Here is a 114,318-nt window from a genome sequence, read left to right as displayed (position 1 = left end):
CAGTGTTCGGCGGCGGTGGCCAGGGCGTCAGCGGAGACGGTGAGGATCAGCGGGTAGATGGCGCTGGACGGGCGGCGCATCCACGGTGGCAGTGACTCGGCGGAGAACTCCACTGTCAGCTCCAGCCGGCGGCGGCGCAGCACCCGGCTGCGCAGGGCCAGGTTTGGTTCGGTGAACCGGACCGTCGCCGGTGGCGCGCTGAGCGCGAGGGCGGCGGTGGCCTGCCCGTGCAGCCAGCCGCCGAGCGCGCGGGCCTCCTCGACCATGAGGCTCGGGTAGTGGTGTGACCAGGTCTGGCCGTCGGCGGTGCGGGCGTCCACCTCGATGAGCAGCCAGTCGTGCCAGCCGGGCGTGGCCCCGTCCAGGTCGTCGGGCGGGTCGATGCCGGGCTGGTAGCCCACGGGGCGTACCCGCACCCGAGCGCCATCGTCAGACCGGATCTCCACTCGATCATTCTGGCCGAGCGAAGCGGACTTCCGGCCCCGAATCGGTCACTTCGTGATGGTCCGCCGTACGCCCTGGTGCCCGGCGCAGGCGGTGGACCGGCCACCGGCCAGGCTCACCGAACCGTCGCGGCACTGCACGAGGTAACCGCGTCCGGACCAGAACTGCGGTACGCAGTCGAACCAGTCGCACACCTCGACGGCCGGCTTGCGGATCCGCGTGCCGCCACAGAAGTCGTACCCCAGTGGGTTCTCCGGTGCCCCGCAGCGCGGGCCCTGGGTCGCGCTGGGCGACGGGCGTGGTGACTTCGTCGGCTTCGGCGGCGGGGATTTCAGGGCGAGCGCCGGGCCGATCCGCGCGGGTGCGGCGCTGACGGTGGGCGCCGGGGTGGCTGCGGCGGCGACCTCCGCGCCTCCTCTCGGGTCGGACGGGTTCGACTCGATGAGTGCCGCCGGCACCAGCATCGCGATGGCCGCCGCCACCGCGATGCTCCTGCGGCCGCCGGGCACGAACGACGACAGTCGCGCCTGCCCGGGGGTGGCCGCGGCCGGCCGGAACGGCTTGAGCTGGGCGTGCTCGGCGATCAGCTCGTCGAGTTGGGCGATCACCGCGGCGCGCTGTTCGATCGCGTCGGCGAAGGCCAGGGTGAGCTTGAACCGGAAGTCCGGCGCGGCGTCGGTGGGCAGCAACAACCCGGAGATACGCCGCCGGTCCAGCACCTGGATCAGGGTGACCGGGGCCGCCGGGTCGTGGGACAGACCGGTTATCCGGCCGTACGCCCAGTCGCGCCGGCCCCGCCCGCCGAGCAGCACGAGCCGACGGCTGGTGATCACGGCCATGCCGGCGTCGGTGACGCGTACGCCGTCCGGGCGGCGCGGGCGCAGCGGCCCGGTTCCCGGGGCGACGGTGAGGTCCGGCGCGGGCAGCACAGCGGTGTGCCGTACCTCGACCAGTTGCGCCGCGGGTAGCACCCAGAGCACCACCTCGTCGGCGGCCAACTCCAATGCCAGCCCGGCACCGGCGGCGGCCGAGCCCTGGAAGTCGGCGGCCAGGGCGCGTAGCCGCCGTAACTCGTCGTCGCGTCGCCGCCACGCCGTCTCAGCGCCGCGGTACGTGCTGACCCGCCGCACGTTCTGCCGGTGCGCCCACTGGTACCGCCACGTGGAACCCGTCGAATCAGTCTTTGCCACGCCGACTCCTTCGCCGCGCAGGCCACCAATCTGGGGTGTCACACGGTTTAACAGGCGCGGCGCGGCACCTGGAAACGCCGAAACGGGCGAACTACCCGATCGGCGGAGCAACCAGCACGATAGGGGGATACTGATGCCGACGTTCATGTTCTCCGAGGGGGTGACGGTCGTGCCGGCAGTCACGCTGCTCGGGGTCGTGATCGGGGTCGACATCGGCACCACCAGCACGAAGGCCGTCGCGTACGACACCGACGGGCGGCAGCTCGGCAGTCACCTGGTCGGCTACCCGCTGAACAACCCGCAACCCGGCTATGCCGAGCAGGACCCACAACTCATCCTCGACGCGGTGCTCAAGTCGATCAGCATGGTCGTGGCGGAGCTGGTCCAGCCGGTGGCCGGATTGTCGTTCGGCTCCGCGATGCACAGCCTGATCGGGTTGGACCGGGACGGCAATCCGCTCACCCCGTCGGTGACCTGGGCCGACTCGCGGTCCACCCGGCAGGCCGAGCGGTTGCGGGCGGTGCCGTCGGGGTTGGCCCTGCACCGGCGCACCGGCACGCCGATGCATCCGATGTCGCCGCTGCCCAAGCTGCTCTGGTTCGCCGAGCAGGAGCCGAAACTCTTCGAGCGGGTGGCGCACTGGGTGGGCATCAAGGAGTGGGTGCTGCTGCGGCTCTGCGGCGTGCTGGTCACCGACCACTCGATCGCCTCGGCCACCGGCCTGCTCGACATCCACGAGCTGAAGTGGGATCACGAGGCGCTGACCATCGCCGGCATCACCCAGGAACAGCTCCCGCAGCTCGTCGCCACCACCGCCGTGCTGCCGAGCCTCACCCCGCAGGCCGCGGCCGAGACCGGCCTGCCGCAGCGCACCCCGGTGGTGGTCGGCGCTGGCGACGGGCCACTGGCGAACCTGGGTCTGGGAGCCGTGCACCCGGGCATGGTGGCCTGTTCGATCGGCACCAGCGGCGCGATGCGGGTGATGGTCGAGCGGCCCGGCGTGGACCCGCTCGGCGGGGTGTTCTGCTACGCGCTGACCGAGCATCGCTGGGCGGTCGGTGGCGCGATCAACAACGGCGGCATCGTGCTCAAGTGGGCCGGCGCGGCGCTCGCCCCGGACCTGGGCGAGCACTCCGAGGAGGACCTGGTCGCCCTGGCGGCCCGCGCGCCGGTCGGCTCAGGTGGGCTCATCATGCTGCCGTACCTGCACAGCGAACGGGCACCACACTGGAGCGCCCTGCCGCGCGGAGCGTACGTGGGGCTGACCCACGCCCACCGCCGCGAGCACCTGGTGCGGGCCGCGTTGGAGGGCGTCTGCCAACAGCTCGCGCTGGTGCTCAGCTCGGTACGCGCGGCCGGCAACGAGGTCCGGGAGGTGCGGGCCGGTGGCGGCTTCGCCCGCAGCGGCCTGTGGCGGCAGATGCTGGCCGACGCCCTCGGCCTGCCGGTGAGCTTCCCGGCCGCGCACGAGGGGTCGAGCTTCGGGGCGGCGCTGCTCGGCATGGAGGCGCTCGGGCTGATCCCCAGCATCGACCTCGCCGCCGACCTGGTGCGGATCGAGGAGACGGTCCGCCCCGACCCGGCCGCCGCGGCCACCTACGCGGCGCTGCTGCCGCTCTTCGCCGAGCTGTACGAGGCCCTCACGCCGACCTTCACCTCGATCCGCCGGATGGCACCCGGCCTGCCCACCGGCCCCGAACCGTCGGCGTGACCAGGGTCAGGGCGCCTCGACCCCGGCGATCAGGTAGCGCCGCACGTCGGCGTCGAGGATGGCGACCTCCTGCGCGTCGTCCGGCCCGGAGCCCCGGAACGCGGCCAACTGCTCTGGTGACTCCCAGCGTTCGTAGACATGGATCCGGCCGGGCTCCAACGGGTCGGCCGCCAGCAGGAAGTCGAGGCAGCCGGCGGTGGCGCGCGCCCGCGCGATGACCTGTTCGCAGTCGGACAGGTACGCCTCGCGGGTGGCCGGTTCGACAGTCAGGCTGCCGGCGATGATCAGCACGGGTCCTCCGGGGTGAGTGGCTGAGTGGCTGACCTTTGCTCTGCACCCGCCCGTGCGCCAGGCACGGTCCGTAACCGGCGCATCGGCGGGTGCAGAGCAAAGCGGTGATTACCTGTGGGTCACAGTTATACCTGCGGGCCACCGCGGAGGGGGACATTGCCGCCCGGACGGGTGACGCCGGTCCCGCCGGTCCCACCCGCCCCCGGCGCTTCATATCGTGCAAACGTGAGAAAAAGCGACAAGAGGCGCTCATCTTCCCTGCTGGGGAACTCTGCCCGCGTACCCCTGAAGGTGCTGACGGCGGCGGTCGCGCTCGCGGTGCTCGCGACGACCGGGCCGGCCACCGCGGACGGCCCGGGCCGCGCGCCCGTCGCGGAGAGCCACGAACCCGGGGTGGACCCGACGCCGGAGCGCCCGCCGACCAGTGAGGTGTCCTGGCTGTCGTTTCCCGGCGGGGTGTTCGCTGTGGACTCGCTCGGGCACACGGTGCGCTACCGCGCCTGCGACGGCGACACCGGTCGGGTCGCCGACCCGGGCATGCGGGTCGCCGCCGGGGTGGCCAGCGGCGCGGTCGTCGTCGGCGGTACCGCCTACCGCTACCGGGTGCCGCTCATCGGGCGCAGCGAGGGCACGCTGGAGGTGATCCAGCGGCACCGCCCGCCGACGACGCTGACCGGAGTGGTGGTGACCAGCCCGCAGCCACCCACCGACCCGGTCGCCGGGGCCCGGCTGTTCCCGCTCAGCGGGCAGCTCGCCCGGGTGGTCGCCGACGCGAGCCTCAACCCGGCCGGGGTCACGGTGCGCGACCTGTCCGGCCGCTACGGCGACCAGCAGATCGCCGTCAACGGCTCGCTGCGCCCCAAGGCGGCGAGCGTCATCAAACTGTGGATCCTCGTCGAGCTTCTTCGCCGGGTCGACTGTGGACAGGTCTTCCTCGACGACGGTGTGCTGGTCACCCCGGAGGACGTGGTCGGCGGCACCGGCCAACTGCAGTTCGAGACGTTCCCGCTGGTGGTCACAGTGCACCGGCTCGCCCAGTACCTGATCAAGTACAGCGACAACGTGGCCGCGAACGTGCTGATCACCTACCTGGGTGGGTTCGCCCCGGTCAACGCGCTGATCGACTCGATGAACCAGCGGTCCACCATCCTGGCCCGGCGGATGCTCGACAGCGCGGCGGCGCAACGCGGCGAGGAGAACTACACCAGCCCGGACGATGTGGTGTCACTGCTCGGCGCGGTCTGGGACGGCGAGATCCTCACCCCCGCCTCCCGCGACCTGATGATCGGCTTCATGCGGGAGCAGACCCTGAACACGAAGATCCCGGCGGCGTTGCCGCCCGGCGTGCCGGTGGCCCACAAGACCGGTGACCTGCCGGACGCCTCACACGACGTCGGCTACTACCTGATCCCCGGCACCGAGACCGCCGTCGCGTTCCTCACCGCCGGCCCCATGGCCACCGGCGACGAGACGGTCCGGCGGATGGCCCGCACCGTCTACGACTTCCTGGTCACCCCCACCGAGGGGGCGGTCGAGGAGTGAGCCGCCCTCAGGCGCCGGGGATGTTCGCCGGCGGGTCCTCGCCCACCAGGTCGGCCGCCGGCGGGTCCGCCGACACCGGCAGCCCGAAGTCCGAGTACGTCAGGTCGAGCTGGGCGGTCTGCGACTGCTCACTGGCCAACTCGATGCGGTAGCGGACCAGCCGACCCTGCTCGTCAACGGCGGCGGTGAACGGGACCGCCCCCGCCCGGTCACCCAGCACGTTGCCCACGCCGCTGCCCAGCACCGCGCCGCTCTGGCGCAGGTCCAGCGTGCCCGCGTACTCCCGCTCGGCGGTCAGCCGGGCCCCCGTCGGCGCGCCCAGCGTGCTGGCCAGTCGGGTGTTGTCCAGGCCCTGCTTGGCCGCCGGGGCACCCGGTTTGCCGACGTGCCACCAGGTCTTGCCGTCCCAGACCGGTACGCGGCGGTCCGGGGCGGTGACCCGCACGTACACGTCCGGCCCGGTGGTCAACCGCTCGATCTTCACCACGCCGGTGGGCACCTTCAGCGAGGTGGTCTCCAGACCACGCTTCGCCTTCGGGTCCCAGAGCAGCACAGTCGCGTCCCCGTCCGTGCCGCCGGTGCCGACCGTCAGCTTGTACGGCTGCTCGTCGGCCTTCGCGGCGGCGGCCTTCAGCACACCGACCGGGTCGGCGCTCGCCGACGCCGCCGGACGACCCGGGCCCGGGTCGTCGTTGCCGGCGGCGACCAGCGCCCACGCCCCGGCACCGACCGCCACCACGAGCACGGCGACAACGGCGATCAGCTTCGGTTTCGGCACTGTCATCTCCCCCGGGCGGTGCGGTCCGGCCAGACTAGCCGGACCGCCCGTCGTCACGCCCGGCTGATCGCGTTGGCGTGGATCGCCTCGTGCAGATAGGCGGCCAGCCCTGCGGCGATGTTCTCGTAGTACGCGGTGAACCGCTCGTCGGCCAGGTACATGTCGGCCAACCCGGTGTGGATCTCGTACGAGCACTCGTAGAACCAGCGGCTGATGAGCTGCCGGTGCTCCTCGGCCAGGCCCATCGCCTCCGGGCTGTCCGCCGGGGCGCCAGAGGTCAGCACCGCGACCATCCGCCGACCCCAGTCCTCGTTCTCCGCCTTGTTCCGCAGCCAGTCGTCCTTGGTGTATCGGGACACCCGCCGGTTCGACTCCCGGTACGCGTCGGTGTCACCCCAGCGCTGCTCCGCCTCGGCCCGGTGCTCCTCCGGGTCGACGTCACCGAAGACCTCGAACCGCTCCTCCGGCGTGAGTTGGATGTTCATCCTGCTCGCCTCCATCGCGAACTCGATCGCCGTGACCATCTCCTGCAACCGTGTGAGCCGTACCGTCAGCAGTTCGTGCTGCCGGCGCAGGTGCGCGGCCGGATCGGCCGCCGGGTCGTCGATGATCGCGGTGATCTCCTCAAGCGGGAAACCAAGCTCCCGGTAGTACAGGACGAGTTGCAGCCGTTGCAGGTCCGCGTCGTCGTAGCGGCGGTAACCCGCCGAGGTGCGCCCGCTGGGCGAGAGCAACCCGATCTCGTCGTAGTGGTGCAACGTCCGCACCGTCACGCCGGCCACCTTCGCGACCTGACCCACCGTGTACGCCATGGTCCCCCTTCCTTCCGGGAACCAGGCTCCTGCCTGCCGCTACGTGAGAGTCAACTCTGATTCTGGCCCACCATGGCGGGGCCGTCCGGCCGCCCGTACAGATAGCCCTGGCCTCGCGGGCAGCCGATCGCGGTGACCGCCTCGTGCTGACGCTCGGTCTCCACCCCCTCGGCGACCACCGCCAGGTCGAACGCGCCGGCCAGGCGGGTGACCATCTCCACTGTCGCGTACGCCCGGTCGTCGGTGCCCAGTCGGGCCACGAACGACCTGTCGATCTTCAGCTCGGTGGCCGGAATGCGGTGCAGGTAGCTCAGCGACGAATAGCCGGTGCCGAAGTCGTCGATGGCGATCCGGATGCCCAACTCCCGCAGTTGGTGCAGCCGCTCCAGCACCGCCTCGGTGCCCTCGATCAACGCCGACTCGGTCAACTCCAGTGTCAACGCCCGTGGTGCCAACCCGGCGGCGCTGGTCGCCGCGGTGACCGTGGCGATCAGATCCGGCCGGCGCAGGTGCGCGGCGGCGATGTTCACCGCGACCGTCGCCTCCGGCATCCGGCCCCGCCAGGTGGCGGCGGCCCGGCACGCCTCGTGGATCACCCAACGGTCGATCGGCAGGATCAGCCCGGTCTCCTCGGCCAGCGGCAGGAACCTCGACGGCGACAACATCCCCAGCCGGGGGTGCCGCCAGCGCACCAGCGCCTCGGCGCTGCGCACCGCACCGGTGGTCAGGTCGACGATGGGTTGGAACTCCAGGTGCAACTGGTCCTCGTCGACAGCGCGGCGCAGGTCGGCGATCAACTCGGCGCGGGAGACGGCCGACTCGCGCAACGCCGCCGTGCACGTGCGGTACGCGGACTTCCCGGCCGCCTTGGCCGCGTACATGGCGATGTCGGCGTCGCGCAGCAGGTCACTGTGGGAGGCGTGCTGCGGGCCGTACTCGGCGATACCGATGCTCGCCGACGGGTGCACCCCGACGTCCTCCTCGTCGTCGGACGGCCGCAACGCGTCCAGCAGCCGCTCGGCGAGCCGTTCGGGTGACACCGGCCGGTCGCCGTCGACAAGCACGGCGAACTCGTCACCGCCGAGCCGGGCGATGGTGCCGTCACCGTTCACGGCAGTGTGCATCCGGGCCGCCAGCCCGGTCAGCAGGGTGTCACCGGTGGCGTGCCCGAACCTGTCGTTGACCTGCTTGAACCCGTCCAGGTCGAGCAGCAGCACCGCCACCGGTCGCCCGTCGCGCAGGGCCAGGCGCAGCCGCCTGTTGAACAACAGCCGGTTGGGCAGCCCGGTGAGCTGGTCGCCGTACGCGAGGCGGCGCAGCCGGGCCACCAACCGCAGGTTCTCGTTGGCCGCCAGCCCCTGCCGGACGGCGAGAGCGGCCAGCAACACCATCATCGTCACGAACACCAGCTGCGGGGTCTGCCCGGTGGGCCGACGGGCCAGCACCACCGCGACGATCGCCCCACCCACCGGCAGGTACGGCAGCGCCACCCGCCACCAGGGCGGCAGCGGCGACTCGGCGGTGTCGTCGGTGCCGTCGCAGTCCGGTGGCGGCGCGTTCCGGGTGGCCAGGCCGATCAGCAGGTAGCTCAACGGCCAGCACAGGTCGATCGGGTGACCGGCGGTGTAGTCGGCGCGGGCGACCAGCGACACGTAGACGACGTCGGCGACGACCCGCAGGGTGAGGCTCGCCGCGAGGATCGTCATCGGCCGCCACATCGGCCGGGCCGGCCCGGACACCGCGACCAAAATGGTGAGCTGCATCAGGTCGAACATCGGGTAGAGCAGCCCCAGCGTGCGCGCCGGGTCGGCCAGCTCGGCGGCGGCGACCCCCCGGAAGACCAGCACCCAACCGATCGGCACCAGGGCCAGGGCGACGATCACCCCGTCCAGCAACGTACGGGCCCGCCCCACCGCGGTCCTCGGTGCGGACGGCGAGCTGAGCAGCGCGGCAGTGCCGGTGAGGATTCCGGCGGTGAAGACCACCCCGACCACCGGCGTGTGCGGCAGGTCGCCGCCGACGAGCCGCTGCGCCGTCCAGATCGCCCGACCGATCGCGGCCAGCCCCATGGTGAGAGCGAGCAGCGTCCAGAACCGGCGCAGCGGCGCCGGATGCCGACGGGCCACCCCGACGCACGCGACCGTCGCCCAACCGGCCACGAGCATCCCACCGAGGTCACTGACCAGCGCGGCACCGGGCAACGCGGCAAGCAGCCAGCACGCCTCCAGCAGGATGACAGCAGCCGCGACGAAAGCACCGGCGGGGTTCAGCGTCCCCGCAGCCTGCTTTCCGTCCTGTCGGGACACGGTCGCTCCGGCTCTTTCGTCGTGCGTGCACCCTCGGCGGCGCCGGTCCACGGCAAACCCCGAAAGCCTAACCAGCGCCCAGAAAGGCCGCCAGAGCCGAACGTTCACCCCGCTGCGGCTCCGGCCTCCGGTCAGCGGCCAGCAGATCGGTTCCAGGGTGAACGGGGCAAGGCGGTGCCGGCCAACGGACGGCGTGCGCGGCGGCGTCTACGCCGGCCGGGGGTACAGGGCGGGCGGGCAACGGTGTGCACAGCCACGTCGACCGAGGACGTCTGTCGACCGATCAGCCAGCAGAGGAAGCGTTCCATCGTCGGATCAGCCGACCGGGAGGCGCTCGGCGTCGGCCCTGGCAACCTCGTACTCCGCCCCGCAGAACGTGCACTGCTGCGCGTACCGGGTGCGGATCGGGATGAGGGGAATGAAGAAAAGGGTGAATTTCGTCGAGCGGCGGGTGATCACCTGTGCGGCCTGGTTGCCGCAGTGGCGGCAGACCTGCTGCACGACACCGGACCGGTCGACCTTGGTACGCAGACCAAAGATGAAGAACATCGCCAGCCAGTACCCACCCAACCGCGAAAAGTCACCAGATCCCGGCAGCGGATCAGGGAAAGCCGGGCGACGGACGCACAAGATCGTGCTCGATCCTGGATGTAGTGGCCTCCGGGGCGAACGAGGCCACTACATCCCTGATCGAGCACGATCAAGGCGGGCGATCAACGCACGACGATCACGGTGACGCAACCACCGTGCGGCTGTCAGCCTGCCGGCGCGGGCTCCAGGCCGGGGATCTCCTCGGAGAGCCAGATCGGCTGCCAGTTGGTCATCTCGTGGAAGCGGCGCAGCTCGAACAGCCCGGCAACCGACCCGCTCCAGGCCCCGTACGGTGGGTTGGCCTCGTCGAAGCCGCTCTGCACGAAGGTCAACGTGGTCCGGCCACCGGACTCGGCCAGCTCCCAGCTCGTCACGCCGGTCGGCCCCCAGTCGACGGACATCCGGCGACCGGGCTCCAGGTCGACGACCTTGGCCGCGTAACCGGTCTCGAAGCCGCCCATGGCGTACCGACCGCCGACCCAGGGCTCGATGCCGATCGGGTAGCCGAACCAGGCACTGGCCTGCTCGGAGTCGGTCAGCGACTCCCACACCTTGTCGGCGGGGGCGGCGATGACCAGCTCGCCCCGCAGGTCGGCGGAGGTGAAGTCGGTGCGGGGCAGCAGTGGCTTGCCCTCCAGGTGGGCGGCCAGGTTGGCGATGGACAGCGCCCAGTACGTCTGGAGGACGCCCCGGATGGTGGAGCCGCTCATCGCCTCGGCGAAGTCGAAGTGACTCTGGATCAGCGTGAGCACCGTGCTGTCGGTGCCCTCGGCGGTCAACTGGAACTCGGTGGTGGTCTCCACGCCGTCGAGCAGCCAGCTGAAGCGCAGCGTGTCGTCGTCGGCGTGCAGCAGCCGCTGGTGCGGGGCGTCGCCTTCGGGCGTGTATCGGCCCCAGAACTCGTACCGCCGGGGCAGCTCGACCTCGGCGTGCTCGGCCAGCCAGAGACGCAGCTCGGCCGGGTCGGTCAGGGCCTGGCGGACGCGCCCGACGGGCGCGGAGAGACGGGCCTTGACCTTCATCGGCTCACTCATTGTCGTTCCCTTTCGGATAGCAGGCGACGGCCAGCTTGAAGGCATCTCCTTCGCTGCCGCCGTAGCGGGTGAACAGGTCTTGAAGCGCGGTTTGCAGGTCGTGCAGGAACTGCTGACGCTGCTCGGCCGGCACCCGGATCTCGCCGGAGACCCCGATCGAGGGCAGCTCTGGTGCCGCCCGGTCCAGGCCGGCGATGTCGGCCTGGACCTCCTCCATCAGGTCGAGCAGGTAGCCCAGGCTCAGTTCGTCGCGGGCCCGGCGCAGGCCGATCCGGCCGACGAGTCGCGGGGAGAGCCAGTAGGAGCGGGCGGCGGCCTGGTAGATGCCTTCGGTGATGCCGCGGACCTTGCGTTCGTTGACCAGCTCGACGAGGCCGGCCGCGACGAGCTGCTTGACGTGGTAGTAGACGCGCTGTGGCGTCTGGTCGAGTCGGGCCGCGACCTCGGTGCAGGTGCGCGGCTCGGCCAGTTGCCGCAGCACCTCGACGCGATGCGGCTTGAGCAGGACTTCGGCCTGCTCGATCTGCTCCAGGTACAGGACGTCTCTCATGACAAAATCAGTTTGTACGTACAAAACTTCTTTGTCAATTGCTTCGCGAGAAGCCGCGCCGACTTTTCTCGACGCGGCTTCAGGCGACGGTCAGCAGGTGATCAGGGCAACCAGTCCGGCCGGAGCGGGTAGCCGCTCACACCGTTCGGGCCGTTGTGGGTGGCCAACACCTGGTGCAGCTGAATGCCGTTGCGCTCGAACGCCATCCGCGACCCGGCCATGTAGAGCCCCCACACCCGGGCGGTGCCCGCGCCCACCTCCGAGACGCAGAAGTCCCAGTGCTCGACCAGGTTGCGACACCAGGCGGCCAGCGTCAGCGCGTAGTGCTGGCGCAGGTTCTCCTCGTGATGCACCTCGAACCCGGCGTCGTGCACCTCACTGACCAGTCGACCCGGACCGGCCAGCTCACCGTCCGGGAAGACGTACCGGTCGATGAACGCTCCCGAGCGGTGCGGTGCGCGATTGTCAGCGCGGGTGATGCAGTGGTTGAGCAGTCGCCCACCCTGCCGCAGCCGGCCGCGCAGCGCCCCGAAGTACGCCGGGTAGTTACGCACCCCGATGTGCTCGGTCAACCCGATCGAGGAGATGGCGTCGAACTGCTCGGCCGGCGCGTCCCGGTAGTCGAGGTATCGCACCTCCGCCAGCTCGGTCAACCCCTCCCGCTCGATCGCGGCCTGCGCCCACTGCGCCTGCGCCTTCGACAGGGTCACCCCGAGCGCCTTGACGCCGTACTCGCGGGCCGCGTGACGCACCATGCCACCCCAGCCGCACCCGACATCCAGCAGCCGCATCCCCTTCTTCAGCGCCAGCTTGCCCGCGACCAGGTCGTACTTCGCCGCCTGGGCCTGCTCCAGCGTGTCATCAGGGGACCGGTAAACCGCGCAGGTGTACGTCATCGACGGGCCGAGCACCTTCTCGTAGAAGGCGTTCGAGACGTCGTAGTGGTGCGAGATGGCAGTGCTGTCCCGCACCCGCGAGTGCCGCATCCCGTTCATCACCCGCTTCCAGCGGGGCTGCGCCTCCTGCGGCGGTGCCGGCGGCGGCATCAGCCGCTCCCAGCCCAGCCCACGGACCAGCGCCAACCCCTCGGCCAGCGACGGTGGGCGTAACCGCAGCTCGTCCTTGAGCACCCGCAACGCCTCGTACGGGTCACCCGGGTGCACGCCCTGCAACGCCAGGTCACCACTGACGTACGCCCGGGCCATGCCCAGGTCGCCAGGTGCCGTGAGCAGGTACGACAGCCCTCGCTCGGATTTGATCGCCAGGGTGATACCGGCGTCGGACGGGCCGACGGCGCTGCCGTCGTACCCGGTGATCCGCACCGGCAACGGCCCCATGGTGACCGCGCGGATGACATCCGCGACGGTCGGACCCGTGTGCCGGCCCCCCGCCGGCGGGGTGGAGGGGACGCTCGCCGCCCCCTGATCTCTGTCGGTAAGGCTCATGCTCGTGCTACCGCCTTTTCGTACAGTCCCGTCAGCCGGTGGTCCGGGTCGTAGCGGTCTTTCACCGCGCGCCACGTGTCGCCGCCGTAGAGGCGATCGAAGGCGTCCCGGTCGTAGTACGCGTCGGAGTAGAGCGACTTGTGCCCGCCCGACTCCGACACCCTGCGTTCGATCGTGCGGTTGACGTCGCCGTCGGCGGCGCCCGGCGCGATCGGCACGCTCCCCCAGAACCCGATGTTGACGTAGTCCTGCCCTGGCCGCAGCGGATACAGCGGCCAGGACCGCGCCGAACCGGGCCCCGCCGGCTCACGCAGTCGCAACGGACACAGCCACACCGGGTTCATCCCCACCGCGCCGGCGAACCAGCGCAGGAAGTCGGCCGTACGGTCCAGCGGGATCTCCACGTCCTGCACGACCCGCTCCCGGGCCGGTTGCCCGCGCAGCCGGTCGATCCGGGCCGCCACCTGGTGGCGGTGCTCCAACCGGACCAGTCGGTGGTAGAAGTCGCTGCGCCGGTAACGCGCCGGCCAGAGCCTGCGCACGACCGGGTGCTGCGCGCCGAACGCCGACGAGCACCAGAACCAGTCGGTGTCCCAGCGCCACAGATAGTCGTACGCGGTGAGTACGTCGCGGGTGCGCTGGCGCAGCGACCGGTAGTAGATCGACTGACCGGTGTAGTCGCTGGGCGGGTCGGCCCCGTCGGTGAACGTGGCGAAGACCAGGTACGCCTCGCCGGGGCTGAACATCACCCCGTCCATCGCGTCCACCGGTTCGCCGGCCCAGGACCGGGTGGCGGTCACCTCCGCGATCGCGTCGGTCAGCGCCTCCAGTTGGGTGAACCGGACGTTGCGCAACGCCACGTACCGGCCGACCGGTTGCAGCTCGATGCGCAGCCGGGTGGCGTACCCGAGGCTGCCCAGCGAGTTGGGGAACGCGGTGAACAGGTCGGCGTGCTCGCCGTCGGGTCGGGCGGTGATGATCTCGCCGGAGCCGGTGAGAACGTCCAGCTCCTGGACGGACTCGTGCGGCAGGCCGTTGCGGAACGAGGTCGACTCGATCCCGAGGCCGGTCACCGCGCCGCCCAGCGTGATGGTGCGCAATTGCGGCACCACGAGCGGCATCAGGCCGTGCGGCAGCGTCGCGTCGACCAGGTCCTCGTAGGTGCACATGCCCTGCACGTCGGCGGTGCGGCCGGCGGGGTCGACCGACAGCACGCCGTTCAGGCCACTCACGTCGAGCCCCGGAGTCCGGGGAGCGGACCGGGGGCGGAACAGGTTGGAGGTGCGTTTGGCCAGCCGGACAGGCTCGCCAGTGGGCACCGCGGCGTACGACCGCCGCAGCGTGTCCACCGCTTGATCATGGTCAATTGGGTGATCCACACGCTCAGCGCGCATGTGATCACCTTACGCTCGCCTTTTGGAAACCGTGGGATGTCGGCCGTGGCAGTTTCCCGTCCGCTGGCAGGCCCGACGGCTACCGTGGCGGGCATGCCATCGCCAGCGATCACCGCCCTGGACGCCGCCCAACTGCCGTATCGGCTGGTCAGCCACGGTGCCGTCGGCAGCCTCGCGGAGGCAGCCGCCGCCCGGGGCGTGGCCGTCCCCGACGTGGTCAAGACGATTGTGGTCCGGCGCGGCGAAGACGATCACCTGTTCGTGCTCACCCCCGGCGACCGGGTCATCTCCTGGCCCAAGCTGCGCGCCCTGCTCGGGGTGCACCGACTCTCCATGCCGGACGCGGCGGGCGCGCTGGCCGCCACCGGCTACGAACGCGGCACCATCACCCCGTTCGGCGCGAGCACTGCCTGGCCGGTGGTCGCCGACGAGCGGCTGCGCGGCCGGGAGATCACCCTTGGCGCCGGCGAGCGGGGTCTCGCCATCGCAATCGACGCCGACGCCGCGATCGCCGCCCTCGACGCCACGGTGGCCGACGTCACCGACGAGCAGCCCACCCGCTGAGCCTCACCGCCCCCGCACCGCCGGGCTGGCTCCGGCGCGACGTCGTGGGTGAGGATGGCGCGTATGTCAGCGCCCGAGGAACGCCCCGACCCCGCCGGCACCGTCTACGGCGGTCACCGGGCGCCTCGCTCCGGCCCGCTGGCCGATCCGTTGCTGCGGGTCGCGGTGGCGGTCGGGGCCGTCGGCGTACTCCTGGGGGTCGTCTTCGCCACCGGGCTGCTCGACGGTGACGACGAGCCGTCGGTGCCGGCGTCAATCGGTACGCCGTCCAGCGCGGCGCAGCCCAGTGAGCCGACCGGCGAGCCGAGCCCGACCGCACCGGCCGAGCCGTCACCGACCCCGTCGGCCAGCACGCCGGCCGCCCCACCCAGCGGCCCCCGGGTGCTGCGCGCCGCCTCGGGCCTCTGCCTGGGGCTCGACGGTGACGGCAAGGAGGCCAAGGCCGAGTTGGTCGTGTGCACCGGCACCCCGGAGCAGCAGTGGGTGGTCAGCCCGGCCGGCACGGGCGTGCTGTCGTTGACCAACGCCGCGTACGGGCAGTGCCTCGACGTCGAGGGTGGCAGTCAGGACGACGGCGCGCGGTTGCTGCAGTACCCCTGCCACGGTGGGGCCAACCAGCAGTGGCGGTTCGGCGGGACCGGCACCAGCGCGGTCCTGCTCATCGCCGCGCACAGCAACAGGTGCGCCCAGGCCGACGACGACGCCGTCGAGGCGGGCGACGACATCCGGCAGCGACAGTGCGACGGCCGGCCGGCCCAGCAGTGGACAGTGAGCTGACCGGCCGACGCGTCGCACGTCCCGTGCGGCCGTCAGGTTCAGCGCGGTTCAACCCCGCAACCTCCACGCCCTGGGCGCGGTCGCGGCGACCAGCACGGCCTCGGGCACCGGTCGGCCCGGTCGGCGGCGCAGCAGCAACGACAGCCCGGCGGCGCCGATCGACAGCGCACCCGCCACGTACCAGGCCATCGCGTAGTCGCCCAGCCGGTCCCGGACCAGCCCCGCGCCGGTGGCGGCGACCGCCGCGCCCAGTTGGTGCGCGGCGAACACCCAGCCGAACACCACAGCTCCGGCGCCACCGAAGTACTCCCGGCACAGCGCCACCGTCGGCGGCACCGTGGCCACCCAGTCCAGGCCGTAGAACACGATGAACACCAGCATGCTCGGCTCGGCGGTGCCGGAGAAGAGGCTCGGCAGCACCAGCAGGGACAACCCGCGCAGCGCGTAGTACAAGCCGAGCAGCAACCGGCTGTCCACCCGGTCGGTGAGCCAGCCGGAGGCGATGGTGCCGACAATGTCGAAGAGCCCCACCAGGGCGAGCAACCCGGCCGCCGTGGTCTGGGACATGCCGTGGTCGTGGGCGGCCGGCACGAAGTGGGTACCGACCAGGCCGTTGGTAGTCGCCCCGCAGATCGCGAAGCCGCCGGCGAGCAGCCAGAACGGTCGGGTCCGGGCCGCGGTGGCCAGCGCGCCGATCGCCCGGGTCGCCGCGCCGCCGGTCGGCGGCGGCGCCGCGACGACAGCGGTCGCCCCGTAGGCGGGCAGGCCGAGATCCGCCGGGTGTTCGCGCAGCAGCCATACCACCAGGGGTACGACCGCCAGCGCCGCCGCGGCCACCACGAGTGCGGCGGTACGCCAGCCGTGATCGCGTACCAGGATGGCGATCAGTGGCAGGAACACCAGTTGCCCGGCCGCCCCGCCAGCGGTCAGCACTCCGGTGACCAGGCCCCGCCGGTGCACGAACCAACGGCCGGTGACGGTGGCCACGAACGCCAGCGCCATCGAGCCGGTGCCCAGCCCCACCAGCACACCCCAGCAGAGCAGGAGCTGCCAACTGGCGGTCATGAAGACCGTCAGACCGCTGCCCGCGGCGACCAGCAGCAACGCCACCGAGACCACCCGGCGGATGCCGAACCGGTCCATCAGGGCGGCCGCGAACGGCGCGGTGAGCCCGTAGAGCAGCAGGTTGACCGAGACGGCCGCGGAGATCGTGGCCAGCGGCCAGCCGAACTCCTCGTGCAGCGGGTGCAGCAGCACCGACGGGGTGGCGCGGAAGCCGGCCGCGCCGACCAGCGCCACGAAGGCGACGGCGGCGACCAGCCACGCGGGATGCAGACGTCGGTTCTTGGTCACCGGACAAGTCTGAGCTGGTCCACACACCTCGGCGAGTGGCCGGAAAGCCATCATGCGCAATAATCGGGCCATGACCGATCGCCCGCACCGGATCGCCGTACTCGCCCTGCACCAGGTGGTCGGCCTGGACCTCGGCACCCCGGCCCAGGTCTTCGGCACGGCCCGGGCCGCCGACGGGACACCCTTCTACGACGTCCGGGTGTGCACTCCCGGCGGGCAGCCGGTCCGTAGCACCGCGGGCTTCCAGGTGCTACCCGACCACGGGCTGGAGTTGCTCGACACCGCCGACACGGTGATCGTCCCCGGCATCCACGACGGCACCGCGCTGACCTCGGGCACCGTCGAGCCGGAGGTGGCCGAGGCGCTGCGCGCGGCGTACGAGCGGGGTGCCCGGATCATGTCGATCTGCACCGGAGCGTTCGTGCTCGCCGCCGCCGGGCTCCTCGACGGGCGGCGGGCGACCACCCACTGGGCGTACGCCGAGCAGTTCCGCCGCCTGCACGACCGGGTGGACCTCGACCCGGGCGTGCTCTTCATCGGCGACGACCGGGTGCTCACCTCGGCCGGAGTCGCCGCCGGCATCGACCTCTGCCTGCACGTCATCCGCCTCGACCACGGCAGCGAGGTGGCCAACCGGGCGGCCCGCCGCTGCGTGATGCCGCCCTGGCGCGACGGCGGTCAGGCGCAGTACATCGAGCAGCCGGTGCCGAAGGCGACCGACACCAGCACGGCGGGAGCCCGGGAGTGGGCGCGGCAGCGGTTGCACGAGCCGATCGCGCTGCGCGACCTGGCCGAGCAGGCGCGGATGAGCGTGCGCACCTTCACCCGACGCTTCCGTTCGGAGACCGGCCTAAGCCCGGCGCAGTGGCTTCTGCACCAGCGCACCGACCACGCGAGACTGCTGTTGGAGACGACCGACCTCACCGTCGACCAGATCGCCCACCGCTGCGGTTTCGGCACCACCGCCGCCCTACGCCAGCAACTGCACCAACGCATCGGCGTGGCCCCGTCCACCTACCGCCGAACCTTCCACCCCCGCCCCGAACTAATCAAAACCTGACCGCAACCCCGCCCACCCCCGGGCTGCACCCCCGCGCTGCACCCCCGCGCGCCCTCGGCGCCCCGCGCCCCGCGCCCCGCGATCTTGCACTTTCGGTCGCCCGTATGCATGGTTTGCCCATAATTGCGGGGGCAGAAAGTGCAAGATCGCGGAGAGCATGGGCGCGGGGCAGGGCTCGTTCGATCTCTCGTCCCGGTCCGGGCAGCACTACTTGCGGGCGTGATGTCTGTGAGTCATCAAGATGACTCACAGTCATCACGCTCAACGGACCACGGCACCCGTGCCGGGTCGCACTGATCAGCCGCCGCCGGTCAGGACCGGAGCAGGTGCAGTTGGGACTGGTGCTTCGGCAGGTGCACCCGGGTGTGCAGGTCCAGGGTGCGGGACCAGGGCAGTGGCTCGTCGACGATGAGGTCGAAGCCCTCGCGTAGGTGCGTCTCGACCGGGGTCTCCGCTGCCAGGCCGAGCTGGTCGACCAGCCCGCACAGCCGGTCACTGGTGCCGTGCAGCAGCGCGGTCAGGCCACGCAGGCCACCCTGCTCGGCGGCGAGCGCGTCGAGCTGCGGGCGGTGCACGTCCTCCTCCAACTCGTAGTAGGCGAACGGCGACCCGGCCAGCAACGCCTCGGTGGCGTGGATCATCAGCTCGTCGTTGGCGACCAGATGCGCGACGATCTGCTCGGCACTGAGCTGCCCCTCCGGAGCCGGACCGAACCCGCCAGCGTCGACCTCCGCGAACAGGGCACCGTAAGCCCGCCGCAATCCCCCGCTCTCCATCCCCCCAGTCAACCCGCCGCGGCGGGAGTTAGCGGCGGGATTGGCGGGAGCGGAGGTAGTCGCTGACCACGTACTCGCCCAGGTCGCCGGTGTCCGGCGTGAACATGCGACCCCGGCTGCGGCGGGCCACCGCGTCGACGAAGCGTCGCAGACCCGGGTCGTCACCGAGCATGAACAGGTTGAGCGTGGCACCGTAACGGCTCAGCCGGTCCACCTCGCGGACCGTCGCCTCGATCGTCTCCGGCAGCGGCGGCCAGTGGAACAGCGCCTCCCCGTCGTCCGGATCCAGGTGCGCGGTCGGCTCGCCGTCGGTGACCACCAGCACGATCGGCTCGGCGTCCGGGTGCCGGCGCAGGTGCCGGCCCGCCAACCGCAGCGCGTGCTGGAGGTTGGTGCCCTGCTCCATGTCCGGCTCCACGGCCGCCAACTCCTGCTGGGTGAGCGTCATCGCCTCCCGGCCGAAGCCCACGATCTGCAGGGCGTCCTGTGGGAAGCGCGTCTCCATCAGGTGCGCCAACGCCAGCGCCGTCTGCTTCATCGGCCCCCAACGACCCTGCGAGATCATCGAGTACGACAGGTCGACGCAGAGCACCACAGCGGCCGAGGCGCGCCTCTCGGTCTCCACCACCTCGAAGTCGTCCACCGCGAGCTGCACCGGGACCGTCGGCCCGGCCCGACTGACCGCCCGGGTCAACGTGCGGACCACGTCCAACGGCTGCTCGTCGCCGTACTGCCAGGGCCTGGACGCGCCGCTGACCTCGCCCGCCGCACCGGCCGAACGCAGGTCGTGCTGGCCACGCGGCCCGGCGGTCAGCTCCGCGAAAACCTGCCGCAGCGCGGTCCCGCCGAGCCGGCGCAGCGCCTTCGGGCTCAGTGTGAGCCCCTCCGCGTCCCGGCTGACCCAACCCTGGCGGCGCAACTCCCGCTCCAGGTCACGCAGACGGCGAACGTCATCGGCCGCATCCCGGCCCAGCGTGCGCGCCACCGCGTCGACGTCCACGTCGTCGAGGGTCGCCCCCGGGTGTTCCTGGTCGAGCTGGTCCAGCAGGTCGTCCAGGTCGCCGATCTCACCCAGCGCGCCGGCCGCGTCGGCGTAGTCCAGCGGCTGGTCGCCACGGACCCGCTCGCCGCGCCCCCAGCGCAGATCGGGTCGCAGCGCGCGCAGGTTCGCGTCGAGCGCGGACAACTCCCCCGCAAGGCGGTCGCCGAGCGACTGCTGCATGAGGCCAGCCAGCTCGGCGCGCTGCCGCTCGGAGAGCGAGTTCATCAGCCGCTCACCGGCCGCCGCCCGGCGGGCCAGCACGTCGATCAACTCGTCGACGTTCTCCGGCTTCTCCGGGAAGAAGTCACCATGTCGGCGCATGAACTCGGCGAACGCGTCGGTGGTGTCCTCCGCGCGACCGTGCCGGGCCAGCAGGTCGTTCAGATCGCCCATCATCTCGGCGAGCCGCTGCTGGGCGGCCGGGTCGGCGGAGGCGCGCACCGCGTCGCGCATCCCGGCGAAGCGCTGGCCGAGCACGTCGTCACGGAGTTGGTCGAGGATCTGTTGGTACGCGCGGCGGGCATCGTCGCTCGCCCACTGGTAGCCGGACAGCTCCTCCACCGCCCGCGCCGTCGAGCGCGGCAGATTGTCCAGCACCGCCTCGGCGAACCGCGCGTCGTCGTCGTCGCGACCCCGCAGCTCGTCCCGCTCGGCGGCGAGGGCCTGGTCGAGCAGGGCCTGGGCCCGGGTCACCGCCCCGTCCAGGTCGCCCCTGCGCAGCGCCTCCCGGCGCAGCCGCCGAGCCCGGGCGGCCAGGTCGTCCAGGCCACCCCGTCCCTGCGGGCCACGGCGCAGCAGGTCACGCAGCGCCTCCCGCAGGCTGCCGCCGGCCAGCACCTCGGCACCGACCGCGTCCACCGCCTCGCGCACGTCGTACGGGGGTGCGAGCGGGTCGGGCCCGCCGTTCCACTGCCCGTAACGGAACCGGTTGCCGGCCACGGTCAGCCCCGGCCGCCGTAGACGGTGCGCCCCGAGTCGGTGACGTCCTTGCCGAGCCGGCGGGTCAGGTGCAGCCCCTCCAGCACGAACTCGACGGCGGCAGCGGCCTCCTCCGAGGTGGGCGCGTCGCCCAGGTCGAGCCGGTCCAGGACCTTCGCCAACCCGGGTACGGTGCCGACCTGGCGCAGCAGCTCGGCGGCGCTGACCAACTCGCCGGTCTCGATCGCGGCGCCGTCCTCGACCAGGGCGGTGAACCCGGACAGGTCCAGCCCGGCCAGGCGGGCCCGGAACGTCTCGGCGGTCGCCGTACGCAGCAGGTGCGCGAGGATCTCGGTCTCCCGGCCCTCCTCGCCGCTCTCGAACTCGACCTTGCCGCGCAGCGTGCTCGTCACCGACACCGCGTCACCGACGCGGGCGACGGCGGCCTCGGGGCGACCGTCCGGGGTATCGGAGGCGGCGAGCAGACCGGCGCGACGCAGCGCGGCACCGGCGACCGTCTCGGCGGCGGCGATGGCGAAGCGGGCGGAGACACCGGAGCGAGGGTCCACCGACGGCGACTCCCGGACGGCGCGGGCGAAGCGGGCCAGCACCTCCAGCACGTGTTCCGGCACCTCGGCGAACAGGTCGGCCTCCTGGCGGATCAGCGCCAGCTCCAGCTCCAGCTCGACCGGGTAGTGGGTGCGGATCTCCGCGCCGAAACGGTCCTTGAGGGGAGTGATGATCCGGCCCCGGTTGGTGTAGTCCTCCGGGTTGGCGCTCGCCACCAGGAGCAGGTCCAGCGGCAGGCGCAGCTGGTAGCCGCGTACCTGGATGTCGCGCTCCTCCAGCACGTTGAGCAGGGCAACCTGGATCCGCTCGGCCAGGTCGGGCAGCTCGTTGACGGCGAAGATGCCCCGGTTGGTGCGCGGCACCAACCCGAAGTGGATGGTCTCCGGGTCGCCGAGGGTACGACCCTGGGCGATGCGGATCGGGTCGACGTCGCCGATCAGGTCCCCGACGCTGGTGTCCGGGGTGGCCAACTTCTCGCCGTACCGCATCGAGCGGTGCAGCCAGCCGATCGGCAGGTCGTCACCGGCCTCGGCGACCTGGGCGACCGACGCCGGGGTGAGCGGGTGCATCGGGTGCTCGTTGAGCACCGAGCCGGGCAGAACGGGGGTCCACTCGTCGAGCAACGCGCCCAGTGAGCGGATCAGCCGGGTCTTGCCCTGGCCGCGCTCGCCGAGCAGCACCATGTCGTGCCCGGCGAGCAGGGCCCGCTCGACCTCGGGCAGCACTGTGTCGTCGTAGCCGACGATGCCGGGGAAACGGGTCTCGCCGGAGCGCATCCGGGCGAGGAGGTTGTCGCGGAGTTCCTGCTTGACGGTGCGGTACTGGTGACCGGCCGCCCGTAGCGCGCCGAGCGTGCCGGGCAGGTCGGCCGGTGGAACCGGGATTACCGGGGTAGGCGCAGTCACCCGACCCACGCTAGCTCACATTCGCGGGGGCGCCCCGGGCATCAGGGGGCACCCCCGCTCCCACCCTCAGCCCCGGTCGCAACGCCGGCAGGCACCGCGACGGCGCAGGTGGTACGCGTACGTGGCGACGCCGAGGGCCACGCCCCACAGCGGCCAGAGCAGCATCGGCGCCCCGGTCATGCTGAGCCCGCCGGTCAGCCGCCAGAACTCGGGATTGCTGAGCAGCCCCAGCGAGGCCGCGGTCACGGAGATGGCGACCAGGGTGGCCGGCACCACGGCCAGCTTCACCGGCACCCGACGGCCGGCCAGGCCGAGCATCCAGCGCGGGAACCGCTCACCCCAGCGCTGCACCAGTCCGAGGGTGAGGATCGCGCCGACGCTGGCGAAAGCGCCCAGCCCGAGCCCGGCCCAGACCAGCCCGGTGTCCTGCATCTCGGTCAGGAACTCGCGGGAGATGCCGAGCGGGATGCCGGCCGCCCAGGCGAACCGGGTCACCGCGTACGTCAGGGGGATCGCCGCGGCGATGCCGGCGGCCCACCGGCCCCAGCGGGTTGCGGCGGCCGGGGTGGTCCACCGCTTGCCGGTGTCGGCGCGGCCGCAGCCGACGCAGGCCCCGGCGGTACGGCGCTGCCAGGCGAGTACCGCCCCGGCCAGCAGCAGCCCGCCGGCCAGCGCCGCGAACCGGGCGAACAGCGCCCAGTTGAAGACATCGGAGTAGTCGATGGGTGGCCAGCCGAACGGCACCCCGACGATGAGTATCGGCAGGTAGCCGAGGACGATCAGCACTCGGACGTCCGGCACGACCAGGACAAGGACGAACGCGACCGCCCAGCCGTAGCCGGCGAGCAGCGCCCGCAGCGGGCCGGGTGATCGCGCCGCCGGGCGGCTCATGGCCAGGGCGGCCACCGCGGCGGTGAGCAGCACGCCGGCGAAGAGCGGGGTGGCCACCTCCACCGGCACCAGGCGCAGCAGGCTGACGTCGCCGCCGTGGGGGTCGTTCGGGCCGAACGGGTAGCCGGCGCCGGTGAGCGTGCCGAGCAGGGCGAGCACGCCCCACAGGCCGAGCCAACCGGCGGCCAGTGGGGCCAGCCGGTCCGGCCAGCGGGAGTCGGTACGGGGTCGGGAGGCAGTGATCGTTGTCATGCTCTCAGCCTCGACTGACAGCCGCCGGATTCCCTCCCGGCCGGCGGTGAACCCGCTCCCCCGATGGAGGGACCGATCAGCCGGACGGGGTGACGAAGCCGGACTCGTAGGCGGCGATGACCGCCTGCGTGCGGTCGCGGACGCCCAGCTTGGCCAACACGTTGCCGACGTGCGTCTTGACCGTCTCCACCCCGACCACCAGGTGCGCGGCGATCTCCGGGTTGGACCGGCCGGTGGTCATCAACCGCAGCACCTCGGCCTCCCGTTCGGTGAGCCGGGCGGCGCTCAACCGGTCGCCGCCCGCCGGCCCGTACGCCCCGACCAGTTGGCGGATCGCGGCCGGGAAGAGCAGCGACTCGCCGGCCGCGACCACCCGGACCGCCTCGACCACCTCGGCGGGCCGGGCCCGTTTGAGCAGGAACCCCGAGGCGCCGGCGCGCAGCGCCTCGTAGACGTACTCGTCGTTGGCGAAGGTGGTGACCACCAACACCCGGGGCGGGTCGGCGGAGGTGGCCAGCAGGTGCCGGGTGGCCTGGATGCCGTCGATGCCGGGCATCCGCACGTCCATCAGCACCACGTCGGGCCGGTGCCGGGCGACCAGCGGCGGCACCTCGGCCCCGTCGGCGGCTTCGGCGAGCACGCGCAGGTCGGGTTGGGCGTCGATGATGGCCCGCAGCCCCACCCGGATCAGCTCGTCGTCGTCGACGATCAGCACTCCGGTGGTCATGTCGTCTCCTCGTAGGGCAGGCGGGCCCGAATCAGCCATCGGTCGCCGTCCGGGCCCACGGTCAGCCGGCCGCCGAGCAGCAGCACCCGCTCCCGCATGCCGTCCAGGCCTCGACCGCCTCGCCCCCGCCGGCCTCGGTCGGGGTGGCGCACCGCGTTGACCAGCTCCAGCTCCAGCGCGTCGCTGTGCAGGTCCAGGCGTACCGTCACCGGCCCGTAGCCGTGCCGGGCGGCGTTGGTCAGTCCTTCCTGGACGATCCGGTAGCCCTCCCGGGAGACCACAGCGGGCACCCGGGTCGGGTCCCCGGCGCGTTGCGCGTGCACGGCCAGGCCGGCCGCGCGGGCGTCGGTGACCAGCCGGTCCAGGTCGGCGAGGGTACGCTGCGGCGCCACCACGGGTCGGTCGCGTCCGTTCTCCCGGAGCAGCCCGAGCACGTGGTCGAGGTCGTCCATCGCGGTCCGCCCGACGTCCTCGATGGCGGTGAGCGCCCGCCGGACGAACTCGGGGTCGGTGTCGAGGACCTCTCGGGCGGCCCCGGCCTGGAGGGTGGCCACGGTGAGCGCGTGGCCGACGGAGTCGTGCAGCTCCCGGGCCAGCCGGTTGCGTTCGGCGAGCCGGGCGGCCCGTGCTTCGAGGGCGGCGATCCGCTCCGCCTGGGCCGGGCCGAGCAGCACCGGCGCCATGGATCCGGCGAGCGCGCCGAGACCCGCGACGGCGTAGCCGAGCACGACCAGCAGGAGCACCCCGGTCACTGTCAGCCAGCCGCTGTCCTGTCCGTCCAGTGGCCCGAACTGTTCCTGGCTGATCACCTCGGTGCCGATGCCGAACTGTTGGGCGATGAAGGCCAGTGCCATCGGCAGGGCGCTGAACAACCCGATCATCACCAGCGCGCCGACGATGAGGTGGGTGGCGATCCAGAGCGCGCTGCGCAGCCGGGTCTCCCGGTCGCCGTGGTGCCCGGGCGCGGGGTCGGGCAGGTCGACGCCGAGCAGGGCCCGGACGGCGGCGATCTCCAACGCCCGGCTGCCGTCCAGCAGCAACGGGACGACGGCGATCAGTGCGGCGATGCCCAGCAGGACGTAGACCATTGGACGGGGGATCGCCGAGTCGGCGAGCAGTTGGGCGAAGGTCACCGCGAGCAGGCCGTACGGCAGTGCCAGCACGCCGCCGAGCAGCAGGAACACGCCGCGTCGCCAGGTGGTGCCGGCGACCAGGGGGGCCAGCGCCGCTCGGAGGGTCACGTCGTCATTCTGCTGCCCGGACCGGTCCCGCCGACTCCCCCGCGTCGGGGAGATGTCAGCGGTGGTCGGCGACGTACTGCTGCGGGTCCTTGTCGCGGAACGGCAGGTTGCGGCCGTTCTTGTGCTCGCCGTAGAAGGTCAGCCAGCGTTGGCCCAGCTCGGCCCGGAGTTCGGTGCTGGCGTGCCGGCGGAAGTCGGGCAGCGCCTCGTCCTCTTCCTCGGCCAGGTGTTCGCTGTTCTCCCGGCGGGCGGTGCCGACCGCCTCCCACCACTGGTCCGAGCCGACCGGGTGCAGTTTCGCCTCGGCGATGGCGTCGCGGATCTTGTTGTGGTCGCCGATCGCGTCGGCGGTCTCGTCCTCGCCGTCGTCGCCGTGCTTGACCAGGTGCGGGTAGAGGATCGCCTCTTCCGCCTCGGCGTGGATGTCCAGGTGCAGGGCGAGAGCGTCCCAGATGGCGAGCATCTCCTGCTCGTCGCGGGCGTCGTCGAGGCGGGCGAAGCCACGCCGGAAGGCGGCGTGGTCGTCCAGGATCAGTGCGGTGATGTCGTCCACTGTGCTCACTTTCCGGTTGGGTTGCCGAACCGGGCACGCAGCATCGCCGGCATCGCGGCGAGCCCGGTGATCGGGCGGAAGCGTTTCGCCGCCTCGGCCAGCGCCGTGTACTCGTCGTCGGCGAGGTCGATGTCGGCGGCGGCGGCGTTGCGTTCCATCTGCTCGACCCCGGACGCCCCGGGGATGGCGAGCACGTTCGGGTGGCGCAGCAGGTAGGCCAGCGCGATCTGGCTGGGGGTTGCGTCGTGCGCGTCGGCGACCTGGCGCAGCGTGTCGATCAGGGTCGCACCGCGCTCAAGGTTCTCCGGCAGGAAGTACGGGTTGGCACGCCGGACCGCACCGGTCGGCGGGTTCCTGGCGTCGTAGCGGCCGGAGAGGAAGCCCTGCGCCAACGGGCTGTACGCGATGACCACCCGGCCGGCCTGCCGCGCGTACGGCAGCAGGTCCTGCTCGGGCGCGCGGTCCAGCATGCTGTAGCGGACCTGGTTGCTGAGCACCCGCCGGCCGAGCGCGGCTTCGGCGATCTGCCAGCGGCGCAGCCCGTAGTTGCTCACGCCGACGTCGCCGATCAGCCCGACGTCCTGAAGGGTCCGCATGCCGCGCATCGTGGTGTGGTCGGCGACCAGCGGGTTGTGCTGGTGCACCTGGTACAGGTCGATGCTGGTGACGCCGAGCCGGGCCGCCGAGGCGACCGCCCGCTGCTGCACCACGGCGGCCACCGGCAGCACCGGCAGGATCTTGCTGGCGATCACGACCTTCGGCCGGTCGTCGCCGAGGGCCGCGCCGAGGATGCGTTCGCTGCGCCCGAAGCCGTAGATCTCAGCGGTGTCGAAGACCGTCACACCGAGCTCGACGGCCCGCCGGACGATCTGCGCCGCCTGCCGCTCGAAGTCCGGGCCGTACCCCCACTCCCGGGAGCCGAACTGCCAGGTGCCCAACCCGATCTTGGACAGCGGTTTGGGGGTGTCGAGCGCAATGAAACGCATGGCGTCGAAACTACCCCGATGTCCCGGTTTCCACGCCCGATCCACGCCAGGGCGGGCCGGAGCTAGGCTCATGATCGTGACTTACCTCGCCGCGGATGACCGCTACGACACCATGACCTACCGGCGCAGCGGACGCAGCGGCCTGCGACTGCCTGCCGTCTCCCTCGGGCTGTGGCACAACTTCGGTCCGGACCGCCCGTTCGAACGGCAGCGCGACATCGTCCGCCGCGCCTTCGACCTGGGTGTCACCCACTTCGACCTGGCCAACAACTACGGCCCGCCGCCCGGTTCGGCGGAGGAGAACTTCGGCCGGATGCTCGCCACCGACCTGAAGCCGTACCGGGACGAGTTGGTCATCTCCAGCAAGGCCGGGTACCTGATGTGGCCCGGCCCGTACGGCGAGTGGGGCTCGCGCAAGAACCTGATCTCGTCGTTGGACCAGTCGCTGGGCCGGATGGGGCTGGACTACGTCGACATCTTCTACTCGCACCGGTTCGACCCGGACACCCCGCTGGAGGAGACGATGGGGGCGCTCGACGCCATCGTCCGCTCCGGCAAGGCGCTCTACGTCGGCATCTCGAACTACAACTCGGAGCAGACCACGCGGGCCGCCGCGATCCTGCGCGAGTTGGGTACGCCGCTGCTGATCAACCAGCCGTCGTACTCGATGCTCAACCGCTGGACCGAGTCCGACGGCCTGCTCGACACGTTGGAGCAGGTCGGTGCGGGCTGCATCGCGTACAGCCCGTTGGCGCAGGGTCTGCTGACCGACCGCTACCTGGGCGGCATTCCGGCCGACTCGCGGGTTCGCACCAGCGTCTTCCTCAACGAGAGCGACCTCAGCGACGAGAAGATGGCCACCATCCGTGGGCTCGGTGCGGTCGCCGAGGGGCGCGGCCAGTCCCTCGCTCAGCTCGCGTTGGCCTGGGCGCTGCGTGACCCGCGGATGACCAGCCTCATCATCGGCGCGAGCAGCGTCGAGCAGTTGGAGACGAACATCGCGGCGCTGAACAACCTCGACTTCACGGCCGACGAGTTGGCCGAGATCGAGCGCCACCTGGGCTGAGCACCGTCGGGTCCCGGGCGGGTCGGTTCACCAGATCCGGCGCCGCCCGGCCCGGTGGTTACGCACCTCGCACTGCCGGCCCACCGGTGCTGCGGCGCTGCGGCGTCGCCGTCCGGCACCGATCAGCAGCAGCGCCAGGACCAGCACGGTGCCAGCACCGGCCAGCACCGGCCACCGGCCGCCGAGGTTGGTCACCGACGCCACCGGCACGCCCGGGTCGGCCGCCGCCACCACCGCCGTCTCGGTGGCGGCCGGCCCACTCGCGGCGGTACGCGGCGCGCTCTTCGTCGCGGCGGCCTCCGCCGGGGTGGGGGTGGCCGTGGCACCGGTGGCCTTGGCACCGCGGAACACCACGTCGGAGCAGGAGTAGTAGGTGTCCGGCGTGTTGGAGTTCTGCCAGATCGTGTAGATCAGGTGTCGGCCACTGCGGCCCGCGGGCAGCCGGCCCGCCAACTGGTACGCCCCGGCCCGCACCGGCGGGTCGGTCAGTGTCAGGAACGGGCGCGACTCCAGATCCGCCCAGGTCAGCTTCTTGCTCGGGTCGTAGTCGGGCGTGGTGACGTAGAGCCGGAAGGTGCCCCGGTGCTCGATGGTGGTCCGGTACCGGAAGGTGAACTTCGCGCCGGTGGTCAGCGTGGTGCTGGGCCAGTCGGTGCGGGGCAGGTCCAGTCCCCGGTACGCGGACAGCCCTCCACTGCACAGCTCGCCGTCCGGGATCCGTTCCCGATCTCGCCCGTTGATCGTGGAAACCCGCACGTTGTCCCATTCGCGGACCGCCGCGCCGGCCTTCACCGCGGCCCGGCAGGCGCTGGTGGCCGCGTACCGGCCCTCGGGGCCACAGGCAGCCGCGCGACTGATCGGGTCGGTCGGGGCGCCGTGGGCGGCTGCGGGTGTGGCGGCGAGCGGCACTGTCGCGGCAGCGACCAGCACCGTGGCGACGAGCCGACGTACGGGCATGAGGATGACCTCCGCCCACTGGTACGGCCGGCAGACGGCAAAGGTTCGACGCTGACCGGCCGGGAATCCGGCGGGTGGGTGCGGCGTTTCGATACTCGGAACCGCTAGCACCGAGGAGGCAGACATGAAGGTACGTAGCTCGTTGCGTGCGCTCAAGCAGAAGCCGGGTTCGGTGGTGGTCCGCCGTCGCGGCCGGGTGGTCGTGGTGAACCGCGCCAACCCGCAGTGGAAGAGCCGCCAGGGCTGACTGAGCCCTTAGCGGACATTTAGTCGCCAACGCCCTGACCGGGTCATCCGGTCGGGGCGTTCTGCGTGCTGGGGCGGCCTGGCGGATCGACTAGGGTGATTCGGAAGATCACCCCGACGAGGAGGAACCGGTGTTCATCTTGGAGCTGTCCTTCGGCGACGAACCCGACCGGCTCGCCGCCCGACCGGCGCACCGGGAGCGTCTCCAGGCCCTGCACCAGGAGGGCCAGTTGGTCATGGCCGGGCCGTTCGCCGACGACTCCGGAGCACTGCTGATCTTCGACGTCCCGGACGCCGAAGCGTTCGCCGCTGTCGTCGCCGAAGATCCCTACTACCGGACCCCCGGCGTGACGATCGCCAGCCAGCGGGAGTGGTCACCGATCGTGCGGTAGCCACGCTGCGGCAGAACCGCCAGCAACAGCAGAACGCCCTGGTCGGATTATCCCGACCAGGGCGTTTCTCAAGGGTGGAGCCGAGGGGACTCGAACCCCTGACCCCCACACTGCCAGTGTGGTGCGCTACCAGCTGCGCCACGGCCCCTTGCTGTTCTCCCGGTCGCCCGGGCACTGGGAAACTATACACAGACCGGCCCGCATGGTCATCTCGCGGGGTCCCCCGCCGGGCCGGGTCAGTTGAGCGCCACGTCCGGCGGAAAGTGCGCGACGGCGGCCATCATCCCGCCCTGTCGGCGCAGCACCATCGGCCACAGGTCGTCGGGCCGGTCGACGAAGGCGTCCCCGGGCAGCCCGTCCAGCACGAACCAGGACCCGTCGGCGATCTCCTGCTCCAACTGGCCGCTGCCCCATCCGGAGTAGCCGGCGAAGACCCGGATGCCGCCGATGCTCTCCCGCAGCCGCTCCGGGTCGACCGAGAGGTCGATAGTGCCGACCGCTCCGGAAACCTGGTGGAAGCCCTTCACCCGGCGCATCGGGTGCCGCATCCGAGCGAGGCAGATGGCCGAGTCGGGCTGCACCGGGCCACCCTCGAAGAGCACCGCCGGGTGGCGGGCCAGGTCGCTCCAGTCACCGAGCACCTCGGCCACCGGCACCTCGGTGGCCCGGTTCAGCACCACGCCGAGCGCGCCGCCAGGCTCGTGGGCGACAAGCATCACCACCGTACGGTCGAAGTTCGGATCCTTGAGCGCCGGAGTCGCGACCAGCAGCCGCCCGGTCATCGACTCCATCGCTCGTCCGCCGATCGCCTGGCCCTCTCCCTGCATGCCACACACCCGTCAACCGTGAGCCCGCGCCGGGCGCCGGTCATCGACCGGATCCGCCCGCCGCATCGGGTTCAGCCGCGCTGTCAACGCCATGCCTGGCACCATAGCCTGCGTGCTGGGTGCTGGCTAAGGTCTGACCGGCGGGTGATCGGACAGTTAAGACGAAGGGCCGACGCACCCGGCGGCGGAGCTCCCGGTGATCGACCGATCGGGGCCACCGACGGCCGAGAAACGCCCGAAAGGTCCGTCACATCCCGATAGATTCGGCTGATCGGGAGGGCGAGCGCGGTTGCCCCTGCCCGCGAAACGGAGGCGGGTGCGATGGCAACTGTCCGGGACGCGACGTACGACGTGCTCCGCACCCTCGGTATGACCACTGTCTTCGGCAACCCTGGTTCCACCGAGGAGCCGTTCCTCCAGGACTTCCCCGCCGACTTCCACTACGTCCACGCGCTGCATGAGGCGACGGCCGTCGCGATGGCCGACGGCTACGCCCAGGCCACCGGGATGCCCGCCCACGTCAACCTGCACACCGCACCGGGCACCGGCAACGGCATGGGCAACCTGGTCACCGCCTGGCACAACAAGACCCCGCTCATCGTCACCGCCGGCCAGCAGACCCGGGAGATGCTGCTCCTGGAACCCCGGCTGGCCAGCCGCCGGCCCACCGAACTTCCGCAGCCCTACGTGAAGTGGGCCTACGAGCCGGCTCGGGCGCAGGACATCCCCGCCGCGATGCTGCGGGCGTACGCGACGGCGGTGCAGCCACCGGCCGGGCCGGTCTTCCTCTCCCTGCCGATGGACGACTGGGCCCAGCCGGCCGACCCGCCGCCCGCGCCGCGAACGGTGGCCACCCGGTTCGCGCCGGACCCCCAGCGGTTGGAGGAGTTCGTCCGCGTGCTGGCCGGCAGCCGCAACCCGGTGCTCGTGTACGGGCCGGGGGTGGACCGCTCCGCGAGCTGGTCGACAGCGGTCGCGCTGGCGGAGCGGCTCGCCGCGCCGGTCTGGTCGGCACCCGCCACCGAACGGTCGGTGTTCCCCGAGGACCACCCGCACTTTCGCGGCGTGCTGCCGTACGCGATCGGTCCGCTCGCCGAGGCGCTGCGCGGGCACGACACGGTGCTGGTCGTCGGCGCTCAGGTGTTCCGCTACTACCCGTACGTGCCGGGCGGGCACCTGCCCGACGGCGCCCGCCTGCTGCACATCACTGACGACCCCGACGAGGCCGCGCGGGCCCCGGTCGGTGACAGCCTGCTCAGCGATCCGGGACTGGCCCTGGCCGCGCTGGTCGAAGGGGTGCCGCCGAGCGACCGGCCGGCACCCAGGCGACGGGAGGCGCTCGCGCCACCGGAGATCAGCACCCCGCTGAGCGCCGACGCCCTGTTCGCCGCACTGGCCGCGCACTGGCCGCCCGACGGCGTGCTCATCCAGGAGTCACCCTCCAATCTGTCCGCGCTGCGTCGTCAGCTGCGGATCACCCGCCCGGCGTCGTACTTCACGATGGCCAGCGGCGGCCTCGGCTACGGCCTGCCGGCGGCCATCGGCATCGCACTGGCCGAACGGGACACCGGGCGCGGTCGCCCGGTGGTGGCGGTGATCGGCGACGGCTCCTTCCACTATTCGGTGCAGGCGCTCTGGACGGCCGCGCGCCTGGCACTGCCGGTGGTGGTCGTCGTCCCGGTCAACCAGCAGTACGCGATCCTCAAGGCGTTCGCCGAGCTGAAGCACACTCCCGGGGTGCCCGGCCTGGACCTGCCGGGGTTGGACGTCGTCGCGATCGCGGCCGGCTACGGCTGTGCCACGCAGGTGGTGGAGACCCCTGACCAGCTCGGCGCGGCGCTCTCCGCCGGGCTGCGCGCCGACCGGCCCACCGTGGTGCCGGTACCGATCAGCACCGAAGTGCCCAGCATCCTCTGAACCGCGTCAGCGCGGTCCGATCGACAGCGGGGCGCCGGTGAGGACGTCCAGCACCGGTCGGCTGCCCAGCGGTGTCGCCAGGGTCACGGTGACCGGCTCCACCTTCAGCAGGTCGATGCATTCGCCGGTGGCCCGGGTGACGCCGCCACCGACCACCACGACGTCCGGCCGTTCCCACACCAACGGCGTGATCCCGGTGTCGCACGCGCCGACGCCGAGGCGCACTGTCAACCGGGCGCCGTCGACGGCGGCCAGGTCCTGGGCCGCCACCAACCCGTCCGGCAACGGCCGGGCCGGCGTGGTCGGCTCGGGCACGGGGGTGACCGCCGTCGGCGCGACGGCGAGCCGGACCACCGGCGTGGTCAGCTCCTTGATGGTGAACAGCCAGGCCGGGACCTGCGCCACGCCACGGCTCGTGCGCACCGGCACGGCGCCCAACGTGACAGCGGTGACGGTGAGCGGGAGGCAGGCGGTCTGCGTGCTGCTCGTGACCCACCCGTCGGGCCCCGGTTCGACTGTGGGGCCGCCGGGGGTGGGCCGTCCGGGCCGTTTCGGCCGCCCCGGGCAGGGCAGCGGGTCACCCTGGTCGAGCTGCCGGTACGCCTCGGCAGCACTGACCAACGGCAGCGTCAACCGGCCGTCCGGGAACTGGATCTCGCCGCCGACCCGGGTGGGCGGTATTCCGACCTGCTCGCGGTACCACCCGGCCCGGAAGGCCGCCTCGGTCTCGGGGGTGAAGCCCGGGTCACCGGTGAGCACTGTCGGCCCCTCCAACGGCACGTAACCCGTGCGCCACTCGACGCCGGGCCGCCACGCCTCGGCGACCTGAGCGGCCCGCTGGGCGAAGGCCTCCGCCCCGTCCGTGCGGCTGGGCGGGCCGCCGGCCGGACCGGCGTCGGTCGCGGCACAGCCCGTCAGGAGCAGCAACGGGAGTACGAGCAGCAGGGCGAGCCGATTCATGCACGGTTCGACGCCTCCGCCGACCGGCCGGTTCCCGACCTGAACTCAGGTCTCGCCACCCAGATCCGTCTGGTACGCCTCCCAGAGCAGGTCGGCGCCGCGCCGCCGATGTCGGGCCAACCGCCGCAGCAGGTGCCCGGCCCGGTGTCGCAGCTCATCGGGGCGCGTCTCGGGCCGCTCGGCGATCTGCTGAACCGCCAGGATCGCGGCGACGATCGCCACGTGCTCCCGGGTCAGCAGCCGCACCCCGTGGTCCAGTCGTGGCGACTGGCTGAGCAACTCCTGGTAGAGGCCGGTGGAACCTTCGGTGACCCGGACGTGCTCGGCGAAGCCGTGGCGCACCGGACGCAGGCGAAGGAGCACCTCCTCGCGCCAGCACGGCTCGGTGCTCGCTACGGCGACGGCCCGGCCGAGGGCGTGCACGTCACCGGCGAGGCCGGCCGGGCGCGGCACGCCGGGCAGACCGATGGAATGTGGATCGGCGGGGAGCCCCGCCGGATGCGCGACGCGCGCTTGGGCGACGACTGACGGCTGCTGGACCGGACCGGTGACCATTGGCACCTCCCGCACGGCGGCTCTGCTACCCCATACCGCGATGGTGAGGCTGCCCGGCCCGCCCTGTCCAGGGCCCTGAGCCGTCTCATCTGCCCCGTTGAACCCACTGACCCCACCAGCCACGCTGGTGCAGCGCCAGCGCCGCACGCGCCTCCTGGGACGTACGAGCGCCTCAGTCGGCCGACGGGCGCTCTGCCAGCCGGCGCAGGTGGTCGGCCACGGCGCGCGCGTCGCCGGCCGGCTCGTCGCCCGCTCGACCCGTCGTGATCGCCTCGGCGAGCGCCCGCAGCTCCGACGGCGGCAGGACGGGCAGCCCCATGCCGCGCAGTGGGATGGTGACTCCCCGGGCGCTCCCCGGGTCGGTCGCGAGGATGGCCCGCGCCTGCGGTTCGCCGGCCGGGTCGTCGACGTCCGCCTCGCGGTACGACACCGCACCGGACTCGATCCGGGCGGTGGCGAGGTCGACGGTGCGGGTGCGCAGCGCACCGCGTACCCGAGCCCGGCTGCCGTCCAGCCAGGCGGCCGTACGGAGCACCCGCAGCACCAGGTAGAGGCCGAGCAGCACAAAGGGCAGACCACACAGGCCGACGAACGGGCTGGGACCGGACTGGTTCGGGTCGACGGAGTCGCGCAGCCCGGGCGGCAACAGCCCCGGTGGCAGGTCGCGAGCCTCCTCATAGGAGGCGAACGCGTCACCCCGGCCGGTCAGTCGGCGCAGCAGCCCATCGGCGACGAGGGGCAGCGCCACGAACGCCGCGCCGACGGCCGCGAGCAGGACGCCGAACACGACCGCCACGACGCGCTGGCCGGGCGACGCGCCGACCGACAGGCGCAGCTCCTGGTTGGTCACAGGAGGCAGCGTAAGACCCCGCGAACAACGAAGCGCCCCGGCTGGTGGGCCGGGGCGCTTCGTTCGAGGTGGTGGAGGTGCCGGGAATCGAACCCGGGTCCTTCGCCGGTTTGTCAGGGCTTCTCCGAGCGCAGCTCGCTGTGCCTCTACTCGGCCCCACCGCTCACGCGAGCAAGTTGGTGTGACGGGCCCAGTCGCTGATTAATCTCGCCGCACGGACCCCGCGACCGGGTCCGATTGGCCAGCCTCCTAGCTGATGCCGGCTACTGGGACGAAGGCGTTCCCAGGCCGACAGACTTACCTACTCGCCTCAGGCGGCGAGAGCGAAGTCAGCGCGATTTTGCTTGGCGCTTATAAGTTTCCGACGACCGATTCTCGAGACGACGTCGGCTTCCTCGGCTCGCTTCCCCTGTCGCTGCGTACGAAGTCGAAACCAGTCACCCCCTCGACAGGCCGCCGATGTGGCGGCACTGACAAGACTAACGCCTGCCGCAACAGCTTTCATCCCGAGCCCCGGGCCGGCGCGCCGACCCGGACAAACAGGATGAACTAGTCGTCCATTCCCTTGCCGCGTCGACCGGACACCCGGGCGATCTCCCGGTCCGCGTCGCGCTTGGCGAGATCCTGGCGCTTGTCGTACGACTTCTTGCCCTTGGCCAGGGCGATCTCGACCTTGGCCCAGCCGTCCGAGAAGTAGACCTGCAACGGGACGATGGTGAAACCGCCCTCGCGGGTCCTGCCGAGGAGCTTGTCGATCTCGCCCCGGTTGAGCAGCAGCTTGCGGGTACGCCGGGGCTCATGGTTGGTCCAGGTGCCCTGGGTGTACTCCGGGATGTGCATCGCGTGCAGGAACAACTCGCCGTCACGTTCCTGCGCGAACGCGTCGACAAGTGACGCTCGCCCGGCCCGCAGCGACTTGACCTCGGTGCCGGTCAGCGCCATGCCCGCCTCGTACGTGTCGAAGATGGCGTAGTCGTGACGCGCCTTCTTGTTGGAGGCGACCACCTTGCGCCCCTTTTCCCGTGGCATCGGTGCCACCCCCTCTCCTGGCGTCCGCGGCCGGGCTCACCCCGGCCGGACAACCGATCATGCTACCCGAATCACAAGGACCCTCCCGCGCCGTTTATTTCCGGCTGCGGGAGGGTCCTCGGGAGACCACGGGACGACCCGTACGGTGCCTAGACCCGCAGGTAGAAGCGCAGGGTGATCCAGGCGGTGCCCGCGCTGACCAGACCACCGACGCCGGCCATCAGCGGGAAGATGAACAGAATGTCGCCCCAGGTGATCGGCGAGAGCAGACCCTGCAACGCGCTCAGCGACCCGTCGAAGAGCAGATACTTCGCCGCGACCAGGGCCACCAGACCGAGCAGTGAACCGATCAGGCCGGCCACCACGGCCTCCAGCACGAACGGCGCCTGGATGAACCAGTTGGACGCGCCGACCAGCTTCATGACCGCCACCTCACGCCGCTTGCTGTACGCGGCCACCTGAATGGTGTTCGCGACGAGCAGCAGTGCGGCGACCGCCATCACGATGGCGGCGGCCAGGGCGATGTTCTGGATCGCGGTGAGGATGTTGAAGATCTTGTCGAGCAGTCGACTCTGGTCGACGATCTCCTCGACACCCTCCGTGTCCTTGTACTGGTCATAGACGTTCTTGTACTGCTCCGGATTGTTCAGTGTGAGTCGGAAGGACTCGGGCAGCTGGTCCGGCTTGACCGCGTTGACCAGATCCGGCGCGTCCTGGTACATCGACTTGAAGCGCTCGTACGCCTGGGCCTTGTCGACGTAGATGACCTCCTTGACCAGGGGGTCGCCGTCGAGCTTGGTCTGCAGGTCGGTGCGCTGCTGCTCGCTGACCTCCTGCTCCATGAAGATCGAGACCTGGATGTTCTTGTAGTAGAGGTCCTTCATGTCGTCGACCTGGCGGTACATCAGACCGCTGGCGCCGAGCATGGTCAGCGAGACCGCCATCGTGATGATCATCGCGATGGACATGGTCACGTTGCGCCACAGTCCGACCAGTACCTCGGACAGGACGTATTTCACGCGCATCGGGGTTTCCTCCGGGTCTCCGGCATGAGGTGTTCGTCGTCAGGCTGCGCAGGGGTGGAGCGCCGGCTCACCCGTAGACGCCGCGGGCCTGGTCACGCACGATGCGACCGCTCTCAATCTCAACGACGCGGCGGCGCATCTGGTTCACGATGTTGGAGTCGTGGGTGACCATCACGACGGTCGTGCCGGTGCGATTGATCCGGTCCAGCAGACGCATGATCTCGATCGAGGTGTCCGGGTCCAGGTTTCCGGTGGGCTCGTCCGCCAGCAGGATCAGCGGACGGTTCACGAACGCCCGGGCGACGGCGACCCGCTGCTGCTCACCACCGGAGAGCTCGTGCGGGTAGCGATGCTCCTTGCCACCGAGCCCGACCAGCTCCAGCACCTCCGGCACGACCCGGCGGGCAACCGCCTTCGTCTTGCCGATCACCTCGAGGGCGAACGCCACGTTCTCGTAGGCGGTGCGGTTGGGCAGCAACCGGAAGTCCTGGAAGACGCAGCCGATCGAGCGCCGGAAGTGGGGTCGCTTCCAGGAGCGCATCGACGTGACGTCCTTGCCGTTGACGACGACGCGCCCCTTGTTGGGGGCCACCTCGTGCAGCAGCATTTTGATGATCGTGGACTTGCCGGAGCCGGATGGACCGATGAAGAAGACGAACTCGCCCTTCTCGATCGAGACGGACACGTTGTCGAGCGAAGGCCGGGACGCCTTCGGGTACGTCTTCGTCACTTGCTCAAGCTGAATCACGGGTGGTGAGTCTACGCGGTGTAACAACTGAGCCAAGCCCCACGCCCCACAGATCCGGCGCGCGTCGTCGAATCAGGCCTCTACCTGGAGATCGATGACGCGCTCCGCCCGCGAGCCGTCACGCAGTGTCGTTGGCGAGTTGACGCTGCTTGCGCCAACGGATGCCGGCCTCGATGAAATCGTCGAGGTCGCCGTCGAAGACCCCGCTCGGATTGCCGGTCTCCTGCTCGGTTCGGAGATCCTTCACCATCTGATACGGGTGCAGGACGTAGGAGCGCATCTGGTCGCCCCACGAGCTCGTGCCGCCGCTCTTGAGGCCGGCCATCTTCTCTTCCTCCTCCTGGCGCTTGCGCTCCAGGAGCCGGGCCTGAAGCACCCGCAGCGCGGAGGCCTTGTTCTGCAACTGGGACTTCTCGTTCTGGCAGGTCACCACGATGCCCGTCGGAATGTGCGTCAGGCGCACCGCCGAGTCGGTGGTGTTGACGCTCTGCCCACCCGGCCCGGAGGAGCGGTAGACATCGACCCGAACCTCGTTCTCCGGGATGTCAATGTGGTCGGTCTGTTCGGTGACCGGCAGAACCTCGACACCCGCGAAGCTGGTCTGCCGACGGCCCTGGTTGTCGAACGGGCTGATCCGGACCAGCCGGTGCGTGCCCGACTCGACGCTGAGCGTGCCGTACGCGTACGGCACCTTGACCGCGAAGGTGGCCGACTTCAGGCCCGCCTCCTCGGCGTACGACGTCTCGTAGACCTCGGTGGGGTAGCCGTGCCGCTCCGCCCAGCGCAGGTACATCCGCAGCAGCATCTCGGCGAAGTCCGCGGCGTCCACGCCACCCGCGCCGGCCCGGATGGCGACCAGCGCCTCCCGGGAGTCGTACTCGCCGGAGAGCAGGGTGCGGACCTCCATCTCCTGGATGGCCTTGGTCAGCCCGGTGATCTCCGACTCGACCTCGGTCAGCACACCCGGGTCGGCCTCGGCCTCGGCCAGCTCCAGCAGCACCTGGGCGTCGTCGAGCCCGGAGCGCAGGCTGCCCAGCTTGCTGATCTCGCCGTTGACGTACGACAGCTGCGAGGTCACCTGCTGGGCCTTGGCCTGGTCGTCCCACAGATCGGGGGCGGAGGCCTCCTGCTCCAGGCGGGCCTTGTCCTCGTGGAGCCGGTCGAGGTTGAGGACGGCCTCGATGTTTCGCAGGGTCGCGTCGAGTTCCTTGAGCTGTTCGGCGTAATCGGCAGCGGTCACGACAGACAAGCGTACTGCGTCGGGAGCGGAGCAGCTCGTTCCCTATGCGCGAACCCGCCGACCATCACCCGACGGGGGCGGACTTCAACCACGACAGGGCCGCCCGGTGGTAGGCGACGGCGAACTCCAGCGCGCTGGCGTCGTACGTCTCGCCGTCCCGTTTGGCGTTCTTCACCTGCTCCCGCACCTGGGCGAGGGCCTCGGTGTGGTATTCGTTGGCCGAGGCGTAAAGGCCCTTCAGCTGGCTGGCGGAGTGCAGGTTGCCGAACGCCATCCGGAGCGCTATCGGGTTGCGGATGGTGTCCCGCCCCGGGTTCTCCGCGAGCCAGCGGGAAAACGTCCGTTTTCCGCTGGCGGTGAGTGCGTAGGGCTGGCTCATCCGCGGGCCCGGCTTGCCGAGCCGCACGTAACCCCGCTCAGCCAGCACCGGCAACTCGCGGTACACCTGACTGCGGGTCATCGACCAGTACGGCGCCAGACGGCGCTCAGCGGCGGCCATCAACTGACCGCCTGTCATCGGGCCCTCGTGGAGGAGGCCGAGAAGGGCCGCCGCCGTAGGGTTGACTCCGGAATCCGCCATGGCCACTACGCTGCCACTTTGCGCACCCGGCGTCCAGGATTTGCCGGTTTGCCACCCGACAGGACTTCCTAAGTGCACTGTCGGCGGCAGACTGTCCGTTGAGGACTATCGATGGATTGCCACATTCCGGGCATCCCGCCGGCGGCGCCCACGCGCCGCCGGCGGGTCGTCGCCGGTCAGCCCATGTGGGGGTACGTGTGGTCGGTCGGCGGCACGAAGGTCTCCTTGATCGTCCGCGGGGAGACCCAGCGGACCAGGTTCAGCCAGGAGCCGGCCTTGTCGTTGGTGCCGCTGGCGCGGGCGCCACCGAAGGGCTGCTGCCCGACCACCGCGCCGGTCGGCTTGTCGTTGATGTAGAAGTTGCCGGCCGCGTACCGCATCCGCTCGCCGACCGACTCGACGACCCGGCGGTCGGTGGCGAACACCGAGCCGGTCAGCGCGTACGGGGCGATCGACTCCGCCTGCGCGACGACCTCGTCGAAGCGGGCGTCGTCGAACACGTGCACGCCCAGGATCGGCCCGAAGTACTCGGTGGTGAAGGTCTCGTGAGCGGCGTCGCCGCACTCGAAGAGCGTCGGTCGCACGAAGTAGCCGACCGAGTCGTCGGCGGTGCCGCCGGCCAGCACCCGGCAGCTGTCGTCACCGGCGATCAGCTCCAGCGCGGCGGTGTGCCGGGCGAAGGCCTTGTCGTCGATGACCGCACCGCCGAAGTTGCCGAAGTCGGTCACGTCGCCGTAGGTCAGCGAGTCGGCGGTGGCGGCCAGCCGGTCCCGCAGCCCACCCTCCCAGATCGAGCGCGGCACGTACGCCCGCGAGGCCGCCGAGCACTTCTGGCCCTGGTACTCGTACGCGCCACGGATCAGCGCGGTGTGCAGAGCGTCCACGTCGGCGCTGGTGTGCGCGACGACGAAGTCCTTGCCGCCGGTCTCGCCGACCAGGCGCGGGTAGCCCCGGTAACGGGAGATGTTGTCGCCCACGGTCCGCCACAACTGCTGGAAGACCTTCGTCGAACCGGTGAAGTGGATGCCGGCCAGATCCGGGTCGGCGAGCACGACATCGGAGACCTCCTCGCCCCGACCGGTGACCATGTTGATCACGCCGGGCGGCAGGCCGGCGGCCTCGAACAGCCGCATCGTGAAGTGCGCGGCGAACTGCTGGGTCGGGCCCGGCTTCCAGACCACGGTGTTGCCCAGCAGGGCCGGCGCCGACGGCAGGTTGCCGGCGATGGCGGTGAAGTTGAACGGGGTGACCGCGTAGACGAAGCCCTCCAGCGGCCGGTGGTCGAAGCGGTTCCAGACGCCGGGCGAGGACGCCGGCTGCTCCTCGAGCAGGCGACGCGCGAAGTGCACGTTGAACCGCAGGAAGTCGATGAACTCGCACGCCGCGTCGATCTCCGCCTGGATCGCGGTCTTCGACTGACCGAGCATGGTGGCGGCGTTGAGCGTGTCCCGCCAGGGGCCGGCGAGCAGTTCGGCGGCTCGCAGGAAGATCGCGGCGCGCTCCTCGAAGGGCAGCGCCCGCCACATCGGCGCGGCGTCCTTGGCCGCCCTGGTCGCGGCGCGGGCGTCGTCGTGGGTGGCGTGCCCGGTCACCCCCAGCACGTGGGCGTGCTTGTGCGGCTGCACCACGTTGATCGGATCACCGCCGGCCATCCGCTGCTCACCGCCGATGGTCATCGGCAGGTCGATGCGCTCGGCGGCGAGCTCGGTCAGCCGCCGCTGGAGCCGGTCCCGGTCGGGGCTGCCCGGCTCGTAGTTGCGAACCGGCTCGTTGCGCGGCTCGGGAACGGAGAACACGGCATCCATCAAGGCTCCTGGCGATCTCGACAGCAGTGGCGAAACCGGACCCGCGGGCACCGACCGGATGGCCGGACACCGGACGCCGCACGGGAGGCCGAGCAGCGGCGGGACCTCCCGTGATTCTCCCACGACGGGCCGCGCGACCCACTTCCGCCACCGCCCCGCGCCAAGGACCGCCCCACCCCTCCTCCCCTTACCGACCGGCCTCGATCCGTCCCGCCGTCCCGGGGCGACAGGCAGGCCAGCAGGCCCGCGTACCCTGAATGGTCGGTGACCTGCCGCCTCGAAGGGGAGACGATGACCAAGCAGCCCGGCCGCGTCCCGGCCGCTGAGTCGGACGAGCCGGCGGTCGACGCGGCCAGCGCCGGCAGTCGGCCGCTTCCCGCCCCCGGCGCCGCAGTGCTCGCGCTGCTGGCGCTCGGTTGGTTGGCCGCCATGCTCTGGTCCACCCGGGAGGCCATCACCTCGGCGGCGGCCGGGGTCACGGCGATCAGCCTCTCCGCGTTCGCCCTGCCCGGCGTGATCTCGGCCGCGCTGGTGGCCGGGGCGGCCGTCGCGCTGGCCGCCGGCAACCTGCTGGCCCGCCGGTACGGCGACTGGGCCACCCTGCGCTTCGCCGGGGCGATCGGCGGCGGAATGCTGGTCGGGCTCGCCGCCGCGGTGGCCATCAACCTCACCTACTTCGACACGTCCACCACCAACGTGATCGCCGGCACCACGGCGGCCGCGGCGATCATCGGGGGCGCGCTGGCCGGCGCGCGGACCGCCCCGGCGATCGGTGCTGTGGTCACCGCCGCCCTGGGCACGCTGATCTTCGTGGTCGCGTTCAGCCGCGCCCGGGACCCGCTGTTCGACCTCTTCGGCTCCGGCGACAGCCAGGAGTCGTTGATCAACGCAGCCAAGTGGGTTTCCCGTACCGAATCGCTCGTCGCCGGGCTGCTCGCCGGGCTACTGGCCTTCGGCTACCTGACCTGGGCGCGGCGTCGAGCCGTCCGCCGCGATCCCGAGGCACCGACGCTGCGCTGGCCGGCGTACCTGCTCGCCGGCGCCGGCCCGGGGCTCCTCCTGCTGCTCGCCGAAGTGATCATCAGGGTTGGTGGCCGGTCGCTGCTCGACCTCGCCAGCGCGCTCAGTGAGGCGGACGCGGTAGCCCAGACCTCGCTGGGCACCTCGCGGGTCGACAACGGCATCTGGGTGCTCTTCGTGGGGGCGCTGACCGCGCTCATCGCGTTCGGCCGCACGCTCAGCCCCGCCCACAGTGACGACGACGAACCCGCCAGCGACCCGAACCCCGTCGCGGACCAGGCCGACCCGGCGGACGACAAGCCGGGCTACGCCAAGGCGTTCGACGCCGACCCGGCCGAGACGTTCGACGCACCTGAAACCTCCGAAGCCGACCCGGCAAAGGCCGACCCAACGCGCTGAGCCCGCCCCGCGCAGCCGCCCCCCTTTCCCGGTCGATCATGGAGTTGTGGTGGGCGGTTCACCCGCCTGTGCGGCTTATGTTCACCACCACAACTCCATGATCGGAGCCGGGGGCAGCTCGGGCGGTCTGGGCCGGTGTTCCCGGTCAGTCGGTGGCGTTGAGAACCTGGTCCAGCTCCGTCACGTCGTACCACTCCAGCTCGTGGTCCTCGGCGCCGTCGACGGTGAACTGGGCGTCCGGGTCACCAGCCGCCGCCTCGGCCACCACGTCGGCAGCCGCGCCGACCTCCTCGGCCGCGTCCGCGCTATCCACGTGGATGGCCGCGACGGCACCCACCGGCACGGCGTCGGTCAACGTCACAACGCTGGAGCCGAGCTCACCGTCGCCGCGCCCGACCGCCGCCGACGGCAGGTCGACCGAGACGACGACGCGACGCCGGGGAGCGGTCGGATCGGCCCGGAGCAGGTGCAGGGCGTCCTGGGCTGCGCGGGTGAAGGCGACGTACTCCAACTCCTCCTCGTCACCCTCGGCGTACCACTCACGAAGCGCCGGAGTCACGGCGTGCGCCTGGTCGGCGGCCAGCCCCTCCTCGCGAAGCCGGGCCAGCATCGGTACGGTCGCCGGCACGTACACCCGGACAAGCTCGTCGGTCACCGGTCGTCTCCCCGCGTCGTCCTCCACCGGCGGCCGCCGGCACGGGCGCAGATCATGCCGCACGCCGTGACCGTCATACACCCCGCCTCCGGCCGGTGGAAGTTTCCCGCCGGTGTGTCCGCGCGGGTTGGTCGGCCACTGAACCGGTGCGGCGCTGGGCGGCGAGGTCTGTCGGTGGCAAACTGAGCCAAACGACATCAACCCCGGGAGTTTCTGTGGAACCCAGGTTCCTGCTGCTCTCCGACGTGGCCGCCGAGCTCAACGTGTCGGACTCGCAGGTCTACCACATGGTGCGCAGCGGTGAACTGCCGGCGATCAAGATCGGCGGGCGCGGCCAGTGGCGCGTAGAGCGCACCCGGCTGGAGGAGTACATAGCGCGCAAATACGATGAAACGGCAGACTGGGTGCAGAGCAACCCGCTGGTCGACCGCGACCCCGAGTAGCAGAGCCCCAGCCCGCCCGCCCATCCGACGCGCCGAGCCCCGCCCGAGCGGATGATCCACTCGGTTTCACGGAAGTCGGGGCATTGAGGCCGCTGGGACACCGCGCTATCAAGAAACCCGAGTGGATCATGCCCTCCGTCCAGTCGAGGCCACCGCGAAGCCATTGACCGAGGCCGTTCTGTCACTCAGAATCGAGCTTGTCGGAGGCAAACGTAGGCAAACGCAAGATCGAAGGGGCCCTGATGAACGGAGCACGACCCGGTCCTTCGCGACCACCAGTGCGGCTACGCCCCGTTCCGCCCTTCGACCCGCCCTACGTGGACGAGAGCGACGGGTCGTACTGGCCGGGGCCGACCGACGGTCAACTCGCCCTCGACCTGTTCGCCTCCACCCGGCCCAGCCCGGTCCGGCCGGCGGAGCGGCGAGCAGCCCTGCGCCCGGTGCCCAGCCGGTCCACCACCCACCCGGTCGCGTCGTTGCCGCCGTCGACCGCACCGGAAACCACCCGGGCCGCGCACCGCTTCGTCGGCACCTGCCTGGAGGTGGTCAACGGCTACCGTTCGCCGACCCAGGTGCGAGCGCTACTCGACCCGACCCGAGCGGGCGACCTGCTGACCGAGCTCGCCCGCGCATCCGGCCGGGCCGGGACATCCCGCCGCCGTAGCGGCCGGCCACTGGTCCGGCTGCTACGCCTGCGGGTCTGTGAGCCCCGGGAGACCGCAGTGGAGGCGGCAGCCGTCCTCACCGGCACGGGCGGCCGAAGTTGGGCGATGGCCCTGCGCCTCGAACATCGCCGGGGCCGCTGGCTCTGTGTCGCCCTGCACGTGCTCTGACCCGCCTGCCCCGGTCGGTCGCGAGGCTCACAAGAACACCGACGGGTCCCGGCCTGGTCGGCCGGGACCCGTCGGTCAGACGCTGTCGGTGCAGCTGCTGTTGGTCAGTTGCCGCCGTTGGGCGCGCCGTGGCAGCGCTTGTACTTGCGGCCCGAGCCACACGGGCACGGTGCGTTGCGGGACGGGCCGTTGCTCGCCTCCGCCTGGTTCGGTGCCGGCCGACGGGCAGCAGCCGACGGAACAGCCGGGCCACGCAGCCCGGATGCCGGCCGCTGCGGCGCGGACGGCGCGCTCCGCCCCGGTGCCGCCGGAGCACCCGGAGCCGGTCGGCCCACACCGAGCGCCGGAGCCTGCTGTTCTGCCTGCTCCAAGGCGACCGCGCCCGGGCTGGCCTCACCGTCGATGGTGGGGGCGGAGTATTGCAGGCCCTGCCGCCGCGGTGCCTGGTTGAGGCCCTTGGCCCGGATCTCCACCGGCTTGTCGAGCAGGGTGACCTCGTCGGCCCCCTCCTCGGGCTCCGGTTCGGTCACCTGGACGTCGACGTTGTAGAGGAAACCGACTGTCTCCTCCTTGATGCCCTCCATCATGGTGGCGAACATGTCGAAGCCCTCGCGCTGGTATTCCACCACCGGGTCGCGCTGGGCGTACGCCCGGAGGTTGATGCCCTCCTGGAGGTAGTCCATCTCGTAGAGGTGCTCGCGCCACTTGCGGTCGATGACCTGGAGCAGCACCATCCGCTCGAGCTGGCGCACCCCCTCGGTGCCGAGCTGCTCCTCACGCCGGTCGTACGCGGCGTTGGCGTCGTCCTTGAGGCGGGCGACCAGGAAGTCGGCGTCCATGCCGGCCCGGGAGCCACCGGCCTCCTCTTCCAACTCCTCGATCGTCACGCCGACCGGGTAGAGCTGCTTGAGGCTGGACCAGAGCTGATCGAGGTCCCAGTCTTCGCCGTAGCCGTCGGAGGTGGCGCCCCGCACGTACGCCTCGACGGTGTCGTCGATCATGTTGCGGACCTGGTCGGAGAGGTCTTCACCGTTGAGCACCCGGAGCCGCTCGGCGTAGACGACCTGGCGCTGCTTGTTGAGCACCTCGTCGTACTTGAGCACGTTCTTGCGGATCTCGGCGTTCTGACCCTCGATCTGGGCCTGGGCGCTCTTGATCTGCCGGGTGACCATCTTCGACTCGATGGGCACGTCCTCCGGGATGTTGAAGCGCTCCATCACCGCCTCGACCGCTCCGGCCCGGAAGCGCCGCATCAGCTCGTCCTGAAGGGACAGGTAGAAACGGGACTCGCCCGGGTCGCCCTGCCGGCCGGCACGACCACGCAGCTGGTTGTCGATCCGCCGGGACTCGTGCCGCTCGGTGCCCAGCACGTAGAGGCCGCCGGCGGCCGAGACCTCTTCCGCCTCGGCGTCGCAGGCCTGCTTCCAGGTCGGAAGGACCTCCTCCATCGCCTTGGCGTACTCTTCCTCGTTCTCCAGCGGGTCGAGGCCACGCTGGCGCAGCTCGTTCGCGGCGAGGAACTCGGCGTTGCCGCCGAGCAGGATGTCGGTGCCGCGGCCGGCCATGTTGGTCGCCACGGTGACCGCGCCCTTACGCCCGGCCTGGGCGACGATCTCGGCCTCCCGGGCGTGGAACTTGGCGTTCAGCACGTTGTGCGGGATGCCACGGCGCCGCAGCAGCTGGGAGAGGATCTCGGAGTTTTCCACCGAGACGGTGCCCACCAGCACCGGCTGGCCCATCTGGTGCCGCTCGGCGATGTCCTCGATGACGGCGTTGAACTTGGCCTTCTCGGTCTTGTAGATGACGTCCGGCCGGTCCTCGCGAACCATCGGGCGGTGGGTCGGAATGGTCACGACGCCGACCTTGTAGACCTTGTTGAACTCGCTCGCCTCGGTCTGCGCCGTACCGGTCATCCCGGACAGCTTCTCGTAGAGGCGGAAGTAGTTCTGGAGGGTGATGGTGGCCAGGGTCTGGTTCTCCTGCTTGATCTCCACCCCCTCCTTGGCCTCGATCGCCTGGTGCATGCCCTCGTTGTAGCGACGGCCGTGCAGGATGCGACCGGTGAACTCGTCGACGATCAGGACCTCACCGTCGCTGACGATGTAGTCCTTGTCGCGCTTGTAGAGCTCCTTGGCCTTGATGGCGTTGTTGAGGTAGCCGACCAGCGGGGTGTTCACCGACTCGTACAGGTTGTCGATGCCGAGCCGGTCCTCGACCTTGGCGACACCCCGCTCGGTCACCGCGATGGTGCGCTTGGAGTGGTCGACCTCGTAGTCGCCCTCGCCGTCGGTGCCGGCCTGGAGCCGGGCCACCACGCCGGCGAACTCGCCGTACCAGCGGGCGGAGTGCTCGGCCGGGCCGGAGATGATCAGCGGGGTGCGGGCCTCGTCGATCAGGATGGAGTCGACCTCGTCGACCACCGCGAAGTTGTGCCCGCGCTGCACCAGCTCTTCCTTCGACCAGGCCATGTTGTCGCGCAGGTAGTCGAAGCCGAACTCGTTGTTGGTGCCGTAGGTGATGTCGCACTCGTAGGCGGCCTTGTGCTCACTTGCCGGCCGGTTGGGCAGCACCACGCCGACGGTCAGCCCGAGGAACTCGTGCACCCGGCCCATCCACGCCGCGTCACGCTGGGCGAGGTAGTCGTTGACCGTGATCACGTGGACGCCCTTGCCGGAGAGCGCGTTGAGGTAGACGGCCATGACCGAGGTCAGCGTCTTGCCCTCACCGGTCTTCATTTCGGCGATGTTGCCGAAGTGAAGCGCCGCGCCGCCCATCACCTGGACGTCGTACGGGCGCTGGCCGAGCACCCTGGCGGACGCCTCACGGGCAACCGCGAACGCCTCCGGCAGCAGGTCGTCGAGGGTCTCACCCTCGTCGAGCCGCTCCCGGAACTGTTCGGTCATGCCGGCCAGTTCCTCGTCGGTGAGGTTGACGTAGTCGTCCTCGATCGAGCTGACGGCATTGGCGATCGCCTTGAGGCGGCGCACCATGCGGCCCTCGCCCGCGTTAAGGACCTTTTCCAGAATCGACACGGATCAACGCTCCCCTAGACAGTCTCGAACCATCGTAGGCGCTTCATCGGCGCGATGGTCACTGGTGGCGGTGCTCGACCCCGCCGAACCCGACATAACTCGCGTCCTGCACACGCCCCAAACGTTATCCGGTTACGCCGTCGGCGAACGCTGCGGCAGGATGCACGGGTGGAGCTCGTGGAGATCATCGAGGACGGCGTGCTGCTGCGACCCTGGCGAGAGACGGATGCCGAGGCCGTGCACCGAGCCTGCCAGGACCCGGACATTCAGCGTTGGACCACCGTACCGCGCCCGTACCGGCCGGAACACGCCCACGGATTTGTCACCGAGATGAGCCGGAAGGCCTGGGCCGAGGGCACCGGGGCACCGTTCGCGGTCTGCGACCCGGACACCGGGGAGCTGCTGGGTTCCAGCGGGCTCACCTCGATCGGCGAGGACGGCACCGGTGAGATCGGCTACTGGACGGCACCCTGGGCGCGTGGTCGAGGCGTGATGGTCCGGGCCACCCGGGCGGTGGCCCGCTGGTCCTTCGGCACCCTCGGGCTTCGCCGGCTCATCTGGCAGGCCGAGGTGGGCAACCACGCCTCCCGGCTGGTGGCCCTCCGGGCCGGTTTCCGGATCGACGGCAGGTTGCGGCTGGCCGACCCGGCGCTGCTGCCCGGAAGCGCGGACGGCTGGATCGGCTCGCTGCTGCCCGGCGAGGTGCCGGCCGCCGGGTCGGCCGGTCCGGCCGGGCCGGGCACCCTCGCCGCCCGTCGGGCCGCCGTCTTCGGCCGCCCGCAGCCCGTTCTGTTCGCCGAGACCGGGGCCGGCGAGCTGCGGCTACGGCCCATGGAGGAGAAGGACCTGGACGCGGTGGTGCAGACCTGCCGGGACCCGGAGACCATCCGCTGGACGACGGTGCCGGACCCGTACGACCGGGCCGACGCGGAGGGCTACCAGGCGTACGGCCGCGACTCCTGGGCTCGGGGGGACGCCGCCTGCTTCATGATCGCCGACGCCGACGACCGGTACGTGGGGACGCTCGACCTGCGGCTCTCCCCCACCGACCCGCTGGTGGCCGACACCGGATTCATGACCGCGCCGGCGGCCCGGGGCCGGGGCTACCTGCCCGCCGCGCTGGTCGCGCTCAGCGCCTGGGGCTTCAGCACGTTGGGCCTGGCGCGGATCGAGTGGAGGGCGAACGTGGGCAACACCGCCTCCCGGCGAGCGGCGGAGAAGGCGGGCTTCCTGGTCGAGGGGACGGCCCGGGGTGGCGTGCAGCACCGGGGCGAGCGGGTGGACGTGTGGGTCGGTGCGCTCCTCGCGAAGGATCTGGGATGAGTCTGCGGCCGGTCGTCGAGGCGCACGGGGTGCGGCTGCGCCCCTTCCGCCCGGAGGACAGCGCCGACGTCGTCGACGGCTGCGCGGACCCGCTGACCCAACGGTTCGTGTCGAACCTCCCGACGCCGTACACCGAGGCCGACGCCCGCTGGTGGATCGACGTCGGCGCCCCGGCGGCCTGGACCGGCGGCGGCACGGCGTACGCCGTCGCGGACCCCGCGACCGATCGGCTGCTCGGCGCGGTGGGGCTGAACAACCCGGTGCCCGCCCGCGGTCAGCTGGAGATCGGCTACTGGATGCGGCCGGCGGCCCGCGGTCGCGGGCTGGCCACCGCGGCGACCCGCGTGCTGAGCGAGCACGCGTTCGCCGCCGGGGCAGCCCGGCTGGAACTGCTCACCGAACCGGAGAACGGTCCGAGCCAACGGGTCGCGCTGGCCGCCGGCTTCCGCTACGAGGGTCTGCGCCGGTCGGCCGGTGCGTCCCGCGACGCGGGCCGGCACGATCTGCTGGCCTGGGTACGCGTCACCGGTGATCCGCCCGGCCCGACCGCCCGGCTGCTGCCCGACCTGCCCGGCGGGGTGCTCACCGACCAGGTGGTGGCGCTGCGCCCCCTCGCGCCGGACGACGCGGCGCTGATGTACCGGTTGCACAGCCGACCCGAGGTGGTGGCGAACCAGGCGCCGCCGGTGCCGCCGACCCGCGAGGCGGTCGAGCGGCGTTGTCGTCTCGCGCAGAGCGGCTGGCTGACCGGCGAGATCGCCAGGCTGATGATCACTGACGTGACCAGCGGCGAGCCCGTGGGTAGTTGCGGCTTGTCGTACACCGACGTGGCCGCCGGCGAGGCATCGGTCGGCTACGCGTTGCTGCCGGAGTGGCGCGGCCGGGGGTACGCGACGCGGGCGGTCCGGTTGCTCGCGGGCTGGGCGTTCGGCTCGGTCGGTATCGCCCGGCTGTCGGCCGGAACGGTGCCGGACAACGCCGCGTCGCACCGGGTGCTGGAGCGGGTCGGTTTTCGGCGCGAGGCAGTTCAGCGCGGGCGACTGCCCGGACTGGCCGGCGCCCGCCTGGACGACCTGACCTTCGCGTTGCTGCCCGCCGACCTCCGCTGACCGGTGTCGCGGGGTTGTGGTGGGGGCACCCCACCGCAACCCCACGAGCTGCCGGTCAGGTGGCGAGAGAGATGATGCCGTAGTCGTACGCGTGGCGCCGGTAGACGACGCTGGGGCGGCCGGACTCCTTGTCCTGGAAAAGGTAGAAGTCGTGGCCGACCAGTTCCATCTCGAACAACGCGTCGTCGATGGTCATCGGCTCCGCCGGGTGCACCTTCTCCCGGGCGATGTGCCACGGCTGGTCGTCGTGCTCCTCTTCGACCCGTTCGGCAACGGCGGTGCCGGCGCGGGCGCCATCGCTCGCCGCGCTCAGCGCGTTGGGCACCAGGTCCGCGACCGGCAGGCCAGCGGTGGCCTCGGCGACGGAGATCGGCGCGTGCCGACCCCGGTGTACGCGGCGGCGGTCGGCCGCGCGGCGCAGCCGGGTGTCGAGCTTCGCGATGGCCGCGTCGAGCGCGCTGTAGAAGTCGTTCGTGCAGGCTTCGGCCCGCATGACCGGGCCCCGGGAAACGCAGGTGATCTCCACCCGCTGGCAGTGGTCGGCCTGGCGCGGATTGCGCTCGTGAAACAGCTCGACATCAACGCGAATAAGTTTGTGGTCGTAGCGTTCGATCTTCGCGAGTTTCTCGGCTACGTGTACCCGGTAATGGTCCGGCACTTCGACGTTTCGGCCCTTGACCACGATGTCCACGTGACCTCCCTTTTTCGGACGGTCTTCGATCCGGTTGCCCGGCCGCGCGCCGTGGGGAGACCCGCTGGCGTCGACCGGTTGGTACGGCTACGCCTCCTCTCACCGCCGAGGGTGGTGGGAACGACCTCCTACCCCCGACAGCGAAACGCTAACTCTTGTTTGCCCGGCAGTCACCCCATGTTGCCGAGACGACCCAGGATTTTTCGCAGCTCATACACCAACGGGTGAAACGGAAACACTATGGGTTACGACTGGTGCCTTTTCTCGGTCGCCGCGAGCACCGCCGCAACACCCGGTGCCCATCCTGTCGCGGTCAGCACGCGGCTCGCGGCGGCGAGGGTCACGCCGGTGGTGACGATGTCGTCGAGCAGCACCACGACCGGTGCCGCGGCCCCGGCACGACCCCGGAGCGGCCCCATCGGGCGGGGCTGGAAGGCCGCCTCGGCCGCCGCCGCGCGCCCGGCGCTGTCCAGGGTGACCGAGTCGGGCCGGGGTGACGCCCGCAGCGGACGGTGCACCCGCACCGCCCAACCGCTCCGGTTGAGCCGGGCCGCGCAGTGCCGGGCCAGCCGGTCGAGGTGGTCCCCGTAGCGGGATCGGGCCGCTGCCGCGGTGTCCGGGACCGGAACCAACGCCAGCGGACGGGCCCCACCGACGGCCGCCGCGACGACCTCGGCGAGCAGCGCGCCGAGCGGACGAGCAAGCCCGTGTCGGCCGTGTTCCTTGTACGCCAGCAGGGCCTCGCGCAGCGGACCCGCGTACGGGCCGAGGGCGACGCAGGACGGCAGGCCCGGCGGGGCGGGGGTGGGGCGGACCGCCCGTGGCCGCAATGCACCCAGCGCCACGACACAGGCTGGGCAGACCCCGTGCCGCAGGCCGGGTCGGCGCTCCCGACAACCGGCGCAGTCGGCGGGCAGCACCAGGTCGGCGAGGTCCGCCCAGAGCCCGCTCACCGTGTCAGTAGAGGAAGAACGGCGCCGACGGGTTGCTCGGCCGGACACCGGTCGGCACCGGGGCGATGTCGCGTACCCGGCCGGGCTCGATCCGTTCGAACGGGCTGCTGCGGTAGGCCACCCCGTTCGCCTCGTACATGTACGCCCCGCCGGGCGTCCGCACACTGCGGTTGGTCGGGTACGCGGTCAGGTGGGTGACCTTGGCGCCGAGGTCGGTCCGCAACGGTGTCTCCAAGGCGCCGTCGACACTGATCTCGTAGATCGCCGGCTGGCCGACCGACCCCGCCACCACCAGCTGGTCCTCCCTGCCCCAGTCGACAGCCGTCGGGTTCGTCAGCGAAGTGACCAGCTCTCGGGGCGGGCCGATGGATGCCCCGCCGCCGTCGAGGTTGACCGCGGCGACGTAGAGACGGCCGCCGACGATCAGCGCCACCCGCTGGCCGTCCAACCCGGCGGCCACCGCGGTGACCGCGCCGGAGGGCAGGTTGAGCGGCACCGGATACATCCGGGCCGCCTCGTCGAACCGGTAGAGCTGCCCGTCGGCCACGACGAGGCCACGGCTGGGGCGGTTGTCGACCGTACGCAGCCAGACCGGTCGGCCGATCGAGGAGTATTCGGCGCCGCTGCGGCTGACCACGGAGACCGGGTCGGCACCCGTGCCCACGGCGAGTCGGTACCGGTTCTTGCCGCTGCTGGCGACCACCATCGCGGCGAGGATCCGGCGGTCCTTGGCCAGCCCGAGGCTGGCGGAGACGACGTTACGGTTGGCCTCGGGTGTCAACGGCACCGTGCCGCTGGGCTCGCCGTCGAAGTCGAGTGGGTGGATCGCGCCGTCGTACACGCCGAACCGCTGCGGGCTGGTGGCATACGGGTAGAGCACCCGGGCGTCTCGTCGCTCGCCCAGGTCCACCACGGGCTGCGCGTTGTTGCGGATCTTCAACTCCAGCTGACCGGTCAAGTCGCCCAGCGACCAGGCGATCTGCGTGATCAACTGATCGATCCCGCTCTGGTCGTCGCCGGACATGTCCAGGTTGACCTCCCACCGACCGTTGCCGCCGGTGGCGTTGTTGATCAGCTCGGTGCGGTCGGGCAGCCCGACGACTCCCGGGCGCAACCAGTCGGAGGGGCCACCGACCAGCCACTTCACCACCTCGTTGACCTGCCGCTCGACCGGCACCGCCTGCGGTCGGTAGCGCTGGTCGGGCACCAGGCGGCTGCGGTCCGAACTCCAGAAGTAGATCGTCTCGTCCTGGTAGTACTCCCGAAGGGCGGTGTCGCTGAGCAGCAGCACGTTGGGCGGGTTGATGACGTAGAGGCCGGCCCGGTCATCGTTGACGCCGCCGTTGAAGGACGCGCTGCGCAGGCCGAACTCGTACTCCGTCTCGGTCGCCACCGGTGGGGCCAGGATGCCGTTGGTGCGCAGCACCCCGATCTGCTGCACGGCGATCTTGACGGTCGTGGTCGAGTCGCTGTTGAGGGTGTAGACCGCCTCGCGCAGCCGGACCACGTTCAGCGCGACCTCGCTGCCCTTCTTGTCCTGCAGGCGAGTCTTGTCCTCCGGGGCGATGAACGCCTTGACCCGCTCGTACGCCCGATCCGGCTCGCCGGCGGCGGCGGACAGGAAGTTGCGGACGAACGTCTCGTTGACGCTGCCGCTGGCCGTGCGCGTCGGTGGCTCACTGCCCCGGCTGATCACACCGGCCTCGGTCGCGGCGCTGCCCTTGCCGTCCACCCGCACGTCGGATGCCGCCGGAATGCCACAGCCGGCGCCCAGCAGCACCATCACGCCGAGGGTTCCGAGCAGAGTCGGCCGTCTCACGAGCGCACCTCCGTCCGCTGCCCGTCCCCGGCCGGAGCCGGACCGATCGCCAGTGCCCCGCCGGTGCCGGGACCGATGGCCAGTGGCCCACCGTCGCGGGGGCCGCCGAACGGCAGGGCGGCGTCGGCCGGCACCAGCCGCAGCGGTGAGGTGGTCAGCCGATCGCCAGCACGGGCCGGCAGGGTGAGTCGGAACTGCGCGCCCTGCCCGGGAGCACCCCACGCCTCCAGCCAGCCGCCGTGCAGCCGTGCGTCCTCCAGGCTGATCGACAGGCCCAGCCCGGTGCCCCCGGTCTGCCGGGCCCGCGATGGGTCCGCCCGCCAGAACCGGTTGAACACCAGCTTCTCCTCGCCGACCTTCAGCCCCACGCCGTGGTCGCGGACCGTGATCGCCACGGCGGTCTCGTCGATACCGAGGGTGATCAGCACCGGGCGGGCCTCACCGTGCTCGACGGCGTTGCCGACCAGGTTGCGCAACACCCGCTCGACCCGGCGCGGGTCGACCTCGGCGATGACCGGCGTGCCCGGCAGGTCGAGTTCGATCGGTACGCCCACCCGCTCGGCCAGGCCCGCCAGCCGGTCGACCACCCGGTGCACCACCGGCACCAGGTCGGTCGGCTCGGAATCCAGCATGGCGAAGCCCGCGTCGAACCGACTGATCTCCAGCAGGTCGGTCAGCAGCTCCTCGAAGCGGTCCAACTCGGCCTGGAGCAGCTCGGCGCTGCGGGCTACGGCGGGGTCGAACTCGTCGCGCTCAGCGAAGATCAGGTCGGCGGCCATCCGCACCGTGGTCAGCGGGGTACGCAGCTCGTGGGAGACGTCCGAGGTGAAGCGGCGCTGCAACCGGGACATCTCTTCCAGGCGCAGGATCTGCCGTTGCAGGTTGGTGGCCATCTGGTTGAACGACGCGGCGAGCAGGGCCAGGTCGTCCTCGCCGTTGACCACCATCCGCTGGTCGAGCAGGCCCGCGGAGAGCCGCTGGGCGGTTCGTGCGGCGACCCGGACCGGGTTGACCACCAGCCGGGTGACAAGCGCCGCGAGCAACCCGAGCAGGATCACCAGCGCGACCCCGGTGGCCACCACCGTGGCGCGGGCGTCGGCGGCGGTGACGTCCTGCCGGCCCAGCGGGACCAGGTAGTAGAGCTCGATCTGGCCGAAGCGGGTGGGCACCGGCGAGCCGTAGACAAGGTATTTGGTGGTCTCGCCGGTGAGTCGCCCGGTGCGGATCTGACTCGCCACCTTGCCGTCGGCGATCGCGGCCCGCAGCTCGGGGCTGATCAGCGGCTGCACGTTCGCCGACGGGGAGGTGCGCGTCTGGATGTCGTTGGGATAGTCGTCGGCGGTGATCGCCACCACCACGCCGCTGGTCTGCTGGGGGTCGCCGCCGGCAAGGTAGTTGACGGTGCCGTCGATGGTCTCCTGGAGCTGCGCCTCCTGCGGCTGGCCGTAGAAGGAGACCTGCTTGGCCGCGTAGCTGGCGCCGGTTGTCACCCGCTGCCGGACGTCGCTGCGCGCGCTGTCGAGCAGAATGGTGGTGATCTTGTCAGCGATCAGGAACGCGAACCCGCCGACCAGGAGGCTGGACGCGACCAGCGTGATGGTCACGACCCGAACCTGGAGCGAGCGACGCCAGGTCTGGTGTGCCCGACCCACCGCACGAGCGACCCGACCACTCACCGCACGCCAGAGCTCCCCGCCGGCGCTGGGCCGGCGGGCTGCCGTACTCGGGGAGGGTGGGGGCGGCGAGGTCGACACAGTGCGACCAGGCTATCCGGTCCCCGCCTTGTAACCCACGCCCCGCACGGTGAGGATGATTTCCGGTCGCTCCGGGTCTGGTTCGATCTTGGCCCGCAACCGCTGGACGTGCACGTTGACCAGACGGGTGTCGGCCGCGTGCCGGTAGCCCCAGACCTGTTCGAGCAGCACCTCGCGGGTGAAGACCTGACGTGGCTTGCGGGCGAGCGCGACCAGCAGGTCGAACTCCAGCGGCGTCAGCTTCACCTCCTCGTCGTTGCGACTCACCGTGTGCGCGGGCACGTCGATGGTGATCTGGTTGTCCGGCGGCCCGATGGTGAGCATCTCCGGGGCCACGTCCTCGCCTCGGCGCAGTCGGGCCCGCATCCGGGCCACCAGCTCCTTGGGCTTGAACGGCTTGACCACGTAGTCGTCGGCGCCGGATTCCAGGCCGAGCACGACGTCGACGGTGTCGCTCTTGGCGGTCAGCATGACGATGGGCACGCCGGACTCCGCCCGAATCGACCTGGCGACGTCGATCCCGCTCATGCCGGGAAGCATCAGGTCAAGCAGCACTATGTCGGGACGACTGTCGCGAAAAGCGGCCAACGCCCGCTCGCCGTCCGCCACAAAAGAGGGCAGGAAACCCTCACTGCGCAGCACGATGCCGAGCATCTCGGCGAGCGCGGGGTCATCGTCGACCACCAGTACGCGGGCTCTCATGGGATTAATATTGCATCCTCATTCAGTTCGGTGGGACCGGCGTCCGCCGGTAACGCTCAGCGCCGCCGTCAAACCGGGTGCCAGCAGTCCGCGGCGGCGGCGCCACGTGCTGCGGTGCCTGGGCGCACGGATGGCCGCGGGCCAGGCTGCCACCATGATCCCCCTTTGGCGGCGCCCGGCGCCACCGCAAGCCGGACCGATCCGGCTGTCGCCATCCGGACGACGGTCAGCCGAACAGCCCACTCCCCCAGTGTTCCCCGCCGTCGCGTACCCCGGGCGGGCAGGCGAACACCCCGCTGGAGACGTGTCGCAGGTACTCGTTCATCACGTCGTGCCGGGCCAGCTGCGTCTGGATCGGCACGAACTGACGGCGTGGATCACGCTGGTAGGCGATGAAGAAGAGGCCCGCGTCGAGCCGGCCGAGGCCGTCCGAGCCGTCGACGAAGTTGTAACCCCGGCGGAGCAGTTGGGCCCCGCCGTTCCGGCTTGGGTGGGCCAGCGTGACGTGGGCGTGCTCGGCGATCACCGGCTTCCCGTCCGCGCCCCGGGCGGCGAAGTCGGGCTCGTCGAACTCGTCGCCGCGACCCAGCGGCGCGCCGCTGCCCTTGGCCCGGCCGACGATCTCCTCCTGCTCGGCGAGGGAGGTCCGGTCCCAGGTCTCCACCAGCATTCGGATCTTGCGGGTCACCAGGTACGAGCCGCCGGCCATCCAGTCCGGCCCGTCGCCCGGCTGCACCCACAACTGGTCGCGCAGCAGGTCGGTGTCCTCGGCCTTGAGGTTGGCCGTGCCGTCCTTGAACCCGAAGAGGTTGCGTGCGGTGGCCTGCTCCCGGGTGGTCGACGAGGTGCGACCGAAGCCGAGCTGCGACCAGCGGACGCTCACCACGCCCATGCCCAGCCGGGCCAGGTTACGGATCGCGTGCACCGCCACCTGCGGGTCGTTGGAGCAGGCCTGGACGCAGAGGTCGCCGCCGGAGAGCTGCGGCTGCAACGCGTCGCCAGGAAACTTCGGCAGCTCGGCGAGGGCGGCAGGACGACGCTCGGCGAGACCGAAGCGGTCCCGTCCGTCGGCGTCGCGGAACAGCGTCGGCCCGAAACCGATGGTGAGGGTGAGCTGCGAGGGAGGCAGGCCGAGCGCCTCGCCGGTGTCGTCCGGTGGGGCCTCCGGCATCCCGCCGACCGCACCCAGCACCCCGGCGTCGCGCCCCGCCGTCATCCGGGCGGCGGCGGCCGTCCACTCCTGGAGCAGTTCGACGAGTCGGGCCCGGTCCTTGGTGATCACGTCGAAGGCCACGAAGTGCAGCCGGTCCTGCGCCGGGGTGACGATGCCGGCCTGGTGCTCTCCGTGGAACGGCACCGCCCCGGCCGGGTGGTCGCTCGCCGCGGCCGGGCCATGGGAGCCGTTCAGCAGCGCCCCCGCGCCGGCCGCCACTCCGGCGACCCCCGCCACCCCGGCGCCGGCCAGGGTGATCGCCCGGCGCCGGGTGAACCTGCTTCCGCTCATCGACTCGACTCTTTCTGCCAGGTGGTCACTTCGCGACGGCCGCGGCGACCTTGCTGATCGGCTCGGCGAGCGCGTTGATCCCGTCGGAGAGCTCCTTGAGCTCGGCCTTGCTCAGCGCGGTGTGCAGCTTCCACCCGTCGCCGTCGCGGTGCTTGCCGAGCAGGCCCTCGACGTTCGTGAACTCGGCGTCCAGCTGACTCACCAGCTCCGGCGAGCGCTGCTGCAACGCGGGCCGCAGGGCGGACACGGCGGCCTTGGAACCTTCGAGGTTGGCGGCGAAGTCCCACAGGTCGGTGTGCGAGTAGCGGTCCTCCTCGCCGGTGATCTTGCCGCTGGCCACCTCGTCGAGCAGTTCCTTGGCACCGTTGGCGAGCTGGAGCGGGGAGAGCTTCTCGGCGTTCGCCTTGGCCACGATCTCCTTGACATCCACCAGCAGGCGGTCGGCGATCGGGCCGTCCTTGGAGATGTCGCCGGACTGCCAGAGGTCCTTCTCGATCCGGTGGAAGCCGGTGAACTCCATCCCCTCCTCGAGGACCTCCTCGCGGCCGTCGATCTTGGGGTCGAGGTCACCGAAGATCTCAGCGACCGGCTCGATCCGCTCCCAGTAGGTGCGGGCGACCGGGTAGAGCGCCTTGGACTTCGCCACATCGCCGGCCTTGACCGCGCCGACGAACTCCTCGGTCTTGTCCAACAGCGCGCTGGTCTGGCTCTTCACGTACCGCTGGTAGTTGTCCGTGGCGTCACCCAGCGCGGCGTCGGCGGTGAGCGGCTGCGCCGACCCGCTGACCTTGAGCGCGCCCCGGATGCCCTTGCCGCTCATCCCCGGCTTGCAGGCCGTCTGATACGTGCCGGCCGGCAACTCCACGTGCAGCTCGCGGCTCAGCCCAGGGGCGATGTTCTCCACCTCGCCCATCACCCGGTCGCCGTCGGCGTACACGTAGAACTCGGTCACCTTCGCACCCGAATTGGTGATCTTGAAGGTGGCGGTGCCGGCGCCCAGGTCGGTCGAGCCGACCTCACAGGCGGTGTCGCTGGCCTTGACCACGATCGGTCCGCCGGACCCGGCCGAGTCGCCCTTGTCGGAGTCGGAGCAGGCGGCCAGACCGGCCGTGGCCAGCACGCCGGCGGCGGCCAGCGCGAAGAACTGGGTGGTACGCATCGAAGCTGTCTCTCCTCGTAGGTCAGGCACGCTGCGGCGCGGACGCCGCCTCTGCCTCAGCGCCGGTGTCGGCCCCGCGCTCGGTGACGGTGGTGGTGGTCGCGGTGGGTGCCGGCTTACGCCGGGCCGGTCGCAGGAAGAGCAGGAGCACCGGTACGGCGTACGCGACCCAGGCGATCGTCTCCAGCACTGTGGGCGCGGGGGTCACGTTGAACATGCCGGCGAGCAGGGCCGCGTACCAGGTGCTCGGGTCGAGCACGCTGGTGATGTCGAAAGCCAGGTCGTTCAGGCCGGGCAGGACGCCGGCCTCCTGGAAGTCGTGCACGCCGTACTTGAGGATGCCGGCGGCGACCAGGATCAGCAGCGCGCCGGTCCAGGTGAAGAACTTGCTGAGGTTGATCCGCAGGGCGCTGGCGTAGAGCAGCACGCCGAGGACCACGGCGGTGACGATCCCGCCGATCAACGCGAGCAGCGGGCCGCTGTCGCCGGCCGCACCCTGGGCGGCCGAGTAGAAGATCAGCGCCGTCTCCAGACCCTCGCGGATCACCGCGAGGAACGCCATCCCGGCGACGGCGAGGGACCCGACGGCCAGCGCCTCGGTGAGCTTGCCCCGCAGTTCGCCGGCGATGGTCCGGGCGGCCCGGCGCATCCAGAAGATCATCCAGGTCACGAAGACCACGGCGGCGACCGAGGTGATCGCCTCGAACAACTCACGATCCTCGGATCGGGACAGCAGCGAGGTCGACGTGTACTCGATCAGCCAGCCGAAGAGCACCGAGAGCGCCACGGCCAGGCCAACGCCCGCCCACACCTGCGGCAGCCGGTCCCGGCGCTGCGACTTCACCAGGAAGGCGACCAGGATGCTGACCACCAGGGTGGCTTCCAGCCCTTCCCGCAGACCGATCAGGTAGGTGGCGAACATCCGAGCTCCGAGTAGGTTAGGCACGCCTTGGTTGACTTAGGGCAGGCATACCTTCCTCCTGGTCAGCGTCGTCGTCAAGTCGTTCACGACAAGCTCACCCTGTCTACGGCGAACTCCACTGTGCGAAGATCGCGCCGTGAGGGGATTCCTGCCGTGGTTGACGGTCCTGGCCGTGGTGCTGCTGCTCAGCGCACTACGCCTACGGGCACTGGCCACCCTCGTCTCGCTCGGCTGGCTGGCCTGGTGCATCTGGACCTGGTTCCGCCCCACCCGCCGCACCTGACCAAGCCCCGACCCCGCGTTCCGAACCCCGCTCCCCGCTCCCCGCTCCCCGCTCCCCGCTCCCCGCTCCCGCGATCTTGCACTTTCTGCGGCGACATATCGCGCCCAAAGCCGCGAAGTTCCAACCGAAACTGCAAGATCGCGGGGAGCGCAGGGCAGATCGCGGGAGCGCAGGGGCAGGGCGGAGACGACGGACCGGGCCGGCTGCGAACAGCCGACCCGGTCCAGAGGTGTCGATCAGTAGCGGTAGTGATCCGGCTTGAACGGACCCTCCGTGGAGACGCCGAGGTAGGCGGCCTGCTCCTTGGTCAGCGTGCTCAGCTTGGCGCCGAGTGCGCCGAGGTGCAGTCGGGCCACCTTCTCGTCCAGGTGCTTGGGCAGCACGTAGACGCCGATCGGGTACTCCTCGGTCTTGGTGAAGAGCTCGATCTGGGCGATCGTCTGGTTGGCGAACGAGTTCGACATGACGAAGCTCGGGTGCCCGGTCGCGTTGCCCAGGTTCAGCAGGCGACCCTCGGAGAGCACGATGATGGCGTGCCCGTCGGCGAAGCGCCACAGGTCGACCTGCGGCTTGATGTTGATCCGCTCGACGTCGGACCGCTTGGCCAGCCCGGCCATGTCGATCTCGTTGTCGAAGTGGCCGATGTTGCCGACGATGGCCTGGTGCTTCATTCGGGCCATGTGCTCGTTGGTGATGACGTCGAAGCAGCCGGTGGCGGTGATGAAGATGTCGGCCTGCTCGACAACGTCGTCCAGGGTGGCGACCTGGTAGCCGTCCATGGCGGCCTGCAACGCGCAGATCGGGTCCACCTCGGTCACCACGACCCGGGCGCCCTGGCCGCGCAGCGACTCGGCGCAGCCCTTGCCCACGTCGCCGTAGCCCATGACGACCGCCATCTTGCCGCCGATCAGCACGTCGGTGGCGCGGTTGATGCCGTCGATGAGCGAGTGCCGGCAGCCGTACTTGTTGTCGAACTTGCTCTTGGTCACCGAGTCGTTGACGTTGATGGCCGGGAAGAGCAGGGTGCCGGCCCGGTGCATCTCGTAGAGCCGGTGCACGCCGGTGGTGGTCTCCTCGGTCACGCCCTTGATGCCGCCGGAGATCCGGGTCCACCGCTGGCCGTCCTCGCCGAGCGAGCGGTGCAGCAGCTCGAGGATGACCGCGTACTCCTCGGAGTCGGCGGACTCGACGGGCGGGACCGCCCCGGCCCGCTCGAACTCGGTGCCCTTGTGTACGAGCAGGGTCGCGTCGCCGCCGTCGTCGAGGATCATGTTGGGGCCCTGCCCGTCCGGCCAGGCGAGCACCTGCTCGGTGCACCACCAGTACTCCGGAAGGGTCTCGCCCTTCCAGGCGTACACCGGAACCCCGGCCGGAGCCTCGGGGGTGCCGTCCGGGCCGACGACGATCGCCGCGGCGGCGTGGTCCTGGGTGGAGAAGATGTTGCAGGACGCCCAGCGCACCTGCGCGCCGAGCGCGACCAACGTCTCGATCAGGACGGCGGTCTGGATGGTCATGTGCAGGGAGCCGGTGATCCGCGCGCCGGCGAGCGGCTGCGCCTCGGCGAACTCGCGACGGATCGCCATCAGGCCGGGCATCTCGTGCTCGGCGAGCTGGATCTCTTTACGCCCGAACTCGGCGAGCGACAGATCCGCCACCTTGAAGTCGCCGTCGGCGAGCGTGCTCGGCCGGGCCTCGGACGGCGTGCCGCTGGCGGACGCCGGGAGGGTGCTGGTCATGAAAGCTCCTGTCGAACGATGTCTGCGCCGACCTTCCACCTTACGCGCGTCGGCGACGGGCATCAGGCACGGTCGGCGGACAGCGCACGGGGCGGTCGGTGATGGACGGACTTTCCCGCCCACGTCCCGCCCGCCCCGTGCATCCCCCCGGTTTGGTTCCCCCGCACGTTCTCGGACCGTCGTCGCGATAACGCTGCGTACTCATAGAGTCACACTCAGGCAGGATGACGTCAAGCTATTCCGGGAAAGTCGGACTTGTGCCGTTGGCCCGAGTCGGGGTCAGCGCAGCCCGGACGTCGCCACGAACGCCACACCGGCGCCGTCGATCCGCAGCGGCGCTTCCAACGCCGTACCGATCGCCGCCTCGCCGGAGGCCAGCGTCAACGCGCCGGCACCGTCGTCCACGGTGATCGCACCACCAGCGCAGAGCACCACCCGGGGCCCCGGCAGCGACAGTGTCACCGAGGGCACCGCCGCGTCGACCCGGACCCGGTGCAGCGCGAAGTCGTCCACCGGCACGGGCCAGCAGTCCACGCCCGGGCCGACCGGCTCCGCGGCCCGCACCGGATCGACGAGCACCTCGAAGCGCAGCACCCGCAACAACTCGTCGACGTCCACCCGCTTCGGGGTCAGGCCGCCGCGCAACACGTTGTCGCTGGCCGCCATGATCTCCACGCCGCAGCCACTCAGGTAGGCGTGCAGGTTGCCGGCGGGCATCCAGATCGCCTCCCCCGCCTCCAGCCGCAGGTGGTGCAACAGCAGGGCGACCAGCGCCCCCGGATCCCCCGGGTACGCCGTGGCCAGTCGGCGGGTCAGCTCCGCGTCCGGGCCGTCGGTCGGCGCCGCCACCACAGCGGCCAGCAGGTCGTGACGCTTGGCGACCGGCCAGCCGAGCAACGTCCGCACCGCCGTCCGCAACCCTGCCGGCCCGGACCGCAACGCGGCGACCACAGGCGCCAACTCCGGTACGCCGAACGCCGCGAGCGCCTCGGCCGACTCCGCCGGATCCCGGAAACCGCACAGCGCCTCGAACGGGGTGAGCGCGACGAGCAACTCCGGCTTGTGGTGCGGGTCGGAGTAGTTGCGCGGCCCCTCGGTGCGCCCCGCCTCCGCCGCGTAGCCAGCCTGCGCCTGCTCGGCGTCCGGGTGGGCCTGCAGGCTCAGCGGAGCGTCGGCCGCGAGCACCTTGAGCAGGAACGGCAGCCGGTTGCCGAACCGCTCGGACACCCGCTGGCCGAGCCACTGCCCAGGTTCGTCCCGTACCAGGTCACAGAGGCTCACCCGCAGACCGGCACGATCCACGAGGGCCGGGGCGCCCGGGTGGGCCCCCAACCACAGCTCCGCCTCCGGGCCCGCGCTCGGCACCGCTCGCCCCTGGAGGAGGGCGATGGCCGAGCGCGAGCCCCAGGCGTAGTCCCGGATCGGCCCGTACAGTGGCTCCACGCGTCAGCCCCCGGGCCGCCCGGCCGGCTCGCCCGACGTGTCCTGCGGCTGCGGCACCGCGGTGTCGGCCGCGGCACCGGTGCCGGCCTCGGCGGCAGCGGTGCTGTAGACGTCCGGCTCCAGATAGATCACCCGGGCGATCGGCACCGCGGCGCGGATCCGCGCCTCGACGGCGTTGATGCCACGGGCCAGGTCGTGGGCGCTCTCCCACTCCGGAACGGCGATCTTGGCGGCCACCATCAGCTCTTCCGGGCCCAGGTAGAGCGTCTTCATGTGGATGATCCGCTCCACCTCGGGGCCGTCGGTGACGGCCCGCTCGATGGCAGCCAGCTCGGACGCCTCGGCGCCCTCACCGAGCAGCAGGCTCTTCGTCTCGATGGCCAGCACGACGGCGATGACCACCAGCAGGATGCCGATCATCGCGGTGCCGGCGGCGTCCCACTCGCCGTTGCCGGTGATCAGCGTCATGGTGACGCCGAACAGGGCGAACACCAGACCGACCAGGGCGCCGAAGTCCTCCAGGAGCACCACCGGCAGCTCCGGCGCCTTGGCCCGGCGGATGAAACGCACCCAGGACTGGTTGCCCCGGATGTGGTTGGACTCCTTGATGGCGGTCCGGAAGGAGAACGACTCCATGATGATCGCCAACACCAGCACGACCACCGGCAGCCAGTGCCAGGACTCGATGCCGCCCTTGTCATGCCACTTGTGGTACGCCTCGTAGAGCGCGAACAGGCCACCGATGCTGAACAGCACGATGGACACGATGAACGCGTAGATGTAGCGCTCCCGGCCGTACCCGAACGGGTGTTCCGGTGTGGCCGCGCGCTTCGCCCGCTTGCCGCCGAGCAGCAGCAGACCCTGGTTGCCGGAGTCGGCGACCGAGTGGACCGCCTCGGCCAGCATCGACGACGAGCCGGAGAGCAGGAACGCGATGAACTTGGTGACGGCGATGCCGATGTTGGCCAGCAGGGCGGCGACAATCGCCTTCGTCCCACCGTTGGCGCTCATGCCACCGCTCCGCTTCGCCGCACGAAGCCGCTCGGTCCGCGCATGATGCGCCGCCCCGTACGTTCGTTCACTGGTTCGACAGCTCCTTCATCTCGGTGATGGCCGGAACGGCCATCGGGTCCAACCCGTGTGCCAGAGCAAGGTAGATCGAGGCGAAATCCGGAACGGCGATCAGCGACGCCAGCCGCTCCAGGGCGGAGCCGCCCTCGGCGGTCACCACGTCGCACCGCACGCCACGGCGCTCCGCGAGGGTCTGCACCGCGTCCGCACGGCGCTCCTCGACGGCGAGCGGCTCGTCGGTGTCGTCCTCGGCGTTGAGCCCGCCGTCGCGCAGCAGCACCAGCCGCAGCCGGGTGCCCTCACCGTCGTCCTCGGCCGGGTCGGCGAAGATGTCCCGCTCCCCCTCGGCCAGGCCGCCGAAGACGCCGTCGAGCAGCCCGACCCGACCCCGCCCGGCCTCACCCAACGCTCCGGTGACCACCGGGTAGCGGGCGTTTGCCGACAGGGTGTCGCCGAACCGGCGGGCCGCCACCGTGGCCAGCGGGGACGAACCCCAGACGATGGGGATCGAGCCGGCCAGGCCCAGGGCCAGTGACTTCGCCGGGTTGACGAAGGACTCGGCCGCGGACCGGCAGCGGTCCGCGTCCGCGTCGAGCCGGGACGCGGTCTCGGCCAGGTCCGCCTCGTTGACCTTCACGAGCCCGAGGGAACGGGCGGCGAGCAGGACCGGCACCGTGAGCGCCCAGAGGCTGGCCCGGGCCGGGGCACGCCGGGGCACCGGGATGAACGGCGCCCGGGCCTGCTCGGCGATCGACTGCAACTGCGAATCCGGGGCACCCACGGCGACGAGTCGGGCACCACGGCGGTGGGCCGCCTCGGCGGCGCCCAGCGCCTCCGGGCTACGTCCGGACGCGCTCACCGCGATCACCACGTCGGCGGCGCCCACCCAACCGGGCACGCCGGCAGAGCGGTGCCCGATGATCGGGACCGGGCAGCGTGGCCCGGCGACAGTGGCCAGCACGTCACCGGTACGCCCGGCGGTGCCGATGCCGGCGATCACGACGGCTCGGGGCCGCCCGTCGTCGGCGAGCACCGCGAGGTTCGCCTCGGCTGCCAGTGCGGCGCTCTCGCGAACCTGCGCACCGGCCGACGCCGTGTGCCGGAGCATGCCGCCCGGGTCGGCCTCGGCCAACGCCTGCGAGTTGTCGAGCAGGGCCTCGTCGGCGTCACGGCGCCCACTGACCCCGGCCGTACCGTCGATCATGAGGTCTGCCCGGGGCCGCCGCGCGCCTCGTCGAGCAGCAGCACCGGCACGTCGTCGCGGACCTCGAAGATCCGGCCGCACTCCGTGCAGGTCAACGTCTGCGCCTCGGCGTCATAGGTGAGCGGGGCGTGGTGCGTGTCCGGACAGGCAAGGATCTCCAGCAACTGCGGATCCAGGGCCATGGCACGGCTCCTTCCACGTGTACGGCTTGACCGACGGCGGTGCCGACCGGCGCAGGCGATCTTATCGGCGAACGCGGTCGAGCACGTCGTCCCGGAGCGAGACCATCCGATCCCGGGTGGGCGCCTCGACGTTGAGCCGCAGCAGCGGCTCCGTGTTGGAGGCGCGCAGGTTGAACCAGGCGCCGTCGGGGAAACGCAGGGTGAGCCCGTCCATCTCGTCAGCGACCGCGTCGGGATACGCGGCACGCACCTCGGCCACCGCCGCCGCCTGGTCGGTCACCGTCGAGTTGATCTCGCCGGAGGCGATGTAGCGCTCGTACTCACCGGCCAACACGGACAGCGGCAGCGACTGCTCACCCAGCGCGGCCAACGTGTGCATCGCGGCGAGCATCCCGGTGTCGGCGAACCAGAAGTCCCGGAAGTAGTAGTGAGCGGAGTGCTCGCCGCCGAAGACGGCGTTGGTGCGGGCCATCTCCGCCTTGATGAAGGAGTGCCCGACCCGGGCGACGACCGGCTTCCCACCGTGCTCCCGGATGATCTCCGCGACGGCGCTGGAGGTGATAAGGCCGTGGATCACCGTGGAACCCGGGTGCTTGGCCAGCTCACGGGCGGCGACGAGTGCGGTGATCGCCGACGGTGAGACCGGTTCGCCGCGCTCGTCCACCACGAAGCACCGGTCGGCGTCACCGTCGAAGGCCAACCCGATGTCCGCCCCGTGCTCGACCACAGCGCGCTGAAGGTCGACCAGGTTCGCCGGGTCGAGTGGGTTGGCCTCGTGGTTGGGGAAGCTGCCGTCCAACTCGAAGTAGAGCGGCACGATCTCCAGCGGAAGCGGCGACAGGGCCGCGTCGCCCAGCACCGTCGGAACGGTGAAGCCACCCATGCCGTTGCCGGCGTCGACGACCACCTTCAACGGCCGGATACCCGACAGGTCGACCAGCTTGCGCAGGTAGCCGGCGTAGTCGGGGAGCAGGTCGCGCCGCTCGGCGGGCCGGGTCGGCGCTCCGGCGGGACGAGCGTCGCCCGAGTCCAGGAGTGCCTGGGCCCGCTCCCGGATCTCGGCCAGGCCGCTCTCCTGGCCGATCGGGCGCGCGCCGGAGCGGCACATCTTGATGCCGTTGTACTGCGCGGGGTTGTGGCTGGCGGTGAACATCGCGCCGGGCAGGTCGAGCGAGCCGGACGCGTAGTAGAGCAGGTCGGTGGACGCGAGGCCGATCTCGATCACCGAGCGGCCCTCGGCGCGTACGCCGGTGGCGAACGCGGCGGCCAGGCCGGGCGAGGTGGCCCGCATGTCGTACCCGACGACGACGGCGTCGCCCGGCTCGTCGGTGGAGTTGAGCAGTTGGGTGAAGGCGGCGCCCAGTGCCTCGGCGGCCCGTTCGTCCCACTGGTCCGGCACCGTCCCGCGGACGTCGTAGGCCTTCACAATCTGGGACAGATCAGACACGTGTTCCACTCCTTGGCCGCAGGTTAGACACCGATCCTGAGCCTAACGGAGGGCCGGGCCGTCCTCCGCTCAGCCGGGGAGGCGGGGGATGAACACGGTGTGGCCGTCACCGTCGGTGGGCGGGTCACCGGGCTTCGGGCGGCCGTCGGGCCGGCCCGGCATCGGCTGGGTGGCCTCCGGCGCGGGGGTGTCCGGCCGGGCACCGTAAACCCCGCCGGTGGCGGGACGCGGTGACGACACCGCACCACCCCAGGTGGCGGCCGGCGGCTGCTGGCCGTACACCTGACCGGGGCGACCGGGCGCGGCCGGCAACCCACCCCCGGCCCGGTAGGTGGTGCCGCCGGGGTTGCCCGGCAGGGTGTCGGGCGCCTCGTCGGACGGCTTGCGGTCCTGCCGTGAGCGGCGGAACAGCAGCACGATGAGCAGCAGCCCGACCGCCACCAGCACAATGCCGAAGTACATCACCGGCGATCCTCCCCCGGACGACTCGGCGGCGGTCGCCGTGGTGCTCGGCGCCGCGGAGACGCCGCCCTGCGCCGCCGGGTTCACCGCCTCGTCGACGGTCGCGACCTCGGTCGGGCTCGGAGTCGGCGACGGCGTCTTCGACCGCGACGGAGTCGGCGACGGAGTGACCCGCGCTCCGGTCAGCCGCGCCGCATCGGTGGCGCGACCCAGCGTCTGGCCAGAGGCGCTGATGCCCACGCCCGTGACCACGAGACGGCCACCCGGCGAACCCGCCGCGAACGCCACCCGGTAGCGCACCGTGATGCCCTTGCCCTTGCACAGCGTCGGCTTCGAGGGTGACGTCTGCGCTGTCGACACGGTGCCGGTGCCGCCGGTGACGGCCACCGGGAACCAGCGCCCGCCCGCGTTGACCTCGACCGCCACCTGGTTCGGCTGGAGGCCCTGGAGGCTGAAGCCCAGCGCGGTACGCAGCAGGACACACCCGTCGGTGCGCTTGCGCACCGCGACGTTCACCCCCTGCGCGGAACCACCGGCGGCGAAGCTACTGGCCGCGCCCACCCGGACCGAGTCCTGGTCGGCCAGCGCCGGTGACGCACCGAGCATCACCAGGCCGCCCGCAAGACCGCAGACCGCCGCGAGCCGTGCCACGCGTCGACGCACTGTCATGATTACCTCGCCGTTCTCCCCGGGTGGGGTCCGCCGGCCAGGCTACTACCGGCCCACCTGTCCCACCGGTCATAGAGCGCCCCGCATGTGTGCGGCGTTACGGTTTAGCGCCCCTCCCGCCGACCTCCCGACAGCCAGACTGACCAGCCAATCAGCGGGCGCGCTCCGCCTCGGCCAGGGCGTCACGGCACAGCCGGTCAGCGGTGCGGGTGGTCTCCGGCGGCGCGCGCCATGATCCACTCGGCTTCACGGAAGTCGGGTGGTCCCGCCGCCCCGGATGCCCCGACATCAATGAACCGGAGTCGATCACCCTCGACCTGAGGCACCGACGCCATCCCCGGCGGCCCCGCCCTCCTGGGCAGGATCACGGCCGGCCCGGCCCCTGATCGCACCCAGGCCGAGGGCGAAGGCAGTACAGAAGGCGATACCGAAGGCAACGCCACCCTTCGCACCGAACACGGGAATGCCGATCGCCAGACCGATCAGGAGGCCGACCGGCCAGGCCCAGACAGTGGACCTGACGCTCTGCGTACCAGATTTCGCCATGCGTCGATCTTATTCGGCCCCGCGAGGGCCCCGCGGATCGCTCCGACGCTCAGGCAAGCCCACGCCTACTGCGCTCTCCCGATGTCGGGGTCCGCGCCAGGATCGCCGGCCGCGCGAAGCTGCTCCTCGAACATGACGAACGTCCGCTGCCGAATCCCACGAATGAGCGCCTGCTCCTTCGGCGTCAGGTGACGATCCTCGGCCTTCGCCACGTCCCTGACCGCCTGCACCGTCTCGTAGAGAGCGAAGATCGGGCCTTCGCCCTCGAGATAGTGAGCCCGAAATCGCTCCACCTCCTGCACGAAGTCCTCAGGAGAGCGCCGGAATACTTCGCCCCCGATGTCGAAGACGATCTCGCTGAACAACTCGTTCTTCTCCTGCCAAGCGCCAGTGTCGATCGCGACACGCCAAACCCTGGCGCCGCCGTCAGGCGTCTCCACTATTTTCACCGGCGACTGGTAGTACAGGTAGTAGGACGGGAGCACCAGACCTGGCATTTGGGCCATCAAGCGTTCCCCTCGTAAGTCGACTGCAGCGCTTGCCAGAACAGCTGTTGTTCGCGACGGAGGATCCCGTCTGCAATCGCTCGCTCGCGCCTCGTCAACGCTCGACCCTCGATCCGGGCCAAGGCGTCCAGATCGCGGCGCACCTCATACAGCGCATGTTCCCAGACCGCGATCTCGTCGAGCGCTGCCAGGTGCAGGCGAAACTCCGCAAGGTGCCCGTTCCGGGTCCGCAGTACGAGTTGCACATCGCGGTAGCCGCTGTCCTCGGGAGACACGAACCGGTCCTGGCAACTTACGATCATGATGTCAGGGTGGTCGCGTATCCGCCCGAGTGCCGCGTAGAGGTCGTCGAGGTTGCGGAACTCGACCTTCGCGGCGGCCAGGTCGAGCAGCTTGGACGCATCGCCCTGGTGTTTGGCCACCTTGTCCTCAGCTCGACGACGATCCTTGGGCTGGGCACGCCATCCGGGCTCACCGACCCGACGATCACCGACAAGGGCTAGGGACGTCGCCAACTGATTCAGCTCCGCCTGAGCAACAGTTGCTGCCGCATAGAGATCGTCGAGGTAATGCTGCCGGTAGGAGGGGTCAGACTGCCGACGCTTCTCGAATCCCGGTTGGGTAGGTGGATCATCCGGAATCCGGATACTCGCGCTGATCCGCCGCTGGTCGTCCGTCAGTGGCGTTGGCTGTGGTTGATCCACACGATCAGCGGTTCCGGTTGTCTGTCCTGACACCCCGGGCCCCGCGGCTTCCTGCTGGGCGACGTCGTTCAGTACCTCGGCGAGGACGTCGATTGCCTGCTGATGGCTGGCCAGGTGATACAGGGTCAGCGGACGGGACGTCAGCGACGCCGCGAGTTCAGGCGTGGACTGGATCATGCGCGCCAGGTCCGGCTGCTGTACCAACTGCCGCACCAACTGCTCGGCCAGGTCGGGCTCGTTCGGGGGCGGCTCTCGTCGGGCGGCGTCGAGCATGTCCCGGACCCGGTCGTCGGCGAACAGTCGCACGAGATCCCGCGCCGACGCTTCGTCCAGGCCCGGAACCAGACGACGAAGGGTGGGGCTGTCGACCGCCGTCGCGAACTCCACGGGAGTCATCCCCGCCGCGAAAACGTCGTCCAGGCTGTTGGCCGACAGAACGGCGCGGGCACTACCGCCATCCGGTGTGGCGCTCGCTGGAACGTCAGCGTCGGGCGACGGCGGGGCCGAGCCTGGGCCGTCGAGGAGCAGGTACATCCGGTTGATGTACGGGTCGCCGTGGCCGCCGTCGTCGCGCGTCGGCGGGTGATCCGGCAGGTCGGGCCGTTCGCTGAACCGGCCCCGGGGCAGTCCGCCGAGCGGCATCGGTCGGCCGTCTCCGCTCAGCACCAGCGCGTCGATGCCGACCACGTCGGGGTAGAGCGGCCGGTCCCGGACCACGCCGTTCTGTGGGTCCACGTAGAGCACTGTGCCGTTCTGGTTGAGCGCCACCCAGGCGTGCGAACCGCCGTGCGCCCACTCGGTGACCAGGAACGAGTAGCTGCCGTGCCCGCCCAGCAGCAGTTGGTCGTGCAGGTTGCGGTAGCCCCGGTCGGCGGCCTGCCGCGCCTGTGCGGAGTCCGTGCGTTGGCCGGACGCCGGGGCGAGGAGTTTCTGGAAGCGCCCGCCGGTCACGTCCTCCACCCGGCCCGGGCCGCCCGCCTCGCCACGGATGGGGCGTCGGATGTCACCGTCGAGGTAGCCGTCGAAGGTTCGTGGCGCCGACACGCGGGGGCGCCCGTGCACCCATGTCTCGAACAGCGACAGTGTGCAGTCCAGGCAGTTGATGCCCCGGGTGGCGTCGGCCGCGGGACCGCCGTCGTTGAGCAGCCCGAACCAGCCGCCGTGTCGGGGGTCGGCGGTGCGGGTGACGGTGCCGTCCGGTCCACGGGGCATCTGTCGTTCGACGTCGACCTGGTGCAGGGCGAGCGGTGGCCGGAGTCCTCCGGGCTGCCCGTACGGCCGGGAGTCGTCGATCGGCGGCGGATCGTCGTCGCCGGTGAGCATGGACGGGCCGGTGGTCTCCACCGCGCCGAGCGCGAGCGCGCCCACGTCCCGGTTGGCGTGTTCGAAGGTGGCGCTGATGTCCACGACCGGCGGGGCCGTGGTGCCGGCCAGCACCGCGTCTGCCAGGTCACGCCATTCGGAGTACGCGCGTGCTTCCTCGTTCGCGGCGCGCTGCCAGCCGTCGGCCCACTGCCGGTTGCCGGCCTGGTGCAGCTGACGGGCGTAGGTGGCGTACTCGACGGCTCGGCGATCGTGCTCCACGGCACGGGTGCGCAGTCGGGCGGCCTCGGACTGCCGGCGGTTGTTCTCGAACCCGATCCGCAGCGATTCGTAGTGGTCCTGGTAGCGCCGCCGCTCGGCGGCTTCCGCCGCTGCGGCCCACTGCGCCGCGTACGCGTCGTTGGTTTCGGGCTCGCGCACCGACGGGGCACCGAACGCGGCCACGTCGACGGGGATCGACGCCCTTCCCCGGGCGGGATGGTCGGGTGCCCGCACCGGTGCGGGCGTCTGCCGGGTCGGGACACGCGCCGGCACGGTGAATCGACCCACCACCGGCGGGGTGGAGGCGACCGGCAGCGGCCCGTTGGCGGTCGTCTGGGTGCCGTAGGTGATCGGTGCCGCCGGGCCTGGGGTCATCGTTGGTGCGGAGGGGCCGGTCGCCGGAGGCCAGGCGGTCGGTCCGGAGGTGGTGACGTGCGGGGAACTGCCGGGCTGAACCGGCGGCACACCGGTGGCAGCCGGCCCGCTGCCCGATTCGAGGGGACCGACCACGGGCGCGGACGCCGACGAAAGCCTCGGATCAGCACCCACCACAGATTGACTCGGATCACCTACCGCAGACGTGGCCGGGTTGGTGGTCGTCGCCGACAGCACGGGGTCGGCCGTGACCGGGTGCGGGACGCCCGATCTGTCGCCGAACGACCCACCCGTCTCGGAGGCGCCCGCCGCACTGTGCACCGCGTCCACGTCGGACAGCGCGCCAACCGGTGTCGGGGACGACGTGTGCGCGTCGGGCGCGACCGGAGACGCCGGCCCGGCTCCTCGTGACTGCTCGACAACCGGTGGTGTCGGCGCAGCCACCTGGTCCGGTGGAGTGGTCGCGACAGCCTCCGTCGCCTGCATCGGAACGCCCGCAGCAGTCACCGGACCACCCGAAGCCACACCACCGACAGCCCCCGCGGAAGGAGCACTCGCGGCAGACGAGACCCCGAAGGAGGGAGCCGCTCCGGTAGCGGCCGCATCTCCCGCGACGGGCAACACGGGCGGAAGGGAGGGGCCCGTGAAGGATGCTCCGGCGAGGGCGTTGGCCTGCGCGTCGAGCCGGGCGCGTAGCGCGTGGTCGGTCTGCCCGGTCGCCGAGCCGGTGGCCCCGGACGCGGCGGCGCGCGCCACGTCCTCCATCGAGGTCAGGCCCTGACCGGTGGCCAGGCTCGCCGCGCTGTCGGCGAGCACCTCGCCGGTCATCTCCCGCCCCAGGTGCTCCCCGACCTTCGCCGCCCGCCCGGTGGCGTGCCGGCCCAGGCCGGCCAGCGGTGCCACCGCCCCGCCGGCCAACCCGCCCACCGCCGACGCGCCGAGATCGGTCAGGTCCAGGCCGTGTGCCCGCCCGCTGGAGTTCTGGTACGCCTGGGTGGCCAGGGTGACCCCGGCCTCCTCGGTGGCCTCCTCCAGCCCGCCCCGGGCGGCCCGCTTGGCGAGCCCGCGTGCACCGCCTCGGGCGACCTCCTTGGCGGCCCGCTCGCCGGCCTCCTTGAGCCCGTGCTTGAGGGACTTGCTGGCCAGTTGGCCCATCAGCCGCTTGAAGATCTGTTGAACCAGCAGCCGGGTCGCGGTGATCGCCACGCCGGCGGCCGGGGTTGCCGCACCGGCGGTCAGCACCGCCGCCACCGCAACGGTGAGCAACTCGATAACAAGAATGCCCAGCTCGATCCAGACTTCCAGCTTGGCGCCCTCGATGTCGCAACCGCACTCCTCGACCAGTCGGCCCAGGTCGGCCGTGACCGCGAGCAGCACGGGCAGCGGAGCGTCGGCGCCCTCGGCGATCCCCCGCCAGGCCGCCTCGAACGCCGCGTCGACAGCTCCGACGCCGCCGTACCCGTTGTGCACCTCGACGGCGGCCGTGGCGGCGTCGGCGTGCGGGCCGGCGAGCACGGAGGCAACCGAGTACCACTGGTCGGCGACGTCCCAGACGGCCCGCTCGTTGCCGTCCGGCCACTGCACGCCGACCACCCAGTCGAGGGCCTCGTAGATCCAGCCGGGCACGTCCCACGGCGCGTGGTCCAGGGGGTGCGGGATGGGGCTCGGCAGCACGCTCATCTCAGCTCGTCGGCCGTCAGCGCCGGTCGGCGGCCCGGCCGACCCGGGCGGCGTTGGCCCCGTCGGTCTGCACGCTCGCGTCGACCGCCTCGACCACGTCGCTGCCCAGCTCGGTGAGCCGGTGCCCGACGCCGGCCCAGGCCCGCAGCACGGTCTGCTCGAACCCGCGGTAGTTGCGCTCGAAGGCGGCGCCGATGTCGTCGCGACCCCAGGGCCGGGCACCGCTGGCGGCTTCGATCGCGCCCCCCTCCGCCGCACGACGGGCCGTCACCGCCTCGCCGGCGAGCGCCAGGTCGGCACCGCCCCGGCGGGCCCGGGACGGATCAAGCCAGAGCTGCCCGTCGGTCATGGCTTCGCCTCACCTGTGCCGAGGACGGCGTCGGCCCGACCGAGCAAAGTGGCGTAATCGCCGGTCTTGAGGAAGTCCGTCGCCCCGGAGCCGGCCGGCATGCTCTCGGCGACGAGGTCGCGGGTGGCGTCGGCGGCGGCGGTCGCGGCGGCCCGGATCGTCTCGGTGACCTTTCGGCCGAGCGCGTCAGCGTCGCGGTCCCGGTAGATGGCCGGCGTCAGCTCGACCTCGATCACCTGGCCCTGAGCGCCAACTGTCGCCGTCACCTGCCCGTCGGCCGACCGGCGGGTCACCCGCAGCGCGGCGAGTCGCGTCTGGAGGGTGTCCAAACCGGATCTGAGCTGCTGGTATTGCCCATAAACGTCGTCGAATCGGGCCCGTAGCTCGCGATTGACGCTCCGGTCCGCCTGTTCCCCCACCGCCGCCCTCCCGTCACCGTCGGTAGAGCGAAACAATACCGGCCGCCATCGATCCGCGTAGTCCGGTAGTTTCATAGCGTGATCGACCGTCAACAGGCCGAGCAGCTCGCCGCCACCTGGGCCCGCCGTGACTCGCAGCGTCTCGGTCACGAGTGCACTGCGATGGTCGACGAGTTCGACCTGGGGTGGGTCATCACGTCCGTCGTGCCCACCGAGGTGCCCACGGTGCCGGGTGACCTGCCGACGACGGTCATCGACAAGCAGACCGGCACTGTCACCACCTGGCCCCGGGTGCCGAGCGCTGTGGTGGCGGAGCTCTACCGGCGTAGCCGGCCCTCCGGGCCGACAGCCCTCCGCACTCTCGACCCGTCGAGCCTGCTGGTCCGGGAGATCCATCGGGGTGCCACCCCGAACACCGCCGCGCACCTGACCATCGACGGACGGATCTGGACGGCCCAGGGCACGAAGGCCGACGTGCCACTCAACCATCACCCGCTGGTCCGCGACTATCTCGACCAACTGCCGCCCGGCGAGTTGGTGCGCGGCGGGGCGTCTCACGCCGAGCTGATCGTGGTCTCCGACGTCCTGCACGAGTACGACCACCGCCGCGCCGCCGAGGGCATCGCGCCGATGGGGCGGGCCGAGGCAGCGGCGCTGCTGGAAAGGGCCCGCTTCGAGATCTTCCGGGTCCGCGAGCCGGGCGACCCCGCTGGCGGGCCCGCCGAACGGCCCTGCGACTCGTGCATCTCCTTCCTGGTCCGGGCGAACGTCCTCCCTGAGTCGGCTCGCGCCTGGACCGAAACCTGGAACGCGCCGCAGGCACCCGACCCCGATCCTGGGCGGTTCCCGGCGGAGGTCGCGAACGCGCTGGTCGCGGCCGGTTGGCAGCCACACATCGGGGATCAGATCATGGCCTCCGCCGCCGTCCGGGACGTCACGTCGGTGCCGGGGCGCAACCATCGGCACGAGGTCTTTCCCGCCGCGGTGGAGGCGCTCACCGCGTTCCCCAGTCTGGTCGGTGCGCGACGCGGCCGGGGCGAGCAGGTGTGGATCTCCCGTTTCGACATCCGCCCGCACACCGTCGCGCACACCGCCGACACCCTCGCGGACTTCGGCGCGGTGCTGGGCGTACGCCTCTTTCCGATCGGCACCGAGCAGCAGGACAGCATTCTGGCGGTGGACGAGCGCGGCCGGGTCTTCGCGCTCGACCAGTCCGGCGAGTGGTTCCTCGGCGACACCATCGACGCCGCGCTGACCACCCTGCTGCTCGGCCGCGCACCCGCCCGGGTGCGCGACGACGGCACCTGGCCGGCCGACCCGAGTTAGAGCGTGAGGCCGGTCAGCACCATGACCCGGGCCTCGGTGTAGTCGTCCATCGCGCTGCGCAGCCCTTCCCGGCCGACGCCGCTGCCCTTCACTCCGCCGTAGGGCATCTGGTCGGCGCGGTACGACGGCACGTCACCGATGATCACTCCGCCCACTTCCAGCGCGCGGGCGGCGGCGAAGGCCACGTCCAGACGTCGTGTAAAGACGCCGGCCTGCAAGCCGTACGCCGAGTCGTTGACAGCTGCGAACGCGGCCTGGTCGTCGGCGACCGGGGTGACCACCAGCACCGGCCCGAACACCTCCTCGGCCACGACCTTGGCGTTCGCCGGCACGCCGGTGAGCACGGTCGGGGGGTAGGTCGCGCCGTCGCGGAGGCCGCCCACCTCGACGGTGCCGCCGGCGGCGACCGCCTCGGCCACCCACGTCTCGACCCGGCGGGCCGCGTCCTCGGACACCATCGGCCCGACGTCCGTCAGCTCGGACGCGGGGTCTCCGGTCCGGAGCCTCCGCACGGCCGCCACCAGCCGGGGCAGGAAGTCGGCGTGCAGGGCGTGGTGCACGTACACCCGCTGGACGGCGATGCACGACTGGCCGGCCTGGTAGTTGGCGAACGTCGCGATGCGCTGCGCGGCGAAGTCCAGGTCCTCGTCGGCGGTCCAGTCCGCGCAGAGCACCGCGGCGGCGTTGCCGCCCAACTCCAGCGTCACGTGCTTCTGCGGCGCGGCGCGGCGGATGGCCGCGCCGACCGGCCCGGAGCCGGTGAACGACACCACGGGTAGCCGGGGTTCGGTGACCAGTTCGGCGGCGCGGTCGTTGGGCAGCGGCAGCACCGAGAACATCCCGGCCGGGAGGTCGGTCTCGGCTAGCAGCTCGCCGAGCAGCAGCGCGGTCAGGGGCGTCGCGGGCGCGGGTTTGACGATGATCGGCGCGCCGACGGCGATGGCCGGCGCCACCTTGTGGGCGACGAGGTTGAGCGGGAAATTGAACGGCGTGATGCCCAGCACCGGCCCGCGCGGCACCCTGCGGACCAGGGCGATCCGCCCCTCGGCGGCCGGGTCGGTGTCGAGTCGTTGCAACTCGCCGGAGAAGCGGCGGGCCTCCTCGGCGGCCCACCGGAAGGTCGACACCGCACGCCCGACCTCGGCGCGGGCCCACTTGAGCGGCTTGCCGTTCTCCGCGGTGATCAGGGCGGCGATCTCGCCCGCGCGCTCGGCGAGCCGCCGGGACACGTGGTCGAGGGCCGCCGCGCGGGCGTGCGCGGGCAGGGCCGCGGCCTGCGCGGCCACACCGGCCGCCGCGGCGACGGCGGCGTCGACCTGGTCGGGCGTGGCGAGTGTGGTACGCCCCACCGGGCGGCCGTCGTACGGGTGGTGGACTGTCACCTCACCCTCGCCGGTGGCGGGGCGGGAGGCGACGAAGATGGGTACGGGCTCCACGCGGAGCAGAGTAGCCGAGCGACCAGCCGACGGAAACAGTCGCGATAACCCTTGTCTGCCGCGAATTCAGTAGCGAAGATGGCAGAGAGATTGCGATAAACGCCGCAGAACCGCGCCCCCGGCCCCCTCGGAGTGATCCCTCATGAGTGACCAGCAGCAGCTGCGCAACTTCGTCAACGGCTCCTACGTCGACCCGTCCGATGGCGGTTACGCCGACCTGGTCGACCCCTGCACGGGTGAGGTGTTCGCCCAGGCCCCGGTCTCCGGCGCCGCCGACGTGGACGCGGCGATGAACGCCGCCGCCACCGCCTTCGAGAGTTGGCGGGAGGTCACCCCGGCCGAGCGGCAGCGGGCACTGCTCAAGCTCGCCGACGCCGTGGAGGCGCGCGCCGCCGAGCTGGTCGACGCCGAGGTGCGCAACACCGGCAAGCCCCGCCAGCTCACCGCCGAGGAGGAGCTTCCCCCGGCGGTGGACCAGTTCCGGTTCTTCGCCGGCGCCGCCCGGATGTTGGAGGGGCGGTCCGCCGGGGAGTATCTGGCCGGGCACACCTCCTACGTGCGGCGTGAGCCGATCGGCGTCTGCGCGCAGGTCACCCCCTGGAACTACCCGCTGATGATGGCGGTCTGGAAGATCGCCCCCGCGCTCGCCGCCGGCAACACAGTGGTGCTCAAGCCGTCGGACACCACCCCGGTGTCGACGCTGCTGCTCGCCGAGATCGCCGCCGAGTTCTTCCCACCGGGGGTGTTCAACGTGGTCTGCGGCGACCGGGACACCGGTCGTACCCTCGTGTCGCACCCGACCCCGCAGCTGGTGTCGATCACCGGCTCGACCCGCGCGGGCATGGAGGTGGCCGCCGCGGCGGCCCCTGACCTGAAGCGCACGCACCTGGAGTTGGGCGGCAAGGCCCCGGTGGTGATCTTCGACGACGCGGACGTGGCGGCGGCCGCCGAGGCCATCGCGATGGGCGGCTACTTCAACGCCGGGCAGGACTGCACGGCGGCTACCCGGGTGCTGGCCGGCCCCGGCGTCCACGACGACTTCGTGGCGGCGCTCGCCGAGCAGGCCCGCAACACGAAGACTGGCGCACCGGACGACGCCGACGTGCTCTACGGCCCCCTGAACAACGCCAACCAGCTCACCCGGGTCAGCGGTTTCGTGGACCGCCTGCCGGACCACGCGGCGATCCAGACCGGCGGGTCCCGGCAGGGCGAACGCGGCTACTTCTACGCGCCGACAGTGGTCTCCGGGCTGCGTCAGGCCGACGAGATCATCCAGGACGAGGTGTTCGGGCCGGTCATCACCGTGCAGCGCTTCTCCGACGAGGACGAGGCGGTGCGCTGGGCCAACGGCGTCGACTACGGCCTGTCCGCGTCGGTCTGGACGCGCGACCACGGCCGGGCCATGCGGATGACCCGTCGACTCGACTTCGGCTGCGTCTGGGTCAACACGCACATCCCGTTCGTCTCCGAGATGCCGCACGGTGGCTTCAAGCACTCCGGGCACGGCAAGGACCTCTCGGTCTACAGCCTGGAGGACTACACCCGGATCAAGCACGTCATGCACAACCTGGGCAGCTGAGCCATGCCGTCGAGCGAGGAGCTGCACAAGCGGCGCGTCGACGCCGTGGCCCGAGGTGTCGGCAGTGTGATCCCGTCCTACGTGGACAGTGCGTCCGGCGGGACGATCACCGACGTGGACGGCCGGGAGTGGATCGACTTCGCCGCCGGCATCGCCGTGACCAGCGTGGGCAACTCGGCCCCGAGGGTGGTCGAGGCGGTCCGGGCGCAGGTGGAGCGGTTCACCCACACCTGCTTCATGGTCGCGCCGTACGAGTCGTACGTGGCGGTCTGCGAGCAGCTCAACGCGGTGACGCCCGGCGGGTTCGCGAAGCGCTCGGCGTTGTTCAACTCCGGCGCGGAGGCGGTGGAGAACGCCGTCAAGGTCGCCCGACACGCCACCGGACGGCCGGCGGTCGTGGTGTTCGACCACGCGTACCACGGCCGGACCAACCTGACCATGGCGTTGACCGCGAAGAACATGCCGTACAAGCACCGGTTCGGGCCGTTCGCCGGGGAAATCTACCGGGTGCCGATGTCGTACCCGCTGCGTGATGGTGGGCTCTCCGGCGCGGAGGCGGCGGCCCGGGCGATCGAGATGATCGAGAAGCAGGTCGGCGCGGAGAACGTCGCCGCGCTGCTCATCGAGCCGATCCAGGGCGAGGGTGGCTTCGTCGTACCCGCGCCGGGTTTCCTGCCCGCGCTGAGCGCGTGGGCGACGGCGGCCGGGGTGGTCTTCGTCGCCGACGAGATCCAGACCGGTTTCTGCCGTACCGGTGACTGGTTCGCCTGTCAGCACGAGGGCGTCGAACCCGACCTGGTGACCCTGGCCAAGGGCATCGCCGGTGGTCTGCCGCTGGCCGCGCTGACCGGTCGGGCCGAGCTGATGGACGCGGTGCACGTCGGTGGGCTCGGCGGCACGTACGGCGGCAACCCGATCGCCTGCGCCGCCGCGCTGGCCACCATCGAGACCATGCGCGAGCTGGATCTGGCCGGTGCGGCCCGACGGATCGAGTCGGTGCTGGTCCCCCGGCTACGGGCCATCGCCGAGCGGGATCCCCGGGTCGCCGAGGTACGCGGCCGCGGCGCGATGCTCGCCGTGGAGCTGGTGCTGCCGGGCACCCTCACCCCCGACCCGGCCGCCACGGCGGCGATCTCGGCGGCCTGTCACGCCGCCGGCCTGCTCACACTGACCTGCGGCACGTACGGCAACGTGCTGCGCTTCCTGCCCCCGCTGGTGATCTCCGACGGGCACCTCAACCGAGGCGCGGACATCCTGGACGCCACCTTCGACTGAGCGGGCAGGGGCACGCCGCGGCTGAGCGGGCAGGGGCACGCCGCGACCGAGCGGGCAGGGGCCCGGTGTGCGGGCCCCTGCCCCGATGTCAGCGAAGCACCTCGACGGTGTTGCGGCGCACCAGGTTCTTGCCCGGCTCGCGGATCTGCTCCATGGCGGCGGAGTTGAGCAGCACGCAGCTACCCGACGGGCCGGTGATCGTCACAGTCGTCGCCCGGTTGTTGTCCAGGTTGGTCACCCGCAGCCGGGTGCCCACCGGGAACTGCCCACTGGTCGCCGCCGGACCGGCGGCCTCCTCGAAGAAGGTGATCGCCCCGGAGCACACCGACTGGGGCGCCGGGCCGGGCACGCCGGGAGACGCGACGCCGGGACGGACCGTGCCGGGGGCCGGAGCGCCGGCGGGCGGGGCCGCGCCGTCGACGCGTTCCACCACGTTGCGGCGGATCACGTTCTTGCCGGGCTCGCGGACCAGCTCCATGGCAGCGGCGTTGAGCAGCACGCAACTGCCCGACGGGCCGGTCACCGTCACAGTGGCCGCCCGGTTGTTGTCCAGGTTGGTCACCCGCAGCCGGGTCCCCACCGGGAACCGGTCGCTGGTCGCCGCCGGCGCCCCGCCCTCCGCGGAGAAGGTGACCGAACCGGAGCAGACCGACGACCGTGCCGGGGCCGTGTCGGCGAACCCGAAGCTGGTCCCCACCGACACGCCCACCGCGGCGAGCACCGCCACACTCGCTGCCAGCACGTGCCTGCGCTGCACCCTCATCGCCGTCACTCCCGTCCTCGGTGGTGTTCTTCACCCACCGGTACGGACCGGAGCGTCCTACCGTTCAGCCGGCACGGGTATCGATCGTGCGGCGGCCAGGTCCACCGGCCCGTACCGGGTGCTCGGGGCCCTGGTGATCAGCGCCCAGTAACGGTCGCCGTACGACCAGTGCCACCACTCGGTCGGGTAGTTGACCATCCCCGCGCCGCCGAGGGCGTCCACCATGATCTGCCGGTGCCGGCGGGCGGCACCCCCGATCGTCGGCGCGTCGGTGAAGCAGGCGTCGGCGCTGTCCTCCGGTGTGGCGTCGATGGCAGTGCCCAGGTCCAGCTCCACACCGTCGTCGGTGCAGAGCGTCAGGTCCACCGCGCCACCCGTGCTGTGCGGGGCCACCTCGACCGGTGACACGAACTTCGTGGTCTCCCGGTGCAGCCGCTGCGGCGACCAGTCCGGGTGCCGCCGGCGCAGCTCGTCGCGGTAGCCGGTGAAGATGGCCAGTTGCGCCTGGTACGGCCGGTAGCCCTCGACCACCAGCAGCCGCAGCCCACCGGGCAGGGCACGCTGCGCGGCAAGCAGGCGGTCCACGACACCCGCGCGCAAGCGGGCGTACGCCCCGGCCGGGTCGGCCGCCCGGCCGTCGAGCCGCAACTCCGGCAACTCACGCAGGTCGACGAACTCCTCGCCGTCGTCGGCGCTGGGCACCGCCGCCACCCGGGGGTCGGAGAGCAGGATCATCGGATGCTCCCCGGCGTGCCCACCGACCGTTCCGCATGGCGGACCCGGGCCAACTCGACGAGCCGGTCCACCACCTCCCGGTAGCCGACCCCGACGGCGGCCCACACCTTCGGGTACATCGAGTGCGCGGTGAAGCCGGGCATCGTGTTCAGCTCGTTGACGTAGAGCTCACCGGCGTCGTAGAAGAAGTCGACCCGGGCCAGACCCCAACCGCCGATCGCGGCGAACGCGCGCAGCGACAGCTCGCGGACCCGCGCGGTCACCTCGTCCGGCAGCACGGCGGGAACGATCATCGGGTCGGCGTCGCCGAAGTACTTCTGCTGGTAGTCGAACCAGCCACCGCTGACCTGCACCTCGCCCACCGCCGACGCCTCGGGACGCCAGCCACCGAGCACCGCGCACTCCAACTCCCGGCCGACGACCCCCTGCTCCACAATGACGAGTTGGTCGTGGCGAAGCGCCTCCTCCACGGCGGCGGCCAGGTCGTCACCCTCGTCGACGCGGGAGATGCCGATCGACGAGCCCATGCTGGCCGGCTTGACGAACAGCGGCCGGCTCAGCCCGGTCACCAACTTCTCCGGGTCGTCGACCTCCCGGTAGGTGTGCGCGTCGAACGACACGTACGGGGTGACGGGGATGCCCTCGGCGCGCAGCGCCCGCTTCATCGCCACCTTGTTCATACCGACCGCCGAGGCGAGGATCCCGCACCCGACGTACGGCACGTTCAGTGACTCCAGCAGCCCCTGCACCACACCGTCCTCGCCGTACGGGCCGTGCAGCACCGGGAAGACCACGTCCAGCTCGGCGTGCACCGCGCCGGGGGCGTTACCGGCGGAAACCTGTACGACACCCCCACGCGGACCGGCCCGCAACTCGACGGCCGGCCCGGTCACCACCAACTGGTCGTCGATGGCCCGCTCGCCGGCCGGTCGGTCGCGCAACTCGGCCAGCAGCGCGTCGGGCATCAGCCGGAAGCCGCCGCTGCGGGTGACACCGATGGCCACAGTGCGGTAGCCGCCACCGGCGAGCGCCCGGGCCACCCCGAGCGCGGAGGCGCAGGAAACCTCGTGCTCCGCCGACGGCCCGCCGAACAGGATCCCGATCCGAACTGGCGCGCTCACGCCGCCACCCCTTCCTCAGCCAGGTCGGCCGATCGCGGGGCCATCAACCGGGCCACCAGCGCCGCCTCCACGTTCCCGCCGGTCAGCACCACGCCAACCGTCCGCTGCCGGTCGCTGTCCGACGCCCTTCGCCTTCCGCCGTCCGGGGGAAGGCGGAGGGCGCCGGCCAGGCCCGCCGCCCCGGAGGGTTCGGCGACCACCTTGAGCTCCGTCAGGATCAGCCGGAACGCCGCCGCGATCTCGTCGTCGTCGACCCGGACGACCCCACGCAGCGTGTCCCGCACGATGGCGAACGGCAGCTCCCCCACGCAGGACGGCCGCAGCCCGTCCGCGATGGTGGTCGCCGGCGCTACCGGCACGCGCACACCTGCCTCCAGGCTGCGGGCGAGCGAGTCGCAACCCACCGGCTCCACGCCGTACACCTCGATGCCGGAGCCGGCGGCGGCCAGGCACGCTCCGGCAACCCCGCCACCACCACCCACCGGTACGACCAACGCGTCCAACGGCGTCCCCGCGCGCTCGGCGTCCTCGATCAGCTCCAGGCTCGCGGTGCCCTGCCCGGCGATCACGTCCGGGTGGTCGTACGCGTCGACGACGGGATGACCGCTCTCGTCGCTGAGCCCGTTGGCCACCGCCACCCGCTCCTCGACGCTGGTGCCGGCGAACACCACCCGCGCCCCCGCCGCGCGCGCCCGGTCGACCTTCGTCGACGCGGCGTCGACCGGCAGCACCACTGTCGCCGCGAGCCCGTGCTGCCGGGCCGCCAACGCCACCGCCACCGCGTGGTTGCCGGTGCTCTGCGCGATCACCCCGGTGTGTCCGGAAACCGCGAGGCGGCCGACCGCACGCAGCGCACCCCGCATCTTGTACGAGCCGCCGTGCTGGAGGTTCTCCGCCTTGAGCAGCACCCGTGCCCCGGCAAGCTCGTCGATCACCGGGGAGCGCAGCACGGGGGTGCGGACCACGTGGCCGGCCAGCCAGCGGCTGGCCTCCTCGACATCGGCCCGGACCTGACCAACTGTGCCTGTCATCGTCTCTCCTTTTCGGGCACGCCACAGGCAGGGTCCAGCGGTACGTGGACCCCGGTGACTGTGGGTGGAAGTGTCAGTTCAAGGTGGGTAGCTGGACGTCGACCCGCAGGCCGCCGTACTCGGCGGGCCGGGCCGCGATGATGCCGTCGTGGGCCTGGGTGATCGAACGGGCGATGGCCAGGCCCAGCCCGGCCCCACCGCCCTGCGAGGTCCGGTCCCGGGCGAGCCGGCGGAACGGCTCGAACAGACCGGCGACCGCCTCGGCCGGCACGGGCTGACCGGTGTTGACCACTGACAGCGCCGGCACGCCGCTCACCACGACGGTCAGCGAGCCGCCCGGCCTGTTGTACTTGATCCCGTTCTCCACCAGGTTGGTAACCAGTCGTTCCAGCAGCACCCGCTCGCCGACGACCACCCGGGGTTCGAGATGGGTCTCCACGGTGACGCCGGCCTCCCGGGCCCGGTCCAGGTAACCGGCCAGCACCGCCTCGACGATCGCGTCCAACCGCTGCGGTATCCGCGAACGGAGACCCTGGTCGCTCTCGCTGAGCGCGAGCAGGCCCTCGATCAGTCGTTCGTTGCGCTCGTTGGTCTCCAGCAGCTGACTGGTCAGCAACTCCAACTGCTCGCCGGTGAGCGCCCTGGCCATACCGACCTCGATGAGCGTCCGCTGCACGGCGAGGGGCGTACGCAGCTCGTGCGAGGCGTTCGCGGCGAACCGCCGCTGCCCCTCGTACCCGGCGGAGACGCGTTCCATCATCTCGTCGATCGCCCTCGACAGCCGGGCCAACTCGTCGCCGCCCCGGGGCCGGATCCGGTGACCGAGGTTCTGCGGGCCGAGCTGCCCGATCGGCCCGGCCAGGTCAGCGACCGGGCGCAGGCACCACGCCGCGGCGAACCAGAGCCCCACCAGGACGGCGAGGGTCACGAGCAGGACGGCCACCAGGGGCAGCATGAACGCCCCCGGCCGTACGTTGCGACACACCGCCGACATCCCCGGCACGGGCAGGTCACAGAACTGCTGCCCCCAGTTCCAGGTCACCCCCGACAGCCACTTGCCCATCGCCGGCAGTACCGGGCCGGCCAGCAGCGCCAACAGCCCCACCAGCAGCACCCGACGTCGGGGCGTCCAGCTCACGCCGTGCCGCCGATGCGGTAGCCGGCCTTCGGGACGGTATGGATGATCGCGGGATCGCCGAGTTTCTTGCGCAGCGTCATCACGGTGACCCGTACGGCGTTGGTGAACGGGTCGGCGAACTCGTCCCAGGCCTGCTCCAGCAACTCCTCGGCGCTGACCACCTGGCCGTCCGCGCGCAGCAGCACGTGCAGCACCGCGAACTCCTTGGGGCTCAACGCGAGAGGGCGACCGTCCCGGGTGGCCAGGTGCCGACCCACGTCCAGGGCCAGACCGTCCTGGGCGAGCACCGGTGGCAGCGCCGGCGTCGACCGTCGCCCGAGGGCCTGCACCCGGGCCACCAACTCGGCGAAGGCGAACGGCTTGGTCAGGTAGTCGTCCGCGCCGAGGCCGAGGCCCTCCACCCGGTCCCGGATGCCCGCCGCCGCAGTGAGCAGCAGCACCCGGGTGCCCACCTGCGAGTCGGCGATGCTGCGGCACACCTCGTCGCCGGTGTGTCCGGGCATGTCCCGGTCCAGCACCGCCACGTCGTACCGGTTCACCCCGACCCGCTCCAGCGCACCGTCACCGTCGTAGCAGACGTCCACGGCCATCGAGAGGCGGCGCAGCCCTTCGGCCACCGTGTCCGCCAACAACCGCTCGTCGTCCGCCACCAGCACCCGCACGTTTTCCCGCTCCCCCAGTTCGGCTTGCCCGGCATACCGTCGCAGGCCCGGGTTAAGGGTTCTGTAAGCACCCGCCGCAGCCATCCTCCACGCGGCTGTCCAGCGGGCAAACCACCTCAACCCAGCCCCCGCGCCCTTCGTCCCCGTCTCACACGCCCCGCGCCAAACGTCCCAACACCACGAAGAGCCAAAGCACTCAACAGTGACCCGCGTCACAAGACCCCCGAAAGTCACCCCCCGCCCCACCCCGCCCGGCCCCGCCCCACCCCGCGATCTTGCACTTTGTGTTGCCGAAATATGAGTAAGGCGTTTTTTGTCGGGGCAGAAAGTGCAAGATCGGCGAGGGTGAGGGCACGGGCAGGGGCACGGCACGGGGGTGGTTAGGAGAGGGCTGCGCGGATGGTGGCTTTGATGTGTTCGGGGCGGTGGTAGAGGTCTCGGTCGGTGAAGTAGCGCATCCGCCAACCCGCTGCGGCCAGCCAGTTGATCCGCTCACGGTCGTGCCTGAGTCGATCGCGGTTCAGGTGCGACAGTCCGTCGTACTCGATGCCGATTCGGCGTTCGCGGTAACCCAGATCGAGCCGGTACAGAGGGATGCCGTGGCGGTCGGCCACCCATAGTTGCGGCTCCGGCGGCGGCAGGCCTCCGTCGAGCAGGATCAGCCGTAACTGGCTTTCCTGGCGGCACTCCGCCCTGCCGTCTGCCAGCGGGACGAGCTGGCGGGCCTGGCGGACGCCCCGCAATGCGTTGTGGGCCGCCACCTCGACCAGCAGGTCATCCTGGGTGACCAAGCCCGACCGCAGCGCGGCGTCGAGCACTGGGAGTGCGTCGACCCGACGAGCGGCGCGAGCAAGGTCGACTGCGCAACGCGCCGGCGGCACGCAGGGCAGGCCTGCGACGAAGACCGGCCGAGCGGGTAAGACCGTCCGGTGAACGACCACCCCGGGCAGACGGGGCTTCGGCACCTCGGCGGGCAACTGGATGTGGATCAGATCGTCGCGCAGGACCCCGAAGCCGTATCGGCGGGCGGCACTCTGTCTCGCCAACATCGCTCCGTCGGGCAGCCGGAGCATCAGGGCACGCAGTTCGTCGTCGTCGTCGCAGGGCTTGTCGGCGTAGACCCCTCTGCGCACACGCAGGATTTCCTCGCGGTCGAGCCGAGTACGAATCCGTCCAACGGTGAGCTGCCGCATCAGCGCGTCCGTACGCCACAACTGAGTTGCCATGGAGGGAGGCTGACCGACCCGGACCTCCGCCAGTGCCCCGCAACAACTACCTGTGGAAAACCAACTCCCCTGTGGACAACCCCCACAACAACCTCAGCCGTGCTAGCACCAACCCCCAAACCCCCCACCCCAAACCCCTCACCCCCGCGATCTTGCACTTTCTGTCGACGATATGTCCGATGGGAGGCATAAGTAACCGCAGAAAGTGCAAGATCGCGTGGGTGAGGGGGTGGGGCGCGACGCAGGCCGGGGTTTGGGACTAGTCGCAGGCTATGCCGTCGCCGTCTCGGTCCAGGTCGTAGATGTCGTCGCCGATCACCCTGATCGGCCCGCTGACGTACGCGGGACCGTTGCCACTGCCACCCGCGCAGTCGACGTCGCTGGCGATCGGGACGCAGCCGCTGTAGTTCGGGTCGCACTTCGACGACTGCGGCTTCTTGGTGCCGACGGCCACGACCTGGGTCACCGGCTGCTTCGTCACTGCGGATGTGACCAGCTTCTTGGCCGTCCGCACGCCGTCGGTGGTGGTCACCTCGTAGGTCATGGTCCGGACGCCGTTCACGCCCTTGGTTCGGACGACCCGTTTGCCCTCGGCCAGTGACGAGTCCTTGACGGTCCGCTCGCCGTACCGGATGGTGGCCTTTTCCGTCACGGTCGTCACCTGCACCACCGGCACGGCCGCCGCCGACGAGGGCGCCGTGGCAGGCACCGACGAGGGCACTGTGGAGGGCGCGGCGATCGGCGACTCCTCCTGGGCCGGGGCCTCCTCGGTCGGCTCGCCGGGCGCGGCCAGGATCGGCTGTTGCGGTTGCTCGGCGGCGGTGCCGGTCTTGGTCGGCTCCGGCTCGCCGGTCAACGCGCCGACGATGGCGGTGCCGGTGCAGCAGAGCAGCAGGATCGACAGCGTGACCGAGCCGAGGATCACGGCGACCCGGCTGGCGGGAGTGGCCCGGCGGAACCAGTTCGGTCGGGGCGTCTGGTCGAACGACGGCGGGTACGGCGGCCCCGGGTGCTGTGGTGGTTGCATCGTCACGGCGATGAGTGTCGTCGCAAACACGGCGTGCAATATCCCCCGTCGTGTTCGTCACCTGCGCCTTTCGCTTCGCGGGAAAGATCGGTGGGCGCGTTGGCGGGCGACGAGTCGGCAGGTGCGGCAACCCTCCAGGCTGGCGGGGCAGGGCCGATCGTGCGGGTATCAGCACCAACAAAAGCCGCAGATCACCACGCACCGCATCGACAGAGGTCGGAGATCGAACTACGGCGACGGAACTGTCGCTATGCCGTCAACGGGATGAGCTCACCGTTCCTCCATCGCCCATGGTGAGCCGTAACCGTTCAGCAGGTCGAGGAAGGGCATCGGGGGCAACGCCTCCGGCCCGAGCACGCCCACGCCGGCCCACGCGCCGCTGGCGAGCAACTCCAAGGCGACGACCGGGTTGACGGCGGTCTGCCAGACCACCGCCTGGTGCCCGTACTCCCGCATCGACCACTCGTTGTCAACCACGTGGTACAGGTAGACCTCGCGGGGTTGCCCGTCCGGGCCGAGGCCGCGTACCCAGGTGCCGGCGCAGGTCTTACCGCGCATCCGGGCGCCGAGCGTGGCCGGGTCGGGCAGGCTCGCGGCGACCACGTCGCGCGGGGAGACCTCGACGCCGCGTACCCGCACCGGGGAGACGGAGTCCAGGCCGAGCTTGTGCAGCGTCTTGAGCACCTCGATGAACTCGTCGCCCAGGCCGTACTTGAAGGTGACCCGCCGGGCCTTGACCCAGCGCGGGATGAGCAGCACCTCCTCGTGCTCGACGTTGACGCACTCGACCGGCCCGATCCCCTCGGGGAAGTGGAAGACCTCCGGCTCGGAGAACGGTTCGGTGGTGAACCAGCCCCGGTCTTTCTCCCAGATGACCGGCGGGTTCAGGCACTCCTCGATCGTCGTCCAGATGGAGAACGAGGGCGCGAAGTCGTACCCGTCGACTGTCAGGTTCGCCCCGTCCCGGACACCGATCTCGTCGATCTCGCTGAACAGTTCGTCGGCGGCGTAACGGGCGAAGACGTCGGAGAGGCCGGGCTCGACCCCGATGCCGCACAGCGCCAGCCGACCGGCCGCCGACCAGGTGTCGGCCACCGCGAACTGTTCGTCGCCGAGCTTCACGCCGGTCTCGACGTGTGACAGCGACATCGCCATGTCGAGGTAGTCCGCGCCGGCCGCGAACGCGCCGTCGAAGATCGGCATGACGAACCGCGGGTCGACGGCGTTCAACACGTGCGTGATCCGGTGCTCCCGGCACAGTGCGGTGACCGCGTCGGCCGAGGAGGCGTCCACCTGGGCGGCGACGAAACGGTCACCGTGCCCGGCGACCGCCCGTTGGGCCCGAACGGGGTCGTGGTCGGCCACCACGATGGTCTCGAAGAAGGTCCGTCGGGCGGCGATGGCTACGGCGGCGGAGCCGACGCCACCGGCGCCGACGAGGAGGACACGCATCAGGAATCAAACCCCAAACCGAAACGATCGAGAGTACGGAGCCAGAGGTCGCGCCGACCCTCGCGCGCGTCGGCGCGGGCCAGTGACCAGCGGGTGAGATTGATGCCGACCGCGCGGACGGGTTCCGGTGGGAACGGCAGTGGCTTGCGGCGAACCAGGTCGAGCCGGGTCAGCGGGGTGTTCCCGCCGTCGAGCAGGTCGAGCAGCACCCGGGCCCCGAAGCGGGTGGCCCCGACGCCGAGGCCGGTGTAGCCGGCCGCGTACGCCAGCCGACCGCCGTAGGCGGTGCCGAAGAACGGGCAGAACCGGGTGCAGGTGTCGATGACTCCGCCCCAGCGGTGGCTGAACCGCACGTCGGCGAGCTGCGGGAACGTGGTGAAGAAGTGGCGGGCGAGGGTGGTGAAGGTGGCCTGTCGTTGTTCCAACTCGGGCGCTACCCGGTTGCCGTAGTGGTAGACGGCGTCGTAGCCGCCAAAGAGGATCCGTCCGTCGGTGGTGATCCGGTAGTAGTGGAACTGGTTGGCGGTGTCGGCGAGCCCCTGCCGGTTGCGCCACCCGATGGCGTCGCGCTGGGCGGGGGTGAGCGGCTCGGTCATCAGCACGTGGTCGTAGACGGGCACCAGGTACGCCCGCAGTCGGCGTAGCAGCGGCGGGAACGCGTTGGTGGCCAGCACGACCCGGCGCGCCCGGATCGAGCCGGGCAGGCCGGCGGCACTGGTGTCGGCCCGGCCACTGTCGGCCGGGTGCGCGGCGGGACCGGCGCCCAGGGTGCTGGCGTGCACTGCCGCACCGTCGGCGCGCAGTCCGGTGACCCGGGTGTGCTCGTGCACGCGTACGCCGAGGTCGAGGCAGGCGCGGCGCAGCCCCCAGGCCAGCTTCGCCGGGTCCACCATGGCCACCCGGTCGGCGTCGAACATCCCACCCAGGTACGTCGGTGAGTGCACCTCGGCGCGCACCTCGTCCCGGTCGAGCAACCGCACCCGGTGCCCGTACCGGCGGGCCAGGTCCGCGTCGGCGGCCAGCCCGTCGAGTTGGTACGGCTCGACGGCGACGGCCAGCTCACCGGTGCGCTCGAAGTCGCAGTCGATGTTGAACTTCTCGACGGTGGCGGCGATGGCGTTCAGGTTGTCCCGGCCGAGGCGTTCCAACTCGCCGACCTCGTCGGGGAACCGCTCGACACCGTTGGCGAGGCCGTGGGTCAGCGAGGCGGCGCAGAAACCGCCGTTGCGCCCGGAGGCCGCCCAACCGCAGGTCCCGGCGTCGACGAGCAGCACGTCCCGGTCCGGGTCCGCCTGTTTCGCCAACAGCGCGGCCCACAGTCCGCTGTAACCACCGCCGATCACCAGCAGGTCGGCGGAGTGCCGACCGCTCAGCGGCGGTAGCGGGTCAGGGCGGTCCGGGCGGTCGAGCCAGTACGGCACGGGTGCGGCGTCGGCCAACGCCCGGCCGGTATGTGGGAGTGTCATGACCGCGCGCCCGCCGGGTGGTCCGGAGCATCGGGGCGGGTCATGACGACCGACGCGGGTGACCTGACGGCCCGGAGAGCAGCGCGGCGCGGCGGGCCCGTCGACCGCGCAGCGAGCTGAGCCCCACGAGCAGCAACGCGACAGCGAACATCGCCGTGCCGATCACGTTGACCTGCGGTGGGATGCCACGCTGGGCGGCGCCCCAGACGTACATCGGGAACGTGACGGTGGTGCCGGCGTTGAAGTTCGTGATGATGAAGTCGTCGAAGCTCAGCGAGAAGGCCAGCAACGCGGCGGCCACGATGCCGGGCAGCACCAGCGGCAGGGTGATCCGCCGGAAGGTCTGCCACTCGTTGGCGTAGAGGTCCATGGCGGCCTCCTCCAGCCGCCGGTCCATCCCGGCGAGCCGCGCCTTGACGGTGACCACCACGAACGACACGCAGAACATCACATGCGCGATCACGATGGTCCAGAAACCCTGCGGTACGCCCGCCGACACGAACAGGGCCAGCAACGACGTGCCCATCACCAGTTCCGGGGTGGCCATCGGCAGGAAGATCAGCACGTTGATCCCGGATCGGCCCCGGAAGCGGTGCCGGACCAGCGCGAACGCCATCAGGGTGCCGAGCACCGTGGCGACCACCGTGGCGATGAAACCGATCTGCACGCTGCGGACCACCGCGTCGCACATGTCCGAGGTGGCGCACGGCTGCCGCCAGTTGTCCAGAGTGAACTCGTTGAAGTCGTACGAGAGCCGGCTCGACGGCCGGTTGAACGACAGCCCCGCCACCACCAGGATCGGCAGCGCCAGGTAGCCGAGCACCAGCAACGCCACGATCATCACCCAGCGGTCCGCCAACCAGCGGGAAACCCTCATCGGAGCCGCCTTTCAATCGCGACTGCGGGGCTCCGCTGCGCTGCACTCCTCGCGCTCACAGGACCTCCTCCGTGCCGGCTCGACGGAGGTAGCCGAAGACCACCGCGAGGATCGCCGCCATCAGCAGGAACGACAGCGCGGCGCCCTGCGGGTAGTCCAGTCGGACCAGGAACGCCGAGTCGATGACGTTGCCGATCATGTATTCGTTCGGGGTGCCGAGCAGCTCCGCGTTGATGTAGTCGCCGCTGGCCGGGATGAAGAACAGCAGCGTGCCGGCGACCAGACCGGGCATGGACAGCGGCAGCGTCACCCGACGGAACGCCTGCACCGGGCTCGCGTACAGGTCGGTGGCCGCCTCCAGCAACCGCGGGTCCAGCCGCTCCAGGCTCGCGTACAGCGGCAGCACCAGGAACGGCAGGAAGTTGTACGTCAGGCCGAGCACCACAGCGAACGGGGTGGCCAGCAGCCGACCGTCCGGGGCGAGCAGGTGCACGTCGCGCAGCAGACCGACGAGCGCGCCGTTGTCCGACAGGATCGTCTTCCAGGCCAGCGTGCGGACCAGGAAGCTGGTGAACATCGGGGCGACGACGCACACCAGCAGCAGGTTCTTCCAGCGGCCGGCCTTCTGCGCGATGGCGTACGCCAGTGGGTAGCCCAGCAGCAACGCCAGCACCAGGGCCAGCCCGGCGTAGCCGAACGAGCGCAGGAACTGCGGCCAGTACGCCTGGAGCACGTCCGGGTAGTTGTTGACCGCCCAGGTCATCGCGTACCCGGTGGAGAGCGAGCCGCTGGGGTCGTACAGGCTGGCAGCCGCCAACTGCACGAGCGGCACACCGAAGAAGATGAGCAGCCAGGCCGCACCCGGCAACAACAGGAGGTACGGCAGGAGCCGGCGTCGCCCGGACCGGGCTGCCGGTGGCGCGGCGGGCGGGCGCCCCGACCCGGTGGGGGCCAGCAGGGTCACGACGACACACCCACCGGCTCGTCCAGCACCGGTGACGTCCGGTCGGTGTCGGCGGCGTCGCGGGGCAGCAGGAACGCGTGCCGCGGATCCCAGTACGCCACGGCCTCGCTGCCGACCGCCACTGTCGTCGACGTTCCGCTGTTGGCGGCGAAGACCGACAACTCGGTGCCCCAGCCGGTGCGCAGCAGGTACTGCGTGCTGACTCCCACGTAGGAGGCGTCGGTGACCACTCCGGTGACGTGCTGATGCCCGGCGGGCACCTGGTCGGCGGAGCCGACCAGAATCAGCTTTTCCGGGCGTACCCCCAGGTGGACCGGACCGCTCTCGGCCCGTGCGCGGCCGGCGGGCACAGAGAAGCGCGTGCCGTGCGCCGTCACCGCGACGTCGCCGCCGCCGACGCCGGTGGCTTCGCCGGCGAGCAGATTGGACTGGCCGAGGAAGTTCGCCACGAAGGCGGTGGCGGGAAACTCGTAGATGTCGGCCGGGGCACCCAACTGCTCGATCCGGCCGGCGTTCATCACCGCGACGGTGTCGGCCATGGTCATGGCCTCCTCCTGGTCGTGGGTGACGTGGACGAAGGTGATGCCGACCTCGGTCTGGATGCGCTTCAGCTCGATCTGCATCTGTCGGCGCAGCTTGAGGTCGAGTGCGCCCAGCGGCTCGTCGAGCAGCAGCACCTGCGGCCGGTTGATCAGCGCGCGGGCAAGCGCGACCCGCTGCTGCTGCCCGCCGGAGAGCTGGGCGGGGCGGCGGCTGCCATAGCCGTCGAGCTGCACCAGCGACAGCATCCGGGAGACCTCGTCGCCGACCGAGCGGATGCCGCGTCGGCGCAGCCCGAAGGCCACGTTCTCGAAGATGGTGAGGTGCGGGAAGAGCGCGTAGCTCTGGAAGACGGTGTTCACCGGCCGCTTGTACGGCCGCAGCCGGGCGATGTCCGTGTCACCGAGCAGCACCTGGCCGCTGGTCGGCTCCTCCAGGCCGGCGATCATCCGCAACGTGGTGGTCTTGCCGCAGCCGGACGCGCCGAGCAGCGCGAAGAACGAGCCCTGCTCGACGGTCAGGCTCAGGTCGTCCACAGCGGTGAAGACGCCGAACCGTTTGGTGAGGTCGGCCAGGCGCAGGTCGCCGGCGGGTGTCTCGCGCGCCATCCTCATCACGCCCCGATGACCTGTTGGAACTTGCCCTCGTACTCCTTCTCCTGCTTCTCGTCCAGGGCCATGAACACCTTGGACTTCGACAGCAGCGCCTCGTCCGGGAAGATCAGCGGGTTGGCGGCCAGCTCGGGATCGATCTTCTCCATCTCGGCCTGAGCGCCCTTGACCGGGCAGATGTAGTTGACGTACGCGGCCAGCTTCGCCGCGACCGCCGGCTCGTAGTAGTAGTTGATCAGCGCTTCGGCGTTGCCCTTGTGGGTGGCCTTGTTGGGGACCATCATGTTGTCGCTGTAGAGCATCACGCCCGAGTCCGGCGCGACGAACCGCACCTTCTCGTCCTCACCGGACAGTTGGATGACGTCGCCGGACCAGCCGATGCACGCGGCGATGTCGCCCTTGGCCAGGTCGGGCGCGTAGTCGTTGCCGGTGAACTTGCGGATCTGCCCGGAGTCGACTGCCTTCTTGAGCTTGTTGAGGGCGTCGTCGAACTGGGCGGCGGTGAAGTTGGCCGGGTCGTGTCCGTTCGACCCGAGCAGCAGGCCCATTGTGTCGCGCATCTCGCTGAGCGCTGTCACCTTGCCCTTGAGGTCGGGGCGGGTGAGCAGTTCGTCGACGGTCCGCAGTTCCTTCGTGACGTTGCCGTTGTAGGCCAGGCCCGCCAGGCCGGACTGCCACGGGATGGAGATCCGGTTCTCGGTGTCGAAGGGGCGGTTGAGCAGCGACGGAAGCAGGTTGGCCTGCACGTTCGGGATCTTCGCCGGGTCCAGCTTCTGGATCCAGCCAAGCCGGATCATCCGGGCCGCCATCCAGTCGGTCAGCACGATGATGTCGCGGTCGGTGCTCTGACAGGCGGCAAGCTGGTTCTGCACCTTGCCGAAGAACTCGTTGTTGTCGTTGATGTCCTCGGTGTAGGTCACCTGGATGCCGGTCTTCGTGATGAACTCGTCGAGGCTCGGCCGCTTGGACTCGTCAGCGTCGTCAACGTCCATGTACTGCGGCCAGTTGGCGAAGGCGAGTTTCTTCTCGGTGCCGGAGAGGTCCTCGCTGACGCAACCAGCTTCGGTCTGCTGCGCGCCCTTGGTGCCGCAGCCCGCGAGGCTGCCGCCCATGGTGAGCAGGGCGGCCGAACCGAGAGTGCCGGTGAGCAGTCCACGCCGGGAGAGGGGCCGGAGGGGAGTACGCATGACGACTCCTAGGGGGTCATCGTCGGCGGGCGGGACGGGGGAGGCGCGCCGGCGGGAATGTCGGGAGGGTCAAGTGCCATGGACGACTGATCCTGACATGAGGTGACCTCCCTTACAAGGGATTCCGTTGCGGGAATAGCGATGCACGACGAAATACGCCAGACTACGCGGGGTTACACGCGCGACATCAGGATTCGGGACATGGGGAGCGGGCAATGACAAACCGGCAGCACGAGAACAGCAACGGCGGTCGACGCGTCGCTGTCCGTGAAGGCGCCAATCACGCTCTGCTGGATGACGTGGCCAAGCAGATCATCGAGCAGCTCCAGGAGGACGGCCGCCGCCCGTACGCGACGATCGGCAAGGCGGTGGGCCTGTCCGAGGCGGCGGTCCGCCAGCGGGTGCAGCGGCTGCTCGACTCCGGCGTGATGCAGATCGTGGCGGTGACCGATCCGCTCCAGCTCGGCTTCAACCGGCAGGCGATGATCGGCCTACGCACCGACGGCGACCTGGAGGCGGTCGCGGACCGGCTGGCCGAGCTGGACGAGGTCGACTACGTGGTGATCACCGCCGGGTCGTTCGACCTGCTCACCGAGGTGGTCTGCCGCAACGACGACCACCTGCTGGAGATCCTGCAACGACTGCGCGCGGTGCCAGGGGTGATCTCCACCGAGGCGTTCGTCTACCTCAAGCTGCGCAAGCAGACCTACACCTGGGGTACGGCCTGAGCTTCCTTGATCCACTCGGCTGGCTTGCGCTTGCCGCACCTTGATCCACTCGGCTTTCCGGAAGTCGGGGTGTCCGGGCCGCCCTGATGCCCCGGTTTCCGTGATCCCGAGTGGATCAGTGATGCGTTGTGCGGACGGTGTCGACTGCGCCGACGAACGACGCCCAGGCGGTCGGCGCGAAGGCCAGGGTGCCGCCGTCGCGGTCCTTGCTGTCGCGCACCAGCACCCGGCCGGGCAGGTTGTCGGCCACCTCGACACAGGCGCCACCGTTGTTGCTGCTGCGGGTCGCGGTGCGCCAACGGGCGTCGGTCATGTCCATGTCGTGGCCACTTCCCTGATCAACTCGATCGACCGTCGTCGGGGGAACGCCTCGCCGGTGACGCTCTCCCACCTGCGTCCCAGGCTAGCGACGTCGAGGGGATCGGTCACGACCTGACCGCGGAGCTGATTGTCGAGATACGCCAATTCCGCCCCGTCGGGCAGCCGCCCCAGAATGAACGGTCCGGCCAGCCCGGTGTGCCACGGACTCTCGGCCGGGATGACCCGGACCTGCACGTGCTCCCACTCGGCCACTCTCGCGAGGTGGGCCAGTTGAGCGGCCATCACGGCGCGGTCGCCGACCGGCCGGCGCAGCACCACCTCGTCGATCACCGCCACGAGCTGGGGTGGAGCATCGCGGCACAGGACCGCCTGCCGTTCGAGGCGGCCCGCCACGATCTCGTCCACTTCGGAGGGCGCGACCAGCCCACCGGTGCCCAGGATCGCCCGGGCGTACCCCTCGGTCTGGAGCAGACCCGGCACGAGCAGCGGCTCGTACCACCGGAGTGACGTCGCGTCCTGTTCCAGCTCGGCCCACGGCCGGAACCACGGCAGGTCACGACGGCGGAACGGCTCCGGCCAAAGGTCGGCCGCGTCCCGGCGCAGAACCTCAGCAACCGCCACCCGGGTACGCGGATGCGGAATGCGCCCCGAAGCAAGCCACCTCGCCGCCGTCTTCGGGTCGACGCGGACCTTCTCGGCCAACGACTCAACCGTCTCCCCCGCCTCCGCCATCGCCACCCGCAACGCCTCGTTCGCCACCGCGCCCTCCCGCCGCTCCTCCGTGCCGTGGCCGTGGTTCTCCGTGCCGTGGTTCTCCGTGCCGTGGTTCTCCGTGCCGTGGTTCTCCGTGCCGTGGTTCTCCGTGCCGTGGTTATCCGTGCCGTGGCCGGACGATCCGCGATCGCCCGCCCAGCGACCGCCGCGACGCCGCTCGATGCACGTTGCGGCGGACGATAGCTACGCTGCGTGTCCGTGTCTGCGTTCTACCGGCGTGTTGCGGTGTGACGTGTTGGCAGGCATTCCGGACGCCCCGCGACCGCCCCCGAAGTGCCCCGCCCGCGTCCCGCGCGGCCCGACCCTGCTTGATCCACTCGACTTCATTGAAATCGCGGTATCAACCACGCCTCAACACCCCGACATCAAGGAACCGGAGTGGATCGAGGCGTCGGCGCCGGGAGGCGCTACCCGGCGGTGCGGCCGTGATGTCACAAACGAGTCAGCTCCAAAGGCAACCGACAGCACACCTCGGACCCGCATCCGTCACCCGCAGCCCACACCGGCACGAGTGCGGATTCCGTTGCGACCTACGTGAGCGCGCGCTGAATCCGTCGCTCTAGACGCGTCAAGCCACTGATACCACTTGCCGCAGGCCCCTGGACTGTGCGATAACCGTTGGCAGAGCGGCCGGCCTCACCCCTTTGACCGGCCCGACGACCGATGGGGCTGACATGGCCAACGCCACCGACCACCTCTGGATGCACTTCACCCGGATGGCGAGCTACTCCGCCGGCGAGGTGCCGACCATCGTGCGCGGCGAGGGAGCGTACGTCTGGGACGCGCAGGGTCGCCGCTACCTGGACGGGCTCGCCGGGCTCTTCGTGGTCAACGCCGGCCACGGCCGCACCGAGCTGGCCGAAGCCGCCGCCAAGCAGGCCGGCGAGCTTGCCTACTTCCCGCTCTGGTCGTACGCGCACCCGAAGGCCGTCGAGCTGGCCGAGAGGATCGCCGCGCTCACCCCCGGCGACCTCAACCGGATCTTCTTCACCACCGGCGGCTCCGAGGCGGTCGAGGCGGCGTGGAAGCTGGCCCGCGCGTACTTCAAGCGCACCGGGAAGCCCAACAAGTACAAGGTGATCAGCCGCTACATCGCCTATCACGGCACCTCGATGGGTGCCCTGTCGATCACCGGCCTGCCCGGCATCAAGAGCGACTTCGAGCCACTGGTGCCGGGTGCGATCAAGGTGCCGAACACGAACTTCTACCGGGCGCCCGAGCACGGCGACGACCTCGAGGCGTTCGGCCGCTGGGCCGCCGACGAGATCGGACGGGCCATCGAGCGGGAAGGCCCGGACACTGTCGCCGCGGTCTTCCTTGAGCCGGTGCAAAACTCCGGCGGGTGCTTCCCACCGCCGCCCGGTTACTTCGAGCGGGTACGGGAGATCTGCGACGCGTACGACGTACTGCTCGTCTCCGACGAGGTGATCTGCTCGTGGGGGCGGCTGGGCGAGTACTTCGGCGCGGTGCGCTACGGCTACCAGCCGGACATCATCACCACCGCCAAGGGCATCACCTCCGGCTACGCCCCGCTGGGCGCGATGATCGCCAGCGACCGGCTGATGGAACCGTTCCTCACCGAGACCGGCATGTTCGCCCACGGGGTGACCTTCGGTGGGCACCCGGTCTCCTGCGCGGTGGCGCTGGCCAACCTGGAGGTGTTCGCCCGCGAGGACCTGGTCGGGCACGTACGCGCCAACGAGGACGCCTTCCGCGCCACCCTGGAGAAGCTGCACGACCTGCCGATCGTCGGCGACGTGCGCGGCGACGGCTACTTCTACGGCATCGAGCTGGTCAAGGACAAGACCACCCGGGAGACCTTCACCGAGGCCGAGTCGGAGCGCCTGCTGCGCGGCTTCCTCTCCACCGCCCTGTTCCAGGCGGGCCTCTACTGCCGGGCCGACGACCGGGGCGACCCCGTCATTCAGCTGGCCCCGCCCCTGATCGCGGAGCAGCAGCACTTCGACGAGATCGAGCAGATCCTCCGCACAGTCCTAACCCAAGCCTGGACCAAGCTCTAACCCCCCACCCCCACCCCCACCCCGTTGATCATGAAGTTATTGCCACGACACGCCGAGGCGCGGGGCAATAACTTCATGATCAACGCCGGAAGGAGGGCGGCGCGGCGGGCCGGGCCGGGCCGGGCCGTTGGGCGCGGCGGGCCTCTGGGGCGCGGGTTTTAGTGGTTGGGGGGGATTACGCGGAGGTGGCCCCGGCGGCCGGTCTGGTGGGGGTTCTCGGGACGGTTCTGGTCCGGCTCCGGAGGGCGGGGGGCCGGGCGGGCGGCTTCGCGGACCGCTTCGGCCAGCGCGACCAGGTCGTCCGTGGTGGGCGGCGGCGGTTCGAACTCGCCCTCGTGCCGGACGACGTCCCAGCCCCGCGGCGCGGTCAGGCTGCGGGCGTGCGGCTCGCACAGGTCGTACGTGTGCGGCTCGGCGAACGCCGCCAGCGGCCCCACTACCGCTGTCGACTCGTTGTAGACATAGGTCAATGTGGCGACCGCTTGCCGGGGGCAGCCGTTACGGGAGCAGCGCCGTGGTGACCTCACGTGCGGCAGGGTATCTCCATTACCGGGTCCGGCGCATCGCTTCGCGTTGCGACACGCCCGTCATGGTGATCACAGTCGAACGTTCTCGGCGCGCCGCGCCACGGGAGCGGCGCTGCCGCTGACCAGCCCGACACGGGCGCTACCCTTTGCCTCATGACGAGCCCGGAACACCGCCGCCCCGCCTCTGGCCGGCGTGGGCATCGTGACCGGCACGGGCGCGGCCTGCGCGGGCGGCTGGTTCCGGCCACTGTGCCGCTGGCGCGGACCAAGGCCGAGGTCTTCGACGACCTGGTCCTGGACACCGTCGAGACGCTGGAGCGTCGGTTCGCCAAGGAGCTGGCCGGGGTCGAGTTCGCTGTCGAGGACGTCCCGCCGGACTTGAACGTCTACGACTCGGATGTGCTGGAGGACGGCGAGGTCCCGTTGGCCCGGCTGCTGCCCGGCCGCCCGGGCCGGCAGGAGGTGCCGCCGCGGATCGTGCTGTACCGGCGGCCCCTGGAGTTCCGGGCGATGGACCGTGAGGACCTCGCCGATCTCGTCCATGACGTGATCATCGAACAGGTGGCGAACCTTCTCGGGGTGGATCCGGACGAGCTCGCCTGAGCCGAGCCCGACGGGCCGACCGCGCGGGAAGCGGACGGTCGGGCGGCCCCCGCCGCCCCGACCTCAGGCCGCCCCCCGGCAGCCCCGCCCCTCACACCGCTGAGGCAACCTTCGCCTCGACTCCCGAACCACCGCAGGCGGCCCCTCGAACCACGCAGGCCTCTCACAACGCGCAGGCAGCCCCGCGCACCGCTCAGGCGGCCCGCCGCTTCAACTTGCGCCGCTCCCGCTCGGAGAGCCCACCCCAGATGCCAAACCGCTCGTCGTGACCCAGTGCGTATTCGAGGCACTCGGTCTTGACCTCGCAACGCGAGCAGATCCGCTTCGCCTCGCGGGTCGAGCCGCCCTTCTCGGGAAAGAACGCCTCGGGGTCGGTCTGCGAGCACAACGCCCGCTCCTGCCACTCCGGCGCGTTTCCGAGCAGGTCGGCCACCTCAAGCTGGCCGTCCATCAAATGCCTCCTTGTCGCGCACCGGCGTCATCGCCGCTGCAACCCCCCACGCGAAAGGCGTGCTTGTCCATCCCGTCCCGTTTTGTTGCGTTCCGCGCGAACAACCCCATTCAAATTACACGCGTGTAATGCGTGCGCCGTCAAGCCAAACTTGATAATGGAGTCGCCCTCCCGACACCCCCGGTCGGCCACTCGGGCCGTCCAGCCTCGCAACCTGCCCTATCGATTCAGACCCCGGCCGAGTAACGCCCTCTCCGGCGAGTTGCCCGACTTTTCTGCCGTGGCGCTTCTCCGACGAGTCGCTGAGCGGCCGGCACCAGAGACCGTCACCCCTAAGCTGATCTTGAATGGGGGACAGGTTAACGCGGTGCGGCGCAGACCGCCCGTCGAGCTGCGGACAGCACTCGCGCCCCGTCCACAATGTGGACGGGGCGCTGGGGTGAAACAGGTGCGTCGAGGTCAGCCGGCGGCCCCAAAACCGCTGCTCGGCCAGACAAACTCGGCCACCGCTCCACCATGGACAGTGATGGTGCCGGCAGACGTATGATCATCCCACCAGACGGTATAGATCCCGCTCGGCAGATCGGGATAGACCGCGCTGTGGAACGAGCCGTCGCGCACCAGGCGCTCACGCACCGCCGAGTGGACCCGCCGGTCGTCGTCGCGGCTGATCTCGATCTCCCGGCCGTGCAGATCCCGACCCGTGTAGACGATCAGGGCACCGGTCTCACCGCCCAGATCGAGGACGACGGTCCCCGTCTCCGTCGGCCCGTACGCGTGCTCGTGCATCCGCGCTCCCCGCCCCGGTCAGGACGCCGCCGACGGGTTGTTGAACCCGTCGTACGGCGTACCCAGGTAGGGGAAGTTTCCGAGGAACGGCGCTGTCACGTCGGCGGCGCTCAGCCCCGGGGTGACCGCGGCGGCCGCCGCGTCCGGGCGGAATGTCTTGTCCACCAACGGGACGGTGACCCCGGCGATGGCCCGCAGGGCGATGCTGACCACGTCGTCGCCGACCCGCCGCCCGTTCGGGAACCCGGCCAGGTCGCCGCCGAGCACCCCGAACCGGTCCGGGCGCCTGGTCGGCGGGATCGCGGTGTTCAGTCGCAGCATGTCGGCCTGCACGTCGCCTGTGGTGTTGGTGAAGCCGTCGATCAGCCCGGCCGGCACGCCGGTGAGCAGGATCGCCACCAGGTCGGCCCGGGCCTTCTTCGCCTTGGTGAGCTTGTCCAGGTTGGGGAAGACGTCCGGGTAGAGCGCCGGCAGCAACGCGGCCAGCTCGGGCTGCTCGACGAACTGCGCGAACCGCTTGTCCTCCGACGGCGGCAGCGAATTCCACAGGTCCTTCTTGGACATCGGTACGATGACCTCGTTGAACAGTGGGTTCCCCAACCGCGAGACCTGGGTGAACGGGCCGGTGCTGGTGTCCGCCGCGCCCCGGTCGCCGAGCACCCGCACCTGCCGGCGCGACGCCGACGTCCACACCCCGATCACCGACGCCCGATCCGCGGCACCGTAGCGGTTGGCGCGCCGACGCACCCGCTCCAACGGCACCTGCACGGCGATGCTGTGCACGTTCATCCGGTCGGTGGCGTTGACCGGCTCCCCCTCGGCCTTGAAGATCTTCTTCCCCGCGACGTGCAGTTGCTGGAACGGCCGCAGCGTGCCGAGGTCGAAGATCGCCCCGAGGTCGACGAAGAACCCGTCGGCACGTTGCCCGGCGAAGACCCGCTCCCCGGTGGAGAGCGAGTAGGTGGCCTGCCGCACCAGGTCGGCGTACTTCGGCGTGGACAGCGGACCGACGTTGCACGGCGGGCACTGCAGCTTGTGGGCCAGCCGGTGCTCGCGGCCGTCGGCCACCCGGGTCAGGCTGTAGAACTGCCGCCGGTTCCAGTTCTTGCTGTCCAGCGAATCGATCGGGCCGGTGTTGTAGAGAAAACTGTTCGGGTTGGTGATCTCGGTGGTGAATTCGAACCGGTAGGTGACATCCGGGCGACCGTCACCGTCGTTGTCGATATGGATCTCGTAGCGCACGTCGTCGCCGAACTCGAAGAAGTTCGGGCCCCCGGAGGGGAGCTGCAACGGCACGTAGTTGGCGATCAACGTGACCGTGTCGCGTTTGTCGGGGCTGACGAACGCGTACAGGTCGGAGCTGTCGGCGACCGGATCCTTGGCTATCTCCGGGGCCTCGCGGTGGGAAGACATGACGGACCAACCTCACTGGGCGGGGACAGGATGGCGGGGCGGAGGGTCGGGTCAGCGCCGGGCGGCGCGCCGCAGCCGGTCCGCCAGGCTGCGGTCGCGTACCTCGATGCGCGTCTCGCCGACGAAGACGTCCATCGTTCCGGAATCGGCGTCACGCAGGTGCACGACGATCGGTTCGTCGGCACGTCCGGCCGCTCCGGGGGCGTTCTGCGCGGCCGACAGGCCCGGCACGGTGAGCGCGGCGGCGCCGAGGGTGGCGCTCGCCGCGGCGGTCAACGTCTGCCGGCGGGTCAGTCGCGGCCACTGCCGCTTCCGCTGATCACTGGTCATGGGCAACCTTTCCGGCGGTGGCGCGAACGCGCCCGCGGAGACGGACGGGTCCGGTGCCGTCTCGCGACGCCGCCGGGCCCCTGAGGGGACACTGGCGGCGGTCCTCGCCGCGACCGCCACCGGCATCGCGTGGTACGGCCGGTGGCGGGGAAAGGTTCGACGTCAGGGCCGGGCGTGACCGTACGCAGTCGACCGCTTGCGCGCCGGACGACCGGCGGCCTTCGCGATGGCCCGCAACTGCTCCTCGGTGCGCGCCGAACCGTTGTCGGAGCCGGCCATCCGGGAGATGGTCTCCTCCATCAGCGTGCCGCCCAGGTCGTTGCAGCCGCCCTGGAGCATCGCGACGGTGCCCTCGTCGCCGAGCTTCACCCAGGAGCACTGGATGTTGTCGATCCGGCCGTGCAGCAGCAGCCGGGACATGGCGTGCACCACCCGGTTCTCCCGCCACGTCGGCCCCGGGCGGGCGATACCCGCCAGATAGATCGGAGCATTCGTGTGCACGAACGGCAGCGCCACGAACTCGGTGAACCCGCCCGTGCGGTCCTGCACCCCGGCCAGCACCCGGAAGTGCGCCAGCCACTGCCCGGGGTGGTCGACGTGGCCGTACATCATCGTGGAGCTGGACCGGATGCCCAGCTCGTGGGCGGTGCTGACCACCTCGACCCAGGCGGCGGCCGGGAGTTTGCCCTTGGTCAGCACCCAGCGCACGTCGTCGTCGAGGATCTCGGCGGCGGTGCCCGGAATGGTGTCCAGCCCGGCCTCGCGCAGCTGGAGCAACCACTCACGGACCGGCACCCCGGCCTTCGCGGCGGCGGTGACGATCTCCATGGGCGAGAATGCGTGCACATGCATCTCGGGCACCCGGGCCTTGATCGCGCGCACGATGTCGGCGTACCCGGTTACCGGCATCTTCGGGTCGATGCCGCCCTGGAGGCACACCTCGCTGGCACCGGCCGCCCACGCCTGCTCCGCCCGGTCCGCGACCTGCTCGACGGAGAGCCGGTACGCGTCGGCGTCCCGCTCACGCTGCGCGAACGCACAGAAGCGGCAGCCCACGTAGCAGACGTTGCTGAAGTTGATGTTGCGGTTGACCACGTAGGTGACGTCGTCGCCGACCGCCGCACGGCGCACGTCGTCGGCGAGGCGGCACAACTCGTCGAGCGCCGGCCCGTCCGCGCCGAACAGCGCCAGCGCGGCATCGGTGTGCGCGGGGTCGAGCAGCGCCGCCGGGTCGTCGGCGGCGAGCCGCAACCCGGCCGCCAGGTCACGGTCCGCGCCACTCCCGGCCGGCGCCACGGGTACGCCCGCCCGGCGGGCGGTCGCCTCCGGGGTGACCTTGCCAGCAACCTCGGCCCAGTCGCCGTAGACGCTGTCGAAGTCGCCCCGCCGGTCGTCGGTGCGGCCGGTGGTGTCGATGGTGGCGTGCAGGTCGACCCGCCCGCCGAACACCTCCTCCGGCTCCTGCCACGGTCGTCCCTGCGGCATCGCCGACTCGACCGCCATGCCCGTCGACGGATCGGCCAGGGCACCGACGTGCGGCAGCAGCCGAGGATCGAGCCACGGGTCACCCGCACGCACGTACTCCGGGTAGATCGTCAACCGCTCCCGCAGCGTGAAACCCGCCAGCTCGGTGTGCCGGGCCAACTCGTCGATCTGCGGCCAGGGGCGCTCCGGGTTGACGTGGTCGGGGGTGAGCGGGGAGACGCCGCCCCAGTCGTCGATGCCGGCGCGCAGCAGCAGGTCGTACTCGCCGGCGATGAGGTTCGGCGGGGCCTGGATCCGGGCCTTCGGGCCGAGCAGCAGCCGGGCCACCGCCACCGTGGCGGCCAGATCGTGCAGCTCCGCGTCCGGCATGCCGCGCATCGCCGTGTCCGGCTTGGCGCGGAAGTTCTGCACGATCACCTCCTGGAGGTGGCCGTACTCCCGGTGGGCGCGACGGATCGCGAAGAGCGCGTCCACCCGCTCCCCCGGGGTCTCCCCGATACCGATCAGGATGCCCGTGGTGAACGGCACCCCGACCCGGCCCGCGTCCTCGAGCACCCGCAACCGGACCGCCGGCTCCTTGTCCGGTGAGCCGAAGTGCGGGCCACCCGGCTCGGACCACAGCCGCGTCGCGGTCGTCTCCAGCATCATGCCCATGCTCGGCGCGACCGGCTTGAGCCGTTGCAGCTCCGACCAGGACAGCACCCCGGGGTTGAGGTGCGGCAGCAGACCGGTCTCCTCCAACACCGCCACCGCGCAGGCGCGCAGGTAGTCCAGGGTCGAGTCGTAACCGCGTTCGTCCAACCAGGTCCGCGCCGCCGGCCACCGTTCCTCCGGCCGGTCACCCAGGGTGAACAGCGCCTCCTTGCAACCCTGCGCGGCACCGGCCCGGGCGATCGCGAGGACCTCGTCGCGGTCCAGGAACGGCGCCGGCAACCGGTGCGGCACCGTCGCGAAGGTGCAGTAGTGGCAGCGGTCCCGGCAGAGCCGGGTCAGCGGAATGAAAACCTTCTTGGAGTACGTGACCACACCCGGCCGCCCGGCGTCCCGCAGCCCGGCGTCGCGGACTCCCCCGGCGAGCCGGAGCAGCTCGTCGAGCGCGTCGCCACGAGCGGACAGCAGCGCGGTCGCCTCGTCGAGATCCAGCGCCCGCCCGTTCGCGGCCCGGCCCAGGGCCCGCCGCACGCTCGCATCGCTCGGGCCGGAGTGGGTGCGATCAACCATCCACTCACCCTATGCGCAGCCCGACGCCACCCAACCAGTCCCCACCTCGCCCCGCGCCGCGCCGTGCCCGGTCGCAGCCTCCCGCGCGGTGCGCCCCGTCGATCAAGGAGTTGTGGTGGGTGACAAAGCGTCTCGTAAAAGCGCGAATCCGGCACCACAACTCCATGATCGACGGAGTTGTGGTGCCGGAGCCTCGCGATCTTGCAGTTTGTGTCCCGACTTAGGGGACAACTCGCTCGTTTCGACTACCGAAAGTGCAAGATCGGCGCGGTCTTCGGGTCAGCGGGTCAGCGGGGCTGGTCGGGGTGGTCGTTGGGCTTGATGTGTTGGGTGCGGTCGTTGTCCGGGTCGGTGGGGTGGGAGATGACCTCGGTGGGGTCGGCGGACTGGCGCGGGATCGCCTGAGTGGGGTCGGCCGACGGCGGCTGCCCGAACGGCGGCACGGCCGGGGACGGCGGCGCTGACTGAGGGGCGGGGTTCGCCTGGGGCGCGGACTGCGGCGCCGGGAACGGCGGGGCCGACTGGGGGTGCGGCGGCGCGGACTGCGGGAACGGCGGCGCGGACTGCGGGTGCGGCGGGGCCGACTGCGGGAACGGCGGGGCCGACTGCGGGGCCTGGAACGGTGGCGACTGCTGGCCGTACTGGCCGGCCTGCGGGTAGCCACCCGGCTGACCAGCTTGCGGGTAACCACCACCCGGCTGGCCAGCCTGCGGGTAGCCGCCGCCGGGCTGGCCGGGAGCGGGCCAGCCACCCTGCGGCTGGCTGCCGGGCTGGCCCGGGGTCGGCCAACCGCCCTGCTGCTGCGGCCAGCCCGGCTGGGGCTGGCCGTAGACGCCTGGCTGCGGCTTGGCTCGCGGCACGTAGTAGTGGGCACGCCAGATGGTGTAGACCACCCAGGCGGCGATCGCGAAGATCACCATCCAGGCGAACCGGGTGAGCACACCGAGCAGCGCGTCGAGCACCTCGGCCTCGGCCAGCCGGCCCACCGTCCAGATCAGCATGGTCAGCGTGCCGAACAGTGCGCTTACCGCGTACTCGACGAGAGCTGCCTGCGTGATCAGCTTCGCCTTCGCCAACACCGGCGAGATGTGCGTGGCCAGCAGCACCGCCAGCAGCGGGAGGCCCACCGCCTCCACCCCGACGAACGCGTAGAAGGCGCTACCCGCGCGGTCGGTGAAGGAGCTGTAGTCGTTCGGGGCGATGAGCCGGAGCAGGCCCACGAAGAGGAACACGGCGTTGGCGCCGAGCAGCGCGAGCGCGGCGAGCTCCCGTAGTGGCTTGGTCAGCTGGCGGGCCTGCGTCGCGTCGGCGGACGCGGGCTCGGCGGGGCTGGTCACGAGCTCCCCCTCGGGGCATCAACGGACAGGTGACCGTGAGCCTAGTCTCCCGGGCCACCCACCGATCGGAGGCGTCACGTGCGCGAGGATGGTCGACATGCGCATCGTGGTTCTGGCCGGCGGCATCGGCGGCGCCCGGTTCCTGCTCGGCGTCCGGGCGTACGCCCGTGACGTCGGTGCTGAGGTGACCGCCGTTGTCAACGTCGGCGACGACCTGTGGTTACACGGGTTGAAAATCTGCCCCGACCTGGACAGCGTCATGTACACCCTCGGCGGGGGCGCCGACCCGGAACGGGGCTGGGGTCGGGTCGACGAGAGCTGGACGGTCAAACAGGAGTTGGCCGCGTACGGGGCCGAGCCGACCTGGTTCGGCCTCGGCGACAAGGACATCGCCACCCACCTGGTCCGCAGCACCATGCTCAACGGCGGTTATCCGTTGAGCGCGGTCACCGAGGCGCTGGCCAGCCGCTGGGAGCCGGGCGTACGCCTGTTGCCGGCGACGGACGACCGCCTGGAGACCCATGCCGTGGTGGAGGACGACCAGGGTCAGCGGGCGATCCACTTTCAGGAGTGGTGGGTGCGGTACCGCGCCGACATCCTCACGCACCGCTTCGTGTTCGTGGGCGCGGAGACGGCGAAGCCGGCACCCGGGGTGCTGGACGCGATCGCCTCGGCCGACCTGGTGCTGATCGCGCCGAGCAACCCGGTGGTGAGCGTCGCGCCGGTGCTGGCCGTACCGGGGCTGCGTGCGGCGGTGGCGGACGGCCCGGCACCGGTGGTGGGTGTCTCCCCGATCATCGGCGGCGCGCCGGTGCGGGGGATGGCCGACCGTTGCCTGGCCGTGCTCGGCGCGGAGTGCAGCGCGGCGGGGGTGGGTCGGCTCTACGGCGGCCGGGCGAGCGGCGGTCTGCTCGACGGTTGGCTGGTGGCCGAGGAGGACGCGGGCACCGTGGTGCCCGAGGTGACGGTCCGCGCGGTGCCGCTGCGGATGACCGACGAGGCGGCGACGGCGGCTATGGTCCGCGCCGCGGTGGAGTTGACGTGAGGCTGGAGATTCTGCCGGTGCTCGGCATCGGTCACGTGACCGAGGGTGACGATCTGGCCGCGGTGATCGCGACTGCCGCGCCGTGGCTGCGCAACGGCGACGTACTGGTGGTGACCAGCAAGATCGTTTCCAAGGCGGAGGGGCGGCTCGTCGACGTGCCGGCGGACGGGCCGGAACGGCTGGCCGCCCGGGACGACGTCCTGGCCGGTGAGACCGCCCGGGTGGTGGCCAGTCGGGGGGCGACCCGGATCGTGCAGACCCACCACGGCTTCGTCATGGCCTCGGCCGGGATCGACGCGTCGAACGTGGACAAGACCCAACTGGTGCTGCTGCCTGTCGACCCGGACGCCTCGGCGCGGGCTCTTCGGGACGCGCTTCGCGAGCGCTACGACCTGGATCTGGCCGTGATCATCAGCGACACGATGGGACGACCCTGGCGCAACGGGCTCACCGACGTGGCGCTCGGGGTGGCCGGCATGACGGCGATCCGGGACCACCGGGGCGAGGTCGACCCGTACGGCAACGAGTTGCAGTTGACCCAGATGGCCGTGGTGGACGAGCTGGCGGGTGCCGGCGAACTGATCAAGGGCAAGTGCGATCAGGTCCCCGTCGCTGTGGTGCGGGGCTATCTGCCGGCCAGCAACCCGGACGACGCCGGTGGCGCGCGGGCGCTGATCCGCGACGCGGCGCAGGACCTGTTCTCGCTCGGTACCGCCGAAGCCCGCGCCGCCGGGCTCTCCGACGCCGCCACCCTGACCGACGGCCCGGGCCCGACACCGGCGGACCTGACCGCGGTGCGACGGGCGATCGACGCGGTCGCCGGGGTGGTCGCCCCCGGCACGGTCTTCACACTGGTCGACGAGGCCGAGGTACGCGCCGGACTGGTCGCCGAGATGCCCGGGTGGCCGGACGGCGCCGACCTGGTGCTCGGCTCGGCCCCGACGCCCGTCGAGCCGTTCGGTCTGGTCCGTTTCGGTGCCGACCTGCACCGGCTGCGCGTCGCCCTGGCCGCCCAGGGTGTCGGGTCGACACTGTTGCCGCCGCCGCCGGGTAGCCCGGCGAGCGCCGCGCTCGCCCTGTAGAACCGCCCCTAAGGCCTGTGCGAACGGCCGGGTCACGCGTCCAGCATGGCCCGGCCCAGCGGGGTCAACGTGTGCAGCACGCTGTTGCGTTCGCGGTGGCTGACCAGCAGACCAGCGTTGCGCAGGACTGTGGCGTGCTGGCTCGCCGCCGCCGGTGAGATGTTGAGCTGGCGGGCGACCTCCCCGGTGGTGCAGCCCTCGTCGCTGGCCTGCAACACCGCCGCCCGGGTGCGGCCCAGCAGCGCGGCGAGTGATTCGCGGGCAGCACCGGACGCGGCGTCGGCGTCGGCGGAGACCAGCGCTCCCAGCCGGTCCACCGGGTAGACCAGCACCGGTGGCAGCGCCGGGTCGAGCAGTGCGACAGGGGTCGCAGCGCAGAAGAACGACGGCACCAGCAGCAGCCCACGGCCGTCCAGGTGCAGCTCCCTGCTGTGCGGGTAGCTGTGGACCTCCAGCACCCCGCTCTCCCAGCGCATCGCCGGCCGGAGGCTGGCGAGCAGGCCCTCGACGCCGCCGTCGAGCAGCGCCCGCGCCCGCCGCGTGCGGTCCGCCGCAACCGCGGCCTGGATCCGGCCCCAGTACGGGCTGATTGCCAGCGAGCGGTACTGCTCCATCGACTCCGCGAGGTGGTGGAGCGCCGACACCTCACCGCGAGCGAGCGCTGCCGCGGAGGAGGGCAGCTGATTCTCGGCGGCCAGCACGCTCAGGTCCCGGTGCAGCAACTCGGCGGGGGTCCGGCGGAGCGCGTCCAGCCCGGCCTCGAAGCCCTCGACGCTGGCGTACGGGGTGAGGAAGTCGGGGAAGTAGCCACGCGGCGGGTTCAACGCGAAGAGCAGGCGGAGTTGCTCGGAGGCGGAGTTCTGGCGCAGATCCCGGGCCACGCTGCGCCGCCAGTTGGCGGTCAGCGGATCGCGGGTGCGGCCGCGCAGCACGTGCAGGCTGAGGACCAGCTCCCAGACCGGGTCCGCCGCCGGCGCCACCCGGGTCCGGAGAATGTCCTCCCCAGAAAAGTGGATCTTCAGCATGGAGCGCTCCTGTGTCGCCGACAGGGGGGATGCCGGATGACCGTTCGACTCTACCTGGCCGGCAGTAATCTCCATCTTTAAGCCTGGACTGAAAAACCTCGACGGCTCCGGGGCCGGTTAGGCATGCTTCCCATGCCCGAACACGGCGCCGTGCGTCCTTGACGCCCGTGCTGCCGGGGGCACCGGGACCGGGGAGGCCCCGGTGATCGGACGGCACCACGAGGGTCTGCGGCCCTTGCTCCGCGGAGGTGCCGTCCGGTCATCCGCCCCCGGCGCCGGCTCAGCCGACCCAGAGCGCGACCCGATGGTCCTCGTCCGTGACGTAGAACGACCGTCCGTCCAGCTCCGCCACGCCCTCGACGTGGTGAAACGGGGCCAGGTCCGCCACCTGCTCCCCGACGAGCCGCCGCCCGTCGCCCGCCTCGCCACCGGTGAGCCGGAAGCGGACGTGCCGGGAGGTGACCTCACCCCCACCCGGATGGTCGTCGAGCAGGACCGACCCCTTGCCCAGCGCGTCGATCGAGCCGATCACGGCCGCGTACCCGCCGTCCGCCGTCGGGGTGATCGCGCGGAAGCCGGTCAGCTGCCCCGGCGCGGTGACGCCGGTCAGCACGTACGCGCCCAACGCCCGCGGCCAGGCCCGCTCGGCCGTGAACATGCCGGGCACACCGGCCACCTCGACCAGGATCGGCTCACCGGCGTCGGTGACCGGAAAACGCAGCCCGAGCAGCACCGTCCCGGCCGGAGTGAACGCCGCAGCCTCCACGTTCAACGGCAGGTCGTCCGGGGCCAACCGGCTCACCCAGCTCTTCTCCCGGACGGTCCCCCGAGCCAGCGTCTCCACGATGAACCGCTCCCGCACCCGCTCCCCCGCCGGCAGGAGGGTCAGCGGCGCCGCGGCGAGAGCGTCGTTCACCGCCCGGTGCAGGCGAAACGAGTTGCGTACCACGTGCACCGGCACCGGCCCGGCCGCCGCGTCGTCCTCCCGGAACCGGGCCACGAAGGCGCGCCGAGGTCGCAGCGGGCCTGCCTTCGAGCCGAAGTGGGAGCCGAACACGTACACCCAGCCGTCGTGGTGGGCGAGCGCCTCACCGTCCTCGGTCCGCCCGTTCTCCACACCGGCATCCGCCGGCACGTGCAGGGCCGTCCACTCCCCGTCGTCGCGCTCCAGCAGCAGCGCCAGGCAGCGCTCCACCGGCCCCTCGTCCAGCACCGTCCAGAAGCCCCGCCGGGCACCGTACGCGCGCAGCAGCGCCGCCGACCGCACCGGCAACAGATCGCTGGCCTCGTTACCGGCCACCACGAATTCGACGAGTCGCAGGGTCACCGGGCCAGCGTACGGAGCACACGCTCGTACAGTGGCGGGGTGCCCGACACCGTGATGACCGGCCCGACCGCCCAGCCGACCGACCCTGAGACGTACCAGGCGCTGCACGCCGACGCCAGCGCGTTGCTAGAGGGCTGGCAGCCCACCAGCCCGGACGCGGCCAGCGCGCGGGACCGGACGCTGGCGCTGCTCGCCGCCGGCCCGATCGCGATGAGCCGGCAGCACCGCCCGGGGCACGTCACCGCCAGCGCGTTGGTGCTGGACGCCACCGGCTCCCGGGTGCTGCTCTGCCTGCACGTCAAGTTCGGGCGTTGGGTGCAGCTCGGCGGGCACTGCGAGCCGACCGACCAGACCCTGGTCGGCGCGGCGCTCCGCGAGGCCACCGAGGAGTCCGGGATCGCCGGCCTGCGCATCGACCCGGTGCCGATCGACGTGGACGTGCACCAGGTGCAGTGTCAGGGCGGCTCGGCGCACTACGACGTCCGGTTCGCGGTGATCGCCCCGCCGTCGGCCGTGGAGCAGGTCAGCGACGAGGCCGAGGAGCTGGGCTGGTTCCCACCGGACCAGCTGCCCGAGCCGCTGGCCGGCGGGACCGCACAACTGGTCGCACCGGCCCTCGCCGCTGTCAGACGTAGCCCTCTTCGCCTCGCCCCTTGAGCTCGTCGACGAGGCCCTTGACGTCCTGCGCCCGGTCGCGCGGGCAGACCAGCACCGCGTCCGGGGTGTCCACCACGATCAGGTCGCGCAGACCGAGCACGGCCACCAACCGACCCGACTGCGGGACGACCACGAGGTTGCTGCTGTCCCGCAGCAGCACGCCCGGCTTGGCCTCCGAGCCGAGCACCACGTTGCCCGCGTCGTCGGCCGACAGCACGTCGCCGAGGGTGTGGAAGTCACCGACGTCGTTCCAACCGAAGTCGCCCGGCACCGTCGCGACCCGACCCGCCGTTGCCGCACCCTCCATCACCGCGTAGTCGACGGAGATCTTCGGCAGGGTCGGCCAGATCGCGCCCAGGACGTCGTCCTGCTCCGGGGTGCCCCAGGCGGCGGCGATCGCGGCGACGCCGGCGTGCAGCGCCGGCTGCTGGCGGGCCAGCTCGGCGAGGAAGACGTCCACCCGCCACACGAACATGCTCGCGTTCCACAGGTGCCGGCCCGAACGGACGTACGCCTCGGCCACCTCGGCGGCCGGCTTCTCCTTGAACTCGGTCACCGGCCGCCACGGCACACCCTCGGTCGGATCGCCGGTCTCCAGGTAGCCGTAGCCGGTCTCCGCACGGGTCGGAGTGATCCCGACGGTCATCAGCATGCCCTGCTGGGCCCCGTGGATCGCCTCCTGGACGGTGCAGACCCAGCTGTCCGGGTCGCGGATCAGGTGGTCGGCCGCGAAGCTGCCCATCACCGCATTCGGGTCACGTGCCGCGATGACCGCGGCGGCCAACGCGATCGCCGCGCACGAATCCCGGGGGGAGGGCTCGACCAGGATGTTCTCCTCCGGCAGCACGGCCAACTGCCGTGCCACCGCCGTGACGTGCGCGGCGCCGGTGACCACGAGGATCCGATCCGGTGTGGTCAGCGGCGCGAGCCGTTCGACCGTCGCCTGGAGCAACGAGGCGCTGGTGCCGGTCAGCGGGTGGAGGAACTTGGGATGGCCGGCGCGGGACAGCGGCCACAACCTCGTGCCACTGCCACCTGCCGGAATGACCGCATAAAGCATCCGCACATCATGCCCGACGTACCTGCCCAAAGTGGCACGGGTCACCCGCAGTGGTGCGGAGGGTCAGGAGCGGGCGCGACTCCACGCGGAGATGTGCACCTCGGCGCTGGACTCCCAGGTGAACTCCTTGGCCCTGTCGAACCCCGCCTTCGCCAGCGACAACCGTCGCTGCTCGTCGTCGAGCAGGGCGGCCAGGTCGATGCTGATCTGCTCCGGGTCCTCCGAGGTGTACGCGACCGCGTCGCCGCCCACCTCGGGCAGCGAGAGCCGGGGCGTGGTCAGCACCGGGGCGGCGCACGCCATCGCCTCCAGGATCGGCAGCCCGAACCCCTCGCCGTAGGACGGGTACGCGGCGACCAGGGCACCGCCGAGGAAACCTGGCAGGTCGCCGTAGCGAAGGTAGCCGGGGCGCAGCAGACGCAGGTGCGACGGCACCTCGGCCACCGCCCGGTCGATGTCCTCGTCGTGCCCCTGCCCACCGGCGATCACCAGGGCCGGCGGGTCGACCCGGTCAGCCACCGCCCGCGCCCACCCACGGATCAGGTTGGGCACGTTCTTCCGCGGCTCCTTGGCACCGAGGAAGGCGACGTAGCTGCTGTTGCCCAGCCCCAGACGCGCTCGCACCCGAGCCTTCTCCTCCTCGGTGGGAGCGTGGAAGGCAGCCTGGTCGACGCCGTGGTAGGCCACGTCGATCCGCGTCGGGTCGGCGTCGAGCAACCGGATCAGCTCGTCGCGGGTGGCCTTGCTGGGCACGATCACCCGGTTGGCGCGGCGCAACGAGGTCTTGATGGCGCTGCGGAAGAACGTGCGGCGCGACTTGTCGTAATGCTCCGGCTCGGTGAAGAACGTCGCATCGTGCACGGTGACCGTGACCGGACATCCGGCCCGCAGCGGGCAGGTGTAGAAGGGCGAGTGCAGCACCTCTGCGCCGACCTGCTGGGCGAGCAGCGGCAGGCCGGTCTGCTCCCAGGCGAGCCGGGCCGGGCGGTGCGCCACGGCGGCCGGGGCCGGGATGATCTCCGCGCCGGGCAGCATGCGGGTGTACCGCTCAAGATCGGTGCGGAGACTGACCACCGCCAGCTCCACCCCCGACCCGCACACCTTGCCGAGGGCGCCGAGCAGACCGTCGACGTATCGACCGACACCACCACGGTCGGTGGGGACACTCGTGGCGTCGATGAGCACGCGGGGCGGGCGACCGGCGGTCACGGGGCGACTCCTTGTACTGGCGAGACTGTGGGGAACAACACTCCGGGGGTAAAGCCTACGCCGGGGCGCGGGGCCGACGCTGACTGCGACCCGACGGTACGCCGACTTGTCATCGTCATCGAGTACGGCCCGCACTGGCGTATCGTTCGCGCCGATGGCCGACAACATTGCCCGGGTGTTCGCCGACGCGATCGCGTCCGACCCGACCCGACCGCTGCTCACCTGGTACGACGACGCCACCGGCGACCGCACCGAACTCTCCGGCGTCACGTTGGCGAACTGGGTGGCGAAGACCGCCAACCTCCTCGTCGACGAGGTCGGCCTCGCGCCGGGCACCCCGGCCGGCGTGGTGCTGCCGCCACACTGGCAGACCGCGGCGGTGTTGCTGGCCTGCTGGTCGGCCAAGCTGAGCGTCGTCGACACGCCGGGCGAGGTGGGGGTGCTCTTCGCCGCCGCCGACAGGTTCGACGAGGCGCAGTCCTGGTCCGCCGACGAGCGCTACGCCCTCGGGTTGGCCCCGCTCGCCGCCCCACTTCGACAGGTGCCGCCCGGATTCGCCGACTACGTCGTCGAGGTACGCGGACACGGTGACCACTTCACGCCGCAGTCCGGCCCTGGC

105 protein-coding genes, 1 tRNA gene and 1 other RNA gene (2 of these 107 running past the window's edge) are annotated in these 114,318 nt (G+C 71.2%); 25 read left to right on the top strand and 82 right to left on the bottom strand.

The window, feature by feature from the left end; translation table 11 throughout:
- Together AB0B68_RS10495 and AB0B68_RS10490 are read right to left on the bottom strand one after the other, a co-directional pair.
- Window positions 1-446, bottom strand: partial view of a hypothetical protein gene (locus AB0B68_RS10495; protein ID WP_357204279.1) — the 5' portion only. The gene continues 88 nt to the left of window position 1, outside the view; 446 of the gene's 534 nt are visible here — the first part of the coding sequence; its start codon is at window positions 444-446; the stop codon falls past the left edge of the window.
- Window positions 447-491: 45 nt separating this feature from the next.
- Window positions 492-1,634 (bottom strand): hypothetical protein, encoded by a 1,143-nt coding sequence (locus AB0B68_RS10490; protein ID WP_357259181.1) that lies wholly within the window; start codon window positions 1,632-1,634, stop codon window positions 492-494.
- 133 nt (window positions 1,635-1,767) lie between these two features.
- On the opposite strand from AB0B68_RS10490, the gene AB0B68_RS10485 reads away from it, so the two are divergent.
- A complete protein-coding gene (locus AB0B68_RS10485; RefSeq protein WP_357259178.1) occupies window positions 1,768-3,345 on the top strand; it encodes a gluconokinase in 1,578 nt (525 codons plus the stop codon).
- Window positions 3,346-3,351: 6 nt separating this feature from the next.
- Here the strand turns inward: AB0B68_RS10485 and AB0B68_RS10480 are convergent, their stop codons facing one another.
- Window positions 3,352-3,636, bottom strand: coding sequence for an antibiotic biosynthesis monooxygenase (locus AB0B68_RS10480; RefSeq protein ID WP_355005518.1), 285 nt, complete (start codon window positions 3,634-3,636; stop codon window positions 3,352-3,354).
- A 225-nt stretch (window positions 3,637-3,861) separates the two neighbouring features.
- Between AB0B68_RS10480 and AB0B68_RS10475 the strand changes: the two genes are divergently transcribed.
- Entirely contained in the window at window positions 3,862-5,178 is a 1,317-nt protein-coding gene (locus AB0B68_RS10475) for a serine hydrolase (protein WP_357259175.1), read from the top strand.
- 7 nt (window positions 5,179-5,185) lie between these two features.
- On the opposite strand, the gene AB0B68_RS10470 is transcribed toward AB0B68_RS10475, so the two are convergent.
- From AB0B68_RS10470 to AB0B68_RS10435, 8 genes are all read right to left on the bottom strand, one after another.
- Entirely contained in the window at window positions 5,186-5,956 is a 771-nt protein-coding gene (locus tag AB0B68_RS10470) for a hypothetical protein (protein ID WP_357259171.1), read from the bottom strand.
- Window positions 5,957-6,009: 53 nt separating this feature from the next.
- Window positions 6,010-6,768 carry a MerR family transcriptional regulator gene (locus AB0B68_RS10465; RefSeq protein ID WP_357259168.1) on the bottom strand — a complete coding sequence of 253 codons (759 nt, stop codon included), beginning with the start codon at window positions 6,766-6,768 and terminating at the stop codon, window positions 6,010-6,012.
- Between the two features lie 50 nt (window positions 6,769-6,818).
- On the bottom strand, window positions 6,819-9,074 hold the full coding sequence (locus AB0B68_RS10460) for an EAL domain-containing protein (RefSeq protein WP_357259164.1): 2,256 nt from the start codon (window positions 9,072-9,074) through the stop codon (window positions 6,819-6,821).
- Between the two features lie 315 nt (window positions 9,075-9,389).
- Window positions 9,390-9,623, bottom strand: a complete 234-nt coding sequence (locus AB0B68_RS10455; protein WP_357204293.1) for a zinc-ribbon domain-containing protein — start codon at window positions 9,621-9,623, stop codon at window positions 9,390-9,392.
- Between the two features lie 206 nt (window positions 9,624-9,829).
- The gene (locus tag AB0B68_RS10450; protein WP_357259160.1) at window positions 9,830-10,699 is read right to left on the bottom strand and encodes an SRPBCC family protein; all 870 of its coding nucleotides are present in this window, start codon (window positions 10,697-10,699) and stop codon (window positions 9,830-9,832) included.
- Window positions 10,692-11,249 (bottom strand): helix-turn-helix domain-containing protein, encoded by a 558-nt coding sequence (locus AB0B68_RS10445; RefSeq protein WP_355005525.1) that lies wholly within the window; start codon window positions 11,247-11,249, stop codon window positions 10,692-10,694. Before AB0B68_RS10445 ends, AB0B68_RS10450 begins: the two co-directional genes overlap by 8 nt.
- Window positions 11,250-11,350: 101 nt before the next feature.
- Window positions 11,351-12,694, bottom strand: coding sequence for a class I SAM-dependent methyltransferase (locus AB0B68_RS10440; protein ID WP_357259156.1), 1,344 nt, complete (start codon window positions 12,692-12,694; stop codon window positions 11,351-11,353).
- Window positions 12,691-14,088: an FAD-binding oxidoreductase gene (locus AB0B68_RS10435; RefSeq protein WP_357204300.1), complete on the bottom strand. Its 1,398-nt coding sequence runs from the start codon at window positions 14,086-14,088 to the stop codon at window positions 12,691-12,693. Before AB0B68_RS10435 ends, AB0B68_RS10440 begins: the two co-directional genes overlap by 4 nt.
- A 93-nt stretch (window positions 14,089-14,181) precedes the next feature.
- Here AB0B68_RS10435 and AB0B68_RS10430 point away from each other — a divergent pair, with 93 nt between their 5' ends.
- Both AB0B68_RS10430 and AB0B68_RS10425 read left to right on the top strand, forming a co-directional pair.
- Complete coding sequence (locus AB0B68_RS10430) at window positions 14,182-14,652, top strand: YbaK/EbsC family protein (protein WP_357204302.1); 471 nt, start codon at window positions 14,182-14,184, stop codon at window positions 14,650-14,652.
- 63 nt (window positions 14,653-14,715) lie between these two features.
- Window positions 14,716-15,429 (top strand): RICIN domain-containing protein, encoded by a 714-nt coding sequence (locus AB0B68_RS10425; RefSeq protein WP_357259153.1) that lies wholly within the window; start codon window positions 14,716-14,718, stop codon window positions 15,427-15,429.
- 48 nt (window positions 15,430-15,477) lie between these two features.
- Here AB0B68_RS10425 and AB0B68_RS10420 read toward each other — a convergent pair whose 3' ends face one another.
- A complete protein-coding gene (locus tag AB0B68_RS10420) occupies window positions 15,478-16,782 on the bottom strand; it encodes an MFS transporter (RefSeq protein WP_357204306.1) in 1,305 nt (434 codons plus the stop codon).
- Between the two features lie 52 nt (window positions 16,783-16,834).
- On the opposite strand from AB0B68_RS10420, the gene AB0B68_RS10415 reads away from it, so the two are divergent.
- Window positions 16,835-17,842, top strand: a complete 1,008-nt coding sequence (locus tag AB0B68_RS10415) for a helix-turn-helix domain-containing protein (protein WP_357259149.1) — start codon at window positions 16,835-16,837, stop codon at window positions 17,840-17,842.
- A gap of 311 nt (window positions 17,843-18,153) precedes the next feature.
- Here AB0B68_RS10415 and AB0B68_RS10410 read toward each other — a convergent pair whose 3' ends face one another.
- The 8 genes from AB0B68_RS10410 to AB0B68_RS10375 all read right to left on the bottom strand — a co-directional run bounded on the left by AB0B68_RS10410 (window position 18,154) and on the right by AB0B68_RS10375 (window position 26,703).
- Window positions 18,154-18,618: a hypothetical protein gene (locus AB0B68_RS10410; protein ID WP_357206936.1), complete on the bottom strand. Its 465-nt coding sequence runs from the start codon at window positions 18,616-18,618 to the stop codon at window positions 18,154-18,156.
- 28 nt (window positions 18,619-18,646) lie between these two features.
- Complete coding sequence (locus AB0B68_RS10405; RefSeq protein WP_357206934.1) at window positions 18,647-20,599, bottom strand: VWA domain-containing protein; 1,953 nt, start codon at window positions 20,597-20,599, stop codon at window positions 18,647-18,649.
- 2 nt (window positions 20,600-20,601) lie between these two features.
- Window positions 20,602-22,062, bottom strand: coding sequence for a sigma 54-interacting transcriptional regulator (locus tag AB0B68_RS10400; protein ID WP_357206932.1), 1,461 nt, complete (start codon window positions 22,060-22,062; stop codon window positions 20,602-20,604).
- A gap of 57 nt (window positions 22,063-22,119) precedes the next feature.
- The gene (locus AB0B68_RS10395; protein WP_357259146.1) at window positions 22,120-23,196 is read right to left on the bottom strand and encodes a hypothetical protein; all 1,077 of its coding nucleotides are present in this window, start codon (window positions 23,194-23,196) and stop codon (window positions 22,120-22,122) included.
- Between the two features lie 76 nt (window positions 23,197-23,272).
- Window positions 23,273-23,923: a response regulator transcription factor gene (locus tag AB0B68_RS10390; protein WP_357259143.1), complete on the bottom strand. Its 651-nt coding sequence runs from the start codon at window positions 23,921-23,923 to the stop codon at window positions 23,273-23,275.
- Entirely contained in the window at window positions 23,920-25,164 is a 1,245-nt protein-coding gene (locus AB0B68_RS10385; RefSeq protein WP_357259139.1) for a histidine kinase, read from the bottom strand. The genes AB0B68_RS10390 and AB0B68_RS10385 overlap by 4 nt, the downstream gene beginning before the upstream one ends.
- Window positions 25,165-25,219: 55 nt before the next feature.
- Window positions 25,220-25,717 carry a hemerythrin domain-containing protein gene (locus AB0B68_RS10380; RefSeq protein ID WP_030331463.1) on the bottom strand — a complete coding sequence of 166 codons (498 nt, stop codon included), beginning with the start codon at window positions 25,715-25,717 and terminating at the stop codon, window positions 25,220-25,222.
- 5 nt (window positions 25,718-25,722) lie between these two features.
- On the bottom strand, window positions 25,723-26,703 hold the full coding sequence (locus tag AB0B68_RS10375) for an aldo/keto reductase (protein ID WP_357259136.1): 981 nt from the start codon (window positions 26,701-26,703) through the stop codon (window positions 25,723-25,725).
- A gap of 70 nt (window positions 26,704-26,773) precedes the next feature.
- Here AB0B68_RS10375 and mgrA point away from each other — a divergent pair, with 70 nt between their 5' ends.
- Window positions 26,774-27,769 carry an L-glyceraldehyde 3-phosphate reductase gene (mgrA, locus tag AB0B68_RS10370; RefSeq protein ID WP_357206920.1) on the top strand — a complete coding sequence of 332 codons (996 nt, stop codon included), beginning with the start codon at window positions 26,774-26,776 and terminating at the stop codon, window positions 27,767-27,769.
- 27 nt (window positions 27,770-27,796) lie between these two features.
- Here mgrA and AB0B68_RS10365 read toward each other — a convergent pair whose 3' ends face one another.
- The gene (locus AB0B68_RS10365) at window positions 27,797-28,726 is read right to left on the bottom strand and encodes a lytic polysaccharide monooxygenase (protein WP_357259133.1); all 930 of its coding nucleotides are present in this window, start codon (window positions 28,724-28,726) and stop codon (window positions 27,797-27,799) included.
- 124 nt (window positions 28,727-28,850) lie between these two features.
- On the opposite strand from AB0B68_RS10365, the gene AB0B68_RS10360 reads away from it, so the two are divergent.
- Both AB0B68_RS10360 and AB0B68_RS10355 read left to right on the top strand, forming a co-directional pair.
- Complete coding sequence (locus tag AB0B68_RS10360) at window positions 28,851-28,973, top strand: 50S ribosomal protein L36 (RefSeq protein ID WP_030490864.1); 123 nt, start codon at window positions 28,851-28,853, stop codon at window positions 28,971-28,973.
- A gap of 130 nt (window positions 28,974-29,103) precedes the next feature.
- The gene (locus tag AB0B68_RS10355; RefSeq protein ID WP_357259129.1) at window positions 29,104-29,364 is read left to right on the top strand and encodes a YciI family protein; all 261 of its coding nucleotides are present in this window, start codon (window positions 29,104-29,106) and stop codon (window positions 29,362-29,364) included.
- 75 nt (window positions 29,365-29,439) lie between these two features.
- Here AB0B68_RS10355 and AB0B68_RS10350 read toward each other — a convergent pair.
- Both AB0B68_RS10350 and AB0B68_RS10345 read right to left on the bottom strand, forming a co-directional pair.
- Window positions 29,440-29,512 (bottom strand) — tRNA-Ala (locus AB0B68_RS10350).
- 88 nt (window positions 29,513-29,600) lie between these two features.
- Complete coding sequence (locus AB0B68_RS10345; protein ID WP_355005543.1) at window positions 29,601-30,191, bottom strand: YqgE/AlgH family protein; 591 nt, start codon at window positions 30,189-30,191, stop codon at window positions 29,601-29,603.
- Between the two features lie 321 nt (window positions 30,192-30,512).
- On the opposite strand from AB0B68_RS10345, the gene mdlC reads away from it, so the two are divergent.
- The gene (mdlC, locus tag AB0B68_RS10340) at window positions 30,513-32,108 is read left to right on the top strand and encodes a benzoylformate decarboxylase (protein WP_357259125.1); all 1,596 of its coding nucleotides are present in this window, start codon (window positions 30,513-30,515) and stop codon (window positions 32,106-32,108) included.
- 6 nt (window positions 32,109-32,114) lie between these two features.
- On the opposite strand, the gene AB0B68_RS10335 is transcribed toward mdlC, so the two are convergent.
- The 10 genes from AB0B68_RS10335 to pruA all read right to left on the bottom strand — a co-directional run bounded on the left by AB0B68_RS10335 (window position 32,115) and on the right by pruA (window position 40,900).
- Window positions 32,115-33,068, bottom strand: a complete 954-nt coding sequence (locus tag AB0B68_RS10335; RefSeq protein WP_357208092.1) for a hypothetical protein — start codon at window positions 33,066-33,068, stop codon at window positions 32,115-32,117.
- Between the two features lie 45 nt (window positions 33,069-33,113).
- The gene (locus AB0B68_RS10330) at window positions 33,114-33,638 is read right to left on the bottom strand and encodes a hypothetical protein (protein ID WP_357259121.1); all 525 of its coding nucleotides are present in this window, start codon (window positions 33,636-33,638) and stop codon (window positions 33,114-33,116) included.
- Window positions 33,639-33,795: 157 nt separating this feature from the next.
- Complete coding sequence (locus tag AB0B68_RS10325; protein ID WP_357208088.1) at window positions 33,796-34,473, bottom strand: hypothetical protein; 678 nt, start codon at window positions 34,471-34,473, stop codon at window positions 33,796-33,798.
- Window positions 34,474-34,542: 69 nt separating this feature from the next.
- Window positions 34,543-34,918: a transfer-messenger RNA gene (gene ssrA, locus AB0B68_RS10320) on the bottom strand.
- Between the two features lie 104 nt (window positions 34,919-35,022).
- Window positions 35,023-35,502: an SsrA-binding protein SmpB gene (gene smpB, locus AB0B68_RS10315; RefSeq protein WP_124854050.1), complete on the bottom strand. Its 480-nt coding sequence runs from the start codon at window positions 35,500-35,502 to the stop codon at window positions 35,023-35,025.
- A 149-nt stretch (window positions 35,503-35,651) separates the two neighbouring features.
- Window positions 35,652-36,527, bottom strand: coding sequence for a permease-like cell division protein FtsX (gene ftsX, locus AB0B68_RS10310; protein ID WP_112582377.1), 876 nt, complete (start codon window positions 36,525-36,527; stop codon window positions 35,652-35,654).
- A gap of 67 nt (window positions 36,528-36,594) precedes the next feature.
- Window positions 36,595-37,275: a cell division ATP-binding protein FtsE gene (ftsE, locus tag AB0B68_RS10305; protein ID WP_030331491.1), complete on the bottom strand. Its 681-nt coding sequence runs from the start codon at window positions 37,273-37,275 to the stop codon at window positions 36,595-36,597.
- A gap of 118 nt (window positions 37,276-37,393) precedes the next feature.
- Entirely contained in the window at window positions 37,394-38,515 is a 1,122-nt protein-coding gene (gene prfB / locus AB0B68_RS10300; protein WP_357208119.1) for a peptide chain release factor 2, read from the bottom strand.
- A 64-nt stretch (window positions 38,516-38,579) separates the two neighbouring features.
- Window positions 38,580-39,095 (bottom strand): PadR family transcriptional regulator, encoded by a 516-nt coding sequence (locus tag AB0B68_RS10295; protein WP_238666587.1) that lies wholly within the window; start codon window positions 39,093-39,095, stop codon window positions 38,580-38,582.
- Between the two features lie 176 nt (window positions 39,096-39,271).
- The gene (gene pruA, locus AB0B68_RS10290; RefSeq protein ID WP_357203330.1) at window positions 39,272-40,900 is read right to left on the bottom strand and encodes an L-glutamate gamma-semialdehyde dehydrogenase; all 1,629 of its coding nucleotides are present in this window, start codon (window positions 40,898-40,900) and stop codon (window positions 39,272-39,274) included.
- 291 nt (window positions 40,901-41,191) lie between these two features.
- Here pruA and AB0B68_RS10285 point away from each other — a divergent pair, with 291 nt between their 5' ends.
- Window positions 41,192-42,319: a hypothetical protein gene (locus tag AB0B68_RS10285; protein WP_357203327.1), complete on the top strand. Its 1,128-nt coding sequence runs from the start codon at window positions 41,192-41,194 to the stop codon at window positions 42,317-42,319.
- 145 nt (window positions 42,320-42,464) lie between these two features.
- Here the strand turns inward: AB0B68_RS10285 and AB0B68_RS10280 are convergent, their stop codons facing one another.
- Window positions 42,465-42,974 carry a hypothetical protein gene (locus tag AB0B68_RS10280; RefSeq protein ID WP_357203324.1) on the bottom strand — a complete coding sequence of 170 codons (510 nt, stop codon included), beginning with the start codon at window positions 42,972-42,974 and terminating at the stop codon, window positions 42,465-42,467.
- A 215-nt stretch (window positions 42,975-43,189) separates the two neighbouring features.
- On the opposite strand from AB0B68_RS10280, the gene AB0B68_RS10275 reads away from it, so the two are divergent.
- Both AB0B68_RS10275 and AB0B68_RS10270 read left to right on the top strand, forming a co-directional pair.
- The gene (locus AB0B68_RS10275; RefSeq protein WP_355005552.1) at window positions 43,190-43,417 is read left to right on the top strand and encodes a helix-turn-helix domain-containing protein; all 228 of its coding nucleotides are present in this window, start codon (window positions 43,190-43,192) and stop codon (window positions 43,415-43,417) included.
- Window positions 43,418-43,659: 242 nt separating this feature from the next.
- On the top strand, window positions 43,660-44,250 hold the full coding sequence (locus AB0B68_RS10270) for an Rv3235 family protein (RefSeq protein WP_357259118.1): 591 nt from the start codon (window positions 43,660-43,662) through the stop codon (window positions 44,248-44,250).
- Window positions 44,251-44,354: 104 nt separating this feature from the next.
- Here the strand turns inward: AB0B68_RS10270 and secA are convergent, their stop codons facing one another.
- On the bottom strand, window positions 44,355-47,282 hold the full coding sequence (gene secA / locus AB0B68_RS10265; protein WP_357259114.1) for a preprotein translocase subunit SecA: 2,928 nt from the start codon (window positions 47,280-47,282) through the stop codon (window positions 44,355-44,357).
- A 168-nt stretch (window positions 47,283-47,450) separates the two neighbouring features.
- Between secA and AB0B68_RS10260 the strand changes: the two genes are divergently transcribed.
- Together AB0B68_RS10260 and AB0B68_RS10255 are read left to right on the top strand one after the other, a co-directional pair.
- Complete coding sequence (locus AB0B68_RS10260) at window positions 47,451-48,605, top strand: GNAT family N-acetyltransferase (protein ID WP_357203315.1); 1,155 nt, start codon at window positions 47,451-47,453, stop codon at window positions 48,603-48,605.
- A complete protein-coding gene (locus AB0B68_RS10255; protein WP_357203312.1) occupies window positions 48,602-49,714 on the top strand; it encodes a GNAT family N-acetyltransferase in 1,113 nt (370 codons plus the stop codon). The genes AB0B68_RS10260 and AB0B68_RS10255 overlap by 4 nt, the downstream gene beginning before the upstream one ends.
- A gap of 55 nt (window positions 49,715-49,769) precedes the next feature.
- Here AB0B68_RS10255 and raiA read toward each other — a convergent pair whose 3' ends face one another.
- The 8 genes from raiA to efeU all read right to left on the bottom strand — a co-directional run bounded on the left by raiA (window position 49,770) and on the right by efeU (window position 59,218).
- Window positions 49,770-50,405, bottom strand: a complete 636-nt coding sequence (raiA, locus tag AB0B68_RS10250; RefSeq protein WP_357203309.1) for a ribosome-associated translation inhibitor RaiA — start codon at window positions 50,403-50,405, stop codon at window positions 49,770-49,772.
- A 245-nt stretch (window positions 50,406-50,650) separates the two neighbouring features.
- A complete protein-coding gene (locus AB0B68_RS10245) occupies window positions 50,651-51,325 on the bottom strand; it encodes a ComF family protein (RefSeq protein ID WP_357203333.1) in 675 nt (224 codons plus the stop codon).
- Window positions 51,326-51,362: 37 nt separating this feature from the next.
- Window positions 51,363-53,177, bottom strand: coding sequence for an LpqB family beta-propeller domain-containing protein (locus tag AB0B68_RS10240; protein WP_357259111.1), 1,815 nt, complete (start codon window positions 53,175-53,177; stop codon window positions 51,363-51,365).
- Window positions 53,174-54,931, bottom strand: coding sequence for an MtrAB system histidine kinase MtrB (mtrB, locus tag AB0B68_RS10235; RefSeq protein WP_357203304.1), 1,758 nt, complete (start codon window positions 54,929-54,931; stop codon window positions 53,174-53,176). Before mtrB ends, AB0B68_RS10240 begins: the two co-directional genes overlap by 4 nt.
- 12 nt (window positions 54,932-54,943) lie before the next feature.
- Entirely contained in the window at window positions 54,944-55,633 is a 690-nt protein-coding gene (gene mtrA / locus AB0B68_RS10230) for an MtrAB system response regulator MtrA (RefSeq protein WP_030331519.1), read from the bottom strand.
- A gap of 226 nt (window positions 55,634-55,859) precedes the next feature.
- Entirely contained in the window at window positions 55,860-57,137 is a 1,278-nt protein-coding gene (gene efeB, locus AB0B68_RS10225; RefSeq protein WP_357259108.1) for an iron uptake transporter deferrochelatase/peroxidase subunit, read from the bottom strand.
- A 25-nt stretch (window positions 57,138-57,162) separates the two neighbouring features.
- Window positions 57,163-58,296, bottom strand: coding sequence for an iron uptake system protein EfeO (gene efeO / locus AB0B68_RS10220; protein WP_357203298.1), 1,134 nt, complete (start codon window positions 58,294-58,296; stop codon window positions 57,163-57,165).
- 22 nt (window positions 58,297-58,318) lie between these two features.
- Window positions 58,319-59,218: an iron uptake transporter permease EfeU gene (gene efeU, locus AB0B68_RS10215; RefSeq protein ID WP_357203295.1), complete on the bottom strand. Its 900-nt coding sequence runs from the start codon at window positions 59,216-59,218 to the stop codon at window positions 58,319-58,321.
- A gap of 136 nt (window positions 59,219-59,354) precedes the next feature.
- Here efeU and AB0B68_RS10210 point away from each other — a divergent pair, with 136 nt between their 5' ends.
- Window positions 59,355-59,501 carry a hypothetical protein gene (locus AB0B68_RS10210; protein WP_167493764.1) on the top strand — a complete coding sequence of 49 codons (147 nt, stop codon included), beginning with the start codon at window positions 59,355-59,357 and terminating at the stop codon, window positions 59,499-59,501.
- A 236-nt stretch (window positions 59,502-59,737) separates the two neighbouring features.
- Here AB0B68_RS10210 and ahcY read toward each other — a convergent pair whose 3' ends face one another.
- The 11 genes from ahcY to AB0B68_RS10155 all read right to left on the bottom strand — a co-directional run bounded on the left by ahcY (window position 59,738) and on the right by AB0B68_RS10155 (window position 73,953).
- Window positions 59,738-61,237: an adenosylhomocysteinase gene (gene ahcY, locus AB0B68_RS10205; RefSeq protein WP_357203292.1), complete on the bottom strand. Its 1,500-nt coding sequence runs from the start codon at window positions 61,235-61,237 to the stop codon at window positions 59,738-59,740.
- Window positions 61,238-61,516: 279 nt separating this feature from the next.
- Window positions 61,517-62,680 carry a mannose-6-phosphate isomerase, class I gene (gene manA, locus AB0B68_RS10200; RefSeq protein WP_357259105.1) on the bottom strand — a complete coding sequence of 388 codons (1,164 nt, stop codon included), beginning with the start codon at window positions 62,678-62,680 and terminating at the stop codon, window positions 61,517-61,519.
- A 3-nt stretch (window positions 62,681-62,683) separates the two neighbouring features.
- A complete protein-coding gene (locus AB0B68_RS10195) occupies window positions 62,684-63,691 on the bottom strand; it encodes a cation diffusion facilitator family transporter (RefSeq protein WP_357259102.1) in 1,008 nt (335 codons plus the stop codon).
- Window positions 63,692-63,758: 67 nt separating this feature from the next.
- Entirely contained in the window at window positions 63,759-64,955 is a 1,197-nt protein-coding gene (locus tag AB0B68_RS10190) for an SIS domain-containing protein (protein ID WP_357204243.1), read from the bottom strand.
- On the bottom strand, window positions 64,952-65,137 hold the full coding sequence (locus tag AB0B68_RS10185) for a Trm112 family protein (RefSeq protein WP_210784501.1): 186 nt from the start codon (window positions 65,135-65,137) through the stop codon (window positions 64,952-64,954). The genes AB0B68_RS10190 and AB0B68_RS10185 overlap by 4 nt, the downstream gene beginning before the upstream one ends.
- Before the next feature lie 61 nt (window positions 65,138-65,198).
- Window positions 65,199-66,584: a phosphomannomutase/phosphoglucomutase gene (locus AB0B68_RS10180; protein ID WP_355005567.1), complete on the bottom strand. Its 1,386-nt coding sequence runs from the start codon at window positions 66,582-66,584 to the stop codon at window positions 65,199-65,201.
- Window positions 66,585-66,653: 69 nt separating this feature from the next.
- Window positions 66,654-67,715, bottom strand: coding sequence for a hypothetical protein (locus AB0B68_RS10175; protein ID WP_357259098.1), 1,062 nt, complete (start codon window positions 67,713-67,715; stop codon window positions 66,654-66,656).
- Between the two features lie 611 nt (window positions 67,716-68,326).
- Complete coding sequence (locus AB0B68_RS10170; protein ID WP_357204238.1) at window positions 68,327-68,767, bottom strand: hypothetical protein; 441 nt, start codon at window positions 68,765-68,767, stop codon at window positions 68,327-68,329.
- Window positions 68,767-73,110 carry a toxin glutamine deamidase domain-containing protein gene (locus AB0B68_RS10165; protein ID WP_357259094.1) on the bottom strand — a complete coding sequence of 1,448 codons (4,344 nt, stop codon included), beginning with the start codon at window positions 73,108-73,110 and terminating at the stop codon, window positions 68,767-68,769. Before AB0B68_RS10165 ends, AB0B68_RS10170 begins: the two co-directional genes overlap by 1 nt.
- A gap of 16 nt (window positions 73,111-73,126) precedes the next feature.
- The gene (locus AB0B68_RS10160) at window positions 73,127-73,459 is read right to left on the bottom strand and encodes a hypothetical protein (protein WP_355005572.1); all 333 of its coding nucleotides are present in this window, start codon (window positions 73,457-73,459) and stop codon (window positions 73,127-73,129) included.
- Window positions 73,456-73,953: a YbaB/EbfC family nucleoid-associated protein gene (locus tag AB0B68_RS10155; protein WP_357204233.1), complete on the bottom strand. Its 498-nt coding sequence runs from the start codon at window positions 73,951-73,953 to the stop codon at window positions 73,456-73,458. Before AB0B68_RS10155 ends, AB0B68_RS10160 begins: the two co-directional genes overlap by 4 nt.
- A 3-nt stretch (window positions 73,954-73,956) precedes the next feature.
- Here AB0B68_RS10155 and AB0B68_RS10150 point away from each other — a divergent pair, with 3 nt between their 5' ends.
- Window positions 73,957-75,204 (top strand): SUKH-3 domain-containing protein, encoded by a 1,248-nt coding sequence (locus AB0B68_RS10150; RefSeq protein ID WP_357204231.1) that lies wholly within the window; start codon window positions 73,957-73,959, stop codon window positions 75,202-75,204.
- On the opposite strand, the gene AB0B68_RS10145 is transcribed toward AB0B68_RS10150, so the two are convergent.
- A complete protein-coding gene (locus tag AB0B68_RS10145) occupies window positions 75,201-76,640 on the bottom strand; it encodes an aldehyde dehydrogenase family protein (protein ID WP_357204229.1) in 1,440 nt (479 codons plus the stop codon). The genes AB0B68_RS10150 and AB0B68_RS10145 overlap by 4 nt on opposite strands.
- A 142-nt stretch (window positions 76,641-76,782) precedes the next feature.
- Between AB0B68_RS10145 and AB0B68_RS10140 the strand changes: the two genes are divergently transcribed.
- Together AB0B68_RS10140 and gabT are read left to right on the top strand one after the other, a co-directional pair.
- A complete protein-coding gene (locus AB0B68_RS10140; protein WP_357204227.1) occupies window positions 76,783-78,219 on the top strand; it encodes a gamma-aminobutyraldehyde dehydrogenase in 1,437 nt (478 codons plus the stop codon).
- Window positions 78,220-78,222: 3 nt separating this feature from the next.
- Window positions 78,223-79,494 (top strand): 4-aminobutyrate--2-oxoglutarate transaminase, encoded by a 1,272-nt coding sequence (gene gabT, locus AB0B68_RS10135; RefSeq protein WP_357259091.1) that lies wholly within the window; start codon window positions 78,223-78,225, stop codon window positions 79,492-79,494.
- Window positions 79,495-79,582: 88 nt separating this feature from the next.
- Here the strand turns inward: gabT and AB0B68_RS10130 are convergent, their stop codons facing one another.
- The 14 genes from AB0B68_RS10130 to AB0B68_RS10065 form a co-directional block, all read right to left on the bottom strand.
- Entirely contained in the window at window positions 79,583-80,257 is a 675-nt protein-coding gene (locus AB0B68_RS10130) for a hypothetical protein (RefSeq protein ID WP_357259088.1), read from the bottom strand.
- A gap of 57 nt (window positions 80,258-80,314) precedes the next feature.
- Window positions 80,315-80,992 (bottom strand): M15 family metallopeptidase, encoded by a 678-nt coding sequence (locus AB0B68_RS10125; protein WP_357259085.1) that lies wholly within the window; start codon window positions 80,990-80,992, stop codon window positions 80,315-80,317.
- A complete protein-coding gene (locus tag AB0B68_RS10120) occupies window positions 80,989-82,113 on the bottom strand; it encodes a D-alanine--D-alanine ligase family protein (protein ID WP_357259082.1) in 1,125 nt (374 codons plus the stop codon). Before AB0B68_RS10120 ends, AB0B68_RS10125 begins: the two co-directional genes overlap by 4 nt.
- Window positions 82,110-83,144, bottom strand: a complete 1,035-nt coding sequence (locus AB0B68_RS10115) for a pyridoxal-phosphate dependent enzyme (protein WP_357259079.1) — start codon at window positions 83,142-83,144, stop codon at window positions 82,110-82,112. Before AB0B68_RS10115 ends, AB0B68_RS10120 begins: the two co-directional genes overlap by 4 nt.
- A 73-nt stretch (window positions 83,145-83,217) precedes the next feature.
- Complete coding sequence (locus AB0B68_RS10110) at window positions 83,218-84,282, bottom strand: HAMP domain-containing sensor histidine kinase (RefSeq protein ID WP_357205701.1); 1,065 nt, start codon at window positions 84,280-84,282, stop codon at window positions 83,218-83,220.
- Window positions 84,279-84,944: a response regulator transcription factor gene (locus AB0B68_RS10105; protein WP_091394074.1), complete on the bottom strand. Its 666-nt coding sequence runs from the start codon at window positions 84,942-84,944 to the stop codon at window positions 84,279-84,281. Before AB0B68_RS10105 ends, AB0B68_RS10110 begins: the two co-directional genes overlap by 4 nt.
- Window positions 84,945-85,324: 380 nt before the next feature.
- Window positions 85,325-86,137: a DUF559 domain-containing protein gene (locus AB0B68_RS10100; protein ID WP_357205704.1), complete on the bottom strand. Its 813-nt coding sequence runs from the start codon at window positions 86,135-86,137 to the stop codon at window positions 85,325-85,327.
- 292 nt (window positions 86,138-86,429) lie between these two features.
- A complete protein-coding gene (locus AB0B68_RS10095; protein WP_357205730.1) occupies window positions 86,430-87,197 on the bottom strand; it encodes a G5 domain-containing protein in 768 nt (255 codons plus the stop codon).
- Between the two features lie 270 nt (window positions 87,198-87,467).
- Entirely contained in the window at window positions 87,468-88,649 is a 1,182-nt protein-coding gene (locus AB0B68_RS10090; protein ID WP_357205707.1) for a saccharopine dehydrogenase C-terminal domain-containing protein, read from the bottom strand.
- Entirely contained in the window at window positions 88,649-90,115 is a 1,467-nt protein-coding gene (locus tag AB0B68_RS10085; RefSeq protein ID WP_357205710.1) for an FAD-dependent oxidoreductase, read from the bottom strand. Before AB0B68_RS10085 ends, AB0B68_RS10090 begins: the two co-directional genes overlap by 1 nt.
- 40 nt (window positions 90,116-90,155) lie before the next feature.
- Complete coding sequence (locus AB0B68_RS10080; RefSeq protein ID WP_357205713.1) at window positions 90,156-90,992, bottom strand: ABC transporter permease; 837 nt, start codon at window positions 90,990-90,992, stop codon at window positions 90,156-90,158.
- A gap of 55 nt (window positions 90,993-91,047) precedes the next feature.
- Complete coding sequence (locus tag AB0B68_RS10075) at window positions 91,048-91,956, bottom strand: ABC transporter permease (protein ID WP_357205716.1); 909 nt, start codon at window positions 91,954-91,956, stop codon at window positions 91,048-91,050.
- The gene (locus AB0B68_RS10070; RefSeq protein ID WP_357205719.1) at window positions 91,953-93,110 is read right to left on the bottom strand and encodes an ABC transporter ATP-binding protein; all 1,158 of its coding nucleotides are present in this window, start codon (window positions 93,108-93,110) and stop codon (window positions 91,953-91,955) included. Before AB0B68_RS10070 ends, AB0B68_RS10075 begins: the two co-directional genes overlap by 4 nt.
- Window positions 93,110-94,294 carry a spermidine/putrescine ABC transporter substrate-binding protein gene (locus tag AB0B68_RS10065; RefSeq protein ID WP_355005590.1) on the bottom strand — a complete coding sequence of 395 codons (1,185 nt, stop codon included), beginning with the start codon at window positions 94,292-94,294 and terminating at the stop codon, window positions 93,110-93,112. The genes AB0B68_RS10070 and AB0B68_RS10065 overlap by 1 nt, the downstream gene beginning before the upstream one ends.
- 215 nt (window positions 94,295-94,509) lie before the next feature.
- Between AB0B68_RS10065 and AB0B68_RS10060 the strand changes: the two genes are divergently transcribed.
- On the top strand, window positions 94,510-95,022 hold the full coding sequence (locus AB0B68_RS10060) for an Lrp/AsnC family transcriptional regulator (protein ID WP_357259076.1): 513 nt from the start codon (window positions 94,510-94,512) through the stop codon (window positions 95,020-95,022).
- Between the two features lie 115 nt (window positions 95,023-95,137).
- Here the strand turns inward: AB0B68_RS10060 and AB0B68_RS10055 are convergent, their stop codons facing one another.
- Together AB0B68_RS10055 and AB0B68_RS10050 are read right to left on the bottom strand one after the other, a co-directional pair.
- Entirely contained in the window at window positions 95,138-95,341 is a 204-nt protein-coding gene (locus AB0B68_RS10055) for a DUF397 domain-containing protein (RefSeq protein ID WP_357205724.1), read from the bottom strand.
- Complete coding sequence (locus tag AB0B68_RS10050) at window positions 95,332-96,075, bottom strand: DUF5753 domain-containing protein (RefSeq protein WP_357205733.1); 744 nt, start codon at window positions 96,073-96,075, stop codon at window positions 95,332-95,334. Before AB0B68_RS10050 ends, AB0B68_RS10055 begins: the two co-directional genes overlap by 10 nt.
- Window positions 96,076-96,791: 716 nt before the next feature.
- Here AB0B68_RS10050 and AB0B68_RS10045 point away from each other — a divergent pair.
- Window positions 96,792-98,138: an aspartate aminotransferase family protein gene (locus tag AB0B68_RS10045; RefSeq protein WP_357259073.1), complete on the top strand. Its 1,347-nt coding sequence runs from the start codon at window positions 96,792-96,794 to the stop codon at window positions 98,136-98,138.
- 158 nt (window positions 98,139-98,296) lie between these two features.
- On the opposite strand, the gene AB0B68_RS10040 is transcribed toward AB0B68_RS10045, so the two are convergent.
- On the bottom strand, window positions 98,297-98,665 hold the full coding sequence (locus AB0B68_RS10040; RefSeq protein ID WP_091394110.1) for a DUF3499 domain-containing protein: 369 nt from the start codon (window positions 98,663-98,665) through the stop codon (window positions 98,297-98,299).
- A gap of 153 nt (window positions 98,666-98,818) precedes the next feature.
- On the opposite strand from AB0B68_RS10040, the gene AB0B68_RS10035 reads away from it, so the two are divergent.
- Window positions 98,819-99,268, top strand: coding sequence for a metallopeptidase family protein (locus AB0B68_RS10035; protein ID WP_355005594.1), 450 nt, complete (start codon window positions 98,819-98,821; stop codon window positions 99,266-99,268).
- A 193-nt stretch (window positions 99,269-99,461) separates the two neighbouring features.
- Here the strand turns inward: AB0B68_RS10035 and AB0B68_RS10030 are convergent, their stop codons facing one another.
- The 6 genes from AB0B68_RS10030 to AB0B68_RS10005 form a co-directional block, all read right to left on the bottom strand.
- A complete protein-coding gene (locus AB0B68_RS10030) occupies window positions 99,462-99,719 on the bottom strand; it encodes a WhiB family transcriptional regulator (protein WP_007455784.1) in 258 nt (85 codons plus the stop codon).
- 459 nt (window positions 99,720-100,178) lie between these two features.
- Window positions 100,179-100,508: a phospholipase gene (locus AB0B68_RS10025; protein WP_357208177.1), complete on the bottom strand. Its 330-nt coding sequence runs from the start codon at window positions 100,506-100,508 to the stop codon at window positions 100,179-100,181.
- 18 nt (window positions 100,509-100,526) lie between these two features.
- Complete coding sequence (locus AB0B68_RS10020; protein WP_357208179.1) at window positions 100,527-101,921, bottom strand: DUF4331 domain-containing protein; 1,395 nt, start codon at window positions 101,919-101,921, stop codon at window positions 100,527-100,529.
- Between the two features lie 51 nt (window positions 101,922-101,972).
- Window positions 101,973-102,251: a hypothetical protein gene (locus AB0B68_RS10015; RefSeq protein ID WP_357208181.1), complete on the bottom strand. Its 279-nt coding sequence runs from the start codon at window positions 102,249-102,251 to the stop codon at window positions 101,973-101,975.
- Window positions 102,252-102,413: 162 nt separating this feature from the next.
- Entirely contained in the window at window positions 102,414-104,957 is a 2,544-nt protein-coding gene (locus AB0B68_RS10010) for a bifunctional FO biosynthesis protein CofGH (RefSeq protein ID WP_357259070.1), read from the bottom strand.
- Between the two features lie 287 nt (window positions 104,958-105,244).
- The gene (locus AB0B68_RS10005) at window positions 105,245-106,294 is read right to left on the bottom strand and encodes a hypothetical protein (protein ID WP_357203634.1); all 1,050 of its coding nucleotides are present in this window, start codon (window positions 106,292-106,294) and stop codon (window positions 105,245-105,247) included.
- Window positions 106,295-106,391: 97 nt separating this feature from the next.
- On the opposite strand from AB0B68_RS10005, the gene cofD reads away from it, so the two are divergent.
- Both cofD and AB0B68_RS09995 read left to right on the top strand, forming a co-directional pair.
- Window positions 106,392-107,339 (top strand): 2-phospho-L-lactate transferase, encoded by a 948-nt coding sequence (gene cofD, locus AB0B68_RS10000; RefSeq protein ID WP_357259066.1) that lies wholly within the window; start codon window positions 106,392-106,394, stop codon window positions 107,337-107,339.
- A complete protein-coding gene (locus AB0B68_RS09995) occupies window positions 107,336-108,421 on the top strand; it encodes a coenzyme F420-0:L-glutamate ligase (RefSeq protein ID WP_357203628.1) in 1,086 nt (361 codons plus the stop codon). The genes cofD and AB0B68_RS09995 overlap by 4 nt, the downstream gene beginning before the upstream one ends.
- Window positions 108,422-108,453: 32 nt before the next feature.
- On the opposite strand, the gene AB0B68_RS09990 is transcribed toward AB0B68_RS09995, so the two are convergent.
- Together AB0B68_RS09990 and AB0B68_RS09985 are read right to left on the bottom strand one after the other, a co-directional pair.
- Window positions 108,454-109,446, bottom strand: coding sequence for a winged helix-turn-helix domain-containing protein (locus tag AB0B68_RS09990; RefSeq protein ID WP_357203625.1), 993 nt, complete (start codon window positions 109,444-109,446; stop codon window positions 108,454-108,456).
- A 280-nt stretch (window positions 109,447-109,726) separates the two neighbouring features.
- Complete coding sequence (locus AB0B68_RS09985; protein ID WP_357203622.1) at window positions 109,727-110,773, bottom strand: hypothetical protein; 1,047 nt, start codon at window positions 110,771-110,773, stop codon at window positions 109,727-109,729.
- 54 nt (window positions 110,774-110,827) lie between these two features.
- On the opposite strand from AB0B68_RS09985, the gene AB0B68_RS09980 reads away from it, so the two are divergent.
- Window positions 110,828-111,430: an NUDIX hydrolase gene (locus tag AB0B68_RS09980; protein ID WP_357203640.1), complete on the top strand. Its 603-nt coding sequence runs from the start codon at window positions 110,828-110,830 to the stop codon at window positions 111,428-111,430.
- Here the strand turns inward: AB0B68_RS09980 and AB0B68_RS09975 are convergent.
- Together AB0B68_RS09975 and AB0B68_RS09970 are read right to left on the bottom strand one after the other, a co-directional pair.
- Entirely contained in the window at window positions 111,399-112,490 is a 1,092-nt protein-coding gene (locus AB0B68_RS09975) for a sugar phosphate nucleotidyltransferase (RefSeq protein ID WP_357259063.1), read from the bottom strand. The genes AB0B68_RS09980 and AB0B68_RS09975 overlap by 32 nt on opposite strands.
- 63 nt (window positions 112,491-112,553) lie before the next feature.
- Complete coding sequence (locus AB0B68_RS09970) at window positions 112,554-113,699, bottom strand: glycosyltransferase family 1 protein (protein ID WP_355005605.1); 1,146 nt, start codon at window positions 113,697-113,699, stop codon at window positions 112,554-112,556.
- Between the two features lie 154 nt (window positions 113,700-113,853).
- Here AB0B68_RS09970 and AB0B68_RS09965 point away from each other — a divergent pair, with 154 nt between their 5' ends.
- A protein-coding gene (locus AB0B68_RS09965) for a TIGR03089 family protein (RefSeq protein ID WP_357259060.1) crosses the window boundary here: on the top strand, window positions 113,854-114,318 show its 5' portion. The gene runs 225 nt beyond the window's last position; 465 of the gene's 690 nt are visible here — the first part of the coding sequence; the start codon lies at window positions 113,854-113,856; its stop codon lies off the right edge, out of view.

Source organism: Micromonospora sp. NPDC049049 (genome assembly GCF_040649115.1).
Classification (GTDB): Bacteria; Actinomycetota; Actinomycetes; order Mycobacteriales; family Micromonosporaceae; genus Micromonospora.
Note: the sequence above shows the minus strand (reverse complement) of the source record. Positions and strands in the feature narration are given on the sequence as shown.

Coding starts and splice junctions, on each gene's coding strand:
- AB0B68_RS10485 (WP_357259178.1), top strand. CDS start 1,768: ATGCCGACGTTCATGTTCTCCGAGGGGGTGACGGTCGTGCCGGCAGTC.
- AB0B68_RS10465 (WP_357259168.1), bottom strand. CDS start 6,768: ATGGCGTACACGGTGGGTCAGGTCGCGAAGGTGGCCGGCGTGACGGTG.
- AB0B68_RS10455 (WP_357204293.1), bottom strand. CDS start 9,623: ATGTTCTTCATCTTTGGTCTGCGTACCAAGGTCGACCGGTCCGGTGTC.
- AB0B68_RS10450 (WP_357259160.1), bottom strand. CDS start 10,699: ATGAGTGAGCCGATGAAGGTCAAGGCCCGTCTCTCCGCGCCCGTCGGG.
- AB0B68_RS10445 (WP_355005525.1), bottom strand. CDS start 11,249: ATGAGAGACGTCCTGTACCTGGAGCAGATCGAGCAGGCCGAAGTCCTG.
- AB0B68_RS10440 (WP_357259156.1), bottom strand. CDS start 12,694: ATGAGCCTTACCGACAGAGATCAGGGGGCGGCGAGCGTCCCCTCCACC.
- AB0B68_RS10435 (WP_357204300.1), bottom strand. CDS start 14,088: ATGCGCGCTGAGCGTGTGGATCACCCAATTGACCATGATCAAGCGGTG.
- AB0B68_RS10430 (WP_357204302.1), top strand. CDS start 14,182: ATGCCATCGCCAGCGATCACCGCCCTGGACGCCGCCCAACTGCCGTAT.
- AB0B68_RS10425 (WP_357259153.1), top strand. CDS start 14,716: ATGTCAGCGCCCGAGGAACGCCCCGACCCCGCCGGCACCGTCTACGGC.
- AB0B68_RS10415 (WP_357259149.1), top strand. CDS start 16,835: ATGCGCAATAATCGGGCCATGACCGATCGCCCGCACCGGATCGCCGTA.
- AB0B68_RS10410 (WP_357206936.1), bottom strand. CDS start 18,618: ATGGAGAGCGGGGGATTGCGGCGGGCTTACGGTGCCCTGTTCGCGGAG.
- AB0B68_RS10395 (WP_357259146.1), bottom strand. CDS start 23,196: ATGACAACGATCACTGCCTCCCGACCCCGTACCGACTCCCGCTGGCCG.
- AB0B68_RS10390 (WP_357259143.1), bottom strand. CDS start 23,923: ATGACCACCGGAGTGCTGATCGTCGACGACGACGAGCTGATCCGGGTG.
- AB0B68_RS10375 (WP_357259136.1), bottom strand. CDS start 26,703: ATGCGTTTCATTGCGCTCGACACCCCCAAACCGCTGTCCAAGATCGGG.
- mgrA (WP_357206920.1), top strand. CDS start 26,774: ATGATCGTGACTTACCTCGCCGCGGATGACCGCTACGACACCATGACC.
- AB0B68_RS10365 (WP_357259133.1), bottom strand. CDS start 28,726: ATGCCCGTACGTCGGCTCGTCGCCACGGTGCTGGTCGCTGCCGCGACA.
- AB0B68_RS10360 (WP_030490864.1), top strand. CDS start 28,851: ATGAAGGTACGTAGCTCGTTGCGTGCGCTCAAGCAGAAGCCGGGTTCG.
- AB0B68_RS10345 (WP_355005543.1), bottom strand. CDS start 30,191: ATGCAGGGAGAGGGCCAGGCGATCGGCGGACGAGCGATGGAGTCGATG.
- mdlC (WP_357259125.1), top strand. CDS start 30,513: ATGGCAACTGTCCGGGACGCGACGTACGACGTGCTCCGCACCCTCGGT.
- AB0B68_RS10335 (WP_357208092.1), bottom strand. CDS start 33,068: ATGAATCGGCTCGCCCTGCTGCTCGTACTCCCGTTGCTGCTCCTGACG.
- smpB (WP_124854050.1), bottom strand. CDS start 35,502: ATGCCACGGGAAAAGGGGCGCAAGGTGGTCGCCTCCAACAAGAAGGCG.
- ftsX (WP_112582377.1), bottom strand. CDS start 36,527: ATGCGCGTGAAATACGTCCTGTCCGAGGTACTGGTCGGACTGTGGCGC.
- AB0B68_RS10295 (WP_238666587.1), bottom strand. CDS start 39,095: ATGGCGGATTCCGGAGTCAACCCTACGGCGGCGGCCCTTCTCGGCCTC.
- pruA (WP_357203330.1), bottom strand. CDS start 40,900: ATGGATGCCGTGTTCTCCGTTCCCGAGCCGCGCAACGAGCCGGTTCGC.
- AB0B68_RS10285 (WP_357203327.1), top strand. CDS start 41,192: ATGACCAAGCAGCCCGGCCGCGTCCCGGCCGCTGAGTCGGACGAGCCG.
- AB0B68_RS10270 (WP_357259118.1), top strand. CDS start 43,660: ATGAACGGAGCACGACCCGGTCCTTCGCGACCACCAGTGCGGCTACGC.
- AB0B68_RS10255 (WP_357203312.1), top strand. CDS start 48,602: ATGAGTCTGCGGCCGGTCGTCGAGGCGCACGGGGTGCGGCTGCGCCCC.
- mtrA (WP_030331519.1), bottom strand. CDS start 55,633: ATGAGAGCCCGCGTACTGGTGGTCGACGATGACCCCGCGCTCGCCGAG.
- efeB (WP_357259108.1), bottom strand. CDS start 57,137: ATGAGCGGAAGCAGGTTCACCCGGCGCCGGGCGATCACCCTGGCCGGC.
- efeO (WP_357203298.1), bottom strand. CDS start 58,296: ATGCGTACCACCCAGTTCTTCGCGCTGGCCGCCGCCGGCGTGCTGGCC.
- efeU (WP_357203295.1), bottom strand. CDS start 59,218: ATGTTCGCCACCTACCTGATCGGTCTGCGGGAAGGGCTGGAAGCCACC.
- ahcY (WP_357203292.1), bottom strand. CDS start 61,237: ATGACCAGCACCCTCCCGGCGTCCGCCAGCGGCACGCCGTCCGAGGCC.
- AB0B68_RS10195 (WP_357259102.1), bottom strand. CDS start 63,691: ATGAGCGCCAACGGTGGGACGAAGGCGATTGTCGCCGCCCTGCTGGCC.
- AB0B68_RS10190 (WP_357204243.1), bottom strand. CDS start 64,955: ATGATCGACGGTACGGCCGGGGTCAGTGGGCGCCGTGACGCCGACGAG.
- AB0B68_RS10185 (WP_210784501.1), bottom strand. CDS start 65,137: ATGGCCCTGGATCCGCAGTTGCTGGAGATCCTTGCCTGTCCGGACACG.
- AB0B68_RS10175 (WP_357259098.1), bottom strand. CDS start 67,715: ATGACAGTGCGTCGACGCGTGGCACGGCTCGCGGCGGTCTGCGGTCTT.
- AB0B68_RS10170 (WP_357204238.1), bottom strand. CDS start 68,767: ATGGCCCAAATGCCAGGTCTGGTGCTCCCGTCCTACTACCTGTACTAC.
- AB0B68_RS10165 (WP_357259094.1), bottom strand. CDS start 73,110: ATGAGCGTGCTGCCGAGCCCCATCCCGCACCCCCTGGACCACGCGCCG.
- AB0B68_RS10160 (WP_355005572.1), bottom strand. CDS start 73,459: ATGACCGACGGGCAGCTCTGGCTTGATCCGTCCCGGGCCCGCCGGGGC.
- AB0B68_RS10155 (WP_357204233.1), bottom strand. CDS start 73,953: ATGAAACTACCGGACTACGCGGATCGATGGCGGCCGGTATTGTTTCGC.
- AB0B68_RS10140 (WP_357204227.1), top strand. CDS start 76,783: ATGAGTGACCAGCAGCAGCTGCGCAACTTCGTCAACGGCTCCTACGTC.
- gabT (WP_357259091.1), top strand. CDS start 78,223: ATGCCGTCGAGCGAGGAGCTGCACAAGCGGCGCGTCGACGCCGTGGCC.
- AB0B68_RS10130 (WP_357259088.1), bottom strand. CDS start 80,257: ATGAGGGTGCAGCGCAGGCACGTGCTGGCAGCGAGTGTGGCGGTGCTC.
- AB0B68_RS10125 (WP_357259085.1), bottom strand. CDS start 80,992: ATGATCCTGCTCTCCGACCCCCGGGTGGCGGCGGTGCCCAGCGCCGAC.
- AB0B68_RS10115 (WP_357259079.1), bottom strand. CDS start 83,144: ATGACAGGCACAGTTGGTCAGGTCCGGGCCGATGTCGAGGAGGCCAGC.
- AB0B68_RS10100 (WP_357205704.1), bottom strand. CDS start 86,137: ATGCGGCAGCTCACCGTTGGACGGATTCGTACTCGGCTCGACCGCGAG.
- AB0B68_RS10095 (WP_357205730.1), bottom strand. CDS start 87,197: ATGCAACCACCACAGCACCCGGGGCCGCCGTACCCGCCGTCGTTCGAC.
- AB0B68_RS10090 (WP_357205707.1), bottom strand. CDS start 88,649: ATGCGTGTCCTCCTCGTCGGCGCCGGTGGCGTCGGCTCCGCCGCCGTA.
- AB0B68_RS10085 (WP_357205710.1), bottom strand. CDS start 90,115: ATGACACTCCCACATACCGGCCGGGCGTTGGCCGACGCCGCACCCGTG.
- AB0B68_RS10080 (WP_357205713.1), bottom strand. CDS start 90,992: ATGAGGGTTTCCCGCTGGTTGGCGGACCGCTGGGTGATGATCGTGGCG.
- AB0B68_RS10070 (WP_357205719.1), bottom strand. CDS start 93,110: ATGAGGATGGCGCGCGAGACACCCGCCGGCGACCTGCGCCTGGCCGAC.
- AB0B68_RS10065 (WP_355005590.1), bottom strand. CDS start 94,294: ATGCGTACTCCCCTCCGGCCCCTCTCCCGGCGTGGACTGCTCACCGGC.
- AB0B68_RS10060 (WP_357259076.1), top strand. CDS start 94,510: ATGACAAACCGGCAGCACGAGAACAGCAACGGCGGTCGACGCGTCGCT.
- AB0B68_RS10055 (WP_357205724.1), bottom strand. CDS start 95,341: ATGGACATGACCGACGCCCGTTGGCGCACCGCGACCCGCAGCAGCAAC.
- AB0B68_RS10050 (WP_357205733.1), bottom strand. CDS start 96,075: ATGGCGGAGGCGGGGGAGACGGTTGAGTCGTTGGCCGAGAAGGTCCGC.
- AB0B68_RS10045 (WP_357259073.1), top strand. CDS start 96,792: ATGGCCAACGCCACCGACCACCTCTGGATGCACTTCACCCGGATGGCG.
- AB0B68_RS10035 (WP_355005594.1), top strand. CDS start 98,819: ATGACGAGCCCGGAACACCGCCGCCCCGCCTCTGGCCGGCGTGGGCAT.
- AB0B68_RS10030 (WP_007455784.1), bottom strand. CDS start 99,719: ATGGACGGCCAGCTTGAGGTGGCCGACCTGCTCGGAAACGCGCCGGAG.
- AB0B68_RS10025 (WP_357208177.1), bottom strand. CDS start 100,508: ATGCACGAGCACGCGTACGGGCCGACGGAGACGGGGACCGTCGTCCTC.
- AB0B68_RS10020 (WP_357208179.1), bottom strand. CDS start 101,921: ATGTCTTCCCACCGCGAGGCCCCGGAGATAGCCAAGGATCCGGTCGCC.
- AB0B68_RS10015 (WP_357208181.1), bottom strand. CDS start 102,251: ATGACCAGTGATCAGCGGAAGCGGCAGTGGCCGCGACTGACCCGCCGG.
- AB0B68_RS10010 (WP_357259070.1), bottom strand. CDS start 104,957: ATGGTTGATCGCACCCACTCCGGCCCGAGCGATGCGAGCGTGCGGCGG.
- cofD (WP_357259066.1), top strand. CDS start 106,392: ATGCGCATCGTGGTTCTGGCCGGCGGCATCGGCGGCGCCCGGTTCCTG.
- AB0B68_RS09990 (WP_357203625.1), bottom strand. CDS start 109,446: ATGCTGAAGATCCACTTTTCTGGGGAGGACATTCTCCGGACCCGGGTG.
- AB0B68_RS09980 (WP_357203640.1), top strand. CDS start 110,828: ATGACCGGCCCGACCGCCCAGCCGACCGACCCTGAGACGTACCAGGCG.
- AB0B68_RS09975 (WP_357259063.1), bottom strand. CDS start 112,490: ATGCTTTATGCGGTCATTCCGGCAGGTGGCAGTGGCACGAGGTTGTGG.